Source organism: Nonomuraea sp. NPDC049486 (genome assembly GCF_040676925.1).
In the GTDB taxonomy this organism is placed as follows: Bacteria; Actinomycetota; Actinomycetes; order Streptosporangiales; family Streptosporangiaceae; genus Nonomuraea; species Nonomuraea ferruginea.
In genome coordinates this window covers 113,477-224,280 of the sequence record NZ_JBFAPV010000014.1, presented here as the reverse complement: position 1 = coordinate 224,280, position 110,804 = coordinate 113,477, and the positions used below count along the sequence as shown (strand labels likewise).

Sequence of the window (110,804 nt, the reverse complement as noted above, 5' to 3'; positions counted from 1 at the left end):
GCCCGCGTCGTCGGCGACGATCGCCAGGAAGGCCGCGAGGTGCGAGTCGCTCGCCTCCAGCACCAGCTCGCGGCCTTCCTCACCGCCGATCACGGTGAAGAACCCGATCCTGCGCCCCGGCGTGAACGGGATCTCCTCGGGTCGCATCCCGCCCGATCCGGGCCGCACGTCGGGGTGTGCCGTGCGGAGCAGCCGCGCGAACACCGACCGCGCCCTGAAGAGCCCGCGCACCCACCACGGCTCCCAGCCCAGCGCCCCGGCGGCGAACGCGCGCAACCCGCCCCCTCCTTCGACGGCGACCTCGTCCACGAAGTCGGCCCGTTCCATGAGCGTCGACAGCATGCGCCCTCCTTTTTAGAGACTTCTCTCTACAATAACGCGCGGCTACGCTCGACGCCATGGGACGACCGCCTCGCCATGACGTGGACCGGCTACTGGACGCCGCAGCCGAGCTGGTGACGACCGGCGGCCCCGGCGCCGTCACCATGACCGCAGTGGCCCGCGCCGCCGGCGCCCCGAGCGGCTCGGTCTACCACCGATTCCCCGGCCGCCCCGCCCTCCTGGCGGCGCTCTGGCTGCGCACGGTCGGCCGCTTCCAGCGGGGATTCCTCGCCGCGCTCGACACCGACCCGCCCGCGCAGGCCGCCCCCGCCGCGGCACGCCACGTGATCGCCTGGTCCCGCGCCCACCCGCACGAGGCCCGCGTCCTGCTCTACGGACCGGCCGACTTCGACCACCCGCACTGGCCCGGGGAGGCCCGCGCCCAGCTCGCCGCCGCGAACGGCCGGGTCACCGCCGCCCTGCACGCCCTGGCCGCCCGCCTGGGCAGGAGCTCCCCGTACGACCTCGAACGCCTGACGCTGGCGGCCGTCGACATCCCCTACGCCACCGTCCGCCGCCACCAGTCCGCCGGCACCCCGCTCCCCGCCTACGCCGAGGACCTGGTGACCAGTTGCGCCATCGCGGTGGCGGGCTAGAGAAGTCTCTCTATTTCGATCGGCGGCCCCTGCCCGTTCAGGGTGATCGACATGACCGACGCCAAGTTGGCCCGCTGGCCATTTCCCGCAGAAGGGACCCCGCCTGTCTAGAGTGATCAGCATGACCGACGCCAAGTCCACGGGCTGGCCGTTCACCGTGCAGGCCGCGTATGTCGGGTTGACGCTCCAGATGGCGTTCGGGTTGATCGGGCTGGCCGTGGGCTTCGGCGGGGCGCTGGCCATGATGCTCCCTCAGTTCTGGGGCCTCGTCGCCGTGGCAGCGGTGATCCTGGGGCTGACCGGGTGGGTGATGGCGCGGTTCCCCAGGCGGGAGCGGCGGGTGCGATGGGGCGCGGCGGCGCTCCAGGCGGTCCTGATCGCGGGCTGGCTGGTGGTGGAGTGGGCCGACGCCAAGCTCGGCACCCTGTCGTTCCTGTCGTTGAACGTGCTCATCCCCACGTTCGTCGTCGCCATGCTGTTCACGCCCGCCGCCGCGCGCTGGTTCGACCGCTGACCGCTACCCGCCGGCCGGCAGGACGACGCGCGGGATCATCGGCGACAGCGCCGCCTCGGTCGGCGAGATGCGGGAGCCGAGGAGGACTCGCCGGGCGGAGGGAAGCCATCGGCCCGATATCTCAACTTTTGAGTTGACTACTGGTGGGTTGAAGTGAAGCGGGCGTTTTGCCTGTTGTCTCTGATACTCCTGGTGCTACGGTAAGCGCCTGTTCCCGTTCGCACTCTGTTACGGAGCGGTAACAGTAAGCCTCTGCTGCACGGGGAGCAGCAGTACGACCCCCCGAGGACCGCGGATGCCAGCAGACGTACCTCTTCGAACGCGACGCGATCTTGCCCCGCGAGAGCTCATGGTGGTCACCGCCCTGGGCACCATGGTCGTGGTGGCTTGCCTGTGGCTGTGGGCCGTGTTCGCCACGCCGGCCGACGCCCGCGGGGTGATGGCGATCACGGGCGGGCTCTGCGCGGTGCTGCTGGCCGCCGCCGCCGCCGTGATCGCCCACCATGTCGCCACCGGCCGCCGGCTGCGCGAGCAGGCCAGGGCCGCCGCCGCCCGGGTCGCCCGGCTGGAGCGCGAGATCGCCCGGGTGGCCGAGGACACGCTGCCCGCGCTCGGCCGCCAGATGCGCGGCGGCGGGTCCGTCCCCGACGCGCTCTCCCGCCTGCCGCAGCCTCCCGATGGACCGTTGCAACAACTACTGAAGGCCACCGCGAACGAGCTCGACGGGCTCGAACGCGAGCGGGCCATCGCGCACGCGTCCCGCTCGGCCACCGAGTCGGAGATCGTCACCCTCACCCGCGACACGCTGCCCGAGCTGGTCAGGCAGATCCAGGTGGAGCGCAAGCCGGTCACCTCCGCGCTCGCCGAGGTGCGCCAGCCCGTGCACGCCCCGCTGCGCGACCTGCTCGCCGAGACGGCCCAGCAGCTCTCCGAGGGCGACCGCAGGGGCGCCGCCGTGATGGCCGCCTGCGCCGGGGCCGCGGCCCGGGTGCAGGCCCAGGCCACCAGCCTGCTGGCGCAGCTGCGCGACCTGGAGGAGCAGTACGGCGACCAGGAGGAGGTCTTCGCCGACCTGCTCGACCTGGACCACCGCGTCTCCCAGCTCGGCCGGCTGGCCGACAACATCGCCCTGCTCAGCGGCGGCCGCTCCGGCCGCAGGTGGACCCGGCCGATCGTGATGGAGAGCGTCCTGCGCGGCGCGATGGGCCGCATCAGCGCCTACCAGCGCGTCCGCGTCCACTCCACCAGCACGGCCGCCGTGGTCGGGTACGCGGCCGAAGGCGTGATGCACGCGCTGGCCGAGCTCATGGACAACGCCGCCACCTTCTCCGCGCACGGCACCGAGGTGCACGTGTACGTGGACGAGGAGGACGCCGGCATGGTGGTCACGATCGAGGACAGCGGCCTCGGCATGCGCCCCCGCGAGCGCCAGCACGCCGCCAAGCTCGTCTCCGAGCCGCTCGACCTGCGCACGCTGTCCGGCACCCGGCTGGGCCTGGCCGTGGTGGGCCGGCTGGTCGACAAGTACGGCCTCACGGTCAGCTTCCGTCCGTCGGCCAGAGGCGGCACCGGTGTCGTGATGCTGATCCCCCGCGTGCTCATCACCCAGCCCAGGACCGCCCCCGAGCCGCCGGCCGCGATCGTGCGGCAGGCCCGCCCCGCCCTGGTGGCCGCGGCCGTGCCCGCCCAGGCCGCGCCCGCCGAGGAGGCCGAGGAGTCGCTGCCGCGGCGGCGGCGCGGCCAGACGCTCGCCGAGGCCACCGGGTCGCGACCGGCGACGGCGGTCAAGCCGCAACGCGACGGGCGCGAGGCGGCGGCCAGGTTCGCCGCGTTCCGCCAGGCGGGCGGTCGCGGGCGTCCCGCCGATCCGGCCTCCGGCGACTCCTAGACCCCCGGGCGCAGCGAGCACCGGACCACTTGGATCTCAGATAGGAGGCAGGGGCCGCCCCCGGGCGGACGCCCCGCGTTTCGATGAGCACTATCGACGCATCGCGTACCACGGATCGCACCATTGACGGGCTGCTGGAGAGCCTCAAGGACCGGACCCCCGGCATCAGGTACGTCCTGGTCCTGACCAGGGACGGGCTCAAGATGAGCTACAGCAGCGGCCTCACCAGGGACAGGGCCGACCAGCTCTCGGCGCTGTCCGCCGGGATCCAGAGCCTGTCGCTGAGCGCCTCGGCCGAGTTCGGCGACGCGATCGGCGCCGGGCAGGCGATGGTGGAGTTCGCCGGTGGGCTGCTGCTCATCGTGCCCGCCGGAGAGGGCGCCCACCTGGCGGTGGTCGCCGAGGAGGACGGCGAGGTCGGGCTGATCGCGCACAACATGAACGAGCTGGTCGAGCAGATCGGGGTGTACCTCACCGCGGCGCCCAGACCGGCCGAGGGCGACGCCTCGTGAACCGGCGCCCGATCGACCGGGAGAGCCCGGACCGCCTCTACACGGTCACCGGGGGCCGCACCCGCGCCGACGAGACCGCGTTCGACTCGGTCTCGCTCATCGTCAGCGAGTGCGAGCCGGTCCCGGGCATGCAGTCGGAGCATGTCAAGATCCTCCAGCTGGCCCGCCGCCCGACGGCCGTGGTGGAGATCTCCGCGGAGCTGGGGCTGCCGGTCAGCGTGGTGAAGATCCTGCTGCGCGACCTGCTCGACACGGGCCGCATCACCGTACGCCACCCCTCCGCCGGCGCCACGGCGGGCAAGCCGGATCCGGACATCCTGAGGCAGGTGCTCGTTGCGCTCAACAACCTCTGACGAGACCCCCGTGCGGACGCCGCTGCGCGACTCCGCCGCGGACGCGATGAAGATCGTGGTCGTGGGCGGGTTCGGCGTGGGCAAGACCACCATGGTGGGCTCGGTCAGCGAGATCCGCCCGCTGAGCACCGAAGAGGTGATGACCGAGGCGAGCGTGGGCATCGACGACGCGAGCCGGGTCCGCACCAAGACCACCACCACGGTGGCCTTCGACTTCGGGCGCATCACGGTCAGCGACAGCACCGTGCTCTACCTGTTCGGGGCGCCCGGCCAGGAGCGGTTCTGGTTCGTCTGGGACCAGCTGTTCGCCGGCAGCCTGGGGGCGGTCGTGCTGGTCGACACCCGCCGCCTGGAGGACTCGTTCTACTCGATCGACCGGCTGGAACACCACAACATGCCGTTCGTGGTCGCGGTCAACCGCTTCGCGGGCGGCCCGTCGCTGGACGCCGTGCGCGAGGCGCTGGACCTGTCGCCCGGCATCCCGCTGGTCGACTGCGACGCGCGGGAGCGGCAGTCGTGCAAGCACGTGCTGATCACGCTCGTCGAGCATCTCACCCGCCTGTACGACCGGACCCCTGCGGGGCAGCCGTGACGAACCCCGGACATCCCGAGCACGCCGGCGCCGTCCGGCTGTACGAGCCGGAGGTCCTCGACGACCCGGCCGCGTTCCTGGAGGAGCTGCGCCGCAAGCACGGCCCGGTCGTGCCGGTGCTGCTCGACGGCGACCTGCCCGCCTGGCTCGTCCTCGGGTACCGCGAGCTGCACCACGTGACGAGCCAGCCGCAGCTGTTCGCCCGTGACCCGCGCCGCTGGAACCAGCATGACCTGGTGCCGCCGGACTGGCCGGCCCGGCCGCACGTCACGTACCAGCCGTCGGTGGTGTTCACCGAGGGCGAGGAGCGGCGGCGGCGCGGCGGCGCCATCGGCGACGCGCTGGACGAGATCGACCGCATCGAGCTGACCCAGCTCTGCGAGAAGGTCGCCGACGCCGCCATCGACCTGTTCTCCGGCGACGGCCAGGCCGACCTGGTCCCCCAGTACGCCCACCGGATGCCGGCCCAGGTCATCGCCCGGTTGTTCGGGCTGCCGGAGCCGGACGTCGGCACCCTGCTGCGCGCCATCTTCCAGGCCATGAACGACCCGGCGAACCGCGACGAGGCGGAGATGCAGGTCGGCGAGCTCATGGGCCGCCTGGTCGCCGGCAAGCGCGCCCGGCCGGGCCACGACCTCGCCTCCCGGCTGGTGACGCACGACGCCCGGCTCACCGATCCCGAGGTCGTCTACGACATGCTGTCGCTGCTGATCGCCTCGCAGGACAACTGCGCCGGCTGGATCGGCAACACGCTGCGCCTGATGCTCGTGGACGACCACTTCCAGATGGACCTGCAGGGCGGCCGGAGCAGCGTGGCCGAGGCGCTCAACCAGGTGCTGTGGAAGGACCCGCCGGCCCAGAACCTGCCGTCACGCTACGCCGCGCAGGACTGCGAGCTGGCCGGCCACCGCATCCGGCGCGGCGACATGATCGTGATCAGCCTGGTCGGCGCGAACGCCGACCCGCAGGTGCAGCAGGGTCACACCGCGGCCAACCGGGCGCACATGGCGTTCGGCCACGGCGAGTACGGCTGCCCCTTCCCCGCCCCCGAACTCGCGGAGATCATCTCCAAGACGGCCATCGAGGTCCTCCTGGACCGCCTGCCGGACGTGCACCTGGCGGTCGCGCCTGAGGAGCTGCGCTGGCGCCGCAACATCTGGAACCGCATGCTGTCGGCCCTCCCGGTCGCCTTCACCCCCACCATGGGCAGGTGAGCAGGCGCCGCGAGCACGGCCCGGTCGTGCCGGTGCTGCTCGACGCCGACCTGCCCGCCTGGCTCGTCCTCGGCTACCGGGAGCTGCACCACGTCACCGGCCAGAGCGGGCTGTTCGGCCGCGACCCCAGGCGCTGGAACCTGCGCGAACACGTCCCGCCGGACTGGCCGTCGCTGCCGTACGTGCTCTACCAGTCGTCGCTGGTATGCAGCGAGGGCGAGGAGCGGCGGCGCGGCGGCGCCGTCGGCGACGCGCTGGACGAGATCGACCGCATCGAGCTGACCCTGCTCTGCGAGAAGGTCGCCGACCAGACCGCCGACGCGTTCGTGGTCGACGGCCGGGCCGACCTGATCGCCCAGTACGCCCAGCGAACTGCGGTGGCGCCGCACCCTGTGGATCCGCGCCCTGGAGTCGCTGCCCGTCGCCTTCACCCCGGTGGCGCGTCGCCGATGAAGCCCTGAAAACAACTTGCAGCACTCGACTCGTACCGAAAAAATTCCGTCATGATCCGGGTCGAGGGGTTAACCAAGGTCTTCCGCCGCCCGCGTACCTTCTCCGGGCCCTTCGGGGCGCTGCGCACCCTCGTGACCCGCCAGTACGAGGAGAAGACCGCCGTCGACGACGTCAGCTTCGACATCGGCGAGGGCGAGGTCATCGGCTATCTCGGGCCCAACGGCGCCGGCAAGTCGACCACCATCAAGATCCTCACCGGCATCCTCACCCCCACCGCCGGCACCGTGCGGGTCAACGGGCTGGTGCCGTGGCGCGACCGGTCGGCCAACGCCCGCCGGGTCGGCGTCGTCTTCGGCCAGCGCAGCCAATTATGGTGGGACCTCCCCCTGATCGAGTCCCTGCGCCTGGTGGGCTCGCTCTACGACATGCCCGCCGCGCGCTTCGACGCCTCGCTGAAGAAGCTGCGTGACCTGCTCGGGCTGGACGAGTTCCTCGACACCCCGGTCCGCCAGCTCAGCCTGGGCCAGCGGATGCGCGGCGACCTGGCCGCGGCCGTGCTGTACGAGCCGCCGCTGCTCTACCTGGACGAGCCGACCGTCGGGCTCGACGTGCTGGCCAAGGAGGCGGTGCGCGAGTTCATCGTGGAGACCAACCGGACCGGGCGCACCACCGTCATCCTGACCACGCACGACCTGGCCGACGTCGAGGCGCTGTGCAAGCGGATCATCCTCATCGACCACGGCAAGGTGCTCTTCGACGGCCCGATCGACGCGCTGGTCGACCAGCCCAGGCGGCTGGTGGTGCTGCTGGAGTCCGCGCCCGAGGAGGTGCGCGGGGTGTCGCGCGACGACCAGGGCCGCCACGTCTTCGACATCCACGGCGACCTGCCCGCCATGATCGCCTCGATCTCCGCCGAGCACACGATCCGCGACCTGTCGATCGAGGAACCGGACCTGGAGAGCGTGATCAAAGGGATCTACGCCCGGTGACCCGCGTCGGCTTCCTCTTCGCCCTGGCCTACCGCAGCTCCATCGTCATGACCTGCGTGACGCTGGTCGCCCAGGTGTTCCTGCTGCGCATGATCTGGACCGCGGTCTACGGGTCGCGGGCCGAGGCCGCGGGGCTCACCCTCGAAGCCCTGCTCGCCTACCTCACCCTGGCCAACCTGCAGTCCTTCGCCACCCAGACCCTCGTCTCCCGCGTCATCCACCACCGCATCCGCAGCGGGACGGTCTTCTTCGACCTGGCCCGGCCGATCGGTTATCTGCGGCAGATGGCCGCCTTCCAGGCCGGCAACACCGCGGGCAGCCTGCTGCTGCTCGCCCCGGTCGTCCCGGTGGTGCTGCTGGTCGGCTCGATCACGGCGCCGGTCAACGGGCTCGGCTACGTGGTCACGCTGGTGCTCGGGTACGTGATCGCCGTGCAGCTGGCGCTGCTGATCAGCCTTCTGGGCTTCTGGATGCTGGAGATCGGCGCGGTCTCGCTGCTCTACCAGCTGGTCAGCCAGTTCTTCGCGGGGACGATGGTGCCGCTCGCCTTCTTCCCCGGCTTCCTGGGCACGCTGGCCGAGGTGCTGCCGTTCAAGTACATGGGGTACGTTCCCGCGGCGATCTACGTCGGCCACATCTCCGACATCTCCGGACCTCTGCTGGTCGAGCTCGCCTGGGTCGCAGGGCTGTGGGCCCTGCTCGCGCTCGCCTGGTCACGCACGCATCGGAGGGTGGTGATCCAGGGTGGCTGAGGTCGTCCGCGCCCTGCGCCTGTACGTCCTGCTCCAGCGCGCCTCCGCCCGCGGCGCCATGCAGTACCGCCTCAACACCGCGATCGGCGTCCTCTGCGGCGCGATCTGGCAGGGCACCGGGTTCGCCTTCATCTGGGTGGTGATGCACACCTTTCCCTCGCTCGCGGGCTGGGGCCTGGCGGAGATCGCCTTCCTGTACGGCATGCGCCTGACGGCCCACGCCCTGGCGATGATCCCCATGATGAGCGTGCACGACATCCACTGGGTGGTGCGCAACGGGGAGTTCGACCGCTTCCTGCTGCGCCCGCTGAACCCGCTCGTCCAGCTCATGGGCAACCGGATGGGCCTGGCCCAGTTCGGCGACCTGCTGGTGGGCGTGGCGCTGCTCGCCGTCGCCTCCCAGAACGCCCAGGTCGACTGGAGCCTCAGCCTGGTCGCCTTCTGCGCCCTGGCGATCGTCGGCGGCGCCCTCATCGAGGCCGCCTTCTTCCTGGCGCTCTGCTCGCTGTCGCTGCGCATGATCGACACCTTCGCCCTGCGGGTCTTCCTGGACGACGTCTTCAGCAAGTTCGGCTCGTACCCGATGAAGATCTTCGGCGGCGTGACCGAGTGGCTGCTCACCTACGTGCTGCCGGTCGCCTTCGTGGCCTACATCCCGTCGAGCGTCGTGCTGGGCAAGCTCGACACCCCCTGGGCCCTGGCCGCCCCGCTGCTGGGCGTGCTCCTGGTCTGGCCTGCCTACCTCATCTGGCGCCGCCAGCTCACCCACTACCAGAGCGTCGGCCACTGAGCGGTTCGGGGTGGTCGCGCCCGGCGGGTGTGCTCCAGATGGCGCGCAGAGGGCGCATGCCCTCCTCGACGTAGTCGGCGATGGGGCGGTCGCCGCCGTCGAGGTACCACTGCTCCAGTGCGGCGAAGTAGCCGAAGGCGAGGGCGTTCGCGATCACGCGGGCCTGCGTTTCGCTGACCTCTCCGGTGGCCGCGATCAGCGGTGAGATCCGCCGGCCTGCGCGGTCGAGCGTGGCGCAGACGGCCATGCGCACCGACGGCTCGGCGAAGAAGTAGCGGACCCTGCGCCACGGGCCTCTCCCGGTCTGCGGGCCTTCGCCCGGACCGGGGCTGGATTCGTAGGCGCGGACGGCCCGGACCAGGCTGCCGACGGGGTCGGCGGGGTCGAGGAGGCTTTCGAGCGTCTCCGGGCTCATGTGGTCGAACTCGTCGGCGACCACGATGCCTTCCTTGGTGCCGAAGATGCGGTAGACCGACGACGGCGAGACCTCCGCCGCCGCCGCGATCTCCTCGATCGTGACCGCGCCGAACCCTCGCTCGTCGAACAGGTCGAGGGCGTGCTCCTGGATGGCGCGCATGGCCTTGAGCCGCCAGCGCTCACGAAGTCCGCTCATGCCTCACCGTACCAGAAAGTCACTTTCTCAAGCATACGGCTGTCGTAGAGACATTGACTGTCTGAAAGCGGCTGCCTAGAGTCACTCGCTGGAGACAGTCACTTTCTCAACCAGATCGGAAGGCCATGAAACGGAGATCGCTGATGTACACGGGGGCAGGGCTCACCGTGGTCGCCGCCCTGTTCCCGTTCGTCGACCGGACCGTCCTGGCGGATCACATCAGGGCGGGCTACCCGGCCTACGCGCCCGGTGAGATCGACGCCGCCGTCACCGCGTACCTGGTGATCCTGGCCGCGGTCGGGGCGCTGGGGCTCCTCGGCTGGGCCGGCACGATCTGGGCGGCCCGCGCCGGCAAGCGCTGGACCTTCTCGACGGCGATCGCGCTGCTCGTGTCCGGGCTCTGCGTCGCGGTCGCCGCGCTGACCGTCCGGGACACCTCGGGCGACGTCGGCCTGGCGCCGCTGCTGGGCTGGCTGCTGGTCCTTCCGTGCGTTCCCGGTCTGGCCGCGGTCGCGTTGTGGAGGAGGACTGAGTGATCGTACGCGGGCTCGCGGCCCTGAAACGCGCGATGTACCGCGGAGGGCGGCCGAACGCGCTCATGCGGCTCATGAACCGGCTCGACGTCCTGGTCTACGGGGCTCGGCGGCTGTCACCGCGCCGGACCGCCGTGCTGAAGGTGGAAGGGCGCCGCAGCGGGAAGGTCACGTCGGTTCCCGTCGCGGTCGCCCGCCACCGCGACGCCGAGTTCCTCGTCTCGATGCTCGGGCCGGACGCGAACTGGGTGCGCAACGTCCGGGCCGCGGGTGGCAGGGCCACGCTCCGCCGACGTGGGCGTGACACCCCGATCCTGCTGGAGGAGATCCCGTCCGAGCATCGGGCCGAGATCCTCCGCCGCTACCTCGCCATCGCACCCGGTGCGCGACCTCACGTGGGGCTGAGGCCGACGGCGCCGCTGCCGGAGTTCCACCGGATCGCGCCCCGGCACCCCGTGTTCCGCATCCACCCGCGAGAGGACTAGACGGAACGGCCCGATCAGCGCGGTGCCAGTCGGATACGCTCTTGCCCCCATTCCGCGTTGATCCACACGAAAGTTCCCATGACCGTCACAGAGGTCGACCGGCGCTCCGACACGCAGGAGAGCGCCGAACCCGACAAGAACGAAGAACCCACCCCCGGCGTCGTCGGCATGCTCGAACGGACCGGCTCCGTCGCGGTGCCGATCGCCATTGGGCTGTACGCGCTGCTCTACCTGGGCATCCAGGAGGTCTACGGCGTCTTCAACGTCAGCCCGGAACAGGTGGGCATCGACCAGGCGACGATCTTCGCCCGCCTGGTGGGCACCCTGGTCCTGCTCATCCTCCTCGGCGCGATCCTGCTCGGACCGGTCGTCGCGCTCGGGTGGCTGCTGGACAAGGTCACCTTCGGCCACGCCGCCCGTCTCGTCCGCGCCATCCGCGCCAGGCCCTGGGTGGCCGCGCTGCTCGGCGCCCTCTGGTGCGGCGCGACCTACTGGGGCTTCCTCGGCTACCTGGACCTGGACGAGGGCGCGACCCTGGCCACCGTCGTGATCGTCGCCTCGGTCATCGGCGTGCTGGCCTTCCTCGTCCCGTTCAGGCTGCTCCGCTCCCGCAAGGTCGGCAGAGCGGGCATGAAGATCGTGGTGGGCGCCTTCACCGGCATCGGCCTCGGCTTCGCCCTGATGGGCCAGATGGAGAGCGACGCCCACCGGCTCGCCACCACCGGCCAGCCGAGCCTCTGGCTGGCCGGCGTCGGGGTCCAGGACCAGTGGGTGGTGGCCGCCGACCGCGCGAGCGGCAAGCAACTGCGCGGCGGCGCCAAGCTGATGCTGCTGGGCGAGAGCAACGGCGTCTACACCTTCTACGACTGCCGGAACCAGGAGACGTTCCGCATCTCGATGGAGGCCACCATGATCCGGCAGATCGCCCTCGACCCGGACCGCCCGGAGACCTTCGACTGCCGTAAGCAGAACCTGGGCTGACGGCGCTCACGAACTCCGCAGGAACCGCCGGCCCAGGATGCCGTACCAGACCATGATCGGCAGATGGAGCGCGTACCCGAGCTGTTCCATCGCCGCCGTCGGCCCGTCCGTCCCGGTCGTCCACGGGAGCGCCACCGCGACCAGCCCGGACAGCGCCGCGACCAGGCCGGCGGTACGGAGACGACCGGGGACGCCGGCCGCGGCCGCGACGGTGGCGGCCACCCACAGCAGCCCGGCCAGGTTGACCATCCACTTGGCGGTGAGCAGGACCGCCGAGGCCACCGTCACGGCGGCGGGGTCGGCGGCCAGCTGCGTCACCGCCAGGTTGCCGGCATCGTGCAGGAGCCCCGCCAGCCCGGCGGCGGCGAGCAGACCGCCGGCCATGACCGCCCGGCGGACGGCCATGGCCAGCCCCGCGGCGGTCAGGCCCAGCCAGCCCAGCACGTCCAGGGCCAGCTCGGTCAGATGCAGGCCGGTCCGCTCGCGCACCGCGGCGAGCGCGGCGGCGGGATCAGCGGGATTCAGGGTCAACCCCGATGGCACCACGATGGCCGCGGCGGCGACCATGGCTACCAGCGAGGCGAGCAGGAGCACGCCGGTGAGCGACCGGCTCTTCTGATCAGTCATGGCGGGAAGGTAGAACCCTGCCGCCGCGGCAAGGTCAACACGTCCACACAGAGGGGGCGGCATGTGGCGGATCGGGCAACTGGCACGCATGACCGGCGTGTCCGAACGCACGCTGCGCCACTACGACGACATCGGCCTGCTCGCCCCCGCCGCGGTCGACGGCGTCACCGGCTACCGCTGGTACGGCGTCACCGAGTTGTCCCGGCTCGAACGCATCCGCGGCCTGCAGCGCCTCGGCCTGCCGCTGCGCCTGATCGCCGACCTGCTGGACGCGCCCGAGGCCCAGCTCCGCCAGGCGCTGGCCGAGACCATGACGGGCATCCGGCGCGACATCGCCACGCTGGCCGCGACCGCGGCACGCGCCCAGGACCACCTCGACGCCCCGATGTCGATCCTGCCCCAGCAGGCCGCCGTGGGCCCGCGCCGCCTGCGCGTCCGCCGCACGCGGGTGCGCCACCCGTCGGAGCTGGCCGCCCTCTGCCCGGCGGCACCGGCGGCACCGGCCGCCCTGCTGACCTGGCTGGACGGGCCACCGGCTGACGGCTTCACCTGCGCCGTGACCACCGGCCGCGCCGGCGAGCAGCTCACCCTGCCCGCCCGCACCGTCGTGCGCGCCGTCGTGCCGCCCTCGGCGGGGGTCGTCCCGGCCGGTCACGAACTGTTCGGCTGGCTGCGCCGCCACCATCTGGCCGTCGACGGCCCCACCCTGGAAGAACACCTCGTGGACGCCGACGGCCGGCACGCCACGGTTCTCGAGGTGCCCGTACATCCGGAGAATCGTCCTGACCGATCGGCGGGGCGCTCTCGTACGATGAGCAGGTGATCGGTCTCATCCGCTCCATGTGGAATGAGCCGCGGCCCCCCGGCCCGCCCGCGCGGGTGTGGCGCGACTGGGTGCTCGTGGCGGTGCTCGTGCCGGTCGCGGTGCTCGAAGGGGCCCTGCGGACGGACCTCCCGTGGCGGACCGTCGCGGTGCTCATCACCCTCGGGCTGATCCCCACGCTGCTGTGGCGCCGCACCCGTCCGCTGCTCATGCTCGTGATCGCCTTCGGCGTCACGAACCTGGCCACGCTGGTCACGTCCGGCGAGTCCGCGGAGACGAACACGCTGGCCTACCTGCTGATCCTGGTCTACTCGCTGACCCGGTGGGGGTCCGGGCGCGAGGTCGTGATCGGGCTGCCGATCATGCTCGGCTCGCTCTTCCACTCGATGGCCGCCGGCCGCCTCGCGTCCGCCGACGCGGTCGGCGGGCTCGCCGTCATGTTCGCGGCCCTCGCGCTGGGCGCGGCGTTCCGGTTCCGCGCCGGGGCGCGGGCGCGCGAGCTCGACCAGGTCAAGCTGCTCGAACGCGAGCGGCTCGCGCGCGACCTGCACGACACCGTCGCCCATCACATCTCGGCCATGGCGATCCGGGCGCAGGCGGGCCTCGCCACCGCGGCGTCACGACCGGAGGCCGCGACCGACGCGCTGCGGGTGATCGAGGCCGAGGCGGCGCGGGCCCTGGACGAGATGCGGGCCATGGTCCACGTCCTGCGCCATGACGAGCAGCCCGGCCGGGGCATCGCCGACCTCCAGCAGCTCGCGGCCGGGAGCCCGTCCGGCCCGGCCGTGGACGTGGAGGTCTCCGGCGACCTCGACGGGCTCTCCCCCTCGGTCGGCGCCGCCGTCTACCGGCTCGCCCAGGAGTCGGTCACCAACGCCCGGCGGCACGCCCGCCACGCCACCCGCATCGAGGTCCGCGTCGACGCCGACGACAAGTCGGTGCACCTGCGGGTGAGCGACGACGGGCTCGCGCGGCTGAACGCGTCGCCCGGCTACGGGCTGGTCGGCATGATCGAACGCGCCGGCCTGCTGGGCGGCACGTGCGTGGCCGGTCCCAACCCCGGCAGGGGCTGGACCGTGACGGCCGTGCTGCCGCGGACGGGGGCGGCGACGTGAGCGTCAGGGTGCTGGTCGCCGACGACCAGGAGATCGTGCGTACCGGCCTGGTGATGATCCTCGACGCCCAGCCCGGCATCGAGGTCGTCGGCGAGGCCGCCGACGGGCGGCGGGCCGTCGAGCTGGCCCGGCGGCTGCGCCCCGACGTGTGCCTGTTCGACATCCGCATGCCCGGCCTCGACGGGATCGCCGCCACCCGCGCCCTCGCCGGGCCGGACGTCGCCGACCCCCTCGCGGTCGTCGTCATCACCACGTTCGACCTCGACGAGTACGTCTACGCCGCGCTGCGGGCCGGCGCCCGGGGCTTCCTGCTGAAGAACGCCGGCGCCCAGCTGCTCTCCCAGGCGGTGCACGCCGCGGCGGGCGGCGACGCGCTGATCGCGCCGAGCATCACCGCTCGGCTGCTCGACACCTTCGCCCGCACCGGCCCCGCCGAACCGCCGGCCCGTCCCGTGGAGGCGCTCACCGGCCGGGAGGAGGAGATCCTGCTGACGGTGGCGCGCGGGCGCACCAACGGGGAGATCGCCGACGAGTTCCACATCTCGCTCAGCACCGTCAAGTCCCACATCGCGAGCCTGATGGCCAAGCTCGGCGCGCGTAACCGCGTGGAGATCGCGATGTGGGCGTACGAGACGAACCGGGTCAGGAGCTGAACCTGACCGGCCACCTCTGGATGATCACCTCGGCCACGATCAGGTTGATCAGCCAACCGGCGCCCAGGAGCAGCGCCCTGGCGAGCTGGTCGGGCGGGCCGGCGATCCCGTAGTAGGGCGCCAGCACGAACGCCTGCGTGCCCGCGCCCAGGCCGATCGCGTAACCGCGGATCATCCAGGCGCGGTGCGCGGTGAAGTCGCGCCGCCGGATCGCCGCCAGGCCGAGCACGATCGAGGCGGCCATGGCCGTGCCGAACACCAGCCGGAAGGCGGCCAGGAGCGGCCCGTCATGCTCGGGCAGGGCGTAGAACACGGCCATCCACATCCCGCTGACCGCCGCGACGAGCCCGCACGGGGCCAGCAGCCGCCCGGCTCTGCGATGCCAGCCGACCTTCCTGCGGCGTAACCGGGGGACGAACTGGAACGCCCCGAGCACGGTGTAGACGGTCACCCCGACGATGTGCAGCACGATCGGGACGGGCGAGGCCAGGAACCGCGCGTTGTCCGGCGTGACCGCCGCGCCGCCGGTCAGCTCGGCCATGCGGATGCCGCCGGCGATCACCGGGATGAGGCCGAGTCCGATCAGCGCGGCCACGGTCCACCCTGCCCGGCCCCGCCGCGTCGCAATCTTGTCTGTCATGCCCCGATCGTGACGGTGGAGCGGGTGGTGGCTCATCAGCAGAAGGGCCGGTGTTGAGCTGGCCGATCGTCCGTCAATCAGGCGTACTTTCGGCTGATGACCCCCTTGAGCAGGATTTTTACGCTGATTGCACGATTCCGGATCTCCCGAGGAGAAAACGATGAAGGCTTTCGTCCTGCGCTCGTACGGCTCACCCGACGCGCTCGAACTCACCACCCTCGACCGGCCCGTGCCGGGCCGCGGCGACGTGCTGGTCCGGGTGCGCGCCACCTCCGTCCAGCCGTACGACTGGCACCTCATGAGAGGCGAGCCGCGCGTCTCACGCCTGATGGGCGGCCCCCTGGGGGTTCGCCGGCCGAAGATCTCCATCCTCGGCGCCGACGTGGCAGGCCAGGTCGAGGCGGTCGGCGAGGGCGTGACCGAGTTCCGCCCGGGTGACGAGGTGTACGCGATGTCCAAGCAGGGCGGCTTCGGCCAGTACGCCCTCGTACGGGCGGACGAGCTGGCCCCCAAGCCGGAGAACCTGACGTTCGAGCAGGCCGCGGCGGTGCCCCTGGCGGCCAACACCGCCCTGATCGCCCTGCGCGACCGGGCCCCGGTCCAGCCGGGCCAGAGCGTGCTCGTGATCGGCGCCTCAGGAGGCGTGGGCACGTTCGGCGTACAGATCGCCAAGGCGTTCGGCGCGCAGGTCACCGGCGTCTGCGGCCCGCGCAACGTCGACCTGGTCCGCTCGATCGGCGCGGACGACGTCGTCGACTACGCCAAGGAGGACTTCACCCGGCGGGGCCGGCGCTACGACGTCGTCCTGGACTGCGCCGGCAGCCACTCGGCCCTGGCCTGCAGGCGGGTGATGACCCGCAAGGGCACCTACGTGGTCGTCGGCGGCAAGGGCGGCCGGTGGCTGCGTCCCATGCCCCACGTGGTCGCGGCGCCCCTGTTGTCGCTGTTCGTGTCGCAGACGATGACCACGGCCGACGTGGTGGGCTGCACCGAGAACAAGCGGAACCTGCTGGCGCTGACCGAGCTCATCGAGGCCGGCAAGGTCACCCCGGTGATCGACCGTACCTACCCCTTCGAGGAGATCCCGGCCGCCGTCCGCTATCAGGAAATGGGGCACGCGTCCGGAAAAGTGGTCGTCAAGATCTGATCACTCGGCTTGGATGGGTCCATGGAACGCCGGCTCATCAGCCATCTCGCCCACCGCGACCACCCCATCGCCGCTCCGGTCTCCGGCGCGCACGTGACCCGGCTGCTGCGCCGGGCCCGGCTGCCCGAGGGGGCGAGGATCCTCGATCTCGGCTGCGGCGAGGCCGCGTGGACGCTCCGCGCGCTGGCGCTGTACGAGGACGCGACCGCCGACGGCGTCGACGTCTCCGCCGAGGCGCTCAAGGCGGCCGAGGCGCACGCCGAGGTCCAGGGCGTCTGGGAGCGCATCCGGCTGCACGAGAAGCCGGCCGCCGACTTCCCGGTCGCCGAGAAGTACGACCTGGTGCTCTGTGTCGGGGCGACCCATGCGTTCGGCGGCCTCGGCCCCACCGCCGGACACGTGCGCCGCTACCTCAAGCCGAACGGGCTGGCGCTCATCGGCGAGGGCTTCTGGGAGCGCGAACCGACGCCGGAAGCGCTCGCCGGCCTCGGCGCCGGCCCGTCGGACCTCCTCGACCTGCCCGGAACCGTCGCCGCGGCCGAGTCCGCCGGATTCGACACCGTCTACGCGTACACCAGCGACCTGTCCGAATGGGACGACTACGAGTGGGCTTGGACGGGCACGCTGCTGCGCTGGGCCAACGAGCACCCCGGCCCGGACGCCGACGCCGCCCGCGCGGCCGCCCTCGAACACCGCGACACGTGGCTGCACGGCTACCGGAAGGTCCTGGGCTTCGTCACCCTGCTGCTCCAGCGTTCTGCCGAGGAGAAACCAGCTCGAACGTGACGTCCGGCGACAGCGCGCGGAGGAAGTCGGCCGCGTCGAAGATCTCCCCGGCGGACGCGACACCGACGGTCCTGGTCTGGCCGGTCAGGATCCGGTGGACCGCCTCCACCGCCAGCGGCGCGGAGACCGCGTAGATGTCCTGCCCGCTCGCCACCGCCCGCCGCTCCTCCCCGCCGGAGCGTACGACGACGTCCACGAGGAACGTCTGCCCGGAGCGCCCGCGCTCGTCCGCCGCGACCGGCGCCGGCGTGTCCGGCGCCGACAGGTCCCTGGCCGCCTCGGCCGCCATGTACGAGCGCACCTCGGGGATGGACAGGTGGCTGGGGATCGTGACGACGTCGGCCATGGTGAACTCCCCGATCACGTCCCTGGCGCCCATCGGCTCGGGGAAGGACCACCGCAGCGTCGGCAGGTCGTCCCCGTGGTACTCCAGCCGCCCCTTCGTGAACCGGACCCGCCGACCGTCCCGCCGCCGCCCGGAGACCTGGCCCGCGACGCGCGTCCCGGCGGTGGGGTGCCAGCTGCTCAGGCCGTAGGCGACGTGCGCCTCGTCGGCCGCCGTCCAGTCGCCCATCGCCGCGGTGGCCAGCAGATCGGCCAGACCGCCGTAGAACGCCATCGCGGGGACGACCACGGCTCCGGCCTCGCGGGCCCGGTCCGCGAACCGCGCGAACGTGTCGGCGTTCGCCTCGATCTCGGCCGCCACGTCCACATAGGGGATCCCGGCCCGCAACGCCGCCTCGATCACCGGGGCGGCCGTCGTGGCGAACGGCCCGGCGCAGTTGACCACCGCCGCCGCCCCGGCCAGCGCCCGGCCGAGCGCCGCCGCATCGTCGACCGACGCCGGCCTGACGTCGTCCCCCGGCTCAGCCACCGCCCGCAGCTTGCCTTCGTCACGCCCGGACAGCACCGGGACGAACCCCCGCTCCCTCAGCTCCGCCACCACGAACCGCCCCGTGTGCCCGTACGCACCGTAGACCACCACAGCCGTGCCCATCAGCTCTCCTACTGTCCTCAGATGTCCGCTGGGGATCATCCTGGCGGCGGCCGCCGGCCGGCACGAGCGTCTGAAACGCCACGATGCGCACAGTTTCGGACACGAGGCGACCGCACGGGAGACCGCCGATACCTTCCAGGAATGACGTGTTCCCTTTTCCTGAACCGGCTGTAGCGTCGAACTCGTCGAAAAGTCCTGCCGCCTGGGCCTTTCACAATGAGCCGCCTTCGCATAACCAGTCGAATGCGCAGGGGAAAAATGATCATCTCGGTCAAGACGGTAACGGCGGCAGTCATCCTCGCGTCGCCCCTCTTCGTCACGCAGAGCGACCCGGAACCTGTCGTCTTCATGGCCACCTCCGGTTCGCACCGATTCACGTCGCCCGAGCAATCGCGGGACGTCTGGCAGGCGTGCGGCGCCAAGGCCCCGAACGGCAAGCTGGTCCGTACGTTCACACGCAAGGAGTTCCGGCCGGCGCCCAGAGGCACCAGGTCCAAGCTGCTGTGCGGGTCGGCCAAATGGGGCTACCGGCACATCAAGGACAGGCACCGGGACGACTGGCAGGCCGTCGCGAACTACCTCGGCCAGGACTGGCGCAGCTTCGCGGACTGGGCCATCGAACAGACGCTGAAAGCACCCGACTCCGCACCGGCGTACCGTCAGAACAACGACACCTATGCCTACCGTACGCCTATACAAATCCGGGACGAGAAAAACAAGGTCAGGGCCCGCTACAGGCCGGTCGTCGTCATCGCCGCGAAAACGAAGAACATCATCACGGCCTATCCCGTCGCCCAGCGTTGAAAGGGCGTCTGAATCATCGGCACCCGCTACCATGACGCCCATGGACCGGAGCGAATTGTTCGACGAGTTCGTCCGACGACTCAACGGATTCGACTCCCGCGCGGCCGCTGATCCCGGTGGGGAGTTCATCGAGATCACCCGTTGGGAGGGAGCGCCCCTCGTCCCGCCCGTGCGCCTGGCCATCGACGCGTCAAGCCTCGAACGCCACCTCCACGCCCTGGAAGGCGACGGCGCCGAGGTCTTCCCCGACGCCCCGCCACCCATCGGCGCCCTGCAACTGTTCCTCGTGCACGTCGGAGAGGAGATCGAGACGCGCGGCCCCGACGACGAACTACTCACGCTCCACGGCGACGACCTGAGCTTCCTCGGGAATGCGCCATGACGGTCTCCGGCCTCCCGATGTTCCGAGATGGAACCTTCTCGGCGTAATACGGCCGCAGTACCGTCCGGTCGCCGGCGTCGCGCTCGACTCTTGGCGGATGAGCCCGTCCGCGCCTTCATCACCTGGTCCGTCGACATGGCCGACACAAAATCGACACCGTGGATCCGCGAACTCTTCAGCGCACCGCAGCGTCCCACCTACCGTTCGTGTTCATGTGGATTCGGAGAGGAAGCGCCATGACCCTCGTATGGATGACCGGAGCAGGCGACCGCTACCACGCCTCTCCGGACTGCTTGGCGCTGAAAGCCGGACAAGAAGGCGGCCTGGCCCAAGGTTACGAACTGCGGATATCGACAACGTCGATCTGGACGAGGCCAGAACTCGCGGCAGGATCGCCTGCGGCACTTGTGGAGGCACAAGCATCCACGTCACGTAGCCGCCCGTAGCCGTTCGGCAGGCACAGGCGGACGATCACGCGGGTCACCTTGGACCCGTGCGGGCTCCCTCCAGGGATGAACGAGAACTATCGTGACTGGTATGGAAAACCGCCCCTCGCCCATGGACTCCCAGCGGTCGCATCTGCGTGCCTCGGACAGCAACAGGGAGCAGATCGCCGCCGTGCTCGGTGAAGCGATGAGCACCGGTCAGCTGAGCCATGAGGAGTACTCCGAGCGCCTGGACAAGCTCTACCAGGCCAAGACCGTGGGAGAACTCCAACTCCTCACCCATGACCTCCAGATCGACCAGCGCCACCCGGTCACCCCGAACCTGGTCTCCAACCCCTCGGCCACGAACTCCGAGCCCGAGAACATCATCGCGATCTTCAGCGGCGCCGACCGCAAGGGCCGCTGGCGAGTACGGCGCCGGACCAGGGCGCTCGCCCTTTTCGGTGGCGCGCGATTCGACCTGACCAATGCCGAGTTCGAGGCGAGGGAAGTCGAGATCAGGATCACGGCGATCTTCGGCGGGGCCGAGATCCTCATTCCCGAGGGGATGGAGGTGCGCTGCGAGGGCGTCGGCATCTTCGGCGGCTTCGACGTGCACGGCGGCCCTGACGTCGACCCGTCGGCGCCGGTGCTCGTGGTGAAGGGCCTGGCGCTGTTCGGCGGGGTGACGGGCAAGCCACGGCCCCGTCGCGAGCGCTGACCGAGACGGCAGATCACTCGTACGCGGCGAGCAGCACATCGGCCTACCGCGGGGATGCGCTACTCCTCGATGAGGATGCCCAACGCGCCGGCCAGGGCGAGAGCCAGTCCTTGCGCGTCACGGCCGGCCACGATCGCGCCCTTGAGACTGGTGACACCGCCGATCCCCAGCAGCACGCAGTCGGAGAAGTGCGCGCCGTCCATCTGCGCCTGCGAGAACTGGGCCCCGCTCAGATCGCAACGCTCGAAGCGGACTCCCCGCAGGTCGGCGTTCTGGAAATTGGCCTCCCGCATGACGCAGTCGCGGAAGACGGCGTTCTTGAACGTCGAGAATCGAAACCCGGTCAGATCGGCGCGGCATGCGTCGAAGAGCACGTCACGGAACGTGCATTCGGTCCAGGTCATGCCGGTCAGCCGGGTCGCCGACGTCCGGGTCCGATGCATGCCCGACGTTCTGGCCGTCATGTTGGACAGGTCGCAGCGTTCCAGCTCCACGTCGACGAACCCGGCTCGACGCAACTGGGTGCCCGCGAAGCTGGTGGTGACGAACCGGCAGCCCTCGTAGTCCACCGCGTCAGCCTGGCGAGAGGTCAGGTCGCCGCCTTTGAACTCCAGGCCGCGGTAGGTGCCGTCGTCCTCCAGAGCATGCCGGGGAAGTTCCGCCATGACGAGCGGCGAGGGCAGTTTGGGGGCCGCAGGTGCTTTGGGTCGCTTCGGCTGTCGGCGGGGAGATGGGGAAGACATCGGGCGGAGCCTAGCCCATGCCGCGCGCGGGGGTGTCGCTGCTCGGATCGCCGCGCCCAGAGATGCATGCGTTTCGCATACACTTCGCTCATGGAGTCAGCTCTGGAAGAGACCATCGACGAGTGGCACGCGAGCGTGAACGGCGGCGACCTGGAGCGTGCGGCGAAGGCGGTCAGCGATCCGGTCGTCGTCCTGGGCCCGAAGGGCGCGGGTCCGATCACCCCCGGGCAGTTCGCGGAGTGGGTCGAGCGCTCCGGGATCACGATGACCCCGCGGTCGTGGCACCCCATCAGCGACAGGCTCATGGTCGTGGAGGAGGACGCCACCTGGCCCGGGAGCGAGACCCCGACCAGGGTGGCCACGGTCTTCCGAGTGACCGGGCAGAAGGTGTCCGCCGCCCTCCGACTGCCCGACCTCAGGTCAGCGCTCGAACTGGCCTACATCTGCCGTGAGATGGCGGCCACCGAATGAGCGGCCCGGGACAGGTCCTGTTCCAGTTCGTACGCCACTGGTCACGCAGGAGCGTGGACCATCGAGCCACTGAGCAAGGCCGGCTCGTCCTCGTCACCGAGGCGGTCTTCGCCCTCACCCGGCACGGCTGGGAAGCGACGGTCAACGCCATCGCCGACGAGATCGGCATCGACCAGAGCGGAGCGTCCCGGCTGGTGAAGAGCGCGACAGACGCCGGATACCTGAAGATGCGGACCTCGGCGGCGGACGGACGCCGACGCCATGCGACGGTGACCTCGTCAGGCCACGCGCTGCTGGAGGACGCGCACCGCTGGCAGGAGCAGGTCTTCGACCGACTGACCGACGGCTGGAGCGAGCAGCGGCGTCTCGACTTCCAACAAGCGATGACCAGCCTGATCGAACGCTCCTACGCCTTGACGCATGACACACCGACGCCCCATTGAGCGCCGAGAAGCTGGCGGAGCGGTATCAGAGACCCATCCCAGCAACCGTCTCCGGCGTTGTTCGGGAAATCCCCTCCTTCCGTCGTCAGCGGAGTTAGGATTTTTCCTGAACACCGAGCGACTTGGAGAGCACCGATGGAGGCGAGACCACAGCCACAGAACGAGGTCGAAGTTCTGCGAGCCGGAATGGCTGTGCTAGGTGACCGGCTGCCACCCGGATGGGACGTCCAACCCCTGAGCCGCAGACCGCCCGATGCTCGCTTCGACGCTCTCTGGAAGGTGACAGCACCGGACGGAACCTCGGTCGTGCTGGTCGTGGAAGCCAAGCGCGTGGTGGAGAGACGTGACACCGCCACACTCCTCCAGCAGTTGAATGCCGCCGCGGACGAACATCCGGGCAGCCGTGGGGTCGTCGCCGCCCGATACCTGTCACCACCCGTGCGTAAGCGGCTCTCTGAGGCCGGCCTGTCCTACATAGACGCGACGGGGAACATCAACCTGAACGTCTCTCAGCCCGGTCTCTACATTGCCGATCGAGGGGCTGACCATGATCCGTGGCGCGGTCCTGGAAGACCGCGCGGAACGTTGAAGGGCGCTCCCGCTGCGAAAATCGTCCGTGCGCTGTTGGACCACGAAAGATCGTGGGCGATCCGTGAACTGATCGACGTCGCTGACGTATCCACCGGGTCGACCTACCGGGTGATCGAGTTTCTGGAGAGCGAGAACCTGGCAACGCGGACCAGTTCGGGTGCGGTCGTAGTTCCCGACTGGGTCCCGCTGCTGAGGCGTTGGAGCGAAGACTACGGGTTCGTACGAAGCAGTCGAGTCACACGGTGGATAGCCCCGAGAGGGCTGCCTGATCTCATGCGACGGGCGGGTGATAATCCCACCCAGTACGCCATCACCGGGACGTTGGCCGCAGCCACCTGGGCCCCCTATGCTCCAGCCCGCTCCGCCATGATCTACACGACGGATGCCGAGCACACCGCCCAGCTCTGGGACCTTCGCCCCGCTGATGCCGGAGCAAATGTGATGTTGGCCGAGCCGGAGAACGACGTCGTCTTCGTCCGTACCCTTACCGACGCTTCCGGTCTCACGATCGCCGCGCCACCCCAGGTCGCCGTCGATTTGATGACAGGCCCTGGACGCAGCCCCTCCGAAGCCGAAGAACTCCTTGACTGGATGGCACGGCATGAATCCTCCTGGCGTAAGCAGTAGTGACATCCTCGTCCGATCTCGGTCCGCGCTTCTCGATGCATTGGCCGCGTTGGACGCCCATCGCGACGCTGTGATCGTGATCGGAGCACAGGCCGTCTACCTGCGGACCACACGAAGCCCTGTCGCGCTCGCCGAGACGACCAAGGACAGCGACCTCGTACTCGACCCGAGAGTCCTGGAGGACGATCCGCTTCTGGAAGAAGCCATGGGCCGCGCGGGGTTCTACCGTGACCCCATCGGCGGACAACCCGGAGCGTGGCTGAACCCCGCGGGCATTCCTGTGGATCTGCTGGTGCCCGAGGCCCTTGCAGGAGCAGGTACGAGGAACACGCGGGGAGCCCGCATCCCACCACATGATCGCCGTGCCACCCGCCGTGCTCGAGGCCTCGAAGCCGCTGTCATTGACAACACGGTGATGGACGTCACCGCTCTTGACCCGGCCGATGCCCGCGTATATGACGTCAGAGTCGCCGGACCCGCAGCCTTGCTGGTGGCCAAGGTCCACAAGATCGCCGAACGGGTTTCAGCCCCCACCGGCTGAATGACAAGGACGCACACGACATGTACCGCATCCTTGTCGACGCCGACACCGCTGAACTGGCCGCCACGTTCAGGCTCCTGGCTCGTGACCCCATCAGCAGCGAGATCACCGAGCAGGCCGTCGAACATCTGGCGGCACTGTTCGCGGCTGGACCGGACGCGCTCGGCTCAACGATGGCCGGACGCGCGGAAGAGGGAATCGGCGAGCCCGAGACAGTCGCTTTGGCAACGTCTCTGCTGGCCGCTGATCTCCTGCAGGCCTTGGAACGCACCAATCTCACACAGGGCTCGACCCCGACGTCGTGAGGACGACGCAGGCGCGTACTGACCACGGACCTCGCCGAGGGTGGGCGTTGTGGTCACCTTCGACCCGACCCTCGGCGAGGCTTCTGCTCTATGCCTGTCCGCGCCCGGATCTCACGCCCACGCGCGACACTTTCGGCAAATCGCTCAGTTCACCATGAAGTCGTAGTCACGTGCCCAGCTCAAGTAGCCGCGCGCATCGATGCTCCACACCGACAGCGTGTGAGGACCGGCACTTTCGGGCGTGATGGTCACGGTGGGCGTGTCGGCGGAGGTCTGGAGCGTCTCACCGGAGTCCAGGCGGTAACCGTACGCGACGACGTCCTGTGCGCCGTTGGGCGAGAAGGTGAACTCGCCTGGCACGCCCGCGCCGCCGCCGGGTGTGTTCTCCGGGTAGACAGTCGAGACGACCGACGGCGCCGGGTTCCGCCCTGGGGTGAAGGAGTAGGCGCGTTCCGGCCCGGCGTTACCGGCCCGGTCGACCGCTGCGACATACAGGGTGTGGCGGAAGGAGACCGTAGGGGTGAGCGACACGCTGGCCCGTCCCTCGGCATCGGCCGTCACCTGCCCGGCCAAGGGACCGCCCGGTGTGAGCCGGTACTTGTAGGACACGACGTCGGTGGACTCACCGGGGGCGAAGGTGAACACGCCTGACGTGCCGACCAGCCCGCCCGTCGCGTTCGCCGGATAGGTCTCGGAGGCGATCACCGGCAGCATGGGCCGGGTCACGTCGACGGTGAACTCCTGCCAGGCCGTCCAGTCGCTGACGTCGCTGAGCATCTCCAAGGTCTCCGGCTCCTGGTAGTGGTCCTCGGCGCGCACCCGCCACTGGTAGGTCTGGCCATCGACGAGTAGCCCTTCGGGGACCTCGGTGCAGTGCCTGCCCTCCTGCTGGGGGTAGGAGGTCGCCGAGCCCAGAACGGTGCCGGAGGAGTCCGCCCACTCGAAGCGCGCCGACATCTGATCGCCGTGCTGCCGGTCGGCGTTGACGACTTCGGCGCCCAGGGTGGGCGTTGTGGTAGGGACGAACTTCGTCGCCGGGCGCGATCCGGGCCCGCAGAAGTCGTCGAGGCTGATGGCCGGATCCGTGGGCACCTCAGGCACGGTGTTGTACCAGAAGCGCAGCGCCGGCGTGTCGAAGCGACCCCAGTACGGGTGGTTGACCTGATCGGTCTCGAAGACCCGCAGGTTGCGCGGCCCGACCTCACTGGCCGCACGCATCCCGAAGGTCAGGTGCCTCTCACCGCGTGCGACGGCATCCCGCACGAGGTCACCGATCCGCCAGCCGAAGAAGCAGGAGTCGAAGCCGTCGGCGACGGTCCCGGTGCCGAGATTCCGCTTCCAGGCCGGCTGGTTGCGCCAGGTGGTCTCCGGGCCGATCTGCCCGGTCGCCCAGAGCTCGACGGTGGGGTCACAGGCGCCGCTTTTGAGATAGCCCGAAAAGGTGGCGTGGAGCAGCTTCTTGCCGTGCATCGGGCTGATGTCCATGCGGAAGAAGGAGCGGAACACGCCAGGAGGCTGGACGCCCGTCCCCACGAGCGCGCCGTCCGCGCTGTTCCAGTGGGAGGCCTTCGGATCGGCCTGGGCGACGTAGGTCCAAGCGAGCTTGACAGTGCTGGTGGACGCCGACGCGTGTGCCGGCGTCGGCGGCATGATGACGAGCGTGACGAAGAAGGCACATAACAGCGCCAGGACGCGTTTCACTGTAATTCTCCCCGTTACGGTGCGTTTCCCTAGGTACGAGGGTCGCCCGGGAAGGCAACGCGGCAGGAGTCATTTCGGCGACGATCATGTAACTACGGGACCTGTAGTAATAGCGACCTTCCCAGACGACCCCTGGCACACGGAGCGGTCTCTCTTCGATTGCTGGACAAGCGAAATAATCCGTACGAGTTGAGACATAACAGCTAATGCACCATACCCACAGACCCTCTCTGTAACATAGCGGCATGTCGACACATCCCCCAGTCGCCAGCTACGTCGGCAAAAGCGTGCGTTGGTATCAGATCGGAAAGAAGACGATAGAAAGGAGAAATTGGCTCAAATACCTGCGCTGGCAGGCCGTCTCCCGCGCCCTCAGCGAGGACGACACCATCCTCTCAGAGAGAGTGGGACAAGCGGCTACCGCCTTCTGCGACGCACTCGACATCACAGAATTTCCGATCGACCAGGACCGTTCCGGTGTGTTCAGGCGCATGAGCCGCTGGGCCAGAGAAAAGGTAACGTGGGGCGTTCGCTTTCCGGATTATCGCGGTCGGCTCAGCTTGACGTTCGATGACCGACTGAAAGCCTGGATAGAGGACGCCGCCGAAAGCCCCATGGGACAGAGAGCACTTGATTTCGCCCAATACCATGTGAAGCAAGAAGGACGTAGCGCGCTGTTCGCGGAAGCGGTTCTCAACGAAGCACACGGCGTGCTGATAGAAGCGCGCGAAGGCGAATCTCCAGGCGCCGCCCGATGGGAGATGGCCGCCGAGATCCACCGCTACGTCCCGGACAGCGAAATCAGACGGCGTCACCAGCGCTGGAGGAGTTCGGCGAGAGCCATCAGCGCGGGCGGCACGGCCGCGGTCACCACCCAGGTCTTCACAGACGATCTGAGCAGCTCACTCACTCTGGGCGTCGCCCTCACCGCCTTGGCCGCGATCGTGGAGTTGACCATCTCCACGCGCACGCTGACCGGTCAGCAGATCGCGGTCCGGGAGCAGGTGCGAGCGTGGCTGGAGGAAGCACTGGTGTCACGACTATGGGCCAACCTGCAGTGGGCAGGCGGCCTGGCCAGGCAGGTCGAAGCAACGGGACGGCCGCTTCCTGTCGGCGACCTCATCATGGCCATGGCCAGGAACCTGGTCACCATAAAACCTCTGGACGACGATGCCAAGGTATTCCGCGATGTGGACCGACTGAGAGAGCATGCCCTCTCTGTTTCGGACCCCGAGCTTCTCGCCTTTCTCGTACGCCTTGAAACAGCCTTACGGCACAAGCCTGACACCCTGCCACACGCGTTCCGCGCACTGATCACTTCGGTGCGAGAACGGAACACCCTCGGAGAAGTGGAACCAGGAGGCCGACAGATGATCATACGAGCGAGCGGGGACTAGACCCGCAGCGCCCATTCGGGACCTTGCCCGCCGCCTCCAAAGCGTCGAGCACTCTCCGGCGGGCTGGTCCGTGAGTCCGCGATCTACTGCACACAAGCCCCAACGCCCCTTCCGTCCAGGTCAATTCGGTCCAGCACGAAGTCGTCGGGCGACTTCACCCCGATCATCGGCGTCAGGAAGCTTCAGCCCTTCGATCAGCGGCTTGCAACCCTGAGCAGGTCACGCAGGGTGTTGCCGTACTACACGTTGGCGTCGTAGACCACCACGAATGTCATGGTTCAGATACCCAGCTCTTGCCCAAGCGCAGCGAGCTCATCGGCCGCGGTCCGGCGCTTGGCGTCATCGCGACGCTTGTATTCCTGAAGATCCTCGTACTTGATTCGGCGGTGCTTGCCGATCAATCGGAAGGGGATCTCTCCCGTCTCCAGAAGCTTGATCAAGTACGGGCGCGACACGTTCAGCATGTCCGCCGCTTGCTGTGTCGTCAGCTCAGCATGCGACGGAATCACCGTGACTCCGCGCCCTTCGGCTGCTTGGGCAAGGATGAAGGCGAGCAGACTCACACCTTCGCGAGGCAGGATCAACGGATCCTCACCCCCGTGCTCTCCGGCGACCCGGACGGTCGGCTGCTCGGGATACCGCATGAGGTAATCCTTGATCCGGCGTACCGCGCGACCGGCTACCTCGGCATCGATGCTCCCCGGCTGAACTCGCTTGGCCTGCACGTCAGTCATGACGTCACCCCTCTTCGCAGTATCCGCAACAAACGAAATAAACGCAAGCGGAACCGCTGGCGGCTCGGTGGCACGTACGGTCGAAGACGGCCATCAACGGGGCAAGCCACACCGGTCCCGCAGTACCCATACGGCACCTTGAGAAGGTGGTAGCGCTTGGCTTCAGGTCATAGATGTGCTGCTCAGCAGAGCTTCGACCGGTACTCAGCCCACATGTCGACGGCCTCTCGGAATCAAGAGCGGCGACGTTCTCGCGAGCCATCCCCCACTGTGTAGATCAGTCGGTCCGCAAGCCGATCCGGACCAGGCTCTCTAAGCGGCGTCTACTCCACACGAATGTGATCGGCGAGAGTACAAGGCGCTCGATCACCTGGCCGAGCTGGATGAACCTCTGGACGGCGGGCATCCGCCTCGCGTACCCTCGCCGTCGCCTCGGCATAGACTTCCACGTCTGACACGGGTTATTCGTCGTCCGGGATGGCGGCGAGCGACTCACGGGGTGTGCCCGACTCGCTCCCCCGTATCCGTGACCGACCGAGCAAGGACAAGCGCCAAATCACGCAGATCGGGCGCAGCTTCCTCCAAATGGTCGAGCCGCCAGGCGCACAACGCCTCGCTGGGCCGCTGCGGTGACGCTCAGCTCAATAGCATCGTGCCCGAGTTGCATTCACACCACTTGCCACCACACCGCCGGGTCCTACCCCGCGGTTCAGCTGGGCCGCCTCCCTTCGGTAACAGCGCGCTGGACGGCGCAGGTGTCCGTGAGATCCGGCAGCACGATATCCGCGCCCGCCGCTCGTAGTTCGGCGACGCTGTCGGTTCCGGTTGCGACCGCGACGATCCTGGCCCCGGCCGCGTGGGCGGTGGCGATGTCACGGAGGGTGTCGCCGATGATGACAGTGTCGGCGCCGCTGTGTCGGTGGCCGAGATGCCGCTCGGTGCGCTTGAAGGCGTGTGCCGGCAGGTCGGCGCGTTCGAAGGCGTCGCCTCCATACGCACCGAGACGGAAGTCGATGTGGCGGTCGAGTCCGAACACTTCCAACTTCAACACCGCGAGCGAATACAGGTTGCCGGTCAGTACTGACTGACGCACTCCTGGGACGGCCCCCACAGCCGTCAGCGCATCGGCCGCACCTGGCAGCGCACGCCCGTCAGCGACCAGGTCGCCCGCACGGTCCAGGTGTTCCGCGATCAGCAGATCCGTGAAGGCGTCCAGCAGGTCGGCGTCGGGATCCAGGCCGTGAGCCCTCAGCGCATCAGTAGCGGCGGCCAGTTCGGTGCGGCCGTCGAACTGCCAGGGCTGCTCCAGCGTCAGGTTTGTCGCCTTACGGAACGCTTCGGCATAGGCCTGGCGCGCGACCGTACCGGCGTCGATCAGCGTGTGATCGATGTCCCAGAGCACCAGAAGAGGAGTCGGCGTGTCAGCTTGCATGAAAACCTCCATGATTGTCCCGCGCCCACACGATCAGTCCCAAGACCATGAACACGGCGCCGACCGCCGAGACCGCAGCCCATCCGCCGAGCCGATACGCCGTCGTGCCTGCAGCGGTGCCGGCCACGCCCCCAAGGGTGTAGATGGTCATGTATACGGAAGCGATCCGTGAACGTGCCATGCGAACAAGGCCATAGACCACGCTCATGTTCACCAGGTGTGTGCCTTGTACCGCCAGGTCCATCGCCAGGAGCCCGACGACGAGCCATACCAGGCCCTGCGTTCCGATCGCCATCACTCCGAACGAGGCCACGCCTACGATGAGGAGAATTCCGGTCAACTGGCGTTGCCATCCCCTGTCCACAGCACGACCGACCGCCTGTGCCGCGATCGCACCCGCGACGCCGACCAACGCGAACAGGCCGATCTCAGCTTCGCCGTATCGATACGAAGGTCCTGACAGCAGGAACGCCACGGTCGCCCAGAACACCCCGAACGCGCCGAAGGTACAGGCACCGATCAGCGAGCGTCTCCTGAGCAGCGGCTCACTCGCCGCAAGCTTGACGGTCGCCCGGAACTGCGCGGCGTAGCCGATCGCCATCTCGGCAGGGGCCGACGGCAGGGTGCGTGCCAGCGCGCCGGTGAGCAGGAGCGTCACAACCGCGGCGCCCAGGAAGAGCGCACGCCAGCCGAACGCCTCGGCAGTCGGGCCGGCGATCGTCCGGGAGAGCAGAATGCCCACCAGGCCACCGCTGAGCACCGTCGCGATGACGCGGCCACGCTCGTGCTCGCCGGCGAGGGCGGCGGCGTAGGGGATGAGGATGTTCACCACACTCGCGCCGGCCAAGCCGATCACCGCCCCCGCGGCCAGCAGTACGGCTACGGTGGGCGCCGTGCTGGTCACGACGAGCGCCACGACTTCGACGAGCAGGAGCAGGCAGACCAGCGGGCGTCGACGGACGATGTCGCCGAGCGGCACGACCAGGACCAGCCCCAGCGCATAGCCCAGTTGCCCGACGGCAGGCAGGTACCCGACCTCCAAGGCCGATGGGTACGACCGTGCCATGTCAGGAAGCAGCGGCTGGCAGTAATAGAGGTTGGCTATGGTCACCCCGTAGCTCACCGCCAGCAGCCATACCTGATGGCCTGGAGCGTGGACGGCCTGACCCGTACACGACGGGCGCCTCTCGATGGTCACCGAAGCGACGCTACGAGAGTAATGGGCCTGAATTAAGATCCACCAACATGTCGAATTCTTGGCCCACTTCCGGTATCGATCTGCATCTGGAACTCGACCCGGCCACTGGCCGCCGCGCCGCTCTGGAGCAGGCGTTACGGGCCGCGATCCAAACTGGGCGGCTGGCACCCCATGCCCGGCTGCCTGCCAGCCGCAATCTCGCCGCCGAACTCGGGCTGTCCCGCGGAACCGTCAGGGCCGCGTACGACCAACTCATCGCCGAGGGATACCTGACCGCCCGCCAGGGATCGGGCACGGCGGTGGCCGCGCTCCCCCAGCGCCACACGGACAGCACAGCCGGCCGGCATGACCTGGCATCGCCCGGCCCTCGGCACGATCTCCGCCCGGGCCGCCCAGATGTCTCCGCCTTCCCCACGGCGGCATGGTTGCGGTCCACCCGCCGGGCACTGGGCTCCGCCGCAGCCGACGCGTACGCCCATGACGACCCGCGCGGCCGGATCGAACTGCGTACCGCACTGGCCGAATACCTCGGACGCACCCGTGGCGTCCTCGCCCACCCAGACCTCATCATGATCACAAACGGGTACGTCCAGGCCCTGGCACTGCTCAGCCGCGTACTCAGCGAGACCGGCACGGCCACCATCGCGACGGAGGATCCGGGAGTCGCCTTCCACCGGGAGGTGATCCGTCGCAACGGCTCGGCGGTCGTCCCGCTCGCCGTGGACGAGCGCGGCGCCCGCACCGACCTGCTCGGCGCCCCCGGTTTCCCGTCGGTTGACGCCGTGGAGGTGACCCCGGCCCATCAGCATCCGACAGGACACACCCTCGACCCGCGACGCCGCCGGACGCTCATCGGCTGGGCGCGTTCCAGCGGCGCTCTGATCATCGAGAATGATTACGACGGCGAGTTCCGCTACGACCGCCAACCCATCGGCGCGATCCAGGGCACAGCGCCCGACCATGTCGCCTACGTCGGAACCGTCTCCAAGGCCCTCAGTCCCGCCCTGCGTCTGGGCTGGATCGTGCTACCCCATCACCTCCTGGAGCCGCTGATCGAAGCCAAGCGCCACAATGACCGTCACACCGAGACCATCGGCCAACTGACGCTGGCGGACTTCATCGCCTGCCATGCTTACGACCGGCACGTCCGCGCAGGCCGGTTGCGCTACCAACGCCGGCGCGACCTGCTGCTGGCCCGCCTCCACGCTCAGCCGGGCCCCCTGCCGACCGGTTTCTCCGTCCACGGGATCGCCGCCGGCCTGCACGTCCTGATCAGCTTGCCGGCTGAAGGCCCGACCGAGCAGCAGATACTCCGCACCGCCGCAGCCAACGACGTGGGCGTGGGACACCTGGGCGATCACTGGCATGCCCCCGGAGACCACCCGCAGGGCATCATCGTGGGCTACGGAACACCGAGCGAGCGCACCTACCCGGCCGCAGTCGACGCCCTCGCCCACGTCCTACGGATCACGCATCGCGCATAGACAGCCCTGCTCACTCACCAGCGGGAGCAACACCCACCGGACAGGAAACCCCGGTGCCGCCGATCCCGCAGTACCCATTGGGCACTTTGTACAAATACTGCTGGTGGTAGAACTTAACTCTCCGCAACAATTCATGCGAGGAGAGTTACATGACCAATGTCCCAGTCGTCTCTTACGCTCGCATATCCGCTGACATCAGGCGGGATGAGCACGGGGTGCAGGACCAGCACCGCCTCAACCGGGAGACGGCGGAACGGCACGGGTGGGCGGTCGTCCATGAGTACACGGACAACGACAAGTCAGCAGCGAAGGCCGACGTCGTACGCGATGACTTCGAGGCCATGCTACGGGCTCTGCGGGCCGGCGAGCTTCCCGACGGTACGGCTGTGCAAGGCGTCGTGATCGTCGCCGAAGATCGCCTGGCCCGGCGTCCCGGCGATTACGAACGCTTCGTCGAAGCGATCACGTACCAGGATGGTCGCGTGTTCGCCGACGCTCGCGGCACGAAGGACCTTTACAGCGAGGACACCGAGAGCATGGGCCTCTTCGGTGCCGTGATCTCCAAGATGGAGGTCCGCAAGATGCAACGTCGCATGCGTCGCTCGCACCGTACGCGCGCCGAACAAGGTCTTCCTGTCGGAGGTACGCGTCCCTTTGGTTGGAAGCCTGACCGTCTCACCCTCGACCCCGAGGAGGCACGTCTCGTACGACAAGCAGTGCTGGACCTCATCGCAGGCCGCTCGCTCCACTCCATCACGAACCAGTGGCGTCGGGAGGGCGCGAAGACCTCGCTGGGCAACGAGTGGACAACCCCCTCGCTCAAGCTCAACGTGCAGAACCCCCGCATCTGCGGCTGGCGGGAGATCAACGGCGAACTCGTCCGTGACCCCGCGGGCAACCCCGTGGTCGGCCAGTGGGAACCGATCGTGACGCCAGAGCAGTGGATGGCCGTCAAGAACATCTTCGATGCCCGCAGAGGCCACTACATCCACCGTGACGGGCGCATCGGGCACATCCTCACACCGGACTTCCGCGAACCGAACTACCTGCTCACCGGCTTCCTCCGCTGCGGGCGCGCCAAGCCGGACGGTTCCCTCTGCAACACCTCGCTGCGCGTCACCCATAGCAAGGACTGCGTCCAGCACATCTACATCTGCCCGGGCAAGACCGTCGGCGGCTGCGGCGGACTCGGACGGCGCGGTGACATGGTCGATCTCTTCATCTCGGAAGCGGTGCTGGCCAAGCTGGAGCAGGTCCAGCTCGCCGCGTCCGCCGCTCCCGCCGAGTGGCCGGGTCAGGCAGAGTACGAGGGAGCGAAGACCCGCCTGGAGGAGCTGCGCGTGCAGTGGACGGCGGGCAACATCACGAACGAGCTGTTCTTCTCAACAGCGCCGGATCTTGAGAAGCGGATCGCCCGCCTTCGCACCGAGGCGCAAGGCTTCACCGCTGCCACGCAGCGCCGCCAAGCCCGTTCCGACACCGACATCACCGGGATCCGCCGACGCTGGTACCTGCCGGAGGAGGAAGACGGACTGCCCCTCACCATCAAACGGTCCTACATCCGTGAAGCCCTCCTGGCCGTGATCATCTACCCCTCCGGCAAGGGACGCAGGAAGTTCAACCCGGACCTACTTGAGCCGATCTGGCGAGAGGGCTGAACCCTCAAGACGTCCAGGACGTCCCGCGGAAGGCTGTCCCCCTTACTCAAGGGGGACAGCCTTCTTACTTTGCCCCCAAGCACTGGTGACAGCCGGACTTCTACGGCCACAACCGGACGTCTACGGTACGCGCCGGACGTCTGCACACTCGTCGCCATAGGAACTCCGACCTGCATAAACGCGTTTCTCAAGTGGTACAACGTACTCACACCAAGAGCCACCGCCCCTCTACAGCACGACCGCAGCGAACATCTCGGCGAATCACCTCAAGGCGCATACACGATTCCGGGCAAGCACATCCACGACCACTGATGGCCCGTCGGATAGACCCGGCCCGACGGCAGGTGTCCACACAGAGCGCGCCATTCACCTTCTCGCCGCACTCCATTCCTGTCCCTTCGCTGCTGGTACCGCCGCCGAAGGCTGTCCTTGGGCTGCCTCGGCGCCGGCCTCTGGTCGTGCTCGTTAGGTACGGCGGTGGCTCCCACCCTCGAACCGAGGAGGCCACCTGAACCAACCGAACGAGCTGTCCGCCCAGAAGTGGGGCAAGCAGCAAGCCGCCCGATCCCCTCGCTGGTCAGAAGAGAAATGGCAGCGCATCGCGACCGTGCTCGGCGTATGCGTCGCCCGCGGGACCCCGCCCGATGGCACGTCCGGGAGCGATGCCACGTGAGCGAGGGTCCTCACCCGTCACCCGAGATGCTGGCCGTGATGCAGCGAGCGGCCATGCCCGACTTCGCCCGCTGGCAACAGATGGTCTACGCCACGGGCGGCTGTGCCCAACCGGTCCGGCTGCACGGCGAGAGATACACGCTGGACAGCCGGACGGGCGAAGTCCTCGACGTGTATCGGACCGCCGACGAGCCGACCGGCTTCCTGCTCACAGCGTGCGGCAACCGGCGCGCGTCCCGATGCCCGGCCTGCTCGGCGGTCTACAAGGACGACACGTACCACCTGATCATCACTGGCCTACGTGGTGGCAAGGGCGTTCCGGAGGATGCCAGCCAGCATCCCCGCGCGTTCGTCACTTTCACCGCCCCATCCTTCGGTGCCGTCCACGCCCACCGCGAGCAGTCAGGCCGGACACTCCCATGCCGTCCACGCCGGGACCGTCCCGTCTGCGAGCACGGTCGACCGAAGGGCTGCGGCTTGCGTCATGAGCGCGATGACGTCCAGGTCGGACAACCCTTGTGCGTGGACTGCTACGACTACATCGGGGCTGTCCTGTGGAACGCTCACGCGGGCACGCTCTGGCGAGAGTTCACCAAGACCATGCCGAGCGTCCTGGCCCGTCTGCTCGGCATCACCCGATTGCAGCTACGCCGGATGGTCCGCCTTTCGTACGCCAAGGTCGCCGAGTATCAAGCTCGCGGCCTGGTCCACTTCCATGCCGTCGTCAGACTCGACGGACCGGACGGACCCGCCGACCGCCCGCCGGACCACATCACGATCGACCTGCTCGACCGGGCCATACGCCGGACCTCCGGTCAGGTCGCGGTCCGAATAGAGGACGGAGCGCCCTCGCCGGTCCGGTGGGGTGATCAGCTCGACGTACGACCGGTCTACGTCTCGGCCGAATTGGACGGTATGAGCGATCAGCGCGTTGCCAGGTACGTGGCCAAATACGCCACCAAGGGTGCCGAGTCGGCTGGCACGGTCGATCGTCCGATTCGACACACATGGGAGATCTCTGGGCTGAAGGCCACGGAACATGCCCGCCGGATGATCTACACCTGTTTCAGCCTCGCCGACCTGCCGCCGTACCGGCACCTGCCACTGCGACAGTGGGCCCACATGCTCGGCTATGGAGGCCACTTCTCCACCAAGTCGCGCCGCTACTCGATCAGACTCGGAGACCTACGACAGGCCCGCGCCGACTTCCGTGCCGAGCATGCGCGCCTGGTCAAGGGCACTCCGCCTCTCGCCCAGGAGACAACCGTGACGGTGAGCGAATGGCACTATGCAGGAACCGGCCATCGCCACGGAGAGGCGTTCTGGGCGGAGCTAGCACGCCAACGGATCGCCACCGCCCGCAAGATCGCCCGAGATCAAGCCAGCGAGGACAGGTAGTCACTCCCTCTAGACCTAGAGAGGCCATCCTCTAGGTCTAGAGGATCTTCTAGAGGCCCATCAGCCGCCTGACCAGGTATCTAGCGCCTAGAGGCTCCTAGCCTCGCTGGGCTCCATCGGGCCAGATCACCCGGACGGGCACCTCCCGCTGTCGAGCCTCGGCCACCACGTCAGCGGTGCCGCCATAGCCTCGGGCGGGCTGCCCGTCCCAGACGGCGAACAGCACATCGGCGTCGTCCAACATCCGCGCACTGGCCGCCATGTGCGACTCCGAGGTGGACTCCACGAACTCCAGCCTGTGAGTCCGGACCGCCCGACCCAGCAACTCGTCGTACGCCGCATGACACTCCCCCGGCAGCCCCTCCCGGTACTCCTTGGCCGGGACCACAACCTCCAGCACCCCACCGAGATCGAGCACCGCGCGAGCGAAGACCTGATCGGCTCCATCCGCCAAGCAGGACAACCCGGTGACGCCGGGGAGGTACTCCGCGAGCGCCTCACGTACCGCCCCGTCGATCAGCGCGGCGGTCTCCTCCGGCAAGCCCCGATGGCCTGACACAGCGATGCGAACCATGATCCCCCTAGATCAGAGTGGCGTGAAGACGCTCGTCGAACGAGCGCAGGGCGCTGGACGACGGACCGGCATACGCTCGGCGGAACTTCTTGACGCGGTGCAGGACTCGCTCGGAGCCGTACGTCGTCGCGACAGTGAGGGCGTTGGACGCCAGATACAGCGCCTCGTCGTAACGCTCCGACATGGCCTCAGCCGCCGCCACCTCCGTCATGAGCACACCCCGCTGCTTCGCACCAGGTTGGGCCGACGACAGCGACTCGTTGAAGGCGGCCACGGCTTCGGCCGGTCTCTTGAGCCGCACCATCACCAGGGCGCGATAACCCGCCAGCTTCGCAGGATCGAACGGGAATACCCATGGCCACGGCGGCGCGACGGCCCTCTCACCAGCCCGTACCGCAGCCTCAGCCGCGCTCAACGCCTGAAGCGCCGCCGCCTCGTCCCGTGCCGTCGCGTGGCCGAGCGCTTCGAGGCTCGACAACCACGCGCGAGCGATGGCCGGTGGCCGCTCCCCGATCTCCCGCCGCGCCCCAGCCAGAAGATTCAGTCCGATTAGCGGATCGTCGGCATCGATCTCGAAGGCAGCCAGACTGCCGATCATGTACGCCGCCAGCAAGGCCTGGTTGGCCTGCCGCGCGCTGTCGATCGCCCGACGGTAGTAGAAGCGCGCCGAGCCGGTGTCCTGCATGTCGGCATGCACCCAGGCCGCGAAGCCAGCCGCCTCGCTCAGACCGGCCCGGACCTCGTCTGCATGCGGAGATCGCGACGCGCGGCCGAGAACACGGCTCGCGAGATCGACCTGCGCCACAGCCGGCCGAGCAAGTTCACGAGCAGGCGTGACGGCCTCCAACCGACGCTGGGCGCCGGTGATGCTGGTCAGCGTGGCGGCCGTCGTCTCATCCACATCGGGACGCTTGGGCAGGGCCACCCCCGCCAGCGCGGTCAACGCCACGGCCTTGCCGAAATCCCTGCGCTTCGTCGGATCGTCATCCCCTCGAGCTCCGAATCGGAGCAAGTGAAGCGGCACCCCGATCTGGATGGATATCTCCCGAACCTGGTCCACAGTGAGCGGCTGACGACCACGCAACACCTTGGACACCCAGCTCTGGGAGTAGCCGACCGCCTCAGCCAACTGACCCTGCGTCCAACCGTTCGCCCGCCGCACCTCTTCGAGAATGGTCGGTATATCGCACTCGGCGAGAGCGGCGGCCACAACTGGCCCGGACCAGAACTGCGGCGGTATCTGGGTCACAACGCTAGGTTAAGCCGCCGCCCTCAGCCGTACCGATATTCGTGACGGGAATACCCGTACCACCAGCAGCACTAGGCCGTTCACCTGCGGTTTCCTGACGGCAACGCTCAGTACATGAACGAACTGCCGCCCCACCCCTTGGCCGCCGCACAACAACTGGCCGTTGCCCTTGCAGAAGGGGGAATCACTGCCGACGTCCATCACGACTTCGGCGCGCCCCTGGTGTCAGTCTGGGTCGGTCTGATCGTTTGTTGCGCAGACGACACGTATTGGTGGCGCACCGGCTGGAACCCACGCAGACACCGACCGATCTACGCAAGCCACCCTTTCACCCAGCCGGCCCGCGCCGCCCACCGAGTCACCCTCCGCTACACGCAACTGCGCATGTCGCATCCGCTCTCGTCACTGATCGCCGGAGCGCAGTCGTGCCCCTGACCGTGCAGCAAGTGCTCAACAGATTCCCCGGCTGGCAGATCATCGATATGTCCGGAGGCTGGGTCGCCATGCGAATCAACTTCATGCCCAAGATCAGCGGACTCTCCAACGTCCGTTGCGGAGAGACCTTGGAGGAACTGGCCGGGCATCTACAGGCTGAGCTCAGGCACCAGAAGTCACGGCAATCAGCGGTAGGCAGGTAATTCGATGGCAACCCGACCCGGAGCGCAGGGACTCCAGGCCCGAGCACCGGCAGCGGGCGGCAGAGCTTTCCCGTGCCTAAGGTCCGATCACAGAGCTCCACTCATCATCTCCCCACAAACCTCCCAATCGTTGCAAATTGGACTAATCACTGAAAGTGCACCCTACTCCATCGACTCATGTCATCATTTCAGGATGACCAAAGATCCGGCACATATCGATCTTCAAGCATCAGGGCAACCAATACAACTCGACGTCGTTAACGAGCGGGAAAAATACACCGTTCGCAAGATCCGCGAATACTTCTACGTGGACCTTCAACGAGTGCGATCGTATTACGCTCAACTGAACAGAGGAGTCATCGAAGGCATTGTTTCCAAAGAGACCAAGACTAGCAAAGGCGAAGCACAGGCCAAGCTCATGGGATTTGGTCCCAGCGGCTCCCGAGAGTCAGGCACAGCGCGAGAGGAGACCAGGTCTCTACACGAGCTGAGTGCCGTGATCTTCGAAGAGATCTGCGACCGCGAGTCGCTGATCCACGAGGTCGGTGTACTGCTCTCGGATCGAGAGGCGTGGGCCACAGGACGAGTCCACAGCGAACTGTATGAGGGGCAACTCGTCCGCTTCACTGGCTCCCTCGACGTCCACGACCCATCCTTCTTCGGTCAACGCGTTGATCAGTTCCAACGCTTCGTCTCGGCCTTCGTTGGGATCACAATGGCGGAGCAGGAAGCTCAAGCCGCTACGCCACCGACTCGCCAGGGAGGACGTACATCGCCAGGGAGTCGGGCGAGAGATAGCGGGCAGGTCCGTGCGGAACTTAAGGCACGACTCATCCAGGAGATGCTTCAGGGACTGAGCCCCGAGAAGGTCGCGGAAATTAAAGAGCTTGTCTCATCGCTCGCCAACGACGCTGTAACACTCCGAGCGTTCCCCCTCGGAGACAACCACCGCGAGTTCAACCTTTCGGGCTCTTTGCTGAGCCGCAGCGAGTACATGCAGAACGAACGCGAAGAGCTCTACAGCCGCTATGGCTACACCCTCGACAACTGGACGATGATCGCCCAGATCGCGAGAATCCCTTCAAAGCCTGTTGCGTCTGGTTCGGGCTTCCAGATCGACGGCGACCTGGTCTCGAATGGACGCATGGACAGGATCGCCATGGAACGAGTAGGAGTTGCGCTCCTCAAGTACATCGAGGACTTCGGATTGGCCGAAGGCCCAACTTACCCATCGATCTCCGTGACGCCCTTGGCCGTCTACCGCGAGGTTTTCTGATAGAGCGAGGCACGGATTCAGCGCGTGGCGGTGCTGGCCGCGACCGGCCCCCAGGCCGCAGCGCGGCCAGCGACCGCCCGACGCGCGGCGGGCCGCCGCAGGCGGCACGCCCTTGCACCTGTAAGGAAGGTTGTCGCCGAGAACGGCTCTGGCCCATGATCGACGCCACGCGTACCGGGCGACCATGGGCCAGAATCTAGCTATCTCCGCAGGTCTACGCCTCGCCGGACGTCAGACCCACCGGGCAGGCCACCCCGGTTCCACCGATCCCGCAGTACCCGTTCTTGTTGCGGTGGAGATACTGCTGGTGATAATCCTCGGCGAAGTAGAACGGACCGGCCTCGGCCAGCTCCGTCGTGATCCCCCCGTACCCCGCCTGGGCCAGCACCTTCCCGTACGCGTCCCGCGATGCCTCCGCGGCCGCCTGCTGCGACGCCCCGTGGTAGTAGATCGCCGAGCGGTACTGGGTGCCGACGTCGTTGCCCTGGCGCATGCCCTGCGTCGGGTCGTGGGACTCCCAGAAGACCTTCAGCAGTTGCTCGTACGAGATCTCGGCCGGGTTGTAGACGACCCGGACGACCTCGGTGTGCCCGGTGCGCCCGGAGCAGACCTCTTCGTACGTGGGGTTGGGCGTGTAGCCGCCCTGGTAGCCGGCGGCGGTGGTGTAGACGCCGGGAGTCTGCCAGAACTTGCGCTCGGCGCCCCAGAAGCAGCCGAGGCCGAAGTCGGCGATCTCGTAGCCGTCGGGATAGGGCGGGGCGAGGGGGGCGTCCAGGACCGCGTGGCGGGCCGGGACGGGGATCGGCTCCGGGCGGCCCGTCAGGGCCTCGTCGGGAGTGACCATGGTCGCCTTGGTTCCGAACAGCCAGCCCATCAGAATGCACCTCCGCAGTCCACTGTACAGACGCTGCAACGGTTAACCATCGCTACATATTTCCGTGAAGATCCTCGCATTTGTGCTCAAAGGTAGTCATGCCCGAAGATGTGTTTCATGCCTGAACTACGGCGCGGTGTCTTGTATGGCGTGGCCGCGTATGCGATGTGGGGCCTGTTCCCCCTCTACTGGCCGCTGCTCAAGCCCGCCGGGGCCGTCGAGATCCTGGCCCACCGGATGGTGTGGTCGCTGATCACCGTGGTCGCGGTGCTGGCCGTGCGCAGGTACTGGTCGTGGATCAAGGAGATCGTCCGGCAGCCGCGCAAGCTCGCCCTGCTGGCCCTGGCCGCCCTGATCATCACGGTCAACTGGGGGACCTACATCTACGCGGTCAACACCGGTCACGTGGTGGAGGCCGCGCTCGGATACTTCATCAACCCGCTGGTGAGCGTGCTGTTCGGGGTGGTGCTGCTGCGCGAGCGGCTGCGGCCGCTGCAGTGGACGGCGGTGGGGTTCGGCGCGCTGGCCGTGATCGTGCTGACGACGAACTACGGCAGGCTGCCGTATCTGGCGCTGGTGCTCGCCTTCTCGTTCGGTCTGTACGGGCTGATCAAGAAGCAGGCGAACGTGGGCGCGGCCGAGAGCCTGACGGTGGAGACGCTGCTGCTGCTGGTGCCCGCGGTCGCGTACATCGGGTTCCTGGAGGCCTCGGGGCAGGGGACGTTCGTGGACCTGGGGCCGTGGCACGTGGTGCTGATGGTCGGCGCGGGGGTGATCACGGCGGTGCCGCTGCTGTGCTTCACCGCCTCGGCCATCCGGGTGCCGCTCAGCACGATCGGGCTGCTGCAGTACATCGCGCCGGTGCTGCAGTTCCTGTGCGGGGTGCTGATCGCGAAGGAGACGATGCCGCCGAGCCGGTGGATCGGGTTCTCGATCGTCTGGCTGGCGCTGGCCATCTTCACGTACGACAGCTTGCGGGCGGCGCGGGCCGCCCGCATCGGCAGGTCAGCCAGAACGCTCGACCACGTAGTCACATAGCGTCAAAAATGCGGCCTTGGCCGGGATGTCGGGAAGGCCGCTGATGTCAGCCCGAGCCCGGTCCACCCAGGCGTCCAGGTCGCCCCGGGCCCGCGCCATCGCCGGGTGGGCCCGCAGCAGCGTCAGCGCCTCGTCCAGGTCGTCCTCCGCCACCGGCCCGGAGAGCAGCTCTCCCAGCCGCGACGACGGGTCGTCGGCCAGCACGTAGAGCACCGGCAGGGTCCTGATGCCCTCGCGCAGGTCGGTGCCGGGCGTCTTGCCCGACTGCCGGGAGGACGAGGCCACGTCCAGCAGGTCGTCGCCGAGCTGCCATGCCACCCCGATGGCCTCGCAGGCCCGGCTGAGCCGCTCCTCGACGTCCGCCGGCGCGCCCGACAGCAGCGCGCCGAACCGGCCGGCCGCCGCGATGAGCGAGCCGGTCTTGTCGCCGAGCACCTGGATGTAGTGGGCGACCGCGTCGTCGCCCGCGCGGGCCCCGACGGTCTCGCGGATCTGCCCGCGCACCAGGCGGGAGAACGTCTGCGCCTGGATCCTGATCAGCTCGGGCCCGAGGTCGGCGAGCAGGTCGGAGGCCTGGGCGAACAGGTAGTCGCCGGTCAGGATCGCCACGGTGTTGTCCCACCGCGCGTTGGCCGACGGCGAGCCGCGGCGCACCCGCGCCTCGTCCATGACGTCGTCGTGGTAGAGCGAGCCGAGGTGGGTCAGCTCGATGACCACGGCGCCGGGCACCACGCCCGGCGCCGACGGGTCGCCGAACTGCGCGGCCAGCAGCACCATCAACGTGCGGAAGCGCTTGCCGCCGGCCTCGATGAGGTGCTTGGACGCCTCCGTGACGAAGGCGTCCTCGCTCTCCACCGACGAGCGCAGCAGCTTCTCGACCGCGGCCAGACCATTGGCCACGTCCTGCGCCAGCCGCTCGTCTTCGATAGGAAGGTCAACAACGGGAGGCGCGGACATATGTTTCCCCTTATCTAATGAAAAGGCTGGAAGCAGCCGTGTTGGCGAGCTGGAGCACGGGCTCCGGGAACACCCCGACTCCTACGGTAACCAGCAGCGAGAGCGTGATGACGGTCACAGTGCCCGTACTCGGCACCGCGATGGCCGGGCCGTCGGCCGCCGGCTCGTTGAAGAACATCAGCACGATCACGCGGACGTAGAAGAACGCCGCGATCGCCGAGGCGATGACGCCCACCACGACCAGCCCGGTCATCCAGGCTCCCAGCGAGTCGCCGGCCTCCTGGCCGCTCCCGATGGCCGCCGTGAACAGCGCGTACTTGCCGAAGAACCCGCTGGTGAGCGGGATCCCGGCGAAGGCCAGCAGGAAGAAGGCGAACACCCCGGACAGGATCGGCGCCCGCTTGCCCAGGCCCGCCCAGCGCGACAGGTGGTTCGCCTCGCCGCCGGGGTCGCGCACGAGCGTGACGATGGCGAACGCGCCCACGGTCGCGACGCCGTACACCAGCAGGTAGAACAGGATCGCCTGCAGCGAGACGGCGTTGCCCGCCCCGGTGTCGTACGTCGCCAGCACGCCCACCAGCAGGAAGCCGGCGTGCGCGATGGAGGAGTAGGCGAGCATCCGCTTGATGTCGGTCTGCGTGATGGCGATCACGGCGCCGACCATCATCGTCAGCGCGGCGACGACCCACAGCACCGGACGCCAGTTCCAGTCGAGGTTGCCCAGGCCGACCCAGAACACCCGCAGCAGGGCGCCGACGGCCGACACGAGCGTGCCGGAGGCCATGAGCGCGGTGATCGGCGTCGGCGCGCCCTGGTAGACGTCCGGCTTCCAGGCCTGGAACGGGGCTGCACCGATCTTGAACAGCAGGCCGACGCCGAGCAGCGAGAACCCGAGCAGCAGCAGCGGGTCGAGCAGCGCGCCCTGCGCCATCGCCTGGCTGATGCCGGCGAAGGACACGGTGCCGGCGTAGCCGTAGACCATGGCGGCGCCGTACAGGAAGAACGCCGAGGAGAACGCGCCGAGCAGGAAGTACTTCATCGACGCCTCCTGCGACAGCAGACGGCGCCGGCGGGCCAGGCCGCACAGCAGGTAGAGCGGCAGGGACATGACTTCCAGGCCGACGAACATCGTCAGCAGGTCGTTCGCGGCGGGGAACATGAGCATGCCGCCCACCGCGAACAGCGCCAGCGGGTAGACCTCGGTGTGCTCGTGGCCGGCCCGCTCGGCCCCCTCCTCGTCGGCGCTGCCGGGCACGGACGCGGCCGAGGCGACGAAGTGGCCCTCGTCGTTGATCAGCAGCACGCAGACGGCGGACAGGACGAGGATGACGCCCCAGATGAACAGCGTGGGCCCGTCGATGGCGAGCGCGCCCATGGCGACCGGCGCGGTCGGCAGGTCACCCCTGACGACCTGCACGATGACCAGCGCGAACGCGCCGATCAGGGAGAGCAGGGTGAGCGGCACCTGGAACGACTTGCGCAGGTAGCGAGGCGCGAACGCCTCCACGAGCACGCCGAGGATCGCCGCGCCGAAGACCAACAGCAGCGGCGCCAGCGTGGCGTACTCGATCGTCGGGAACTCGATGGTCGGGTTCACTGCCCGGCTCCCTTCTCAGCGACGCCCGGGTTGTGCACCTGGACGTTGACCAGGGTGGAGGTCACGGCCGGGTTGATCACGTCCAGCAGCGGCTTGGGGAAGAACCCGAAGCCGATGATCAGCGCGACGAGCGGCGCCAGGACCCACACCTCGCGGGCGTTCAGGTCCTTGAACGCCTTGACCGGCTCGGCGGTGGGGCCGTTCAGCGCCCGCTGCACCATCCACAGGATGTAGACGGCGGCCAGGATGACGGCCAGCGCGGAGACGATCGCCGCCGCGGCCAGCGCGCCGGAGCCGAACGCCTCGCTGGAGTAGGTGCCGATCATCACCATGAACTCGCTGACGAACGACGACAGCCCCGGCAGGGAGAGCCCGGCCAGACCGGCGACCAGGAAGAAGCCGGCGAGCACCGGCGTGACCTTCTGGACGCCGCCGTAGTCGGCGATGTGCGGCGAGCCGCGCCTGGCGATGAGGAACCCGGCCGCCAGGAACAGCGCCCCGGTCGCGAAACCGTGGTTGACCATGTAGAGCGCGGCCCCGGCCTGGGCGACCTGGGACATCGCGAACACGCCCATGACGATGAACCCGAAGTGGGAGATCGACGTGTAGGCGATGAGCCGCTTCATGTCGGTCTGCCCGATGGCCACGATCGCGCCGTAGATGATGCTGATGACCGCGAGCACGATGATCGGCGTGGTGAACGCCTTGGCCGCGTCCGGGAACAGCTCCAGGCAGAAGCGGAGCATGCCGAACGTGCCCACCTTGTCGAGCACGCCGACCAGCAGCACCGCGGCGCCGGCGGGCGCCTGGGCCGCCGCGTCGGGCAGCCAGGTGTGCACCGGCCAGAGCGGCGCCTTGATGGCGAAGGCGATGAAGAACCCGGCGAACAGCCACTTCTGCGTGGCCGGGTCCTGGATGGCGCCGACGAGCTCGGGGAACATGAACGTCCCCTGGCCCGCGACCACGTACAGCCCGATGACCGCGACCAGCATGAGCAGGCCGCCGAAGAGCGAGTACAGCAGGAACTTGACGGCCGCGTAGGACCGCTGGGCCCCGCCGTACGACCCGATCATGAAGTACATCGGGATCAGCATGGCTTCGAAGAAGACGTAGAACAGGAAGACGTCGGTCGCCGCGAAGACGCCGATCATCATCGCCTCGAGCACGAGCAGCAGCGAGAAGTACGTCTTCACCGAGCGCTTGGGCGCGACCACGGTGCCGTCGGCGGCCTTGACCCCGTCGGCGTCGTGCCAGGAGGCCAGCACCACGATCGGCACCAGCACCGCCGACAGCGCGATCAGCACCAGCGCGATGCCGTCGACGCCGACGCCGAAGTGCACCCCGAAGCTCGGGATCCAGTCGTACGTGGCCTCGAACTTGAAGCGCTCACCGGCGGCGTTCGGGAACTGGAACGCCATCACCAGCGTCAGGGCCAGCACCACCAGGGAGACCAGCAGCGTGACCTGCTTGGCCAGGGTGGTGCTGCCCTTCGGGAGCAGGGCCACCACGATGGCGCCCAGGACGGGCACCGCCATGAGTATCGGGAGCCAGAGTGACGACATCAGATGTTCCCTACGAGGAGCAGGGCGCCGGTCAGGATGGCGGCACCGAACAGGATGGACAGCGCGTAGGTTCTGGCGAAGCCCGTCTGGAGCCTGCGCAGGCGCCCGGAGCTGCCGCCGATTCCCGCGGCCAGCCCGTTGACCACGCCGTCGATGCCGCGGTTGTCGAAGAACACCGCGAGGCGGGTCAGCCACTGGCCGGGACGCATGATCAGCGACTCGTTGATCGCGTCACCGTACAGGTCGCGCCGGGCGAACGTGGTGAGGAACGAGCCGCGCGGCTGCACGGCGGGCACCTCGGCGCGCCCGTACTTGTACCAGGCGAACGCCGCGCCGACCGCGACCAGCGCCAGCGTGGCGAGGCCGGTGGTGCTGGTGAAGTGGAACTCCGGCCTCGCGGCGGGAGCGCCGACCGCGGGGGCCAGCCAGTCCATGAGCCGGTTGCTCAGGATCAGGTAGCCGCCCAGGAAGATCGACCCGATCGACAGCACGATGAGCGGCACCGTCATGACGGTCGGCGACTCGTGCGGGTGGGCGTCCTTCTCCCAGCGCTTCTCGCCGAAGAAGGTCATGAAGACCATCCGCGACATGTAGAAGCCGGTGATGCCGGCGCCGGCCACGGCCAGCCAGCCGAGGATCGGCTGCGCGTGCACCGCGGTCTCGATGATGCCTTCCTTGGTGAAGTAGCCGGAAAGCAGCGGGAACCCGATGATCGCCAGGTAGCCGATGAAGAACGTGGCGAAGGTGACCGGCATGTACGTGCGGAGCCCGCCGTACTTGCGCATGTTCACCTCGTCGTTCATGCCGTGCATGACCGAGCCGGCGCCGAGGAACAGGTCTGCCTTGAAGAAGCCGTGCGTGATCAGGTGGCCGATGGCGAAGGCGTAGCCCACCGGGCCGAGACCCGCGCCCAGCATCATGTAGCCGATCTGCGACATCGTGGAGCCGGCGAGGCCCTTCTTGATGTCGTCCTTCGCGCACCCGATGATCGCACCGGCCAGCAGCGTGGCCGCACCGACGACGGCGACGGCGAGCGCCGCGCCCGACCCCTCGGGGAAGAAGAACGCGCCGGAGCGGACCACGAGGTAGACGCCGGCGGTGACCATGGTCGCCGCGTGGATGAGGGCCGAGACCGGGGTCGGGCCCTCCATCGCGTCCAGGAGCCACGACTGCAGCGGGAGCTGGGCGGACTTGCCGCACGCGCCGAGCAGCAGGAGCAGGCCGATGGCCAGCGTGGTCGGGTTCTCCGCCGTGATGGGCTTCAGCTCGGCGAAGGCGAGCGTGCCGAACGTGGTCCAGATCAGGAACATGCCGACCAGCAGCCCGAAGTCACCCACGCGGTTGACCACGAACGCCTTCTTGGCCGCGACCGCGGCCGACGGCTTGAACTGCCAGAACCCGATCAGCAGGTAGGACGCCAGGCCGACGCCCTCCCAGCCGATGAACAGGCCGACATAGTTGTCGGCCAGCACCAGCAGGAGCATGGCCGCGACGAACAGGTTCAGGTAGGCGAAAAACCTGCGCCGGTCTGGGTCGTGCGACATGTAGCCGATCGAGTAGATGTGGATCAGCGATCCGACACCGGTGATCAGCAGCGCGAAAGCGATCGACAGGGGGTCGATGAGCAACCCCATGTCCACCATGCCCGGGATGAACTCCCACAGGTGCACCGCCTGGCGGCGCTGCGCCTCGGGGAGCCCGAGCAGTTCGACGAACGCCAGCACCGCCACGACGAACGAGGCGAGGGACATGGCCACGCCCAGCAGATGGCCCCACCGGTTGGTGTAGCGGTTGAACACCAGCAGGATGGTCGCCCCCACCAAGGGGAAGGCGATCATCAGCCAGGACAGCCCGATCACGCCACCGGTGGTGTGCTGGATGATCTCAACGGGATCCACCAGTCACCTCTTAGTACTTCAGCAGGTTCGCGTCGTCGACGGACGCGGACCTGCGGGTTCGGAAGATCGTCACGATGATGGCCAGGCCGACCACGACCTCGGCCGCGGCCACCACCATCACGAAGAACGCGACGATCTGGCCTTCCAGGTTGCCGACCTGCCTCGCGAACGTGACGAAGGCGAGGTTGCAGGCGTTGAGCATGAGCTCAATGCACATGAACACCACGATCGCGTTGCGCCGGATCAGCACGCCGACCGCGCCGATCGAGAACAGCAGGCCCGACAGGATGAGGTAATTCGTGGTCACTCGGACTCCTCCTCGGCCCGTTGCCGGATGGCCTCGGCGAACTTCGGGTCCTTAGGCAGCCGGTCCTGCTCGACGTCGTAGCGGGCGATGTACGGGTTGACCGACTCCTCGGAGACCGAGCCGTCGGGCAGCAGCGCCGGCATGTCGACCGCGTTGTTCCTGGCGTACGTGCCGGGCCCCGGCAGCGGCGTCGGCCGGTCGCCGAGGAAGCGCGCCTTGGACAGGTCCTTCTGCGTGGCCTTCTTGGCGACCCGCTCGCGGTGCGCCAGCACCATCGCGGCGAGCGCGGCGGTGATGAGCAGCGCCGAGGTGACCTCGAACGCGAACACGTACTTGGTGAACAGCAGCAGCGCGATCGAGCGGATGTATCCGCCCTGCGCGGTGGCGGCGGCGAGCCCCGCCTGCGAGCTGAAGACCGCGTTGCCGAGGGCCAGCACGATCAGCCCGGCGAAGCCGATCCCGGCGACGATCGCCCAGAACCGCTGCCCCCGCAGTGTCTCGACCAGCGAGTCGGAGGTGTCGACCCCGACCAGCATGAGCGTGAACAGGAACAGCATCATGACGGCGCCGGTGTAGACGATGATCTGCACCGCGGCCAGGAACGGCGCTTCCTGCACCGCGTACAGGACCGCCAGGCAGAGCATCACGGTGCCGAGCATCAGCGCCGAGTAGACGGCCTTCCGGTTGAAGACCACGCCGAGAGCCGCGCCGACGGACACGACGGCGAGCACCCAGAAAGTGATGGTCTCACCCATTGGTCCGTCCCAGCCGGTAGTAGTCCTCTTCCGTCTCGCCCAGGCGCATCGGGTGCGGCGGCTGCTCCATGCCCTGCGTGAGCGGGGCCAGGAGCATCTCCTTGGTGAAGATCAGCGCCTCACGGCTGCCGTCGGCGAGTTCGTACTCGTTCGTCATCGTGAGCGCCCGGGTCGGGCACGCCTCGATGCACAGCCCGCAGAGGATGCACCGCAGGTAGTTGATCTGGTACGTGCGCCCGTAACGCTCGCCCGGAGAGTAGCGCTCGTCCTCGGTGTTGTCCGCGCCTTCGACGTAGATCGCGTCGGCCGGACACGCCCAGGCGCACAGCTCGCACCCCACGCACTTCTCCAGGCCGTCGGGCCAGCGGTTGAGCTGGTGGCGACCGTGGAAGCGAGGAGCCGTCGGCTTCTTGACCTCCGGGTAGTTGGTCGTGACGGGCTTCTTGAACATCGTGTGGAAGGTGACCCCGAAGCCCTTGACGGGGTTCAGCCAATCAGTTAGTCCCACTGGGAATCTCCTTGTGCTGCGCCCCGTGGTAGTGCGGCAGATCAAGCGGCGGCACAGGGAAGCCACCGGCTGCCGGCTCCTTGGACAGTTCCTCGAACTCGGCCTCGACCTCCGCCTTCTTGGCTTCCTTGCGCCGTTGGTTGACGGTGTCGAACCGCATCCAGATCGCCAGCGCGCCGATCACGATGATCACGCCCATCCCCGCGGAGATGTAGATGTCGCCGTCGAAGGTGCCGTTGCGGACGAAGATCACGTTGCGCACGGCGGCGACGAGCAGGATCCACGCCAGGTTGACCGGGATCAGCACCTTCCAGCCGAGCGACATCAGCTGGTCGTAGCGGATGCGCGGCAGCGAGGCCCGCACCCACACGATGAAGCAGAACACCAGGATGAACTTGATGATGAACCACAGCACCGGCAACCAGCCGACGTTGGCGCCCTCCCACAGCGAGATGGGGAACGGCGCCCGCCAGCCGCCGAGGAACAGCGTCACGGCGATGCCGGAGGCGGTGAAGGTGTGGACGTACTCGCCCATCATGATCAGCGCGAACTTCAGCGACGAGGAGTACTCCGTCTGGAAGCCGCCGACCAGCTCACCCTCACTCTCGGGCAGGTCGAACGGGATGCGGGCCGCCTCGCCGAACATGGTGACCACGTAGATCAGGAACGACGGGATGAGCAGCACCGCGAACCAGGTCTGCTGCTGCGCCGCGACGATCTCCGAGGTGGACAGCGTGCCGGCGAACAGGAAGATGGCCACGAACGACAGGCCCATCGCGATCTCGTACGAGACCACCTGGGCCGCCGAGCGCAGACCGCCGAGCAGCGCGTACGGCGAGCGCGAGGACCATCCGGCGAGCACCACGCCGTAGACCGACACGGCGCCCATGGCGAGCACGAACAGCACCGCCACCGGCAGGTCGAGCAGCTGCAGCGGCGTCTGCACGCCGAACAGGTTGACCATCGGCCCGAACGGCATGACGGAGAAGGCCAGGAAGGCCGGCACCACCATGATGATCGGGGCCATCAGGTAGAGCGCCTTGTCCACCGTCCGCGGGGTCAGGTCCTCCTTGAGCCCCATCTTCAGGCCGTCGGCGACGGACTGCAGGATGCCGAACTTGCCCGCGCGGTTCGGGCCGTAGCGGTGCTGCATCCTGGAGATCAGCTTCCGCTCGAACCAGACGCCGAGCAGGATGCCGACCATGATGAAGGCGAAGAGCATCACGGCCTTGATGATGGTGATCCAGAGCGGGTCCTTGCCGAAGTCGGCAAGGGTCGGATCGGCCGCGAGAACGTAGGTCATGAGGCGCTCCCGATCGTGACGATGTCGCCGGCCACCGCGCCCAGATCGCGGGTGACCGAGCAGCCGCCCGAGTTCGACGGCACCCAGACCACACGGTCCGGCAGGTCGGCGATGCGGACGGGCAGCGTGACGGCGGTGGGGCCGGCCCCGCCGACGACGACCTTGTCACCGTCGGCGACGCCGATCTCCGCCGCCGTGCTCGCCGAGACCAGCGCCTCGGCCGCGCGGGCGGTGCCCGCGAGGTACGGCTCGCCGTCCTGCAGACGGCCGTCGTCGAGCAGCAGGTGCCAGGTCGCCAGCAGGGCCTGGCCCGCGGCGGGTGCGGGCAGGGCGCGGGTGGCGACGGACGGGGCGGCGACGCGGTCGCCGCGCCAGGCGCCGATCGACGTCAGCTCGCGGCGGGCGGCCTGCGCGTCGGGCAGCCCCAGGTGGACGTCCATCCGGTCGGCCAGGTTGCCGATCACGGCCAGGTCGCTCTGCATGCCGGGCACCTTGATCGGCGCCTCGAACGAGCGGCCCCTGCCTTCCCAGTTGACGAACGTGCCGGCCTTCTCCTGGACGGCGGCGACCGGCAGCACCACGTCGGCCCGGTCGGTGACCGCGCTCGCGCGGATCTCCAGGCTGACGATGAACGGCATCCGCTCCAGCGCCTCCAGCGCCAGCGCCGGGTCCGGCAGGTCGTACGGGTCCACCCCGGCCACGACCAGGGCGTCGAGCTCGCCGTCACGGGCGGCGGCGAGGATGCCCGAGGTGTCGAGGCCCGGCGTCTCCGGCAGCGAGGCGACGCCCCACGCCCTGGCGACCTCGGCCCTGGCGGTGGCGTCCTCGACCGGCCGGCCGATCGGCAGCAGGTTGGGCAGCGCGCCCGCCTCGACGGCGCCGCGCTCACCGGCCCGGCGCGGGATCCAGGCGACCCTGGCCCCCGAGGCGGCCAGCCGCACCAGGGCGGACAGCGCGCCGGGGACCGTGGCCAGCCGCTCGCCGGCCAGCACGATCGTGCCCTCGGCCAGCGTGCCGGCGAGCTCGCCGAGCGCGTCGGCCTCGCCGCCGGGAGCGGTGCGGACGAGCGTGCCGCCCATCTTGGCCAGGCTCTTGGTGGCGAACGGGGCGATCGAGGTGACCGGGAGCCCCCGCTTGCGCCACGCCTTGCGCAGCCGCAGGAAGACGCTCGGCGACTCCTCCTCGGGCTCGAACCCGGCGAGCACCACGGCGGGCGCGTTCTCCAGGTCGGTGAAGGAGATCTCGATGCCGGTGCCGGCGACCGCGTGCGCGAGGAAGCGGGCCTCCTCGGGCGAGTGCGGCCGGGCACGGAAGTCGATGTCATTGCTGCCGAGCGCGATGCGGGCGAACTTGGCGTAGGCGTAGGCGTCCTCGACCGTGAGCCGGCCGCCGAGCAGCACGCCCGCCTTGCCGCGGGCGGCGGCCAGGCCCTGCGCGGCCACGCTCAGCGCCTCCGGCCACGAGGTGGGCACGAGCACGCCCTCCTCGTCGCGGACCAGCGGCGTCCTGAGCCGGTCGGGCTGGGTGGCGTAGGTGAACGCCCAGCGGCCCTTGTCGCAGTTCCACTCCTCGTTGACCTGCGGGTCGTTGCCCGCCAGGCGGCGGGTGACCTTGCCGCGCCGGTGGTCGGTGCGCTGCGCGCAGCCGGAGGCGCAGTGTTCGCACGCGCTCGGCGTGGACACCAGGTCGAACGGGCGGGCCCGGAACCGGTAGGCGGCGCCGGTCAGCGCGCCCACCGGGCAGATCTGCACCGTGTTGCCGGAGAAGTAGGACTGGAAAGGCTCGCCGTCGGCCACGCCGACCTGCTCCTTGGCGCCCCGCTCGAAGAAGTCGATGAACGGGTCGCCGGCGATCTGGTCGGAGAACCGGATGCAGCGCGCGCACTGGATGCAGCGCTCGCGGTCGAGCAGCACCTGCGTCGAGAGCGGCAGCGGCTTGGCGAAGGTCCGCTTCTTCTCCTGGAAGCGGGACTCGCCCTGGCCGTTGGACATGGCCTGGTTCTGCAGCGGGCACTCGCCGCCCTTGTCGCACATCGGGCAGTCGAGCGGGTGGTTGATGAGCAGGAACTCCATCGCCCCGCGCTGCGCCTTCTCGGCGACGGGCGAGGTGAGCTGGGTCTGCACCACCATGCCCTGGGCGACCTCGATCGCGCAGGACGGCTGCGGCTTCGGGAAGCCGCGGCCGTTGCCGGCGTCGGGGATGTCGACCAGGCACTGACGGCAGTTGGCCGCCGGGTCGAGCAGCGGGTGGTCGCAGAACCTGGGGATCTGGATGCCCAGCAGCTCGGCCGCCCGGATGATCAGCGTGCCCTTGGGGACGCTGATCTGGAACCCGTCGATCGTGCAGGTCACCAGGTTGGTCTCTACAGCGGTCGTGGTCACCGGTCACCCCACAGAGTGGACTTCTTCGGGTCGAACGGGCAGCCGCCGACCTCGAAGTGCTTGAGGTACTCCTCGCGGAAGTACTTCACAGACGAGTGGATCGGGCTGGTCGCGCCGTCGCCGAGCGCGCAGAACGAGCGGCCGAGGATGTTGTCCGCGATGTCGGTGATCGTGGACAGGTCCTCCTCGGTGCCCTGGCCGGCCTCCAGGCGCTTGAGCACCTGCTTGAGCCAGTAGGTGCCCTCGCGGCACGGCGTGCACTTGCCGCACGACTCGTGGGCGTAGAACTCCGTCCAGCGCAGCACGGTGCGGACCACGCAGGTGGTCTCGTCGAAGATCTGCAGGGCGCGGGTGCCGAGCATGGAGCCCTTCGCGCCGACGGCCTCGAAGTCCAGCGGGACGTCGAGGTGCTCGTCGGTGAAGATCGGCGTGGACGAGCCGCCGGGGGTCCAGAACTTGATCCGGTGTCCCTCGCGGATGCCGCCCGCCATGTCGAGCAGTTCGCGCAGCGTGATGCCGAGCGGCGCCTCGAACTGGCCGGGCCGCGTGACATGGCCGCTCAGCGAGAAGATGCCGAAGCCCTTGGACTTCTCGGTGCCCATGGAGGCGAACCAGTCGGCGCCGTTGGCGATGATGCTGGGAACACTCGCCACAGACTCCACGTTGTTCACAACAGTCGGCGAGGCGTACAGCCCCGCCACCGCCGGGAACGGAGGCTTGAGACGCGGTTGACCCCTGAAGCCCTCCAGCGAGTCGAGCAGCGCGGTCTCCTCGCCGCAGATGTAGGCGCCCGCGCCGCTGTGCACGACGAGCTCCAGGTCATAGCCGGAGCCGAAGACGTCGGTGCCGAGATAACCCTTCTCGTACGCCTCGCGCACGGCCGCGTGCAGCCGCCTGATCACGTGCAGCACCTCGCCCCGCACGTAGATGAAGGCGTGGTTGGCCCGGATCGCGTACGAGGTGATGATGACGCCCTCGATGAGCGAGTGCGGGTTGGCCATCATCAGCGGGATGTCCTTGCAGGTGCCCGGCTCCGACTCGTCGGCGTTGACGACGAGATAGTGGGGCTTGCCGTCGCCCTGCGGGATGAAGCCCCACTTCATGCCGGTGGGGAAGCCCGCGCCGCCGCGGCCGCGCAGACCCGAGTCCTTGACGGCCTGGATGACGGCGTCGGGGTCCATGCCCAGCGCCTTCTTGGCGGCCTCGTACGGGCCGTAGCCGTCGATGGTGAAGGAGTCGGGCCTGTCCCAGCTCGCGGTCAGGACCGGAGTAAGGGTAGTACTCATGCCTCTGGGGCCTTCCATCCGTTGGCCTTGGCGACCTTCAGGCCTTCCAGCGAGGCGCCGGCGGCCGAGGGGCCTTCGCCCGCCTGGTCGTCGGGCAGCCCGGCCAGCACGCGCGAGGCCTCCTTGAACGAGCACAGCCGCTTCGGCCCGCGGGTCGGGCGGATGTCCTTGCCGTCGCGCAGGTCGTCGACGAGCTGCTTGGCCGACTCGGGGGTCTGGTTGTCGAAGAACTCCCAGTTGACCATCATGACCGGGGCGAAGTCGCAGGCCGCGTTGCACTCCAGGCGCTCCAGCGAGACCTTGCCGTCAGGGGTGGTCTCGTCGTGGCCGATGCCGGTGTGCTCGGTCAGCTCCTCCCAGATCTGGTCGCCGCCCATGACCGCGCAGAGCGCGTTGATGCACACGCCGACGTGGTAGTCGCCGGCCGGCTTGCGCTTGTACATCGTGTAGAACGTCGACACGCCGACGACCTCGGCCTTGCTGACGCCGAGGATCTCCGCGCAGAACTCGTGGCCGTCGTCGGAGACGTAGCCGTCTTCCGACTGCACGAGGTGGAGCAGCGGCAGCAGCGCCGAACGAGCCTTCGGGTAGCGGCCGATGATCTCCTTGGCGTCCTTCTCCAGACGCTCCCGGACTTCCGGTGCGTAGCTCACCGGTCCACACCTCCCATGACGGGGTCGATTGATGCCACCGCGGCGATCACGTCTGCGACCTGCCCGCCCTCCGACATGGCGGGGATGGCCTGCAGGTTGTTGAAGGACGGCTCGCGGAAGTGGACGCGGTAGGGGCGGGTGCCGCCGTCGCTGACGACGAGCGCGCCGAGCTCGCCCTTGGGCGACTCGATCGGCGCGTACGCCTGCCCGGCGGGCACCCGGAAGCCCTCGGTCACCAGCTTGAAGTGGTGGATGAGGGCCTCCATCGAGCTGCCCATGATGTGCGCGATGTGGTCGGGCGAGTTGCCGAGCCCGTCGGGGCCGAGCGCGAGCTGCGCCGGCCAGCCGATCTTCTTGTCCTCGATCATCACCGGGTCGCCCTTGAGCGGACCGGCGATGCGGTCCAGGGCCTGCTCGATGATCTTGAGGGACTCTTCCATCTCCTGCATGCGGACGAGGTAGCGGGAGTACACGTCGCAGCCCTTCTGGACCGCGACGTCGAACTCGTAGTTCTCGTAGCCGCAGTAGGGCTGCGTCTTACGCAGGTCCCACGGCAGGCCCGAGGCCCGCAGGATCGGCCCGGTGATGCCGAGCGCCATGCAGCCGGTCAGGTCGAGGTAGGCCACGTCCTGGGTGCGGCGCAGGTAGACGGGGTTCTCGTCGAGGAGCTTGCGGATGTCCTTGATCCGCTTGGGCATCTCCTTGAGGAGCTCGCCGACCTTGTCGACCGCGCCCGCGGGCAGGTCGACGCTCACGCCGCCGGGCCGCACGTAGGCGTGGTTCATGCGCAGGCCGGTGATGTACTCGAACAGGTCCATGACCATCTCGCGGTCACGGTAGCCGAACAGGAACGGCGTGGTGGCGCCCAGCTCCATGCCGAACGTGCCCATCGCGACCAGGTGAGAGGAGATGCGGTTGAGCTCCATCATCATCACGCGGATCGCCTGGGCCCGGTCGGGCACCCGGTCCTCGATGCCCAGCAGCTTCTCGACGCTCAGGCAGTAGGCCGTCTCGTTGAAGATCGGCGACAGGTAGTCCATGCGAGTGACGAACGTGGTCCCCTGGGTCCACGTGCGGTACTCCATGTTCTTCTCGATGCCGGTGTGGAGGTAGCCGATGACGCTGCGCGCCTCGGTGACCGTCTCGCCGTCGAGGGTGAGGACCAGCCGGAGCACGCCGTGGGTCGACGGGTGCTGCGGGCCCATGTTGACGACCAGGCGCTCGTCGTCGCCCTCGCGGACGCCGGTGACGACGTCGTCCCAGTCGCCCCCGGTGACCGAGTAGACCTTGCCTTCTGTCGCCTCGTCGTAGGCGGTGCTCATGAGTATGACCTCCTGTGATCCGGCGAAGGGATCGTGGCGCCGCGGTACTCGACCGGGATGCCGCCCAGCGGGTAGTCCTTGCGCTGCGGGTGGCCGTCCCAGTCGTCGGGCATCATGATCCGGGTCAGCGCGGGGTGACCGTCGTAGACGATCCCGAAGAAGTCGTACGCCTCGCGCTCGTGCCAGTCGTGGGTCGGGTAGACGCCGACGGTCGACGGGATGTGCGGGTCGGCGTCGGGGCAGCTCGTCTCGACGCGCACCCGGCGGTTGTGGGTCATCGAGCACAGGTGGATGAGGGAGTGCAGCTCCTCACCCTCGAGGTGTGGGTAGTGCACCCCGGAGACGCCGAGCGACAGCTCGAAGCGGAGCTCCGGGTCGTCGCGGAGCTTCTGGCACACCTCGACCAGCCGCTCCCGCTTGACGTGCAGGGTCAGCTCGCCGCGGTCGACGACCACGCGCTCGATGGCGTCGTCCATGCCGAGTGCGTCGACGATCTCGTCGAAGTAGCCCCCGTACGGGCGCGGGGTGGACAGCCGCGGCTGGCGGCGGACGACCAGCCCGCCGAAGCCGGAGGTGTCGCCGGAATCGTGGACGCCGAACATGCCGCGCCGGACGACGGGCGCCTCGACCGGCTCAGGCGCCTGTGCCTCGTCGGGCACCTTCGCGTCGGGGACCTCGGGGAGGTTGTCGGGCGAAGTCACTTGGTCGCCCCCTGGTCGATCAGCGGCAGCGTACGGAGCGCCCGCAGTTCGAGGTCCTCGATCTGCTGGGCGCGGTGCGCGCCGAACTTCATGTTCTGGATCTTGTCGTGCAGCTTGACGATCGCGTCGATGAGCATCTCCGGCCGCGGCGGGCAGCCCGGCAGGTAGATGTCGACGGGCACGACGTGGTCGACGCCCTGGACGATCGCGTAGTTGTTGAACATGCCGCCGCTGGAGGCGCACACGCCCATCGCGATGACCCACTTGGGCTCGGCCATCTGGTCGTAGATCTGCCGCAGCACCGGCGCCATCTTCTGCGACACCCGGCCGGCGACGATCATCAGGTCGGCCTGCCGCGGAGTCGCCGAAGCGCGCTCCATGCCGAAGCGCGCGAGGTCGTAGTGGGAGGCGCCGGTGGCCATCAGCTCGATGGCGCAGCAGGCGAGGCCGAACGTGGCCGGCCACACCGAGTTCTTGCGTGCCCAGCCGGCGGCCTGCTCGACCGTGCTGAGGATGAACCCGCTGGGGAGTTTCTCTTCGAGTCCCATGTCAGTCCCACTCCAGACCCTTACGGCGCCATACGTACGCGTAGGCGACCAGGACGGTGACGATGAACAGCAGCATCTCCACGAGCGCGAACACGCCCAGGCCAGAGGCGATCACCTGGCCGGCGTCGTTGGTGAGCGGCGCGAACGAGACGGCCCACGGGTAGAGAAAGATGATCTCGATGTCGAAGACGATGAAGAGCATCGCCGTGACCATGTATTTCAGCGGGAACCGTCCGCCACCGACTGGCTGGGGCGTCGGCTCGATACCGCATTCGTACGCGTCGAGCTTGGCGCGGTTCCAGCGCTTGGGACCGGTGAAGGGAGCGATGGCGACCGAGAAGATCGCGAAGCCCCCCGCGAGAACGGCGAGCACCAGGATGGGCACGTAAAGGTCCATCGCTACGCCTCCTCTTGCGCCGCCACGCGCTCGGGCGCGCGGCGAGATCTAAGTGTTTGCCGGGTGAGTGTGGGAATCATGCTCGTGGCGCGACTTTCGAGAGTGCGTTGATGATCTTGTCTGACGCATCGCCTCGCCGGTCGGTGAGATTACCAAGGAGTTTGAGCGCGAAGCGCATCAGTCTGGGGTGGGGAAGCCCATGCCTGGTGCCGAAGCTCATCACACCCGGCCTCCCGATCGCTTCGACGAACACCCTGCCCAGGGTGAAGTAGCCGCCGTAGGCGTCCTTGAGCAGGCGCGGATAGTCGCGCAGCAGGCGTTCGCGCTGCGCGGGGGTGGTGCGGGGAGCGAGCGCGCGGGCGATGACCTCGGCGGCGATCTCGCCGGTCTCCATCGCGTAGGCGATGCCCTCGCCGTTGAACGGGTTGATCGACCCGCCGGAGTCGCCGACCAGGACGAGACCGCGGGTGTAGTGGGGCTGCCGGTTGAAGGCCATCGGGAGGGCGGCGCCGCGGATCGGGGCCGTCATGTTCTCCTCGGTGAAGCCCCACTCGGCGGGCATGGCCTTGCACCACCGCTTGAGCAGGTCGCGGTAGTCGATGTTGCCGAAGTGGGAGCTGGTGTTGAGCAGCCCGAGCCCCACGTTGGCGGTGCCGTCGCCGACGCCGAACACCCAGCCGTAGCCGGGCAGCAGCGTCTCCTCGTCCCACAGCTCCAGCCAGGTCTCGAGGTAGTCGTCGTCGTGGCGGGGACTCGTGAAGTAGGTGCGCACCGCCACGCCCATCGGGCGGTCCTCGCGCTTGTGCAGGCCCATGCCGAGGGCCAGGCGGGTGCTGTTGCCGTCGGCGGCCACCACCACACGGGCGCGGTAGGTCGCGCCGTCCTTGGTGGTCACGCCGGTGACGTGGCCGCTGCGGTCGTCGAGCACCGGGCCGGTGACGGTGACGCCCTGCATCAGGCGCGCGCCGGCCGCCTCCGCGTGGGCGGCGAGTATCTGGTCGAAGTCCTGGCGGGTGCGGACGAGGCCGAAGTCGGGGAAGCGCTCCAGCTGGGGCCAGTCGAGCTCGAACCGCAGGCCGCCGCCGACCACGCGCAGGCCCTTGTTCCTGACCCAGCCGGGGCCGTCGACGTCGACGCCCATGTTGAGCAGTTGCTTGACGGCGCGCGGGGTCAGGCCGTCGCCGCAGACCTTCTCCCTGGGGAACCGGGTCTTCTCCAGCACGAGCACGTCGAGGCCGGCCCGCGCGAGGTAGAAGGCGGTCGCGGAACCGGCGGGACCGGCGCCGACGACGATGACGTCGGCGTCAGCCTTGCGGGCTGCTGGCACGGTCACGGGCCTGGTCCTGTTCCTACAACGGGGTGTTATCCGGGCGTGGTCCTTTGTGAACCTCTTCACAAACTTTCCGGCCCGTCAGTCTAACCCTTTTCCAGGACAAAGTGGCAGCCGGGGGGCCTTCATGACCCAGTAGATCATGCCCGCCGTCACGCTTCCGGGACGGACGGCTTGAAGCCCCGGTGAATGGCCACGATGCCGCAGGTCAGGTTGCGCCAGGCGACGCGCCCCCAGCCGGCTTCCTGAATCGTACGCGCCAGCCTCCGCTGGTCGGGCCAGTCTCTGATCGACTCCGCCAGATACTCGTAGGAGTCGTCGTTGGAGCCGAACACCTGGGCGACCTTGGGCAGCAGCCTCATCAAATACTCGCGGTAGACCAGGTCCAGCACCGGCACGGTGACGTGGGAGAACTCCATGACCACCAGCCGTCCGCCCGGCCTGGTCACCCTGAGCATCTCGCGCAGCGCCTGGCCGGTGTCGTGCACGTTGCGCAGCGCGACCGAGATCGTCACCGCGTCGAACGAGTCGTCGGCGAACGGCAGCCGCATCGCGTCACCGGCGACGAACGGGATCCCCTCGCCGGCCAGCGCGTTGCCGCCGCGGCGCCGTACGCCCACCCGGAGCATGCCGAGCGAGAAGTCGGAGGCGATCGCCCGCGCGCCCAGCCCGGTGAAGGACTCGGTGGACATGCCCGTGCCGGCGCCGAGGTCGAGCACGACCTCGCCGGGACCGGCGTCGACGGCCTGGGCCACCGCCTTGCGCCACAGCCTGACCTGCCCGAGGGAGATCACGTCGTTGACCAGGTCGTAGCGCCGGGCGGTGCGGTCGAACATCGCCGCGACCTCCCCCGGCTTCTTGTCCAGTTGAGCGCGCGTCATGGAGTCAAGCCTATGGCCAACCCGACAATTGACGGAAAGTAGCCACGAGATTACTTACCGTCTGCTAAGAATTGCTGAATGCTTGCCCGAGTCGCCCTGGCGGCGATCATCGCAGCGGCCCCCACCGCGCATTCCGGCGTGGTCTCGGCCGACCCTGTCGACAGCACCCCTCACGTGCTCGACGGCATCGTCCACTCCATCACCGTCGTCGGCGGCACCGTCGTCGTCGGCGGCTCCTTCAGCGAGGTGGCCGACGCGTCCAGGACCGTGAGGTACGCACGCGACAACCTGTTCGCCTACGACCTGCGGACCGGCCGCGTGCTGACCGACTTCTCCCCCGATGTGGGAGGAACGGTCCACAGCCTGGCCCCCGGCCCCGACGGCACGGTCTACGTGGGCGGCGACTTCTCGGTCGTCGGCGCCACCCCGGCCCGCGCCCTGGCCCGGCTCGACCTGGCCACCGGACGGCCGCTGAAGTCCTTCAAGCCGCGCGTGTCCGGCGGCGCCGTCACCACGCTCGCGCTGCGCGGCTCCCACCTCTACGCGGGCGGCGACTTCACCCGCCCGCGTGCCGCCCTGGCCCGGCTGGACGCCGCCACCGGCGCGGTCGACGCGGACTTCGGCGTCGTCCCCGGCGAGCCGCTCACCAGGAAGGTCAGGGTGCACGCCCTGGCTCTGACCAAGGACCGGCTGGTGGTCGACGGCAACTTCACCACCCTCGACGGGCACTCGCGCCCGCAGCTCGGCGTCGTGGACGTGAGCCGCCCCGTGGCCAGGGTCGCCCCGTGGCGCACCGGCGTCTACACCGGCACGTGCATGGAGGCGTTCCCCTGGTACGTGCGCGGCCTGGACGTCTCACCGGACGGCCGCTACTTCGTGGTCGTCACCACCGGCGGCCCGCGCCGCGGCATGTGCGACACCGCCGCCCGGTTCGAGACGTACGCGAGCGGCAAGGACCTCGAACCCACCTGGACCAACAGCACCGGCGGCGACTCGCTCTACTCGGTGTCGGTCACCGGCGCGGCCGTGTACGTGGGCGGTCACCAGCGCTGGCTGAACAATCCGCAGGGCCGCGACTCCGCAGGTCCGGGGGCGGTGCCGCGCGAGGGCATCGGGGTCATTCATCCGCGCACCGGAAAGGCGCTGAGTTGGAATCCGGGCCGGGAGCGCGGGATCGGCGTGAAGGCGTTTTACGCGCATCCCACAGGACTACTTGTCGGTAGCGACACGACGAGACTCGGTGGGGAGTACCATGCCCGGATTGGCATGTTCCCTCTGCCCTAGTCGTCCTGCGGCTTGGGGCGGTCCAGCTTGTTGCTGAGGCGGGCGCTCACCGCGTCACGCTGCTTGGACAGCAGGACGAAGCTGGCGAATCCGCTGACCAGGAACGCGCCCCCGATCAGGAGCAGGGGGTGCTGCAGCCCAGTCAGCCACAACACGCCGAAGGCAATGACGAACAGGCCGATCCGCGAGGCGGTGTAAACGAGAACGGGATGCACGGTGTCGAGATTACTCGGCCCCTCGCACCGCTCGCTCTTCGCATCGGGCGCGAGCGCTGCTACTGTTCCCAGTTAGGGTGTTTCGTAAAGAAACACCCACGAGAGCCCCAAAGAGGCTCTATCATATAACAATCGGGCAGTCAGCTGATAACAACCCGTGATCTTTGTAGAAAACCACGGATAAATCAGGCTTCGCTCGACACACTAGTTACCTGTCCGCCCGCTGGCAGGAAGCGGGATGCGAGGGGGAGAGATTGGTGGAGAGTAGCAGCGAGCGTCTGCTGACCCCTGGAGAGGTTGCCGCCCTCTTCCGGGTAGACCCAAAGACGGTTACGCGCTGGGCTGCGGCAGGCCGCATCAGCAGTATCCGCACCCCCGGAGGGCACCGGCGTTTCCGCGAGTCGGAAGTGCACGCCCTTCTCCGAGGCGAGGACGTTCTTACGGCCGACAGGCCGGCAGGTGAGTCCCCGCGCGTCTGACGTGCCGTCTGGTCGGTGATCCTGCGAGCCAGGATCACCGAGACGGGACCTCGGTCCGCGTGCTCACTGGTCCAACCCGCGGCGAGCACGGTGAAAGGCGCCAACCGCCGATCGTGGCTGGCGCCTGCCAGGCCGCCGAGCCGCCCCCGCCCCGGCGAGACTTCCTGCCCACTCTCCCCACTCCGGCGGACTCAGGTCTCGTCCTGGTCCGCCTTGAACGCCAGGAACTCCCGCTCCAGCGCGTCGTTCTCCTCCACCCAGCGACGCCGGCGCTCGGCGGCCTCCTCCTCGGTCACCGACTCGGGCAGCCATTGGCCGTAGTCGGGGTCGTCCGGCCCGATCTCCACGAAGCCGTTGCCGATCAGACGCCCGTCCTCGCTGGCCAGGCTCCGCGGCACCCTCAGGGTGCCGTCAGCGAGCCGGATGACGTACATGGCCTACCACCTAGATTCCGTAGCGCCTGTTGAAGAACAGCATGACGTCGAGCGCCAGCCGCGTGTTGCCGCCGAGCATGTCCACCAGGGCCGGACGCTGGCGCGCGGCGATCGCGGCGAAGGCGTCGGCGAAGAACTCCTTGCGGCCCAGCCCGCCGCCCTGCCGGTGGAACGCGGACACCAGCAGCGGCTCCACCCGCTCGAACAGCGCCGCGAAGTCCGGCGAGTCGGAGACCCACTCGCCGAACGCCGAGTCGATGTCGTCGATGGCGTGCCCCACCTCGTGCATCATCACGTCGGGCGTCGGCGACGGCCGGTCACCCACCACGATCTTGCGCTCGCCGTACGCGCCCGCGCAGATGTCCCAGGTGGCACGGCCCGACGGCAGCGGCGCGCCGCGCAGATAGCCCATGTCGTCCAGGTCGGGAACGCCGCCGGGGCCGACGTAGATGCCTTCGAGGCCGGCGGCCAGCTTCTCCTTGAGCCGGTCGGGCAGCCTCGCCAGACTCTCCACGGCCCGGACCACCTCGGGGGGCGGCGGGCCCAGCCTGGCGTCCCACTGGCGGTGCAGGATCCGCTCCAGCTTGCCGCAGTGGCGCAGCCCGTCGCCCATCGGCGGCGCGTCGGGGCGGTTGGGCTGCGCCCGGGGTAAGGCGTCCAGGAGCTCGAAGTCGTGCCAGGTGTAGCGCGGCTCCTCGACGACCGCGGCGGACAGCCGCTCGCGTCCCTCCCAGCGGCGCGGCCGGTCCTTGTCACGGTCCTTCTCCGGACGGCGCGAGCGCTCGGGACGCTGGTCCTTCCCCGCGTGCCGGGACCGTTCCGGCTCCGCGGTGTCCCCCATGCCCGGCGGCCTGGCGTCGACCTCACGGGTACGGTTGCCGCGGCGGGCGGACCAGAACGAGCGCTCCGCCTCGGGTGGCGCCTCGGTGCGCCGGGAGAAGAGGTAGGACCCGCGCCGCCACCATCGGCCCCGCCGATGGCGTCCCTTGTCACTGGAAATGGCCATCGCACCTCTCGCCAGCCCGGGGGAACCGGGTTCCACGGTACGACGCAGATCTTCCTTAGTCATCCTGAATGGGACATCAGGTGGCACGATCGGTCTCAAGATGGCTTACAGTTCGGGCATGGCAGGTGTTCTAATCGGCCTGGCTCTTCTGGCCTTCTGGCTGTTCTCGTTGTTCGATGTCATCACGACCCCCGAGGAAGAGGTCCAGCAGTCCCCCAAAGCCGTGTGGTTGATCATCGTCGCCGCGGTCCCCATTGTCGGCGGCGTTTTCTGGATGATGCGCGGCCGTCCCAAGGCCGTCGTCGCGGCACGTCCGGTCGCCGGTGAGGCCGGGGTCATGCCCAAGGGCCCCGACGACGACCCCGACTTCCTGAAGGAGCTCGAGCGCCGCCTCCGCGGCGAGTCCGAGGCCTGACGGGCTCCCCCACACCCCCCGCCGACCCCCTCCGACCACAGAAGTGACACCCGGCGCCGCCACCGGGTGTCTTTCCGCTGCCCGCGGTACGCGTCAGCCGACGTCGGCGTAGCTGTGGAGCCCGGAGATGAAGATGTTCACGCCGAACAGGTTGAACAGCAGGCAGGCGAAGGCGACGAGCTGGACGATGGTCGCCTTGTTCCCGCGCCAGCCCGCCGTGACGCGGGCGTGGAGGTAGGCCGCGTAGCCGATCCAGGTGATGAACGACCAGACCTCCTTGGGGTCCCAGCCCCAGTAGCGGCCCCACGCCTTGTCCGCCCAGAGCGCGCCCGCGATGACGGCGAACGTCCACAGCGGGAACGCCACCACGATGGCCTTGTGCGCGACCTTCTCCAGGTCGTCCTTGGACGGCAGCCGCGACAGCCCGTCACCGCGGATCAGGTAGAGGACACCCGACGCCCCGGCCAGCACGAACATGCCGCTGGCCAGGATCGCGGCCGAGACGTGGATGGCGATCCAGTAGGAGTTGAGCGCCGGCACCACCGGCCCCGCCACCGTGTAGAACTTGAGCACGGCCAGCCCGAGCCCCAGCGCGGCCGAGACCATGACGAAGGCCCCGAGGAAGCGGATGTTCTGCCGCAGGTGGGCGACCAGGAACGCGGTCACGGCGGCGAAGCAGATGGCCACCACGAACTCGTACATGTTGCCCCACGGCCACCGGTCGACAGCCAGGCCGCGCGTGGCGATGGCGGTCAGGTTGGCGGCCCAGCCGAGCCAGGCGATCACCAGCGCGACCGTGCCGGCCTTGCGCGCCCAGGCCGGCGTCTCGGGCCCTTCGGCCACGGCTCCGCCTGACGCCTCCGCGATCTCTCCCGGGTGCGGCGTGTCGCCCTCGGCGCCCACGCCCACCGGAACGCGGGCGCCGCCCCGTACCTGGCGGGTCTCGGCGCGCGCCCGGCCGAACGCGAGCTCGACGGCGAACCCGATCATGGCTGCCAGGTAGAGCAGGACGGCGGCGACCACGAACAGGTCGCTCAGCTCTGCCAGTGTCTCAGCGGACATCCTTGTCTCCTGCTAGTTCCTTGACGATCTCGTCGAACTCCTCGGCGAACCCCGCCGCGGAGCCCTCGGTGCGGGTGAGCCCACCCACGTCGGCCCTGCCGTCCTTGACCCGCACCCACACCCGGCGGCGGCGGATCACGAGCGAGAACACGATGGCGATGGTGGCCGTGCCGGCCGCCAGCAGGGCCGGGAGCCGGCCGGGGTCGTAGGCGATCTGGAGCGTGATCCACTCCTTGACGCCGGTGAACTCCAGTTTGCCCGCCCCGCCGGGCAGCTCCAGCGACTTGCCCACGGCCAGCGGGTCGCCCGCCGCCTCGCCCATCACCAGCGGGTCGAGCTTCTTCATGATCTCGGGCGGGGCGAGCTCGTACACGGACTGCGGCACACCCGAGCGCAGCCCCAGGTCGCCGCTGAACGCGCCGAGAACCTGCACCTCCGGGACGACCGCGCCGGGGAAGGACGAGGCGTGACCGCCGTCCGTGAGCGGCGTGCTGGTCGGCAGGAAGCGCAGCAGGAACCCGAGCTGCGACGGCTGGGCGTCGGGCACCTTGACCACGCAGCCGGAGGTGAGCGTCGGCTTGTCCTCGATGAGGCACGGCACCGGCCCCTCGAAGGCGACCTGCCCCTCGCCGTCGGTGACCCGGAACTCGGGGGCGTAGCCGTGGCCGATGAGGTAAGTCTGGGTGCCGTTGACGTCGAGCGGCTCGTTGACCTTCAGCTCGTAGTCGCGGGCGGGCGCGCCCGGCGAGTCGTTGACCTTGAGATGGGCGGAGTAGTCGAGCTCCTGGCCCGAGTTGTCGCCGCCCACCTGGTAGGTCGCCTGGAAGTCGCTCAGCTCGAAGGCGAACGGCTCCAGCGACTCGGCGTTGACCCGCGGCCCCGGCATGTAGCGGTCGTAGGCGGCGACGGTGTTGGCGAACCCGTCGCCCTCGACCACGAGCACGTTGCCGCGGTAGCCGAACACGGAGCCGATGCCGACGGCCGCCAGCAGGCCGAGCAGCGCGACGTGGAAGAGCAGGTTGCCGGTCTCGCGCAGGTAGCCCTTCTCGGCGGCCACCCAGCCGTCTCCGGTAACCACCCGGAAACGCAGTTTGCGCAGCCGCCGGGCGGCCTCCTCGACGGTCAGGTCGCTCTCGAAGGCGGCGTGGTGGGGCAGCCGGGACAGGTTGCGCGGCGCGGCGGGCGGCTTGCGGCGCAGCTCGCGCAGGTAGGTGCCGGTGCGCGGGACGATGCAGCCGATCAGCGAGGTGAACAGCAGCAGGTAGATGGCGGCGAACCAGACGGAGCTGAAGACGTCGAAGAGCTGGAACCGGTCGTACCAGACGGCCAGGTCCGGGCTCTCGTCGTAGAGGCGCGCCACCTGGTCGGGCTCGACGCCGCGCTGCGGGATCAGTGAGCCGGGGATGCTGGCCAGCGCGAACAGGAACAGCAGGAGCAGCGCCGTCTTCATCGAGGTGAGCGTGCGCCAGGACCAGCGGAGCCAGCCCGCCGGGCCCAGCCCCGCCCGCTTCGGCTCCTGCTTCCGCTCCAGGTCGGAGACAGTCATCAGATCACCGGCCTGAATCCGCCGATGAGCCCTTGCATGGTCGCGATCATCTCTCCCCACAGGCCGGTGACCAGGGCCACCCCGACGGCCACCATCATGCCGCCGCCGATCCTGGTGATCAGCCGGGAGTGGCGGCGGATGGCGCGGAAGGTGCGCAGCGCCTTGCTGTAGGCCAGGGCGGCGACGACGAACGGCAGCCCGAGCCCCAGCGCGTAGGCGACGGCCAGCAGCGCGCCGCGCGAGGCGCTGCCCTCGTTCAGCCCGAGCGTGAGCACCACGGCCAGGGTGGGCCCGATGCACGGCGTCCAGCCGAGCCCGAACACCACACCGAGCAGCGGCGCCCCGGCGAGCCCCGCGGCGGGCAGCCTGTGGATGCGCACGTCGCGCATCAGCTGCGGGAAGACGCCCATGAAGGCCAGCCCGAGCAGGATCGTCAGCACACCGAGCACCCGCGTGATCAGGTCGGCGTTCACCAGCATGGCCTGGCCGAGCTGGCCGAACAGGGCGCCGCTGAGCACGAACACGGCCCCGAACCCGGCCACGAACAGCGTGGTGCCGAGCACCAGCCGCCCCCGCTTGGGATCGTCGCTCATGCCCGTCACGTACGAGAGATAGCCAGGGACCAGCGGCAGCACGCACGGCGACAGGAACGACACCAGCCCCGCCAGCAACGCGATCGGCACGGCCAGCAGCAGGGAGCCGGACGCGACGACGTCACTCATCGCGCACCTTGAGCACCGCGTTCTTCAGGTCGGTGTAGCGGACCGCGCCGAGCGCCCTGGCCGCGATCCGGCCCTGCTTGTCGATGATGAGCGTGGACGGGATGGCGGCGGGCGGCACCGTGCCCTGGAAGGCCAGGGCGACCTTGCCCGGCTGGTCGTAGATGCTCGGGTAACCCGTGCCCTCGGTGCGTTCGAAGGCCAGCGCGTCGGCCTTGCGGTCCTTGAAGTCGACGCCGATGAACTCCACGCCGCCGGCCTTGGTCTCGGCCGCGACCTCCTTGAGCACCGGGGCTTCGGCCCGGCAGGGCGCGCACCAGGACGCCCAGAAGTTGATCACGACGACCTTGCCCTTGTGCGCGGCCAGCGAGGCGGTGCCGCCGTCGAGGGTCGGGCCCTCGACCGCCGGCGCCGGCTTGCGGTCGGCGGCCTCGAACACCTGCATCTTCCCGTCGCCCGCGACGAATCGCGTGTCGCCCGCCTGCGGTTGCCCGCTCTGACTGCCGGCGCATCCCGTCACCAGAACGGCGAGGAGGACCAGGGAGATTGACTTGGCGCGCACGGGAGGAAGATCTCCTTGTACTACAAGCGGTAGAGCTTGCAACTCTACCGGCGCGGTCAGGCGCCCGGCACGCTGGGGCCCCTGTCGATCGACCCGGCAGGCTCGCTGTAGCCGACGCTGACGAGCCGGTCGCCCTCGAACGTGAACGAGGTCAGGCTGGCCAGGGCGCACTGCCTGCGTCTCGGGTCGTGCCAGAGCCTGCGCCGGCCCTCCGCCGCCATCCGGACGGCCCAGATGGGCAGCTGGTGGCTGACCATGACGACCTCGTGGCCGCGCCCCGCCTCCCTGGCGTCGTCGATGGCCGTGCGCATGCGCGCGACGATCACCGGATAGGGCTCGCCCCAGGAAGGACGCATCGGGTTCCAGAAGTAGCGGTAGTTGCGCGGGCTGCGCAGGATCTGCAGCCCTTGCCCGACGGCCCGGCCTTCGAGCAGGTTGCCGGCCTCCAGCAGCCGCTCCTCGATGATCACCTCAAGCCCGTGGGCGGCCGCGACGGGGGCCGCGGTCTCGCGGGCGCGCTCCAGCGGCGAGCTGTAGACGGCCACGATGTCGCGCCCGGACACCGCCTTGGCGACGGTCTTGGCCATCAGCTCGCCCGTCTCGGACAGGTGGTAGCCCGGCAGCCTGCCGTAGAGAATGCCGCCGGGATTGTGCACCTCACCGTGGCGCAGCAGGTGGACGACGGTGGTTTCAGCCATGGTGGCCTCAGCTTATCCGCTCGGCGGTCCCTGATCGCCAGGGCTGATCGCCACCGGAGTAAAGTCGGGGCCTCCCGGAAGGAGCCGCCGATTGGATCCTCTGGCTCTGGTTCTCGTCCTGGTCGCGGCCGTCGCGCACGCGTCGTGGAACCTCCTGAGCAAGAAGGCCGCGCACGTCGACGGCCTGGTGTTCGTCTGGCTCGTGGCGGCGGCAGGCGCGGTGGTGTGGAGCCCGCTGTTCGCCGGGTTCCTGCTGGTGGCGCGGCCCCGGGTGGGGTGGGCTGACCTGGCGGTGATCGCGGTCAGCACCGCGATCCACATGACGTACTTCCTGCTGCTGCAGCGGGGGTACGGCAGCGGCGACCTGTCGATCGTCTACCCGGTGGCGCGCGGCACAGGGCCGATGCTGGCGAGCCTGGTGGCGGTGCTGTTCCTGGGCGAGCGGCCGACGCCGGTGGGGATCGCCGGGATCCTCCTGGTGGGCGCCGGGGTGTTCCTGATGAGCGGGCGCGCCGGCGGGGCGGACCTGAAGGGGCTGGCGTTCGGGCTGGCCACCGGGGTGTTCATCGCCGCCTACACGGTGTGGGACTCGCGGGTGGTGAGCACCTTCGCGGTGGCGCCGATCCTGCTCAACTACCTGGGCGAGGTGGGGCGCATGATCGTGCTGGCCCCTTTCGTGCTGCGCGGGCGGAGGCGGGCGCTGATGGCGGCGGCCTGGCGGGCGCACCGGGGCACGATCGTGACGGCGGCGGTGCTCATCTTCGTGTCCTACCTGCTGGTGCTGGTGGCGTTCACCAGGGCGCCGGTGAGCCTGGTCGCGCCGGCGCGCGAGATCAGCGTGCTGATCGCGGTCGTGCTGGGCGGGCGGCTGCTCGCCGAGGACGGGCTGCGCCACCGCCTGCTGGCCGCGGGCGTGATCGTCGGCGGCGTGGTGGCCATCGCGCTCAGCTGATCCAGCCGTCCTGCGCGGTTTCGCCCGCCCGTACGAGAGCGTCGACCGTCGCCCTGATGGCGGGGCGGCGGGCGGCGTCGCTGCGCCAGAGCGCGTAGATCCGGCGGGTCTGGCGCGGCAGCAGGGGGACCAGCCGGACGCCCGCCGGCACCGGGTCGCGGCCCAGGCGCGGCACGATCGCGCAGCCGAGCCCGGCCGCGACCAGCGCGAGCTGGGTGGGGTACTCGTCGGCCATGGAGGCGATCTCCGGCTCCAGCTCGGCGCTGCGCAGCGTGAACACCAGCCAGTCGTGGCAGATGGTGCCGGGCGAGGAGCTGATCCACCGCTCGCCGCAGAGCGCGGACAGCTGGATCTCCCGTTCGCCGGCCAGCGGGTGGTTTACGGGGAGCGCCACGTCGGCGATGTCCTCGAGCAGCGTCTTCCTGGAAAGACCGTCGGGGATGGGCATCGGCCGGTTGAGCCAGTCCTGCACGACCACCAGGTCGAGCTCTCCCCTGGCGACCTCGCGGACCACCCGTTCAGGCTCGCGCTCGTACAGCTGCACCGACAGGTCGTGATGGTGCACTTCCGCGACACCATGCGGGGCGGCAAGTTCCTCAACAACTGGCGGATGGCCGAGCTGCACGCGAAGGAGGCGCCGGACCGGGTCTGGGAGCTGGAGGCCTGGGGAGCGCTCTTCGACCGCACCAAGGACGGCAAGATCAGCCAGCGCAACTTCGGCGGCCACGAGTATCCCCGCCTGGCGCACGTCGGCGACCGCACCGGCCTGGAGATGATCCGCACGCTCCAGCAGCGCGTGGTGGCCCTCCAGCAGGAGGACCACGAGCAGCACGGCGACTACGAGGCCTACATCAAGGTCTTCCAGGAATGTACGGTCACGCGCCTGCTCAAGGACGGCGACCGGATCTCCGGGGCGTTCGGCTACTGGCGCGAGACCGGCAGCTTCGTCCTCTTCGACGCGCCCGCCGTGGTGCTGGCCACCGGCGGCATCGGCAAGTCCTACGTGGTCACCTCGAACTCCTGGGAGTACACCGGTGACGGTCACGCCCTGGCCCTGCTGGCCGGCGCGAACCTCATCAACATGGAGTTCATCCAGTTCCACCCCACCGGGATGGTCTGGCCGCCCTCCGTGCGCGGCATCCTCGTCACCGAGTCGGTCCGCGGCGACGGCGGCGTGCTGCGCAACTCCGAGGGCGAGCGTTTCATGTTCAAGTACATCCCCGAGGTGTTCAAGGACAAGTACGCCACCACCGAGGAGGAGGGCGACCGCTGGTACACCGACCAGGCCAACAACCGCCGGCCTCCGGAGCTGCTCCCCCGTGACGAGGTGGCCAGGGCCATCAACGCCGAGGTGAAGGCGGGCCGCGGGTCCCCGCAGGGCGGCGTCTACCTGGACGTGTCCACCCGCCTCCCGGCCGAGGAGATCAAGCGGCGGCTGCCGTCGATGCACCACCAGTTCAAGGAGCTGGCCGACGTCGACATCACCGCCGAGCCCATGCAGGTGGGCCCGACCTGCCACTACATCATGGGCGGCGTCGAGGTCGACGCCGACACCGGCGGCGCGTCCGTACCCGGGCTGTTCGCGGCCGGCGAGGTGTCCGGCGGCATGCACGGCTCCAACCGGCTCGGCGGCAACTCGCTGTCGGACCTGCTGGTGTTCGGCCGGCGCGCGGGCGCCGGCGCCGCGGCCTACGTGGACGCGCTGCCCGCCCGGCCCAAGGTGGCCCAGGAGCAGGTGGACGCGGCCCGCACCGAGGCGCTGGCGCCGCTCGAGCGCTCCAGCGGCGAGAACCCGTACGAAGTGCACCACGAGCTCCAGCGGACCATGAACGAGCTGGCCGGCATCATCCGCAAGGCCGAGGAGCTCACCGAGGCGCTGGAGGTCGTGGAGAAGCTCAAGGAGCGCGTGCAGCTCGTCGGCGCGGGCGGCTCGCGCATCTACAACCCCGGCTGGCACCTCGCGCTCGACCTGCGCAACATGGTCCTCGTGTCGGAGTGCGTGGCCAAGGCCGCGCTGATGCGCGAGGAGAGCCGCGGCGGCCACACCCGCGACGACCACCCGGGCATGCGGCCGGAGTGGCGGCGCAAGCTGCTGGTCTGCTCCACCGAGGACGGCGGGTCCATCACGGTCGAAGAACAGGAGCAGCCCGCGATGCGGGACGACCTGATCACTCTGTTCGACCGCGACGAGCTGAGCAAGTACCTCACCGACGACGAGATGGACGAGTTCGACAGGATCGCGAAATGAGTTACAAGGCGAAGTTCAGGATCTGGCGCGGTGAGAGCGGCGAGGGCAAGCTCGAGGACTTCACCGTCGAGGTGAACGAAGGCGAGGTCGTCCTCGACATCATCCACCGGCTCCAGGCGACCCAGGCCCCCGACCTGGCCGTGCGCTGGAACTGCAAGGCCGGCAAGTGCGGCTCCTGCTCGGTGGAGATCAACGGCAAGCCGCGGCTGAGCTGCATGACCCGCATGTCGACCTTCGCCGAGGACGAGACGATCACGGTGACGCCGATGCGCACCTTCCCCGTCATCAAGGACCTCGTCACCGACGTCTCGTACAACTACCAGAAGGCCAGGGAGGTGCCGTCCTTCACGCCCCCGGAGGGCGTGCGGCCGGGCGAGTACCGGATGCAGCAGGTCGATGTCGAGCGGTCCCAGGAGTTCCGCAAGTGCATCGAGTGCTTCATGTGCAACAACGTCTGCCACGTGGTCCGCGACCACGAGGAGAACAAGCCGGCCTTCTCCGGGCCCCGGTTCCTGATGCGGATCGCCGAGCTGGACATGCACCCGTACGACGTCGCGGACCGCAAGGAGTCGGCCCAGGAGGACCACGGGCTCGGCTACTGCAACATCACCAAGTGCTGCACCGAGGTGTGCCCCGAGCACATCAAGATCACGGACAACGCGCTGATCCCGATGAAGGAGCGCGTCGCCGACCGCAAGTACGACCCGCTGGTCTGGCTCGGCAGCAAGATCTTCAAACGCGCCAAGTAACACCCTCGGAAACGCGGCGGGCCCTCGTTCCCGCCGCGTTTCCCATCTCCAGCACCGTCCTGCCGGCAGGCACCCGGAACACGCCGTACCCGCTGGGAACAGGCGCTCCGCCGGAAACGAGCCGCGCTCACCGCGAACAACCTCTGCGCCGGAAACACGGCCTGTTCACGGCGAACGAGCCCCCACCGAGAGCACTCCTCGCTGGGCGAGAACGGACGCGCTCGCCCGAAACCGGCGCTAAGCCCGAAACCCGCCTTGCTCGCCGGGAAACGCCGCGCTCACCGCGAAAGAGCCTCCGCCGAGAACACGCTCTGCTCGCTGTGAACGGACACGCTCGGCCCGGAACGCGCAGTGCTCGCCGCAGGCGCGTGTCAGCGGGGGTGGCGTCCGCGCTCGTCCGGACCGTGATCGTCGTCGGGGAAGCGCTGCACGATCGTACGATCGAGGTCGGACGGCGGGTTGCCTGTCGTCCGCGGGCCGAACCAGGGCTCGGAGTCGCCGGACTCCGCAGCCGAGGCCGGGCCCAGAGGCCGATCCGGGGTGTCCTCGTACGGGGCCGCGCCGCCCGGCGGGATGTCGGAGGACGGCGGCTCCGGCGCGATCAACGGCTCGAACGGCGCCCGGAGTTGCTCCCTCTCCGCCTCACCCGGCTGGTGACCATACGATTCCCTGGTCGCCTCACCCGGCTGGTGACCCGACGAGTCCCTGCCCGCCTCACCCGGCTGGCGACCGTACGCGTCCTCGCCCGGCTGGTGACCCGACGACGGCGGCTCGCCCGGCTGGTGACTGTACGAGCCGTACTGGTCGGGAGCCAGGACGACCGGACCCTGCTCGGGCATGGGGGCGGGCGCGGCGTGGGGGGCGTTCGGGTCGTGGTAGACCGCGCCGTACTGGACCTGCCCGCTCGGGAACGTCTGGACGGGCACGAAGCTGATGATCGGCGCGTACGCGGTGCCGCCAGGGTAGCCGGGGGCCGCGACGCCCGCGGTGGCGTAGCCGGGCCCCGCCGGGTAGCCCTCGGCCTGGTGCGGGTACGGGCCGGGCTGCTGAGGATAGGCCCCGGGGTAGGCCCCGGCCTGCGGACCGGCCTTGCGCACGGCCGCGGCGTGAGCCATCCGGCGCAGCCGCCCCTCGAAGATCAGCACCGCGAACAACGCCAGCAGCACCATGATCAGCGCCGGGATGCTGAGCCGCTGGGTGAGGCTGCGCTGGTCGTACTCCGGCGCCGCGTTGCGCACCTCCAGCTGCACCGTGTCGCTCTCGACGGAGGCGGCGTCGGTGGAGAGCGCGGGTGTCGGGGTGTCGGTGCCGGCCACGGTGGGCATCTGCACCGACTCTTCGGCCGACGACGTGACGGGGTCCGGCACCTCCTGCGGCGTCTCCTCCGGCAGTTGCTGCGGCGGCGGGGCCACCGACTGCGTGACCGGCGCCGGGTCGGGGGCCTTGGTCGTCTTGGTCTTCGTCGGCTCGGGAGCCTTGGTCGTCTTGGTGGGCTTCGCGGTGACCGTCTTGGTGATCGTGGTCTCGGGCTGCTCCGGCTCCGGGGTCGGGGTCGGGAGCGTGGTGGTGATCGTCACGGTGGTCTGCGGCGGGCACTCCTGCCCGACGTCACACGGCTCCACCGGGTCCAGCGCCGTAGCCGAAGCCGTCGCGCCCGCGCCGACGAACGGGATGACCCCGATGCCGGTTAACCCGATAGCGAGCACCATGGCGGAGACGGCCGTCGCTCGTTTGCGTGCCACCTGTGCCCTCCGCGATTGGCGAATCCACGGTCAAGGGAATACTAGTCGGGTCAAAGGAACAGTAAAGACGGATCTAGAATACCTTTCTCCGCATACGCCGGGCCTGTGCCTTGGCGACTGCCCAGAGTCCCACGAGCAACACCCCGATCCCGCCCGCCACGTACGGCAACCCGCCGACCCCGGCCAGCGGATTCGTCCTCTCCGCGGCCCGTACACTCACCTGCGCCCCGTCGACGGTCCTCGGCAGCGGCGCCCCGGGAACCACCTCCTGCGCGGCCTCGACCGGCGGTGGAGCGACCTCGGGCAGCTTCACCTCGCCATGCTGATGCGTCCGATCCGGAGTCGCGGGCCACTCGCCCGCCCCGTCCTCCAGCGAAGGCTCCTCAAGCTCGCCCCCCCACCCGTGCTCCTCCGCGCCCTTACCGGCCTCACGCCCGCGCTCCTCCGCGCCCTTACCGATCTCACGCCCGTACTCTTCCGCGCCCTTACCGGCCTCACGCCCGTGCTCCTCCTGGCCCTTCCCCGCCTCACGCCCGCGCTCTCCCCAGCCCTTACCGGCCCGCCCGTGCTCCTCCCGGGCCTTACCGGCCTCAGGCCGTCCGGACCGGTCACGCGACTCCACCGCCTTCGCACCGCCCCGCTGGTCCCCAGGCTGACGCGCCGACTCGGCGTCGTTCACCCGGCCAGACTCGACCGGGCGGTCCAGGTCCCCGAGTTCACGCGCCGACTCCGCGCCAGGCGCCCCCCGGCCAGGCTCCCGCTCACTTCGCCCGGCCGCGCGATCCTCCCGAGCCCCAGGCTGACGCGCCGGCCCGGCCATATGCGCTCGATCCGGCTCCGCCGCGCGGCCCAAGCCCTCGGGAGCACGCGCCGACTCGTCGTCAGGCACCTCCCAGCCGATCTCCCACGCACCTCGCCCGGCCGCGCCGTCTTCCCCGCCCTCAGGCTGACGCGCCGACCCGGCGTCACGCGCTCCACCGAACTCGGCCGCGCGACCGAAACCTTCACGGTCACGCACGCGACGAGGCTCGGCCACGTGACCTTCGCGGTCACGCACGTGACCAGGCTCGCCCACGTGACCCTCGCGGTCACGCGCCGACCTCTCCCAGCCAGTCCCCCGCTCAGGTCGCCAGGCCGCCCTGTCCTCCCCGTACTCGGGCCGGCGCGCCGGCTCGGCGGCGCGCATCCGCCGCCGGTCGCCGGGCCACTCCTGCCACGTCTCGCGCCGCGCGCGCTCGCCCGCCTCCCAGCGGCCGAACTCCCGCTCTTCGACGGCGCGCGGGTCCCGCGACTCATCCCACGGGTCCGGGACGGGGGCCGCGGGGCCGTTCATGGTGGAGGATTCATCGGCGACGGAAGTGGTGGCGGTGCGCAGGATGGTCGTCAGGCCGCCGTCCCCCTCACGCAGCCGGGCCACCGCCGCCACCTCCACCTCCTCGGCGCCCGACGGCACGGACAGCACCACCTGTACGGCCTTCTCCGACGAGACGTCCCCCAAGTGGCACGCCTGCGCCCCGGGCACCGCCACCCCATCGGGCGCGGTCAGCGCGCGGGCGGCCAGCGCCCGGGCGGTGATCTCCGCGCCCCCGGGGTCGGGCGTGTCGGGTGGAGGGACATGACGAGCACAGGACAGCCCGGTGAGCGAGTGCACGGGCGTCGCCGCCACCGCCAGGCTCGCGTCCTCGGCCATGCCGCTCAGCCGCACCTCGTACCGGAGCACGTCGCCTGTCCTGATCCACCTGACCATGCCGGCGGGATCATCCACCCGTTCCAGCACCATGGCCACGCCCGCCGCTGCCGCGGGCACGACCGGGGCCGCCACCAGGGCCAGGACCCCGGCCACCATCCAGCCACGGTTCATCGTGACGCCTCCCCGACATGACGAAATAACGCTTAGTAATCGTTATGTCACTGAGAGCGACGTCTCAACCCTGTGCGAGGAGTTTCTCCACCGCCTCCATCAGAGGCAGGTCCGCCGCCAGCCAGGCCACGTCGTAGTACTCCCCGGGTTCCAGCCACCGCAACGCCAGATGCTCACGGGCCTGCGGCGTGCCCGAGGCGACGCGGGCCAGCCAGGCGCGCATCACGTAGCCGCCGGTGGACAGCGGCCAGTCGCCGCCCACCCGCTCGCCCACCTCGATCTCCACGCCGAGCTCCTCGCGGCACTCCCGGACGAGGGCCTCGATCTCGCCCTCCCCGGGATCCACCTTCCCGCCGGGGAACTCCCACCCGCCCATCAGCGCCGGCGGCTCGGCCCGCTGCGCGGCCAGCACCCGACCGCCCGGCCCGACGATCACCGCGGCCACCACGATCACCGTCATAGCGCGGGATCCCCCAGCTTGGCGAGCTGGCCCTGCACGTCGGGGTTCTGCAGCGGCCGGGTGAAGCCCACGATCTTGTCGCGGCCCTCGTAACTGGTCACCTTGATCGGCCCGCACAGGCGGCAGCGCGCCTCCACCATCTTGCCCTTCGACACGACCAGCCCGACGTGCCCCGGCCGATCCGGTCCCGTGCCCGGCCCCGAGTCGAAGAACACCAGGTCGCCCGGCTGCTCGTCGCCCTGCTGGATCTTCACCCCGAACGGCCACTGCCCGAACGTGGTGCGCGGGATCGACAGCCCGGCGTGCCGGTACGCGGCGTAGATGATGCCCGAGCAGTCGAACGCGTCCGGCCCGGTGCCGCCCCAGAGGTACGGCTTGCCGCGCTGGTCCAGCGCGAAGCCGAGAATCTTGGCCACCACGTCGCTGGGCGCGGCCTCGACCAGCGGCTCGTCACACGCGTCGTCAGCCTCCGGCGGCACCTCGACCTCCCCGGACTCGGCGTACTTGCGGGCGATCTCCTCGACCTGGTCGACGTACCACCAGGCGCGGTTGTAGACGAACAGCGCCCGCCGCACGTTCTCCGGGGCGCCGTTGCGCTTGAGCATCTTGGCCGCCCCGAGGATCGCGTCGGCCGGGTTGTAGACGTCGCCGACGCCGTCACCGTCGCCGTCGGAGGCGTAGCCGTTGAACCGCGACGACACCGGGATCCTGGCCTTGCCGCCCCACGTGCTGATCAGGAACTGCATCGGCCCGGCCGCCCCGGCGTAGTTGGTGCCGCTCTTCACCCCCGGCAGGGTGGACCGGCCATGATCGGTCTCACGCTTGCCCACGGCGGCCAGGATCGTCCACTGGACCCCTAATTTCTCCCCGTGCTCCTTGTACAGCTTCAGGTATTCGGACGGGATGTCGGCGGCGGCCGAGTCGGACGCCTCCTGCACGCCGGCGCCGTCGTCGGTGCAGTCGGGCAGTTCGCCGCCGGAGCCGATGATCGAGGGGATCGAGGTCATCAGCATCGGCGAGATGATGGCCAGGAGCAGCACGAGCGCCCCGGCGACGACGGCCGCGACGACGGCCCGGGTCCGGTTCACCCCTGGGTGTCCCCCTCCTGGCCCTCGCTCGCCGGCTGGAGGTCGAACACGCGCCAGTCGGAGCCGAGCTGGCTGACCGTGACCGCGTAGTCCCCTGACAGTTGCCGGGTGCCGCTCTTCGCGGTGATCTGCTGCGTTCCGGAGACCACGAACACGATGGACGCCTTCTCGATCTGCCTGATTTCCCGGAGTTTCGCCGTGGCCGTGGAGACCACCTGGTCGGCGCGGTTCTGCTCCACGGTGCCGGGCGAGGTGAGGGTACGGGCGAGCACGTTGCCCAGGTCGGCCGTGGTGTAGCGGCGCACCCGGGCCGCGTACGCGGCCGGATCCTCGTCATGGCGGAACGTCGCGTACTCGGCCGTGAACCGCTCGGCCAGATCGGCGGCGGCGGCCAGTTGCTCCTTCGACATGGGCAGGTAGGCGTAGACGTCGAACGGCGCGCCGCTGGCGGTCGCCAGCGGCGTGGCCGGGATGACGGGCGAGGTGGTGATACGGGGCGCGGCCCGCTCCTCGGCGGCGGGCTCGCGGGAGTCCGGCCACATGGTCAGGTAGAGGCCGACGGCGGCGACCACCACCACGATGGCGGCGAAGACCAGCCCTCGCCTGTCACCCGGCTGCGCCACGGTCTAGTCCTTGTCGGGGTTGGTGGGGTTGAGCCAGAAGGGCACCTCGGGCTCGCTCCTGCGCGAGCCGCTGCCCCACAGCGGCGGCGGCTCGGAGCCGCGCCGGTCGGAGTCGGAGCGGTCGAAGAACCCGCCTCCCGAGCCGCCCCCGAAGACGCGGCCGTCGGGGTTGCGGCCGAAGACGCCGCCGGAGGAGCCGTTGTCGCTCCACCGGGAGCGCCCGGACCGCGACCCGCCGGACCGCGACCCGCCGCCGAACAACGACCCACCGGAACCGGAACCGCCACCGGAACCGCCGAACCGCGACCGACCCGACCCGGAACCGCCCGATCCGCCTGATCCGCCGAACAACGACCCGCCGCCGGACCGCGACCGGCCCGATCCGGAACCCCCGGACCGCGAGCCACCGGACCCGCCCGAGCCACCCGACCCGCCGAAGCGCGAGCGCGAACCGCTCGACGAGGCCCCGCCGCGCGGCGCCCAGCCACCACCGGCACCGCCGAACCAACCGCCCCCGCCGGACGCACCAGAGCCGGCGGACCCACCGGCGCCTCCGCCTCCGGACCCGCCGGAAACCCGGGGGCCGCCCGAGCCGGAGCCGCCCGAGCCCCGGGGACCACCGGCCGCCCGGGCTCCGCCCGCACCGGCGCCCGACCGCACGGGACCGCGCCCGGCAGCGCCGCCCCGCCCGTTCGCCCCGTTCAGGTTGAGCGGCGGCGCGTCGCCCTTGCGTGCCTCGGGCACGCCCCTGCCGACGCCCTTGGCGCCCTGCTGCTCCTTGTCCAGCGGCGCGGGCACGCGCACGCCCGAGGCGCCCTCGCCCTCCTCGCCCCTGGCCCGCCCCTGGGCGACCCCGGCGGCGGCCGCGCCGGCCACCCCTCCGGACGCCGCGGCCGTGATGAGCGGCTCGGCCTTGCGCACTCCCCAGCGCCCGATCCGCGCCGACGCCACCGGCGGCAGCACGTTCGCCGAGCGCTCCAAGGTCCGCGAACTGGCCGCCTCGCCGAGCATCCGGGTGGCGAGCGTGTGCCCGTTGATCGAGGCGAACAGGTGCTGGAACGGTCTGCGGTAGAAGAACACCGCGATCGTCAGCAACGCCATGAACAGGATCTGCAGCCCCCATGGCATCGCCGTCGAGATGATCAGCGCGTACCCGTACACGAGCACCCCGAGCACGAGCGCCAGCACGGCCTGCCGGAGCAGCGTGCCGACGAGCATCTCCACCCAGCGCATGGCGATGATCCGCCCGCTGCCCGGATGCACGCCGATGAGCAGGAACACCGGCCCGAGTATCAGCAACAGCAGGAAGCCCACCTTCAGCACCAGCAGCGACACCGCCACCAGGAAGATGAGCACCCCGGCCACCATGGCGGCGATCAGCGCCCCGATGGCCACGCCGAGCCGGCTCGTCCAGTCACGGCCGGAGAAGATGAAGTAGCGCGAGTCGTTTCTCAGCTTGTCGGCGACCTCGGCGTACTTCGCCTGGTGGGCGCCCACGTCGGGAGCAGGATTCTCGGCCGTCGCGGCCGGGATGGACTGGGTCTCCAGCATGACCCGGCCGAAGTCGCGCACGATCGGCTGGTTGGGGTCGGCGGTGCCGAACATGCCCATCAGCCACGGCTTGCACACCAGCGTGGACCAGAGCGCGTCGGCGTTCTGGTCGACGCCGGGCGTGCCGTTCTGCCCGAAGCCGCCGGCCCGCACCTGGGGGTTGGTCTCGCCGGGCGGCGGGAGGCAGGACGCACCGCCCGCGCCGGGCAGGCCGGAGAAGGCGGAGTTGACCACTTCGCCGGTCTTGTCCGTGACGACCTTGCCCAGCCCGGTGAAGTCCTGCGGCCGGCTGAGGAACCAGGTCGCGACCGTGACCGCGAGCACCATCCAGATCACGCCCTCGGCGGTGGTGGTGGCCCGCTTGCGGATCAGCCCGTACCAGGCGAGCCAGATCGCGCCGAGGATGACGACCGGCTGGAGATACGGCCAGTACATGGCCTGCGACAGGTTCGTGACGATGTCGTCGACCACGTCCTTGATCGCCTGGAGCGGTCCCTCGGTGGCCGCGGCCTGGTACGTCGTGATGGTCAGCCGGTCGATGGCCTTGGCCCACAGGAAGATCGTGTTGGCCCAGGAGTTGCCGAGCACGGCGGCGATGTCGGAGCAGCCCAGCTCGTGCGTGTGCCAGAACTGCCCGGACATGCCGAACTGGCCGTAGTTGGTGACGGGCTGCGCCGCGCCGCCCTCGGGGACCGGTGGCTGGATCATGCCGTCGACGCCGCTGCCGATCACCTCGGGCGCGAGCTCGCCCGACAGGTCGCAGGGCGCGGCCGCGGCCGGCGACGTGGCGCCGATCACGACGGGCACCACGACGAAGCCGAGCAGCACCGTCACCACGGCGAGCGCCCACCGCCTGGGTAGCCGGATCTTCATGACCGCACCTCCTGCGCCCTGCCGATGCCCCCCTGAAGATCATCATGCCCGTCGCCGTCGGGTTTGTCGTGCGTCGGGTTCGTGTCGAGCCAACGGAGAAGTTCCTCCGAGATGAGGTCCACCCCGATGCGGCCCGCCCTGCCGTCCAGATCGCGGAACACGCACTCCCCGTTGCCCAGCGAGCGGAGCACGGCCTTGTGCTCCTCCAGGGGCTCCACCCCGAGCAGTGACATCACGTGGTCGACCTCCACCCGTTCGGTCGACCGGAAGGCGAACACGGACGACAGGCAGTTCGTCACCTGCTCGTTGAGCAGGTCGCCCGCGTTCTGGCTGACGAGCACCAGTGCGGTGTTGCGGGAGCGGCCCATCCGGCTGACCTCGGGCACCAGCTTCGCGCCCTCGGGCGTGGAGGTGATGGCCCACGCCTCGTCCAGGAAGATGGCCTTGGGCGCGCGCCGGTCGAGCCCGTTCATCAGCCGCCGGGCGAACTGGGACACCAGGTAGAGCAGCGCCACCGAGAGCCGCTGCTCGTAGGAGTAGTCGTCCCTGGTCGTGGCCACGTCCGGCAGGGTCAGCCCGCCGAGCGTGAACACCGTGGTCCAGCCCTCGCTGTCGATCTGGTCGCCGCCGGACGGGTCGAAGCAGAGCCTGGCCAGGTGCATCTCGGACATCGAGCGCAGCACCGCGCCGAGGTTCTTCGACGCGGCGTCCTCGGCCCGCTCCAGGTGGTCGACGACCTTGCCGAGCGACGGGTCCGGTTGGTTGGACACCGCCGCCACCGCCTGGATCATGGCCGACTCGCGCTCCTCCGACATGCGCGGCAGCAGCAGCCGGAGCGTCTCGGTGGCCATCGTCTTCTTGGCCGCGATGTCGTCGCCGAACGAGAACGGGTCGAGCAGGCCGGGCGCGGCCGCCCCGAGCGGGATGATCCGCGCCTTGCGGCCCCGCTTGTCGAGCAGCCGCACCAGCGACTCGGCGTCGCCCTTCGGGTCGATCACCGCCACCGTGACGCCGCGCAGCGCCATCTGGTAGATCATCAGCAGCGCGAGCGTGGTCTTGCCGCCGCCCGGCTCGCCGGTGATCGCGATCGCCGTGGGCCGGTTGCGGCTCGCGGCCAGCAGCGGGTCGAAGTGGACGATGCTGCGGGCCCGGCCGACGGTCTCGCCGATGTAGGGGCCCAGCCAGCCCTCGCCGTCGTGTTCGAGCCGGTCGCCGAGGTCGACGGTCGCCGTGGCCATGCCGCCCGCGATCGTCCGCAGCGGCTGCCGCTGGGCATAGGCGTTGATCTTGACCCGCTCGCCCGGCAGCGACTCGCAGAACAGCGAGAACTGGTCGCCCGTCGAGTTCACCACGTCGATGCCCATGTCGCGGTAGTGCTCGACGACCGCCTCCACCCGCTGCACGCAGATGTCCTCGGTCGGGGCCGACACGATCAGCCGGTGCCACCCGTACACGAACGGCAGCCGCTCCTTGGTGATGCCGTGCTCCAGCATCCGGGCCGCGTCGATCTGCTCCGCCAGCGCCAGCGGCGCCTCCGCGCCCGCCTCGCGGATGTGGATGTCCATGTCACGGGCGTGCGCCAGCTTGCGCGCCACGTCGCGGGACGCCTTCACCGGCGGGATCAGCCGCATCCTGGACGAGATCTCCACCGGGAACGGCAACTGGTCGGCGAAGTGCATCCACGGCTCACCGTCGGGGAACGGCATCAGGTCGGGGAACCGCGCGAACGACAGGTGGGCGACGTACGAGTCGCCCTGCGGCTGCACGACGCGCAGCAGCGACCGGCCGTTGTGGATCTCCCCCTCGACCAGCGCCTCGATCTCGCCCTTGCCCCAGCGCCGCTTCGGACTCGCCGACGGCGGCCCGTCGGCGAGCCCGCCCGCCGCCGCGTGCTGGAACAACCACGCCACCTCCGTGGAGGTGGCGTGCCTGGCGTAGAGGGCGCTGGAGGCGAGTGCCCGCCCGAGCCGTTCGGCCTGTTCGGTCCAGCGCGTGATCTCGCCGTCCGGCACGTGGTCGTCATCCAGGCCCAGCACCTTCTCCGTACGCTGGTAGAACCCGAGAAGCTGGGCCAGCGCGCCCGCGCCGAGCTGCTTGCCCCGCGCCCCCAGCCGGACCCCGAGATAGACCTCCTTGGTCCAGAAGTCCTTGGCCCAGACGTGGCGGTACATCTCCTCCAGGTAGTCGCGCCACCCAGGACCCTCGTCAGAGGTGCCGTTGAGCGCCATCGCCCACTCGGCCGCCGGGTAGGCCCGATGCGCCACCCGCAGGTGCACCTCGGCGTCGGGCATCCTGATCGCGGCCAGCGCGATCGTGATGTTGGTGGCCAGCGCCTCGCGCTCCTCCGGCGTGACGAACTCGTAGCTGACCGTCGGAAGGCGGAAGTACGCCCACGCGCACGTGTCCGTGAGCAGGATGCGGTCGTCGAAGAAGCGGACGGCCAGGCGCTGCTGCGCACGGGACGCCCTGCTCATGCCGCCCCCTCAGCGCATGAACGGGCCAGACCTGCTCGGATGTTCACTTAACGCTCACCGATTCTCGTGCCCGGGGGGTCACTCGCCAACTCCTCTTCGCTAGGTCGGATCCTCTGTGCCGCGAAGCCTGCGACCACGACCCCCGCGAGCGCCAGGTACGCCCTCCTGCCGGCCGTGCGCAACCGCCCGGGATCCACGACCTCCACCCCGCCGGGGGCCAGGTCGTCCTCCCAGGGCACCCTGACGATGGCCCGGCACCTGCCGCTGGCCACCGCCTCCGCCTGCTCGACGTCCGGCATCGAACGCCTGCTCACCCCGTTGACCACCATGACCGCGCGCCGCCTCAGGTCGGCGCAGCCATGGCCGTCGAGCCACTCGTACGTCATCCCGACCGCCTCGGGCGCCTCCTCGCTGGCGGGCACCACGAGCACGAGCTGGTCCGCGTACGGGAGCACGCGGGCGGCCAGCGCGGCGGCCGGGTCGATCACGGTCAGCTTGTAGTGCCGGTCGAGCAGGGCCAGCGCGTCGCCCAGCCGGTCGTCCGAGAAGAGACTGCGGTCGGCCAGCCGCTGCTCGGCCTCCGCGTCGCCGTCGGCGCCCACCACCTCCAGGCCCGAGGAGGTGCGGGTGGTGTAGCCGCGCATCCTCAGGTAGCCGCCGACCTGGGGCAGCCCGGCCAGCAGCGACGTCAGCGTCTCGGGCGTCTCCGGCTCGATCCTGCTGCTCAGCGTGCTCGCGCCGCTGCTGGCGTCGACGGCCACCACGCGGTCGTCGCGGTAGTGGGCCAGCGTGTGACCCAGCATCAGCGCCGTCGTGCTCTGACCCGCGCCGCCCGTGCAGCCCAGCACCACGATCCGGCGGCTGCCGCTGAACACGCTCCTGGCCCGCGCCTCGTCGATCTCGGACCCGTCGCCGCGCACCCCGTTCCCGCCGACCACGACCCGCGCGACCCGCCGCCACCCGCCGGAGTCCCGCCCCACGACGGACTCGACCCGCCGCACCTTGGCCTCCCCCGCCCGAGGCCCCGGCACGATCACCCCATCAGCACCCTCGACATCCCGCCTACCCCCATCACCCCGGACATCCCGCACCCCACCATCGCGCAGCTCCCGCCCACCCTCAGCTTCATCAGCGCGCTTGCCAGAAGACGCGTCCCGCTCATCCCCGGTCCCAAGCTGCGCATCCCGCCGGTCGCCAGCCCGCGACCCACGCTCCGCGTCGCGCGAGTCTCCCTCGCGCGTCCCACGCACATCCCGCCCGTCCTCAGCCCGGACCCCGCGCTCCACATCCCGCAAGTCACCGTCACGCATCCCGGAGGGCGCGTCCCGCAAGTCTTCGGCACCCGCCCCCGCGCGTGCATCCCGCCGATCGCCAGCCCGCGTCCCGAGGCGTCCCTCCCGGGCGTCCCCACCACGCGTCCCACGCTCCGCGTCCCGCGAATCGGGCGCACCCGCCCCCGGGCGTGCATCCCGCCGGTCACCAGCCCGCGTCCCGAGATGCGCCGCCTGCCCATCCCCGCCGCGCGTCCCGCGCTCCGCGTCCCCCGAGTCGCCAACACCCGTCCCCGCGCGTGCATCCCGCCGATCGCCAGCCCGCGTCCCGGGAGCTGCCTCCTGCCCGCTCCCAGCGCGCGTCCCGCGCTCCGCGTCCCCCGAGTCGCCAACACCCGTCCCCACGGGTGCATCCCGTTGGTCGCCAGCCCGCGTCCCGAGGCGTGCCTCCCGCCCATCCCCACCGCGTGTCCCACGCTCCGCGTCACGCGAGTCGGGCATACCCGCCCCCGCGCGTGCGTCCCATCCATCGCCAGCCCGCGTCCCGAGATGTGCCTCCCGCCTATCCCCACCGCGCGTCCCGCGCTCCGCGTCACGCGAGTCGCCAGCGCCCGTCCCCACGGGTGCATCCCCTTGGTCGCCAGCCCGCGTCCCTGGAGCTGCTTCCTGCCCGCTCCCAGCGCGCGTCCCGCGCTGCGCGTCGTGCGAGTCGTCGGCGTGCGTCTCTTGCCCGCGAGCGGTGTCCGTGTCCTGCCCTGCTTCGGACCGCGTCTCCGGGTCAGGGACGGGATGCTCGCCGGCGGCCTGAGCCTCTGGGCGATCGGCAGGTTGGGGGTCGGTGGACACCGCCCGAAGCCCGCGGCGCCGCACCGACGTGTCCACCACGAGGCGTACCTCGCCCGCACCCTCCTGGTTTACGGACAAGTCCTGCTCTTCGACGGCCCCGGTCTCTTCGTGCCCACGCTCGGACCGCGCCGTCGCGCCGTCCTCCTCGTGCTCGGCAGGCCCGGGAGCGCTCTCCGCACCCTCGCCCTCCCCGATCTCGGGGGAGCCCTCAGCATCCGTCCTGCCATGCTCCCCGGAGAGTGCCTCCGCACCCGGCGCACCAGCTCGCGCGGGCAGGCCCTCCGCACCCGCAACACCACCGCGCCCGACCGACGAGGCCTCCCCGGACGGGGACTCCGGACCCGGCGTGCCGTCCCGCACGTCCGGCGAGGCAGCCGCCTCGGGCGGGGACTCCCGTACGACCGGCGGGGAGGATGCTCCCGGCGTGCCGGTGCCTTCATGGGCCCCGGAGGGGGCGCTGTCTTCACGAGGACGAACTCGGTCGGAGGAGGTGTCGGCTGTCCTCGGGGTCTCGTCTCGTCTGGTGGGGAACGCCTGGTCGGAGCCGCGCAGAGGCCGGGACAAGGTGACCGGCCGGGAGTCGGGGGTCAGCGGCGCCCAGCTCCGCTGTGCTTCGGCGAGCAGGGCGGGGTTGAGCTTCGGCGGCTGCCCCTTGCGGTGCTGACTCCTGGCCGCCTCGTCCTCCCGGCCCTGCTCGGGCGCGGGGCGCGCGGCGCCGGCCGGGGGCCCGTCGGCGCTGGCGGCCAGCTTGCGGAGGCGCCGCAGCGCTTCGGTGTCGATCGGCTTGGCCCCGGTCTCCTGGCGCGACCTGCGTCCGCCGGTGTCCGCGCGAGAGTCCTCCTCTGGCGAAGCCGCGGGCGGCACGTCGGACGGCGGAACCGCCGGTACGGTCCCGCCCCCGGAAACCGGCTGACGCTCCACTTCTGCGGCCTCGCGCTCCGGCGTCTCGGTGTCGCGAACCAGGCGAAGCTCCCGTACCGGCATGCGGGAAGCGGCAGGTTCGCCCGAGTGGGCCCGCTTACGTACGGGAGCGGAATCGTCGGCGGGCGGAGCCGCGGGCTCCTGGGACGGGAGGGCGGGAGGAGCGCCGGGCCGGGTGCGGGAGCCCCAGCCCGTGCGGGCGGGCTCCACCGCGGTGGCGGGAAGCCGGGCCGACTCCGCCACCGTGACCGTGAGCTGGGCGGCCGCCACGGGGGCCTGGGCCGCGGCGGCAGCGGCGGCGGCCACCGCGGGCCGGACCTGCCGCGGACCCGTCGCCGGCGCGCGCTTGCGCGCGGGCTTGCGGGACTTGCGAGCGGCCTTGACCCGTACGGGGTAGGCACGCCAGACGCGGGCCGAGAACGTGACGGTGTCGGGCTCCGACAGGGAGGCCAGGCGGTACCACGCCTTCGGCTCCCCCAGGTAGCGCAGCTGGGACTCCAGCAGCTCGGTGAGCCGCTTGCCCTCGATGACCGGCCGGGTAGACAGCCATGTCACGATGCCCGGCGGCACCAGGAAGAGCACGTGCCAGGGCATCGCCACCGGCACGCCGATGACCCAGAGCAGGAGCGACCACGGGACGAAGACGCCGACGAACACGCCGATCCAGACGATCGGGAGCGGCATGGGCAGCCGTAGGTCGTACAGCTTGTAGAGCCGCTTCTCGATACGCCAGATGTTCGTGTACGTGGGCAGGTCCACGCGGTCCTCCTCTCCACCCGCTCGTTCATGACCACAGGAGAGTGGTCTCAACCCTTACTGGATGCCGAGGGCACCCGCGATCGCCTTGGCCGTCACCTCGATGATGTTGGGTACGTAGAAGATCACTCCGATGGCCACGGCCAGGATGAGGAACTGCACGAACCGCGTGATCTCGCGCGTGAAGAGGAAGAACAGCGCGACCACGGACACGACGACGAGGAAGAGCGGGGCGAAGAACGCGCGCAGGAACTCGGCGAGCCCTTCTGTGTTGACGCCGGTGGGTGCGGGTGTCGGCGTCATCTCGATCAGGTTGAGCAATATGGTTTTCACGATCACTTCTTGTCCTCCCGGGGGGTGCCGATCAGCAGGACGCTGTTATCCGACGACACGACCGGCGCCACGGATGTCGTCGACGTACCATTTGTCGCCCTGTTTCTCGACTGTGAGGCGGTATGCCTGCTGGAGGCGGCCGTCCGTCACGCCGGGTTCGGCGGTGACGTCGGGGTCGGTGGACGCGGGCGCGCTGCCGGGCACGACCCAGACCACGACCGCCTCGATCTCTCTTGTGGCACCCCCCACAGGCACCACGACGCTTTTGAGCTCGGCGAAGCTGAAGGCGCCGGCGAAGCTCGGCAGGCTCGTGCCGGCGGTGACGTAACGCTGAAGTTCGGCGGTGTTGCCAGAGGCGTAGTTGCGGAAGAAGCCCTCCAGCTGCGGCTTGAGCTCGGCGGTCGCCGCGTCGTCGGTCTCCGGCCCGGCCACCTGGGGCAGCTGGGCGGGGGCGGGCGCGGGCAGGATCGCGGGCCAGCCCGAGACGACGAACCGCCGGCCGTCGTCGCCACCCGAGTAGTAGACCGGCACCGACAGGTGGAGCCTGCGCGGGCCGGACTGGAAGGCCACCGTGACGACGGCGTTGGCGTCGTCGGCGATCTCGATGTCGTACGGCTGGATGGCGACGGCGCCCAGCTTGCCGTTGCCGTCCCAGCCGAGTTGCTGGTCCATGCCCTCGGCGACGAAGGCGGCCAGCTTGCTGGACCTGCTCACGGCGTCTTCCGGGCTGAAATTCAGGTAGACGCCGGCGAACTGGGCGGCGAACGCCATGGCCTGGTCGTCGGGAAAACCGCTGCCCACTTGCGCAGACTCATTCGGAGCGGCGGCGTTTTGCCCGGTAAACCGCTCGAATGGGGCACGGATCCCATTTACCACGATTACTACGATAAGCGCCCACAGGACTATGCGGCCCGTCCAGACGAGCCACCGCCCGCCGCCACCCGACCAACCGCCGCGCCGCGGCCTGCGCGGCGGCGGCGCGTCGTATCCGGTGTCGGGGTGTGCTGAAAGCTCGGGCCCGCCAGTGGTCCGAGGACCGTGCTGGACGGTTGACCTACGAGCCATCACGCCTCCGCTCGCGCCAATCGCCCCGGCTGGCGCGGTGTCGTCCGTTGCCGATCCCCATCATCCGCGGTGAAGCAGTCACCTTATCCGGTCTCCGCCATTGTTCCAGGAAAGCCACGCCCATGCTGCAAGCATCGCCGTCCAGGGGCAAACCGAGTCCGCATAGGACGCACCCGGCGCGCCGATTTGTGTGTGTTCCCTGCCGAAAGGGCATTCGACCAGGCCAGAGACCTAAGAACGCATAACCCGACCGCCACGAATACCTGTCCTCATGGCGGAGCAATGGCTTTGACCTGCGATTTCCTCGGACTCCGATACCCGCTCGGTCTGCCATCGGGGCACGGCCGGCGGAGATCCGGCTGTGAGGCGACGCGGGACGCCGGGGCTCCCACCCCCGGACTGCCCGGCCGCGGGGGCGTCAGGCCGGTTCGCCGGGGCGGTGGTCGCGGAGCCCTGCCGGGTGGACGGCGCGCTCCAGCGAGCCGCGCAGCTCCGCCAGCACGCTCGTGGCGGCGTCGCGGCCGCGCAGCCGGGCCACCACCTCCTCGCGCTCACCCGCCTTCATGCGGAGGTAGTCGTCGCGGTCGACGCGCAGGCCGTACATCAGCTCGACCCGCAGGAGCGCGAGCTCCTCCTCCAGGCTGATGCCGGTGAGTCTGGGCGCCGGACGCCGGTTCCTGATGATGCGACGGAGCATGGGCCCTCCCGAGTCAGCGTGGCCGCCGTGACCGTTCGACGCGCGGGAGGCCCAAGTGGTTGACGCGGAAGAGATCCCGCAATCAGATGTTTAGCTTCCGGGTAATTGTGACAGATCACACATCAGCGGCACGGGCCACGAACACGAACTCGCGACCCGGCCGATCCGGAGCGTCCCTGACGTCCTCGACGCGGAAGCCGGCCTCCCGCAGCGAGCGCCCGACCTCCCCCCTCTCCCGGAAGCGCAGTGTCGAGTCCGAGGTGAGCACCGCGCCGTCGGCCGCGAACACGTACGTCTGGCGGAAGGTCACCAGCGGACCCGAGACGTCCAGGACGTCGCTCCACGACTCGACCGGGCCCACCTCCGGGATCTCGGTGACGGCGTGCGTGCGGGCCCGGTTCCACTCCTCCCAGGCGCGGCGGGCGGGGTCGCGGGTCTCGAAGGCGAGCACGCCGCCCGGCCGCAGCGCCGCGCGCACGCCGCGCAGGGTGGCGAGCCAGTCGTCGTCAGTGAGGAAGACCTGGGCCACGTTGCCCGTCATGGTGGCGAGGTCGGCCCGGATCGGCGGCAGCGGCGGCAGCACGGTGGCGTCGCCGAGGATCCAGCGCACCCGATCGGCGCCCGGCTTGGCGCGGGCGACCGCCAGCGACGCCTCGGCGGGGTCCACGCCGACCACCTCGACGCCGCGCTCCGCGAGCAGGCAGGCGAACACGCCGGTGCCGCAGCCCACGTCGAGCACCCGCCGCGCGCCGAACTCCGCCACCATCGCGGCGTACGCGACGAGATCGCTCCGGTCGGCGTCGAGCGCGTCGTAGATCCGGGCGAGCCGAGGCTCGGCGTAGTGCGGATCAGGCATGAAATGACGCTATCGACCCGTACAACCGGTTTTCCGGAGACGGGAGGGCCACCGCGGCTACACGTTGAAGCGGAACTCCACCACGTCGCCGTCCTGCATGACGTAGTCCTTGCCTTCGACGCGGGCCTTGCCGGCCGCGCGGGCGGCCGCGATCGAGCCGACCTCCACGAGGTCGTCGAACGAGACCACCTCGGCCTTGATGAAGCCGCGCTGGAAGTCGGTGTGGATGACCCCGGCCGCCTCCGGCGCGGTGGCGCCCTTGGGGATGGTCCAGGCGCGCGACTCCTTGGGCCCGGCGGTCAGGTAGGTCTGCAGGCCGAGGGTCTCGAAGCCGACCCGGGCGAGCTTGCTCAGCCCTGACTCGTGCTGGCCGACGGACTCCAGCAGCTCCATGGCCTCCTCCTCGTCGAGCTCGGCCAGCTCGGACTCCAGCTTGGCGTCGAGGAACACCGCCTCGGCGGGCGCGACCAGGGCCGACATCTGGGCCTTCAGCGCGTCGTCGACCAGCTCGTCGGAGTCGACGTTGAACACGTAGAGGAACGGCTTGGCCGTCAGCAGGTGGAGCTCGCGCAGGTCGGGGCCGCCGAGCCCGCTCTCGAAGATGGTCTTGCCGGTCTCCAGGACCGCGAGCGCGGCCTGGGCCGCCTCCAGCGCGGGCTTCTTGTCCTTGTTGTGGCGAGACTCCTTCTCCAGGCGCGGGATGGCCTTCTCGACCGTCTGCAGGTCGGCCATGATCAACTCGGTGTTGATCGTCTCGATGTCGCGCTTGGGGGAGATGTCGCCGTCGACGTGGGTGACGTCGGGGTCATTGAAGACCCGGATCACCTGGCAGATGGCGTCGGTGTCGCGGATGTTGGCGAGGAACTGGTTGCCCCTCCCCTGCCCCTCCGACGCGCCCTTGACCAGGCCCGCGATGTCGACGAACTCCACCTTGGCGGGCAGGATGCGGGCGGAGCCGAAGATCTCGGCCAGCTTGGGCAGGCGCTCGTCCGGCACGCCCACGATGCCCACGTTGGGCTCGATGGTGGCGAACGGGTAGTTGGCGGCGAGGGCGTTGCCGGTCTTGGTCAGCGCGTTGAACAGCGTGGACTTACCGACGTTGGGCAGGCCGACGATGCCGATGGAGAGGCTCACGCCCAGCGAGTTTACTTGCTCCCCGAAGGCGGCCAGGCGTGTCGGGGGCCGATGCGGACGGGACGGGCTGCAATCATCGATCAGATGGATGTCGTCTCGCTTCTCCTCGGCCTGCTCATCGGCGCCGCCGTCGGGTTCCTCGTGGCCAGGACGAGAGCGGCGGTGCGGGTGGCCGAGGCCGACGCGCGCGCCAAGTCCGCCGGCGAGAAGCTCGTCTACGTCGAGGAGCAGCTCGCCGAGCGCTTCCAGGCCCTGTCCACCCGCGCGCTCGACGTCAACAACGTGCGCTTCCTGGAGTTGGCCGAGACCCGTCTCGCCGCCACCAGGGCGGAGGCGGCGGGCGATCTGGAGCAGCGCAGGCAGGCCGTCGAGCATCTGGTCGAGCCGCTGCGCGACGCGCTGGCGCGGGTCGAGACGCAGCTGCGCGACACCGAGTCCGGCCAGCGCGCGGCCCGGGCGGAGCTGGCCAAGGAGATGGAGTTCGTCCGCCACAGCCACGAGCAGCTCCGCTCCCAGACCATGGCGCTGGTGCGGGCGCTGCAGCGACCGGAGGCGCGCGGCCGATGGGGCGAGATGCAGCTGCGCCGGGTCGCCGAGATCGCCGGCATGCAGCGCCACTGCGACTTCGACGAGCAGGTCGCCGAGGGCCCGGTACGTCCCGACATGGTGGTCCGGCTGGCCGGCGGCAAGAACATCGTGGTAGACGCCAAGGTGTCGCTGGCCGCCTACCTGGAGGCCGCGGAGGCGGGCGACGAGTCGCTGGCCACGGTCCGGCTCGACGCGCACGCCCGGCACGTGCGCGAGCACGTCGACCGGCTGGCCGCCAAGTCCTACTGGCAGGCGTTCGCTCCCACGCCGGAGTTCGTGGTGCTGTTCATCCCCGGCGAGGCGTTCCTGGCGCCCGCGCTGGAGCGCGACCCCGCCCTGCTGGATTACGCGATGGCCCGCCGCGTGCACATCGCCACCCCGACCACGCTGATCACGATGCTCCGCACCGCTCACTACGCCTGGCAGCAGGCCGCGCTGAGCGAGAACGCGCGCGCGGTGTTCGAGCTGGGCAAGGAGCTGTACGAAAGACTGTCCTCGATGGGCCGGAACGTGGAGTCGCTCGGCAGGTCGCTGGCCCGTACCGTGGAGATGTACAACAAGACCGTCGGGTCGCTGGAAAGCCGAGTCCTGGTCACCGCACGCAAACTGCACGATCTGGGCGTCGTCGACGGCGAGCTCGACTCCCCCGAGATGGTCGAGGGCGTGCCGCGACCCCTGGCATCCCCCGAACTGCTCGAAACCACGTCTCTCATCACACACACGAACGGTAAGTTGGCCAACGGGTCGCAATAAGGGGGGTGGGGCCGGTGACCGGCACAGGCAAGCGTTCCGCCGTCAGGCTGACCGCCCGCGGCGCCATCGCGCTCACGCTCGTCTCCACGCTCGGCGGTTACGTGCTGGCCGCCCTGCTCGACATGCAGCTGCTGGTCGGCCTGGCGTTCGTGGCCGCGTGCGTGCTCGGCGTGGTGCTGGTCAACCCGCGCGAGCTGCTGTCGCTGGTGGTGACGCCGCCGCTGGTGTTCTTCGTCGCGACCCTCTTCGTCGAGCTGGGACGGGCGCTCGTCTCCGTGGGCATCCTGCAGTCGCTCGCGCTCGGTCTCTACGGCTCGCTGTCGCGCGGCGCGCCCTGGCTGTTCGCCGGCTCGGCGATCGTGCTCGGCGTGGCGTGGGCGCGCGGGCTGCGCGACAACGTGCGGGAGCTCCGCGACGAGCTCAGGGCGGGCGCGGAGGTGCCGCGCCCGCGCCAGCCGCAGCCGTACGTGCCGGAGCCCGAAGGTTACTTCGAGCCCCGGGTCTACGGCACGCCCAGGGGCGAGGACTAGGAGACGCGCAGATCCTTGCGCAGTTCGTGGGGCAGCGCGAAGCGCACCTTCTCCTGCACCGACTCGACCTCGGTCACGTCGTCGAAGCCGTGGCTCGCCAGCCGCGCCAGCACCTCCTCCACCAGCTCCTCGGGCACCGACGCGCCGCTGGTGACGCCGACCGTGGTGACGCCGTCGAGCCACTCGTCATGGATGAACGTGGCGTTGTCGACGAGGTAGGCGGCCGCGGCGCCGTGTTCCTTGGCCACCTCGACCAGGCGCTTGGAGTTGGAGGAGTTGTCGGAGCCGACCACGATCACCAGCTCGGACTCCGCGGCGATCTCCTTGACCGCGACCTGCCGGTTCTGGGTGGCGTAGCAGATGTCGTCGCTGGGCGGGTCGATCAGGGCGGGGAAGCGCTGCTTGAGCCGGGCGACGGTCTCGTTGGTCTCGTCGACCGACAGCGTGGTCTGCGACAGCCACACCAGCTTGCCGGGGTCGCGCACCTCGACCTGGTCGACCGCGTCGAGGCCGTCGACGAGCTTGATGTGGTCGGGCGCCTCGCCGCTGGTGCCCTCGACCTCCTCGTGCCCTTCGTGACCGATGAGCAGGATGTCATAGTCCTGACCGGCGAATCTCTTGGCTTCGTTGTGGACCTTCGTGACCAGCGGGCAGGTGGCGTCGATGGTGCGCAACGCGCGCTGCTCGGCCTCGGCGTGCACGGCGGGAGAGACGCCGTGGGCGGAGAACACCACGATCTCCCCCTCGGGCACTTCCTCGGTCTCCTCGACGAAGATCGCGCCCTTGGCTTCGAGCGTCTTGACCACGTGGGTGTTGTGGACGATCTGCTTACGCACGTAGATGGGCGCGCCGTACTGCTCCAGCGCCTTCTCGACCGCCACGACGGCACGATCGACTCCGGCGCAGTAACCGCGCGGCCTGGCCACGAGCACGCGGCGGGAAGTAGGGGTGTGGAGCTCCATAGTCCATATGCTACGTGGAGCGGCCGACCGGCCCGCGCGTGCGCGTGTGCCCGCGTTTTGCCAGACTGGCCGTTCCACACTGACCTCCCAGGGAGACGTACATGTCCCTCAGCGACGTGATACGCAACATCGCCAAGACCGTAACCGACAAGGACAGGCTCAAGGAGAAGGCCCGCGAGCTGCCGCTCTTCGTCGTCCAGACCACGCTCAGCGCCGCCGGTCAGACGCTCATGCTGGTCGACCGGGTGAAGAACTCGCTCAGGGGCGGCAAGGACGAGGAGAAGAAGGACGACCTCGAATCCCGTCCCGCGACGGCCGAGAAGCCGGCCGCCGTCGAGGAGGAGGCGAAACCGGCCCGCAAGGAGCCGGTCATCTTCGCCCCCAGGCCGGAGGCGGCCGAGCCCAACGGCACCGCCAAGACCAAGCCGGACCCTGTCATCTTCAGCCCGGCCGCCAAGACGGACACCAAGCCGGAGGCCGAGACCAAGCCGAAGCCCGAGCCCGAGGCCAACCTCAAGACCGAGACCAAGCCCGAAGCCAAGACCGAGGCGAAGACCGAGACGCGGCCCGAGCCGGAGGCCAAGACCGAGGCCAAGACTGAGGCGCCACCCAAGCCGGAGGCCAAGACCGAGGCGCAGCCCAAGCCGGAGGCCAAGCCCGCCGCCGCGCCGGAGCCCGCTTCCGAGCCGACGCTCGCCCATGAGCCGGCCGTCGCCCAGCCGGTGACCGTCACCGAGCCGGAGCCCGAGCAGGCCGAGGAGAAGCCGAAGGCCAAGAAGGCCAAGGCCGCGCCCGCCAAGGCGCCGGAGACCGCGAAGCTGGCCGAGGCCGCCGAGACCGTCCCCGCCGCCGTCGCCGAGCACGAGCCGGCCCTGGGCGCGGGCGAGCTGACCGAGCCGCTGCCCGGCTTCGCCTCGCTGTCGGTGGCCTCGCTGCGCGCCCGCATGCGCGGCAAGACCGGCGAGCAGATCGCCGAGTACCTCGCGTACGAGCAGGCCACCTCGGGTCGGCCCGAGGTGATCCGCATGTACGAGAACCGCCTGGCCAAGCTGCGCGCGGGCGAATGACGTCCAAGACCACGCCCGAGGCGCCGTTGCCGGTCCGCACGGTCCTGCAGATGGTGGGCGGCTGGATCGGCAAGCTGGGCACGGTCTGGGTCGAGGGTCAGATCACCGATCTGAGCGCGCGCGGCGGCACGGTCTTCCTGACGCTGCGCGACCCGGTGGCCAACGTGTCCGCCCGGGTCACGGCCCCGCGAGGGGTGTACGAGGCCGCGATGCCCAGGCCCGCCGACGGCGCCAGGGTCGTGGTCCACGTCAAGCCGGACTTCTGGGTCAACCGCGGCTCGTTCGCCTTCACCGCGCTGGAGATCCGCCCGGTCGGCGTGGGCGAGCTGCTGGCCCGCCTGGAGCGGCTGCGCCAGTTGCTGGCGGCCGAAGGGCTGTTCGGCGCGGAGCGCAAGCGGCGGCTGCCCTTCCTGCCCGGCACGGTCGGGCTGATCTGCGGCCGCGACTCCGCGGCCGAGCGCGACGTGCTGGAGAACGCGCGGCGCCGCTGGCCCGCCGTGCGGTTCAAGGTGGAGGAGGTCGCGGTCCAGGGCCCGTACGCGGTGGGCGAGGTGACCGAGGCGCTGGGCCGGCTCGACGCCGACTCCGGCGTAGACGTGATCGTCATCGCCAGGGGCGGCGGGTCGCTGGAGGACCTGCTGCCGTTCTCCGACGAGACGCTGGTGCGCGCGGTGGCCGCGTGCCGCACCCCGGTCGTCAGCGCGATCGGCCACGAGCAGGACAGCCCGCTGCTCGACCTGGTGGCCGACGTACGCGCCTCCACCCCCACCGACGCCGCCAAGAAGGTCGTCCCCGACGTGGGTGAGCAGCTCTCGCTGGTGCGCCAGCTGCGCGACCGCGGCCGCAGGGTGGTGAGCGGCTGGCTCGACCGGGAGATGTCCTGGCTGGCGGCCGTGCGCTCGCGTCCCTCGCTCGCGGATCCGGTGCGCGAGCTGGAGCGGCACGCCGAGCAGGCCGACGCGCTGCGCGAGCGCGCCAGGCGCGCGCTGTCGGGCTCGCTGGACCGGGCCGGAGACGACCTCGGCCACGTGCGTGCCCGTCTGGTGGCGCTGTCGCCAGCGGCCACGCTGGAGCGCGGCTACGCGATCGTGCAGCGCCCGACGGGCGAGGTCGTGCGCCGGGCCGAGGAGGTCGCGCCGGGCGACGAGCTCACCGTACGGCTGCCCGACGACCGCCTCACGGTGCGGGCCGAGCCGTGACCGCCGCGGCGATGGAGGCGACCCCCGCCTTGATCTCCTCGACCGTCAGGCCGCGCTCGTCGCGCTGGTAGGAGATCAGGTGGGCGTTGAGCGGGGCCAGCAGGGCGTCGGCCAGGAAGTGCGGGTCGGCGTCGGGCCTGGCCTCGGCCAGCAGCGTGGCCAGGTGGGTATGGTGGACTCGGTAGGGCCCGCCGAACCTGGACTTGGGTGAGCCCAGCTCCACCAGCAGAAACAGATCGAGCTGCGACACGACGCGGTCCACGAGACCGGCGAGGAAGGCCCCGACCCGCTCGGCCGGCGCCGCTCCCGGCCCCAGCGGCGGCGGGCCGCTCATGAACGCCTCCTGGAAGCGGCGCTCCCGCTCGTCGATGAGCGCCCACACCAGCCCGGCCCGGTCGCCGAAGCGCCGGTAGACCGTGCCGACGCCGACGCAGGCCTCTTTGGCGACCTCGTCCAGGGAGAGCTGGTCGGCGCCCCGGCTCTCGATCATGCGGGCCGCGACATCGATGATCTTCTGCCGGTTGCGCGCCGCGTCGGCGCGCTCCGGCTGGGGCTGCCCCACCACCGGCAGCTGGCGACGTCCGCACACGGATCCGAGCATACGCGCGTTGCAACCGGAGGAATCTCCGGTTAGGCTCCGCGGTTGACACAATACGGAGAGCTCTCCGCTTGACAGGAGGAACCATGAGCGACTTCAACCAGCAGGTCATCGAGGAGTTCCGGGCGAACGGCGGAAAGGTGGGCGGCTACTTCGAGGGCGCCGACCTGCTCCTGCTGACCACCACGGGTGCCAGGTCGGGCAGGCAGGTGACCAGCCCGGTGATGTACCTGGAGGACGGCGGACGGCTCGTCGTGATCGCCTCCAAGGCCGGGGCCGACGACAACCCGGCGTGGTTCCACAACCTCCGCGCCAACCCCGAGGTGAAGGTCGAGATCGGCACCGAGGAGTTCCAGGCCGAGGCCTCCGTCGTGGACCGCCAGGAGCGCGACCGGCTCTACGCCCGCATGGTGGAGAAGGCGCCCGGCTTCGCCGACTACGAGACCAAGACCACCCGCGTCATCCCCGTCATCACCCTCAACCGGCTCAGCTGACCGCAGGCCGAAAAAGAAGGGTGCGGGGAGCGAACCACCCCCGTCAGACCTGCTCAGCTGACCACGGGCCGAAAAGGAGAGTGCGGGGAGCGAACCACCCCCGTCAGACCGGCTCAGCTGACCGCGGGCCGGTCTGGAAGGTGCGGGGAGCGGGCCAGCCCTGTCAGACCGGCTCGGCTGGGCGGGTCATCCTGCGCGCCCGGCTCAGCTGACCGCGGGCCGGGAAGGGGAGTGCGGCGGGCCGGTCATCCCCGACGGGGCCCGCGTTCAGAAGGGGGTGTCGTCCTGGGTGCCCGGCTCGGCCCGGCGGGCCATGGCGGCGGCCAGCTTGACTCTGGCGCCCTGCAGCCACTCCTCGCAGACGGCGGCCAGCTTCTCGCCGCGCTCCCAGAGCTCGATCGACTGCTCCAGCGTGAGCCCGCCGGCCTCCAGACGGCGCACCACGTCGGTCAGCTCCTCGCGCGCCTGCTCGTACGAGGGCGTCTTCTCGTCAGCCACGCTCCCCACCTTAATGCCGCGCCAAAGGGAAGGCCCCCGCCTCGGGCGGGGGCCTTCGCACGTGGTTGACAGCAGAACCGGCACCCGTCAAGGCGCGTCCTTCCACGCGGACGCTGATGCTAGCAGCGTCCAGGGCGGGTCAGGTGGCCGATTTGGGACGTTCTCGCAGCGCGGACGCGAGCTGGCCGAGCTCCGGCCAGTCGGCGGTGCCCGTCACGACCAGCGTCACGTCGGGCAGCACGCGGATCAGGGAGCGCTGTTTCTTGTCCTCGCGGAAGCGCCGCTCCCACGTCTCGCCGCCGACCTGCTGGGTGCCGACGGCCTTGTCGGAGTTGGCCATGCGGTTGGCGAACTCCGCCGCGGGCTTCTCGTCGCTCTGGATGAACATCGCGTGCTCGCGCGCGGCCGTGGCGTAGCCGATGTGGAGGACCTGGGCGCCGTTCTCGCCCTCGGCGATCCGGTTGCTGTTGGAGATCCACCCCTCGGGATCCGAGGCGGGCTCCCACACCGTGTACGGGACCGTACGGGAGAAGTTGGCGACCGTGATGGAGTAGTCGCGCTTGGGGATGTGCTCCGCCTGGCCTCTCGGTGTGACCAGCAGGAACAGCCCGACCGCCGCCAGGCAGACGAGCACGGCCACGACGTAGCCGTGGAGACCTTCGGTGAACCGTCGCACAGTTAGCGAGGTTACCCGCGGGCGGGGCCGGTCGCGGACCCGGCGGGTCGGAGCCGGCCGATGATCTCCAGGACGTTCTCGGCCAGCTTCCTGTCGCCCGACTGGACGATCTCGCTGACGGCGCCGGCCAGCGCGCCGGTCAGGACCACCACCAGCGCGTTCTCGTCGTCGTCGAAGAGCGCGGCGTTGCGGCGGGCCCACGTGCGGAGCCGGTCGCGCATGACGACCTCGAAGCCGGGCGGCCCGTCGCCGCGCAGGAACAGCGCGGCCAGCTCGCGCTCGGCCAGGCAGCCGTCGAGATAGGCGCGGGCGGCGCTGACGAACACCCGCATCGGGTCGGTCTCGCCGGCCTCGCGGGCGGCGCGCGCGGCCTGCTTGGTGCGCTGCGCCTGCCGGGTCTGGAACTCCTCGAACAGCGTGAGGTAGAGGTCGGCCTTGCCGGCGAAGTGGTGGTAGAGGCTGCCGACGCTGGCCTCGGCCTTGGCCACCACGTCGGTCACGCCCGCCTCGGCGAAGCCCTTGGAGACGAAGACGTCTCTGGCGGCGCGCAGCAGCGCGGAGCGCGTGGCCGCACCACGCTCGGATGTGCGGCCTGTCACAGGCGGTTGCGCTTCGCTGCTCATGGTTGGCACATTATCCTCCGCTGACCGGGGATACAGGGACAACTACCATCGGGATAGTCGTCACGAGGAGGCCTCACACATCATGTCGGATCAGACCTCGGTGCCCGAGCCGTTGGCCACGGGCGAGCATGCCCCCGATCGTAACCTCGCTCTGGAGCTCGTCCGCGTTACAGAGGCGGCGGCGATGGCCGCGGCCCGCTGGGTGGGCAGGGGTGACAAGAACGGCGCCGACGGCGCCGCGGTGAACGCCATGCGCCAGTTGATCAACACGGTGTCGATGAACGGTGTGGTGGTCATCGGCGAGGGCGAGAAGGATCATGCCCCGATGCTGTTCAACGGCGAACAGGTGGGTGACGGCAGCGGTCCAGAGTGCGACGTGGCCGTCGACCCGATCGACGGCACCCGGCTGACCGCCCTGGGCATGCCGGACGCGGTCTCGGTGATCGCGGTGAGCGAGCGCGGCTCGATGTACGACCCGTCGGCCGTGTTCTACATGGAGAAGCTGGTGACCGGCCCGGAGGCGGCCGACGTGGTCGACATCGAACGGCCGGTGGGCGACAACATCAGGGCGGTGGCCAGGGCCAAGCACTGCTCGCCCGCCGACGTCACCGTGGTGGTGCTCGACCGGCCCCGGCACGAGCAGCTCGTCAAGGAGATCAGGGAGACCGGGGCGCGGATCAAGTTCATCACCGACGGCGACGTGGCGGGCGCGATCATGGCGGCCCGCGGCGGCTCCGCCATCGACCTGATGCTGGGCATCGGCGGCACGCCGGAGGGCATCGTGGCCGCGTGCGCGCTCAAGTGCCTGGGCGGCGTCATCCAGGGCAAGCTGTGGCCGCGCGACGAGGCGGAGCGCCGCAAGGCGCTGGACGCCGGGCTCGACCTCGGCCAGGTGCTGACCACGAACGACCTGGTCAAGTCCGACGACGTGTTCTTCGCGGCGTCGGGCATCACCCAGGGCGAGCTGATGGACGGCGTACGCTACCGCGGCGGCGTGGCGATGACCCAGTCGCTGGTGATGCGCGGGCGTTCCGGCACGATCCGCAAGATCGAGAGCGAGCACCAACTGTGGAAGCTGCGCGCCTACAGCGCGATCAACTTCGACACCGCGGGCTGATCAGCGGCGGCGCCTGCGCTTGGGCTGCTTGACCGAGACGTCACCCACGAAGTTGGTGGTGCGCACCTCGACGACGGGCGCGCCCGGCTCCTCGGGGCCCTTGGTGAGCCGTGCGGTCTTGTCCTTGGTGACCCGGATGACCTCGAGCCCTTCCGGCACCTGGATCTCCAGCCCGCCGAAGACCAGGGTGGCGTTGATGACGACGCGGCTGTTCTGCAGGATCGCGTCGCGGAAGTCGAGCTTGGTGGTGCCGAACATGGCGGTGACGTCCAGCTCCGCCGGCACCACCCAGCGCCCGCCCCGCTGCTGCTGGCGGAAGAACGCGGAGACCGGCCTGCCGTCGAGGTTGAGCGGCTGCTCGTCGGCGGGCAGCAGGTCCTCGGTCAGCTTGGCCAGCTCGCCGAGCGTGCGGGCCGAGTAGAGGACGCCGAGCCGCTCCTCCAGCTCCTCCAGCGTGATCCGCCCGTCGGCGTGCGCGTCCTGCAGCACCTGGGCGATGCGCTCGCGGTCGGCGTCGGACGCGCGCAGCTCGGCGGGCTGCGGGAGCTTGTCCTTGGGCGGGCGGCGGGCCGACACCCACTCCTCGGCCAGCCGTTCACCGGCCTCCTGCAGGCGGGGGAGCCAGGATCCGGGGCGTTCGTTCACGCCTAACACGATATCCGGCGAACACGAGCTTTGCCCGATCGGAATCCCCGGCGTCCGCGAGCCGTTGGACCCGGAGAGATCGACATGGGAGGGCGCCGTGCGACGGCCGGCACGCTGGGGACTGGGCGCGGTGGGCGCCGGGGTCGTGGTCGTCCTCGGGCTCGACGTGGCCGCCCTCGGCGAGATCGACCCGCTGCGGCGCACGATCAGCGAGCACGGACTGACCGAGCTGGGCTGGCTGTTCGGGCTCGGCGTGACGCTGCTGGCCGTGGGGTCGGCGGCCATCGGGGTGTCGCTGGCGCGGGCCAGGCTGGCGGGGGCGGTCGGCACCCTCGCGCTGCTGGCGTGGAGCGCCGGGCTGCTGGTGGCGGCCTACTTCCCCAAGCACGACTGGTCGGTGGGGCCGAGCCTGAGCGGCAGCATCCACCGGGCGGGCAGCCTGGTGGCCTTCCTGTGCCTGCCCCTGGCCGCGCTGATCATCGCCAGGCCGTGGCGGCGCGGCGTGCGGCGCCCCGCTTCGCTGGTGGCGTTCGGGCTCGGGGTGTGCTCGCTGCTGTACGTGTCGGGGCTTGGTGTGCTGGTGCTGCTCGGTGCGCAGGACGGGCTGCGGTGGTGGCAGGTCGTGCCGCTCGGCCTGGTGGAGCGCGGGCTGGCGGCCGTGGAGGTGGCGGCGGTGGCGGCGCTCGGCTTCTGGGCGGCGGGGAGGAAGCTGTCGGCGGAGTACGCCGTGGCGGGCGCGGTGGAAAGCCGGCCGAAGAACCTTGCCTGAGTGCTGGTGGAGCGGCGTTCCCAGCGATTAACCTGACCCAGCCTCACGTTTGATTTCCCCCCACTCAGGAGGCCGCCGTGCCGTCTCCGCGTGATCGCCAGGCCCGCTTCGCCACCTTCGCCGTGTACGCGGTGCAGGGCCTGTCCTTCGCCACCCTGCTCACCCAGGTCGCGCACCTCCAGGACAAACACGGGCTGAGCACCGGGGCGCTGACCGCGCTGCTGCTCATCGTGCCGGTGTTCGCGGGGGTGGGCAGCGTGGCGGCGGGCGCGTTCGCCGCCCGCCTGGGCAGCCGGCTCCTGCTGCGCCTGGCCCAGCCCGCGGTCGCGGTGGCCGTCGTGCTCGCCGGCCTGGCTCCCAGCGTGACGCTGCTCGTGCCGGTGCTGCTGCTGTTCGGCGTGGCGGTCGGCGCGGTGGACGCGGGCATGAACATGCAGGGCGTCGCGGTCGAGCGCAGGTACGGGCGGGCGGTGCTGAACGGCTTCCACTGCCTGTGGAGCGTGTTCAGCCTGGCGGGCGCGCTGTGGGTGTCGGCGGCGGGCGACGGGCTGCCGCTGGAGGCCGTCATGGCGATCCCCATGGTGCTCGCCGTCGCGGGGTCGCTCTACGCCGGCCCCCGGCTGTACGCGCCGGACGAGGAGCGGGCCGGCACCGTGGAGCGCGCCGCCGGGACCCGGTTCCCGTGGGGGCCGATCATCCCGCTCTGCCTGGCCATGGGCTTCCTGTACGTGGGCGACGCGGCGGTCTCGAACTTCAGCACGGTCTTCATGCAGGACGAGTTGTCCGCCGACGCCCGGGTGATCCCGCTGGCCTACGCCGCCTACCAGGCGACCACGCTGCTGGTGCGGCTGGCCGGGGACGTGGTGGTCAGGAGGTACGGTCCCGCAGCCGTCGTCAGGCTGGGCGGGGCGATCGCCACGCTGGGCTTCCTGGGGATCGTGTTCGCGCCCGGCCAGCCGCTGGCGATCGTGGCGTTCGGGCTGACCGGGGTGGGGCTCTCGGTGGTGGCGCCGCAGTCGTTCTCGGCCGCCGGGCGGCTGGACCCGTCGGGCACCGGGGTGGCGATCGCCCGGGTCAACCTGTTCAACTACGTCGGCTTCATCGTGGGCTCGGCCCTGGTGGGCGGGCTCGCGGACGCGGCCGGCATGCGCGCAGGCTTCGCCGCGCCGCTGGTGCTGGCCGCCGCGATCGTGGTCCTGGCCAGGGGGTTCGAGCCGAAGGCGGTCACCTCACCGCGGTGAGCTCGGCCTGACCTCGGCCACCTCGACCGGCCTGCGCTCGCGCCGGGACAGCTCGGCCGCCTCCGCCACGAAGAGCGCCGCCAGCGCGTCCTCGACCGTGCACAGGCCGTCCGCGCCGCGCAGGAACCCGTCGAGCTCGGCCCGGTAGGCGTCGGCGAACCGGGCGACGAAGTCGGGCCACGGCTCACCCTCCGGCGTCAGCCCCTCGGCCGAGGTGAGCGGGGCGCGCGGGCTCAGGCCGACGGCCCTCGTGCCCCTGGTGCCGGCCAGTTCCATGCGGACGTCGTACCCCGCGCCGTTGTAACGCGAGCCCTGGACGGTGGCGAGCGTGCCGTCGTCCAGGGTGAGGAGCGCGGCGCTGGTGTCGACGTCACCCGCCTCGGCGAAGAAGGCGGCCCCCCGGTTCGCCCCCGTCGCGTACACCGAGACGACCTCGCGGCCGGTCACCCAGCGCAGGATGTCGAAGTCGTGGATGTGGCAGTCGCGGTAGATGCCGCCGGACAGCGGGATGTACCCGGCGGGCGGCGGCGCGGGGTCCGCGGTGATCAGGTGCACCCGGTGCAGGTCGCCGAGGTCGCCCCGGCGCAGCGCGGCCGCCGCGGCCGCGTACCCGGCGTCGAACCGGCGCTGGAACCCGATCACCACCCGGTTGTCCCCGGCCGCCTCCAGCACCTCCAGCGTGCCCTTGACGTCGCCGGCCACCGGCTTCTCGCAGAAGGCCGGGACGCCCCGGCGGCACGCCTCCAGCAGCAGCTCGGCGTGGGTGCTCGTGGGGGTGGCGATGACCACCGCGTCGGCCTCGAAGGGGTCTCCGGGCCTGCCGTGCGGCGACGTCCGTACGGGGTCGGCCACGATCAGGTCGTCGACCAGCGGGTGCGCGGCCAGCGTCGCGGCGTGGAACGCGCCGATCCGTCCCAGCCCCAGCAAACCCACGCGCATGGCACCTCCCGTTGGGATCGGCCTTCTTTGTAACCCTCAGATCTCTATTTGTCCAGACATAAGGACTTTAAGCCCTTGTATCGTCTCCGCGGCGCGGCGCGCGGGCAACCGGGCGAACCCGGCCACCACCGCCGGCGGGCCGGCGCCGAAGCGCATCGGGCCGACCGGCTCGGCGACCAGGCCCAGCTTCCGGGCGGCCGCGGCCATCCGGTCCTCGTCCCAGCCCCGCGGCAGCTCCAGGTAGACGTGCAGGCCCGCCTCGATGCCCAGAACCCGGACCTCGGGCAGCTCGCGGGCCAGCGACTCGACCAGGGCGTCCCGGCGCCGGCGGTACTCCCTGCGCATCCGCCGCAGGTGCCTGTCGTAGCCGCCGGTGCGCAGGAAGTGGGCCAGCGCGTACTGCTCGATCACCGGGGAGCCCAGGTCCAGCTCGCCCCGGGCGCGGCGGACCGCCTCGGCCAGGCGGGCCGGGGCGACGACCCAGCCCAGCCGCAGGCCGGGCGCCAGCGCCTTGCTCACGCTGCCGGACAGGATCACCCGGTCGGGCGCGAGCCCCTGGAGGCATCCGACCGGGTCGCGGTCGAAGCGGAACTCGGCGTCGTAGTCGTCCTCCAGGATGACCCGGTCGCCGTCGCGGGCCCACTCCATGAGCGCGGCCCGCCGCGCGGGCGAGAGCACCACGCCCGTGGGGAACTGGTGCGCCGGCGTGACCAGCGCCGCGTCCGCGCGGTCCCGCAGCGCCGTCACGTCCAGCCCCTCACCGTCGACCGGGACCGGAACCGGGTCCGCGCCCGCGCGGCGCAGCAGCGGGAGCTGGCGGTGGCTGCCCGGGTCCTCCACCGCGAGCCGGAGCCGGCCGGCCCCCGCGAGGACACGCAGGATCAGGCTCAGCCCCTGGGCCACGCCGCCGACCACGACCAGGTTGTCCGGGCGCACGTCGGCGGCCCGCACCCGCCTCAGATAGCCGGCCAGCTCCTCGCGCAGCTCGGGGACGCCGCCGGGGTCGCCGTAGTCGAGCGCGTCGCCGGGCATGGTGGCGAGGACGTGGCGGATCGCGGCCAGCCAGCGTTCCCTCGGGAAGAAGCCGAGGTCGGGCGAGGTCGGGCGGTGCCCGTAGTAGGGGGCGCCCTCCTGGACCGGCGAGGGCTCGGCGCGGTGCGCGGCGGTCGCGGCGACCTGGGTGCCGGCGCCGACCCGGGAGACGAGGAATCCCTCGGCGACGAGCTGCTCGTACGCCTCGACCACGACGCCGCGGGAGACGTTCAGGTCGGCGGCGAGGTCGCGGGTGGCGGGCAGGCGGGTGCCGGGGGCGAGGCGGCCGTGACGGACGGAGTCGCGCAGATGAGAGGCGATCTGCCCGGCGATCCCCCCTTTTTCCCGATTTATCGGCACATGGAGGTCGGCCACATTGGTCCTCTGTCGCAGCGCTGGATTGGACTGTTTACGCGGACCATTGTGTCCCTAGCCTGGCAGCCATGAGAAGCGGAGTCGCCGGGGCCACCGCGGCCATGTTCTGTGTGGGCACCCTGGCCGGAGTGTCCGACCTGGTCGGGGACTATCCCGTGTACGGCGGGCAGGCCGTGCGCTACCTGGTCGCGGCCGTCATCCTGGTCGCGATCACCCGGGTGATGGGGCTGCGGTTCGTCCGCCTGACGCCCCGGGAGTGGCTGTTGCTCGGCGCGCTGGCCCTGACCGGGCTCGCGCTGTTCAACGTGTTCGTGGTCGAGTCCGCCCGCGCCGCCGGGCCCGCGCTCGTCGGCACCGTCCTCGGCACCGTGCCGCTCTGGCTGGCGTTCGCCGGCGGCCGACCGGCGCCGCGCCTGCTCGCCGGGGCCACCGTGGTCGTGGCGGGCGCGACGCTCGCCACCGGGCTAGGCAGCGGCAACCTGCCCGGCCTGCTGTGGGCGCTGGGCGCGCTGGCGGGCGAGGTGTGCTTCTCCGTGCTGGCGCTGCCGCTGCTGCCGAAGCTCGGCGCGATCCGGGTGTCGACGTACTCCACGGTGCTGGCCGTGCCGATGCTGGCGGCGATCGGGGTGGTGCGCGAGGGGCCGGGCATGCTCCGGGTGCCGACCACGGCCGAGGCGCTGGGCTTCGGCTATCTGGCCGTGGTGGTGACCGTGGTGGCGTTCCTGCTCTGGTACAGCTCGCTGCCCAGGCTGGGGCCGGGCAGGGCGGGGCTGTTCGCCGGGCTCATCCCGGTCGGCGCGATCGTCACCGGGCTGGTGCTCGGCGTCGCCACGCCGTCCGCCTACGACCTGGCCGGGGCGGGGCTGGTGATCGCGGGCATCCTGGTCGGGCTGAGCGGGGCGCGCTCCCGTACCTCCGAGGCGACCCCCGCGCCACCCAAGGGACGGACGGTGACCGGCAAAGGCGTACCCTTCTAGCGGATCGAAAGGATGGACATGGCCGACTTCGACTACACCGACCTTCTCCCGCTGGGTGCCGACGACACCGAATACCGGCTGATCACATCGGAAGGGGTGCGGACGGTCGAGGCGGCGGGGCGCACGTTCCTCGAAGTGGACCCCGAGGCGCTGCGGCAGCTCACCGAGGCCGCCATCCACGACATCTCCCACTTCCTGCGCCCGTCCCACCTGGCCCAGCTCCGCAAGATCGTCGATGACCCCGAGTCCAGCGGCAACGACCGGTTCGTGGCGCTCGACCTGCTGAAGAACGCCTCCATCTCGGCCGGCGGCGTGCTCCCCATGTGCCAGGACACCGGCACCGCGATCGTCATGGGCAAGCGCGGCCGCCACGTCCTCACCGACGGCCGCGACGCCGAGGCCATCTCCCGCGGCGTGTACGACGCGTACACCAAGCTCAACCTGCGCTACTCCCAGATGACCCCGCTGACCATGTGGGACGAGAAGAACACCGGCAGCAACCTGCCCGCCCAGATCGAGCTCTACGCCGAGGACCCGCACGGCCACCCCGACGAGTACAAGCTGCTGTTCATGGCCAAGGGCGGCGGATCGGCCAACAAGTCGTTCCTCTACCAGGAGACCAAGGCCGTGCTCAACGAGAAGCGGATGATGGCCTTCCTGGAGGAGAAGATCCGCTCCCTCGGCACCGCCGCCTGCCCGCCCTACCACCTGGCCGTGGTGGTGGGCGGCACGTCCGCCGAGTACGCGCTCAAGACCGCCAAGTACGCCAGCGCCCGCTACCTCGACTCGATCCCCACCGAGGGCTCCGAGTCCGGCCACGGCTTCCGCGACCTGGAGATGGAGGCCAAGGTCTTCGAGCTGACGCAGAAGCTCGGCATCGGCGCGCAGTTCGGCGGCAAGTACTTCTGCCACGACGTGCGGGTGATCCGGCTGCCGCGCCACGGCGCCTCCTGCCCGGTGGCCATCGCCGTCTCCTGCTCGGCCGACCGGCAGGCGCTCGCCAAGATCACTCCCGAGGGCGTGTTCCTGGAGCGGCTGGAGACGGACCCGGCGCGGTTCCTGCCCGACACCACCGACGAGCACCTGTCCGGCGACGTCGTCTCGATCGACCTCAACCGGCCGATGCCGGAGATCCTGGCCGAGCTGTCGAAGTATCCGGTCAAGACCCGGCTGTCGCTCACCGGGCCGCTCGTCGTGGCCCGCGACATCGCGCACGCCAAGATCGCGGAGCTGCTCGACGGGGGCGGCGAGATGCCGCAGTACCTGAAGGACCACGCGGTCTACTACGCGGGCCCGGCCAAGACCCCGGAAGGATACGCGTCCGGCTCGTTCGGGCCGACCACCGCGGGCCGGATGGACTCGTACGTGGAGCGCTTCCAGGCCGCCGGCGGCTCGATGGTGATGCTGGCCAAGGGCAACAGGTCACGGCAGGTGACCGAGGCCTGCGGGCAGTACGGCGGCTTCTACCTGGGCTCCATCGGCGGCCCGGCCGCCCGGCTGGCGCAGGACTGCATCAAGAAGGTCGAGGTGCTGGAGTATCCGGAGCTGGGGATGGAGGCGATCTGGAAGATCGAGGTGGTCGACTTCCCGGCCTTCGTCGTGGTCGACGACAAGGGCAACGACTTCTTCACCGACACCACCGGGCCGGTGCTGTCGATCGGCCGGCGGCGCTGACCCGTGGCCGGTGCCGGGTGATACCCGGCACCGGCCGCTCAGGCGGCGAGCAGCGTGCGGTGGGGGGCGACGACCGAGCCGTCGGGGAGCAGCAGGCCGGTGTCCTCGAACAGCACCACACCGTTGCAGAGCAGGCTCCAGCCCTGGTCGGGGTGGGCCTTGAGCACGTGAGCGGCCTCACGGTTCAATGAGCCGGCGCTGGGACATTCGGGGAAGTGACTGCACATCTCGCACCTCTCAGGTGGCGCTCCTGGTTGTCCTGGTCTCAGTAGGGCAGCTTGCGCCCCGACGGCGTGCGGAGGTCCAGCGAGGTCGCGCTCGGCCTGCGGGGCCGGCGCCGAACCCGGATCTGGCGCATCTTCTTCACGTCCTCTGGTCTTCGTCGGTCGACCTTCGGGCGGATGCCTTCATTCTGACGACCGGCACCGACAGTTTCCGGCCTCCTCTGAGGATCCCTGCCCGTTGCGCCCACGATGCCCCCGCGCCCTTACCACAGCCTTACAACCTGCTGACGGTGTCGTGTGCGCGCCTTTCAGAAGGGCTGCGGACCACTCGCGGGGGAAAGCGCCATGACATGTCACTGACCCGACCAGTCAGGCGAGTTGACTTGGATTCGCAACAAATAATCGGCCCGGCCTCTACTGGTCGGTTTACACGAATAGGTAAGCTGCCAGGCATGCGTGCGCCCTCCGGTTACCTCCTCGCCGCGCGCTACCGGCTCGTGGAGCCGGTCGGACGCGGCGGCATGGGCACCGTGTGGCGGGCACATGACGAGCTGCTCAATCGTGAAGTGGCGGTCAAGGAGGTCCGCCTGCCCAAAGTCCTCGACGAGGAGTTGCGTGCCGAGTTGTGCGCGCGCACCGAGCGCGAGGGCCGGGCGACCGCTATGGTGGCGCACCCGTCCGTGATCACGGTCTTCGACGTGGTCACCGAGGACGACCGGCCGTGGATCGTCATGGAGCTGCTCCGCGCCAGGTCCCTTGAGCAGCTCATCCAGGAGCGGGGGCCGCTGGAGCCGCGCAGGGTGGCCGAGATCGGCCGCCAGATCCTCGGCGCGCTCCGCGCCGTCCACGCCAAGGGCATCCTCCACCGCGACGTGAAGCCCAGCAACGTGCTGGTGACCGAGGACCGCGCGGTGCTCACCGACTTCGGCCTGGCCGCGCTCGAAGGCGACGTCTCCATCACCCAGGCGGGCATCGTCCTCGGCTCGGCCGGCTACATCGCGCCGGAGCGCGTGCTCGGCTCCAAGGCCAGCCCCGCCGCCGACCTGTGGTCGCTCGGCGCGACCCTCTACACCGCCGTCGAGGGCCGCGGCCTCCACGGACGGCGTACGGCGGCCGCCGCGCTCGCGGCGCTGACCAGTGGCGAGCCGATCCCGATGAGCAAGGCGGGGCCGCTCGCGCCGGTCCTGGACGCGCTGCTCCGCATCGACCCCCACACCCGCCTCGACTCCGTACGCGCCTCGCTGATGCTGACCCGCGTCGCGGGGGGCGGCTCGGCCGAGGAGCCGCTGACCCCGCGCAGGCTCCCGCGTCCCGCGATGGTGCCGAGCGCGCCCGCTTTCGCACGCCGGCCCACCCACCGCGGCCTCCACCGGGCCGACGTCACCACACCCCCGTTGAGTGTTCCCCCGCAGCGTCAGGAACGCCGGCCGGGTGAGGGTGTCCACCGCAGGCGGGTCGAATCCCGTCCAATGCCATCCACTTATGCCCGTTTCATGGCTACGGTGATAAAGTTGTTCCTTCCTCGGCGGTTCTGGCCTAGAGAACTTCGCAAGCGAGGGTAAAGCACTTCCCAAGCGAGAATCGATATCTTCTTCTCATGCCGGAACAGCAGACGCACCTGCTCGCGGAGCGCTACGAGCTCCTCGCGCCGCTCGGCCGCGGCACCATGGGCACCGTGTGGCGGGCCCGCGACCGCGCGCTCGGCCGCGAGGTCGCGGTCAAGGAGATCCGCCAGGACTCGGGGCTGACCGAGGAGCAGCGCGCCGAGCTGCGCGAACGCATGGTCCGCGAAGGGCGCCTCGCCGCCCGCATCAGCCATCCGGCGGTCGCGGCCATCCACGACGTCATCGTGCACGCCAACCGGCCGTGGATCATCATGGAGCTCGTCGAGGGCCGCTCCATGGAACAGGTGATCGACGAGGAGGGGCCGCTGCCGCCCCGGCTGGTGGCGGAGATCGGCGTCGACCTGCTGGGCGCGCTGCGCGCCGCGCACGCCCAGGGCATCACCCACCGCGACGTCAAGCCCGGCAACGTGCTGATCACCGAGACCGGGCGCGTGGTGCTCACCGACTTCGGCATCGCCAAGGCCGAGGGCGACTCCAAGCTGACCAGGACCGGCATGGTCATCGGCTCGCCCGGCTACACCGCGCCGGAACGTGCCAGAGGCGACTACACCGGCCCCGAGTCCGACCTCTGGTCGCTCGGGGCGACGCTCTACTTCGCCGTCGAGGGCCGTCCCGCGTACGAGCGGGCGACGATCGCCGAGACGCTGGCGGCGCTGCTCAGTGAGAGCGCCGACCCGCCCACCCAGGCGGGCCCGCTGCGGCCCGTGCTCGACGGTCTGCTCAACAAGGACCACCAGCGCCGGCTGAACGCCGCCCAGGCGGAGACCATGCTGCGGATGGTCGCAGACACGCCGACCAGCGAGATGCCGGTGATCACGGCCGAGTCACTCGCCGACCAGGAGCCCTCCTTGCCCCAAGCCCCCCGTCCCGGCGCCTCGCCGCAGGTCGGCCCGGTCCCTCCGGGCGCCGGCCCCGTTCCCGCCGGTTTCCCCGGCCCGGCGGGCGGGCCCAGCCACTTCGGCCCCGGTCCCGCTCCTGGCGACCGCCCGTACCCCCAGGCTCCGGCCGCGCAGACACCCCCCTCCCCCGGTGCGGGCGCCCCCCGCCCCGCCGGAGCGAACCCCTACGCCGGCACCGACCCG

The 110,804-nt window shown here is 70.0% G+C and carries 113 protein-coding genes and 2 pseudogenes (2 of these 115 running past the window's edge); 52 read left to right on the top strand and 63 right to left on the bottom strand.

Annotated features, from left to right (window positions below; all coding sequences use genetic code 11):
- Positions 1–342 carry the 5' portion of a DUF2867 domain-containing protein gene (locus AB0K05_RS34420; RefSeq protein ID WP_148036423.1) on the bottom strand. It extends 150 nt beyond the left edge of the window, so 342 of the gene's 492 nt are visible here — the first part of the coding sequence; the start codon lies at positions 340–342; its stop codon lies beyond the left edge, outside the window.
- Positions 343–398: 56 nt separating this feature from the next.
- Here AB0K05_RS34420 and AB0K05_RS34415 point away from each other — a divergent pair, with 56 nt between their 5' ends.
- From AB0K05_RS34415 to AB0K05_RS34365, 11 genes are all read left to right on the top strand, one after another.
- The gene (locus AB0K05_RS34415) at positions 399–977 is read left to right on the top strand and encodes a TetR/AcrR family transcriptional regulator (protein WP_148036422.1); all 579 of its coding nucleotides are present in this window, start codon (positions 399–401) and stop codon (positions 975–977) included.
- Positions 978–1,098: 121 nt separating this feature from the next.
- Complete coding sequence (locus tag AB0K05_RS34410; protein WP_271274830.1) at positions 1,099–1,491, top strand: hypothetical protein; 393 nt, start codon at positions 1,099–1,101, stop codon at positions 1,489–1,491.
- Between the two features lie 349 nt (positions 1,492–1,840).
- Positions 1,841–3,379: an ATP-binding protein gene (locus tag AB0K05_RS34405; protein ID WP_364234767.1), complete on the top strand. Its 1,539-nt coding sequence runs from the start codon at positions 1,841–1,843 to the stop codon at positions 3,377–3,379.
- A gap of 83 nt (positions 3,380–3,462) precedes the next feature.
- Positions 3,463–3,891 carry a roadblock/LC7 domain-containing protein gene (locus AB0K05_RS34400; RefSeq protein WP_148036419.1) on the top strand — a complete coding sequence of 143 codons (429 nt, stop codon included), beginning with the start codon at positions 3,463–3,465 and terminating at the stop codon, positions 3,889–3,891.
- A complete protein-coding gene (locus AB0K05_RS34395; RefSeq protein ID WP_364234765.1) occupies positions 3,888–4,244 on the top strand; it encodes a DUF742 domain-containing protein in 357 nt (118 codons plus the stop codon). The genes AB0K05_RS34400 and AB0K05_RS34395 overlap by 4 nt, the downstream gene beginning before the upstream one ends.
- 46 nt (positions 4,245–4,290) lie before the next feature.
- A complete protein-coding gene (locus AB0K05_RS34390) occupies positions 4,291–4,836 on the top strand; it encodes an ATP/GTP-binding protein (protein WP_364234826.1) in 546 nt (181 codons plus the stop codon).
- A complete protein-coding gene (locus AB0K05_RS34385) occupies positions 4,833–6,050 on the top strand; it encodes a cytochrome P450 (RefSeq protein WP_364234762.1) in 1,218 nt (405 codons plus the stop codon). Before AB0K05_RS34390 ends, AB0K05_RS34385 begins: the two co-directional genes overlap by 4 nt.
- The gene (locus tag AB0K05_RS34380; protein WP_364234759.1) at positions 6,047–6,511 is read left to right on the top strand and encodes a hypothetical protein; all 465 of its coding nucleotides are present in this window, start codon (positions 6,047–6,049) and stop codon (positions 6,509–6,511) included. The genes AB0K05_RS34385 and AB0K05_RS34380 overlap by 4 nt, the downstream gene beginning before the upstream one ends.
- A gap of 42 nt (positions 6,512–6,553) precedes the next feature.
- Complete coding sequence (locus AB0K05_RS34375; protein WP_364234757.1) at positions 6,554–7,492, top strand: ATP-binding cassette domain-containing protein; 939 nt, start codon at positions 6,554–6,556, stop codon at positions 7,490–7,492.
- Entirely contained in the window at positions 7,489–8,244 is a 756-nt protein-coding gene (locus AB0K05_RS34370) for an ABC-2 family transporter protein (RefSeq protein WP_148036414.1), read from the top strand. Before AB0K05_RS34375 ends, AB0K05_RS34370 begins: the two co-directional genes overlap by 4 nt.
- Positions 8,237–9,034 (top strand): ABC-2 family transporter protein, encoded by a 798-nt coding sequence (locus AB0K05_RS34365; protein WP_364234755.1) that lies wholly within the window; start codon positions 8,237–8,239, stop codon positions 9,032–9,034. The genes AB0K05_RS34370 and AB0K05_RS34365 overlap by 8 nt, the downstream gene beginning before the upstream one ends.
- On the opposite strand, the gene AB0K05_RS34360 is transcribed toward AB0K05_RS34365, so the two are convergent.
- Positions 9,006–9,647: a helix-turn-helix domain-containing protein gene (locus AB0K05_RS34360; RefSeq protein ID WP_364234752.1), complete on the bottom strand. Its 642-nt coding sequence runs from the start codon at positions 9,645–9,647 to the stop codon at positions 9,006–9,008. The two genes, AB0K05_RS34365 and AB0K05_RS34360, sit on opposite strands and share 29 nt — an antisense overlap.
- Positions 9,648–9,790: 143 nt before the next feature.
- Between AB0K05_RS34360 and AB0K05_RS34355 the strand changes: the two genes are divergently transcribed.
- The 3 genes from AB0K05_RS34355 to AB0K05_RS34345 all read left to right on the top strand — a co-directional run bounded on the left by AB0K05_RS34355 (position 9,791) and on the right by AB0K05_RS34345 (position 11,646).
- Entirely contained in the window at positions 9,791–10,183 is a 393-nt protein-coding gene (locus tag AB0K05_RS34355) for a hypothetical protein (protein WP_364234749.1), read from the top strand.
- On the top strand, positions 10,180–10,665 hold the full coding sequence (locus AB0K05_RS34350; protein WP_261809040.1) for a nitroreductase/quinone reductase family protein: 486 nt from the start codon (positions 10,180–10,182) through the stop codon (positions 10,663–10,665). Before AB0K05_RS34355 ends, AB0K05_RS34350 begins: the two co-directional genes overlap by 4 nt.
- 78 nt (positions 10,666–10,743) lie before the next feature.
- Complete coding sequence (locus tag AB0K05_RS34345) at positions 10,744–11,646, top strand: hypothetical protein (protein ID WP_364234745.1); 903 nt, start codon at positions 10,744–10,746, stop codon at positions 11,644–11,646.
- A gap of 6 nt (positions 11,647–11,652) precedes the next feature.
- Here the strand turns inward: AB0K05_RS34345 and AB0K05_RS34340 are convergent, their stop codons facing one another.
- Positions 11,653–12,273 (bottom strand): hypothetical protein, encoded by a 621-nt coding sequence (locus AB0K05_RS34340; RefSeq protein WP_148036411.1) that lies wholly within the window; start codon positions 12,271–12,273, stop codon positions 11,653–11,655.
- A 61-nt stretch (positions 12,274–12,334) separates the two neighbouring features.
- Here AB0K05_RS34340 and AB0K05_RS34335 point away from each other — a divergent pair, with 61 nt between their 5' ends.
- From AB0K05_RS34335 to AB0K05_RS34325, 3 genes are read left to right on the top strand one after another with little or no spacing between them, the layout of a single operon-like run.
- Positions 12,335–13,096 carry a MerR family transcriptional regulator gene (locus tag AB0K05_RS34335; protein ID WP_364234743.1) on the top strand — a complete coding sequence of 254 codons (762 nt, stop codon included), beginning with the start codon at positions 12,335–12,337 and terminating at the stop codon, positions 13,094–13,096.
- A complete protein-coding gene (locus AB0K05_RS34330; protein ID WP_364234741.1) occupies positions 13,093–14,211 on the top strand; it encodes a sensor histidine kinase in 1,119 nt (372 codons plus the stop codon). The genes AB0K05_RS34335 and AB0K05_RS34330 overlap by 4 nt, the downstream gene beginning before the upstream one ends.
- Complete coding sequence (locus AB0K05_RS34325) at positions 14,208–14,864, top strand: response regulator transcription factor (RefSeq protein ID WP_148036408.1); 657 nt, start codon at positions 14,208–14,210, stop codon at positions 14,862–14,864. The genes AB0K05_RS34330 and AB0K05_RS34325 overlap by 4 nt, the downstream gene beginning before the upstream one ends.
- Here the strand turns inward: AB0K05_RS34325 and AB0K05_RS34320 are convergent.
- Positions 14,854–15,504, bottom strand: coding sequence for a DUF2306 domain-containing protein (locus tag AB0K05_RS34320; protein ID WP_364234738.1), 651 nt, complete (start codon positions 15,502–15,504; stop codon positions 14,854–14,856). The genes AB0K05_RS34325 and AB0K05_RS34320 overlap by 11 nt on opposite strands.
- A gap of 160 nt (positions 15,505–15,664) precedes the next feature.
- Between AB0K05_RS34320 and AB0K05_RS34315 the strand changes: the two genes are divergently transcribed.
- Positions 15,665–16,651, top strand: a complete 987-nt coding sequence (locus AB0K05_RS34315) for an NAD(P)-dependent alcohol dehydrogenase (protein WP_271274819.1) — start codon at positions 15,665–15,667, stop codon at positions 16,649–16,651.
- A gap of 21 nt (positions 16,652–16,672) precedes the next feature.
- Complete coding sequence (locus tag AB0K05_RS34310) at positions 16,673–17,437, top strand: class I SAM-dependent methyltransferase (RefSeq protein WP_364234736.1); 765 nt, start codon at positions 16,673–16,675, stop codon at positions 17,435–17,437.
- On the opposite strand, the gene AB0K05_RS34305 is transcribed toward AB0K05_RS34310, so the two are convergent.
- Positions 17,388–18,434 (bottom strand): saccharopine dehydrogenase NADP-binding domain-containing protein, encoded by a 1,047-nt coding sequence (locus AB0K05_RS34305; protein ID WP_364234734.1) that lies wholly within the window; start codon positions 18,432–18,434, stop codon positions 17,388–17,390. The genes AB0K05_RS34310 and AB0K05_RS34305 overlap by 50 nt on opposite strands.
- Positions 18,435–18,692: 258 nt before the next feature.
- Between AB0K05_RS34305 and AB0K05_RS34300 the strand changes: the two genes are divergently transcribed.
- From AB0K05_RS34300 to AB0K05_RS34290, 3 genes are all read left to right on the top strand, one after another.
- On the top strand, positions 18,693–19,238 hold the full coding sequence (locus tag AB0K05_RS34300; protein WP_148036403.1) for a hypothetical protein: 546 nt from the start codon (positions 18,693–18,695) through the stop codon (positions 19,236–19,238).
- A 40-nt stretch (positions 19,239–19,278) separates the two neighbouring features.
- Positions 19,279–19,620, top strand: a complete 342-nt coding sequence (locus AB0K05_RS34295) for a hypothetical protein (protein WP_148036402.1) — start codon at positions 19,279–19,281, stop codon at positions 19,618–19,620.
- A 537-nt stretch (positions 19,621–20,157) separates the two neighbouring features.
- Positions 20,158–20,766, top strand: coding sequence for a DUF1707 domain-containing protein (locus tag AB0K05_RS34290; protein ID WP_364234730.1), 609 nt, complete (start codon positions 20,158–20,160; stop codon positions 20,764–20,766).
- A gap of 59 nt (positions 20,767–20,825) precedes the next feature.
- On the opposite strand, the gene AB0K05_RS34285 is transcribed toward AB0K05_RS34290, so the two are convergent.
- Entirely contained in the window at positions 20,826–21,431 is a 606-nt protein-coding gene (locus AB0K05_RS34285; protein WP_271274813.1) for a pentapeptide repeat-containing protein, read from the bottom strand.
- A gap of 168 nt (positions 21,432–21,599) precedes the next feature.
- On the opposite strand from AB0K05_RS34285, the gene AB0K05_RS34280 reads away from it, so the two are divergent.
- The 5 genes from AB0K05_RS34280 to AB0K05_RS34260 all read left to right on the top strand — a co-directional run bounded on the left by AB0K05_RS34280 (position 21,600) and on the right by AB0K05_RS34260 (position 24,487).
- On the top strand, positions 21,600–21,980 hold the full coding sequence (locus AB0K05_RS34280; protein WP_271274812.1) for a hypothetical protein: 381 nt from the start codon (positions 21,600–21,602) through the stop codon (positions 21,978–21,980).
- Entirely contained in the window at positions 21,977–22,423 is a 447-nt protein-coding gene (locus AB0K05_RS34275) for a MarR family winged helix-turn-helix transcriptional regulator (RefSeq protein WP_271274811.1), read from the top strand. The genes AB0K05_RS34280 and AB0K05_RS34275 overlap by 4 nt, the downstream gene beginning before the upstream one ends.
- A gap of 306 nt (positions 22,424–22,729) precedes the next feature.
- Positions 22,730–23,641: a hypothetical protein gene (locus AB0K05_RS34270; protein WP_364234727.1), complete on the top strand. Its 912-nt coding sequence runs from the start codon at positions 22,730–22,732 to the stop codon at positions 23,639–23,641.
- 49 nt (positions 23,642–23,690) lie between these two features.
- The gene (locus AB0K05_RS34265; protein ID WP_364234725.1) at positions 23,691–24,182 is read left to right on the top strand and encodes a hypothetical protein; all 492 of its coding nucleotides are present in this window, start codon (positions 23,691–23,693) and stop codon (positions 24,180–24,182) included.
- 20 nt (positions 24,183–24,202) lie between these two features.
- Positions 24,203–24,487 carry a hypothetical protein gene (locus AB0K05_RS34260; protein ID WP_271274808.1) on the top strand — a complete coding sequence of 95 codons (285 nt, stop codon included), beginning with the start codon at positions 24,203–24,205 and terminating at the stop codon, positions 24,485–24,487.
- A 144-nt stretch (positions 24,488–24,631) separates the two neighbouring features.
- Here AB0K05_RS34260 and AB0K05_RS34255 read toward each other — a convergent pair whose 3' ends face one another.
- Complete coding sequence (locus AB0K05_RS34255) at positions 24,632–26,188, bottom strand: hypothetical protein (protein ID WP_271274807.1); 1,557 nt, start codon at positions 26,186–26,188, stop codon at positions 24,632–24,634.
- 245 nt (positions 26,189–26,433) lie between these two features.
- On the opposite strand from AB0K05_RS34255, the gene AB0K05_RS34250 reads away from it, so the two are divergent.
- Positions 26,434–27,585: a hypothetical protein gene (locus AB0K05_RS34250; RefSeq protein ID WP_271274806.1), complete on the top strand. Its 1,152-nt coding sequence runs from the start codon at positions 26,434–26,436 to the stop codon at positions 27,583–27,585.
- A 278-nt stretch (positions 27,586–27,863) separates the two neighbouring features.
- On the opposite strand, the gene AB0K05_RS34245 is transcribed toward AB0K05_RS34250, so the two are convergent.
- The 3 genes from AB0K05_RS34245 to AB0K05_RS34235 all read right to left on the bottom strand — a co-directional run bounded on the left by AB0K05_RS34245 (position 27,864) and on the right by AB0K05_RS34235 (position 30,949).
- Complete coding sequence (locus tag AB0K05_RS34245; protein ID WP_271274805.1) at positions 27,864–28,319, bottom strand: helix-turn-helix domain-containing protein; 456 nt, start codon at positions 28,317–28,319, stop codon at positions 27,864–27,866.
- Positions 28,320–29,028: 709 nt separating this feature from the next.
- Complete coding sequence (locus AB0K05_RS34240; protein WP_364234720.1) at positions 29,029–29,751, bottom strand: HAD hydrolase-like protein; 723 nt, start codon at positions 29,749–29,751, stop codon at positions 29,029–29,031.
- On the bottom strand, positions 29,741–30,949 hold the full coding sequence (locus AB0K05_RS34235; protein ID WP_364234717.1) for an MFS transporter: 1,209 nt from the start codon (positions 30,947–30,949) through the stop codon (positions 29,741–29,743). The genes AB0K05_RS34240 and AB0K05_RS34235 overlap by 11 nt, the downstream gene beginning before the upstream one ends.
- Before the next feature lie 47 nt (positions 30,950–30,996).
- Between AB0K05_RS34235 and AB0K05_RS34230 the strand changes: the two genes are divergently transcribed.
- A complete protein-coding gene (locus AB0K05_RS34230) occupies positions 30,997–32,433 on the top strand; it encodes a PLP-dependent aminotransferase family protein (protein WP_271274801.1) in 1,437 nt (478 codons plus the stop codon).
- A 10-nt stretch (positions 32,434–32,443) separates the two neighbouring features.
- On the opposite strand, the pseudogene AB0K05_RS34225 reads toward AB0K05_RS34230, so the two are convergent.
- A pseudogene (locus AB0K05_RS34225) lies at positions 32,444–32,548 on the bottom strand (peptide-methionine (S)-S-oxide reductase); the annotation flags it as partial.
- A 34-nt stretch (positions 32,549–32,582) separates the two neighbouring features.
- Here AB0K05_RS34225 and AB0K05_RS34220 point away from each other — a divergent pair.
- Together AB0K05_RS34220 and AB0K05_RS34215 are read left to right on the top strand one after the other, a co-directional pair.
- A complete protein-coding gene (locus AB0K05_RS34220; RefSeq protein ID WP_271274800.1) occupies positions 32,583–34,091 on the top strand; it encodes a recombinase family protein in 1,509 nt (502 codons plus the stop codon).
- A 726-nt stretch (positions 34,092–34,817) separates the two neighbouring features.
- The gene (locus AB0K05_RS34215) at positions 34,818–36,161 is read left to right on the top strand and encodes a replication initiator (protein ID WP_271274799.1); all 1,344 of its coding nucleotides are present in this window, start codon (positions 34,818–34,820) and stop codon (positions 36,159–36,161) included.
- A 97-nt stretch (positions 36,162–36,258) separates the two neighbouring features.
- Here the strand turns inward: AB0K05_RS34215 and AB0K05_RS34210 are convergent, their stop codons facing one another.
- Entirely contained in the window at positions 36,259–36,702 is a 444-nt protein-coding gene (locus tag AB0K05_RS34210; RefSeq protein ID WP_333485680.1) for a hypothetical protein, read from the bottom strand.
- A gap of 40 nt (positions 36,703–36,742) precedes the next feature.
- Positions 36,743–37,984 carry a helix-turn-helix transcriptional regulator gene (locus AB0K05_RS34205; RefSeq protein ID WP_271274797.1) on the bottom strand — a complete coding sequence of 414 codons (1,242 nt, stop codon included), beginning with the start codon at positions 37,982–37,984 and terminating at the stop codon, positions 36,743–36,745.
- Positions 37,985–38,098: 114 nt separating this feature from the next.
- Between AB0K05_RS34205 and AB0K05_RS34200 the strand changes: the two genes are divergently transcribed.
- Complete coding sequence (locus AB0K05_RS34200) at positions 38,099–38,419, top strand: hypothetical protein (RefSeq protein ID WP_271274796.1); 321 nt, start codon at positions 38,099–38,101, stop codon at positions 38,417–38,419.
- Between the two features lie 396 nt (positions 38,420–38,815).
- Positions 38,816–39,898: a hypothetical protein gene (locus AB0K05_RS34195; RefSeq protein WP_271274795.1), complete on the top strand. Its 1,083-nt coding sequence runs from the start codon at positions 38,816–38,818 to the stop codon at positions 39,896–39,898.
- 214 nt (positions 39,899–40,112) lie between these two features.
- Here AB0K05_RS34195 and msrA read toward each other — a convergent pair whose 3' ends face one another.
- Positions 40,113–40,772 carry a peptide-methionine (S)-S-oxide reductase MsrA gene (msrA, locus tag AB0K05_RS34190; RefSeq protein ID WP_364234711.1) on the bottom strand — a complete coding sequence of 220 codons (660 nt, stop codon included), beginning with the start codon at positions 40,770–40,772 and terminating at the stop codon, positions 40,113–40,115.
- A gap of 150 nt (positions 40,773–40,922) precedes the next feature.
- On the opposite strand from msrA, the gene rarD reads away from it, so the two are divergent.
- Positions 40,923–41,810 (top strand): EamA family transporter RarD, encoded by an 888-nt coding sequence (rarD, locus tag AB0K05_RS34185; RefSeq protein ID WP_271274793.1) that lies wholly within the window; start codon positions 40,923–40,925, stop codon positions 41,808–41,810.
- Here the strand turns inward: rarD and AB0K05_RS34180 are convergent.
- The 17 genes from AB0K05_RS34180 to AB0K05_RS34100 all read right to left on the bottom strand — a co-directional run bounded on the left by AB0K05_RS34180 (position 41,778) and on the right by AB0K05_RS34100 (position 60,196).
- Positions 41,778–42,767: a polyprenyl synthetase family protein gene (locus tag AB0K05_RS34180; protein ID WP_148036383.1), complete on the bottom strand. Its 990-nt coding sequence runs from the start codon at positions 42,765–42,767 to the stop codon at positions 41,778–41,780. The two genes, rarD and AB0K05_RS34180, sit on opposite strands and share 33 nt — an antisense overlap.
- A gap of 10 nt (positions 42,768–42,777) precedes the next feature.
- Positions 42,778–44,364, bottom strand: a complete 1,587-nt coding sequence (gene nuoN / locus AB0K05_RS34175; RefSeq protein ID WP_148036382.1) for an NADH-quinone oxidoreductase subunit NuoN — start codon at positions 44,362–44,364, stop codon at positions 42,778–42,780.
- On the bottom strand, positions 44,361–45,926 hold the full coding sequence (locus AB0K05_RS34170; protein ID WP_148036381.1) for an NADH-quinone oxidoreductase subunit M: 1,566 nt from the start codon (positions 45,924–45,926) through the stop codon (positions 44,361–44,363). The genes nuoN and AB0K05_RS34170 overlap by 4 nt, the downstream gene beginning before the upstream one ends.
- Positions 45,926–47,764 (bottom strand): NADH-quinone oxidoreductase subunit L, encoded by a 1,839-nt coding sequence (nuoL, locus tag AB0K05_RS34165; RefSeq protein ID WP_271274868.1) that lies wholly within the window; start codon positions 47,762–47,764, stop codon positions 45,926–45,928. The genes AB0K05_RS34170 and nuoL overlap by 1 nt, the downstream gene beginning before the upstream one ends.
- A 70-nt stretch (positions 47,765–47,834) precedes the next feature.
- The gene (gene nuoK / locus AB0K05_RS34160; RefSeq protein ID WP_148036380.1) at positions 47,835–48,131 is read right to left on the bottom strand and encodes an NADH-quinone oxidoreductase subunit NuoK; all 297 of its coding nucleotides are present in this window, start codon (positions 48,129–48,131) and stop codon (positions 47,835–47,837) included.
- Positions 48,128–48,886, bottom strand: coding sequence for an NADH-quinone oxidoreductase subunit J (locus tag AB0K05_RS34155; RefSeq protein ID WP_364234707.1), 759 nt, complete (start codon positions 48,884–48,886; stop codon positions 48,128–48,130). Before AB0K05_RS34155 ends, nuoK begins: the two co-directional genes overlap by 4 nt.
- On the bottom strand, positions 48,879–49,394 hold the full coding sequence (gene nuoI / locus AB0K05_RS34150; RefSeq protein ID WP_148036378.1) for an NADH-quinone oxidoreductase subunit NuoI: 516 nt from the start codon (positions 49,392–49,394) through the stop codon (positions 48,879–48,881). The genes AB0K05_RS34155 and nuoI overlap by 8 nt, the downstream gene beginning before the upstream one ends.
- Positions 49,381–50,697, bottom strand: coding sequence for an NADH-quinone oxidoreductase subunit NuoH (gene nuoH, locus AB0K05_RS34145; protein ID WP_364234704.1), 1,317 nt, complete (start codon positions 50,695–50,697; stop codon positions 49,381–49,383). The genes nuoI and nuoH overlap by 14 nt, the downstream gene beginning before the upstream one ends.
- A complete protein-coding gene (locus AB0K05_RS34140) occupies positions 50,694–53,078 on the bottom strand; it encodes an NADH-quinone oxidoreductase subunit G (protein WP_364234701.1) in 2,385 nt (794 codons plus the stop codon). The genes nuoH and AB0K05_RS34140 overlap by 4 nt, the downstream gene beginning before the upstream one ends.
- Positions 53,075–54,364, bottom strand: a complete 1,290-nt coding sequence (nuoF, locus tag AB0K05_RS34135; RefSeq protein ID WP_148036375.1) for an NADH-quinone oxidoreductase subunit NuoF — start codon at positions 54,362–54,364, stop codon at positions 53,075–53,077. The genes AB0K05_RS34140 and nuoF overlap by 4 nt, the downstream gene beginning before the upstream one ends.
- Entirely contained in the window at positions 54,361–55,017 is a 657-nt protein-coding gene (gene nuoE, locus AB0K05_RS34130) for an NADH-quinone oxidoreductase subunit NuoE (RefSeq protein WP_364234698.1), read from the bottom strand. Before nuoE ends, nuoF begins: the two co-directional genes overlap by 4 nt.
- A complete protein-coding gene (locus AB0K05_RS34125) occupies positions 55,014–56,339 on the bottom strand; it encodes an NADH-quinone oxidoreductase subunit D (RefSeq protein ID WP_219544851.1) in 1,326 nt (441 codons plus the stop codon). Before AB0K05_RS34125 ends, nuoE begins: the two co-directional genes overlap by 4 nt.
- Positions 56,336–56,941: an NADH-quinone oxidoreductase subunit C gene (locus AB0K05_RS34120; RefSeq protein WP_246639863.1), complete on the bottom strand. Its 606-nt coding sequence runs from the start codon at positions 56,939–56,941 to the stop codon at positions 56,336–56,338. The genes AB0K05_RS34125 and AB0K05_RS34120 overlap by 4 nt, the downstream gene beginning before the upstream one ends.
- A gap of 95 nt (positions 56,942–57,036) precedes the next feature.
- Positions 57,037–57,588 carry an NADH-quinone oxidoreductase subunit B gene (locus AB0K05_RS34115; protein WP_148036371.1) on the bottom strand — a complete coding sequence of 184 codons (552 nt, stop codon included), beginning with the start codon at positions 57,586–57,588 and terminating at the stop codon, positions 57,037–57,039.
- 1 nt (position 57,589) lies between these two features.
- On the bottom strand, positions 57,590–57,985 hold the full coding sequence (locus AB0K05_RS34110) for an NADH-quinone oxidoreductase subunit A (protein ID WP_148036370.1): 396 nt from the start codon (positions 57,983–57,985) through the stop codon (positions 57,590–57,592).
- Between the two features lie 76 nt (positions 57,986–58,061).
- Positions 58,062–59,318: a geranylgeranyl reductase family protein gene (locus AB0K05_RS34105; RefSeq protein ID WP_364234693.1), complete on the bottom strand. Its 1,257-nt coding sequence runs from the start codon at positions 59,316–59,318 to the stop codon at positions 58,062–58,064.
- A gap of 149 nt (positions 59,319–59,467) precedes the next feature.
- Positions 59,468–60,196, bottom strand: coding sequence for a demethylmenaquinone methyltransferase (locus tag AB0K05_RS34100; RefSeq protein ID WP_364234691.1), 729 nt, complete (start codon positions 60,194–60,196; stop codon positions 59,468–59,470).
- A 78-nt stretch (positions 60,197–60,274) separates the two neighbouring features.
- Here AB0K05_RS34100 and AB0K05_RS34095 point away from each other — a divergent pair, with 78 nt between their 5' ends.
- Complete coding sequence (locus tag AB0K05_RS34095; protein WP_364234689.1) at positions 60,275–61,480, top strand: hypothetical protein; 1,206 nt, start codon at positions 60,275–60,277, stop codon at positions 61,478–61,480.
- Here AB0K05_RS34095 and AB0K05_RS34090 read toward each other — a convergent pair.
- The gene (locus AB0K05_RS34090) at positions 61,477–61,695 is read right to left on the bottom strand and encodes a DUF4229 domain-containing protein (protein ID WP_148036367.1); all 219 of its coding nucleotides are present in this window, start codon (positions 61,693–61,695) and stop codon (positions 61,477–61,479) included. The genes AB0K05_RS34095 and AB0K05_RS34090 overlap by 4 nt on opposite strands.
- A 257-nt stretch (positions 61,696–61,952) precedes the next feature.
- On the opposite strand from AB0K05_RS34090, the gene AB0K05_RS34085 reads away from it, so the two are divergent.
- Complete coding sequence (locus tag AB0K05_RS34085) at positions 61,953–62,174, top strand: BldC family transcriptional regulator (RefSeq protein ID WP_026214226.1); 222 nt, start codon at positions 61,953–61,955, stop codon at positions 62,172–62,174.
- 191 nt (positions 62,175–62,365) lie between these two features.
- Here AB0K05_RS34085 and AB0K05_RS34080 read toward each other — a convergent pair whose 3' ends face one another.
- Positions 62,366–62,608, bottom strand: a complete 243-nt coding sequence (locus AB0K05_RS34080) for a hypothetical protein (RefSeq protein WP_148036366.1) — start codon at positions 62,606–62,608, stop codon at positions 62,366–62,368.
- Between the two features lie 10 nt (positions 62,609–62,618).
- Positions 62,619–63,614 (bottom strand): hypothetical protein, encoded by a 996-nt coding sequence (locus AB0K05_RS34075; RefSeq protein ID WP_148036365.1) that lies wholly within the window; start codon positions 63,612–63,614, stop codon positions 62,619–62,621.
- 100 nt (positions 63,615–63,714) lie between these two features.
- On the opposite strand from AB0K05_RS34075, the gene AB0K05_RS34070 reads away from it, so the two are divergent.
- Entirely contained in the window at positions 63,715–64,029 is a 315-nt protein-coding gene (locus AB0K05_RS34070) for a PLD nuclease N-terminal domain-containing protein (protein ID WP_187281591.1), read from the top strand.
- 93 nt (positions 64,030–64,122) lie between these two features.
- Here AB0K05_RS34070 and ccsA read toward each other — a convergent pair whose 3' ends face one another.
- From ccsA to AB0K05_RS34045, 5 genes are read right to left on the bottom strand one after another with little or no spacing between them, the layout of a single operon-like run.
- Positions 64,123–65,091, bottom strand: coding sequence for a cytochrome c biogenesis protein CcsA (gene ccsA / locus AB0K05_RS34065; RefSeq protein ID WP_364234686.1), 969 nt, complete (start codon positions 65,089–65,091; stop codon positions 64,123–64,125).
- Positions 65,081–66,637, bottom strand: coding sequence for a cytochrome c biogenesis protein ResB (locus tag AB0K05_RS34060; RefSeq protein WP_364234684.1), 1,557 nt, complete (start codon positions 66,635–66,637; stop codon positions 65,081–65,083). The genes ccsA and AB0K05_RS34060 overlap by 11 nt, the downstream gene beginning before the upstream one ends.
- On the bottom strand, positions 66,637–67,359 hold the full coding sequence (locus tag AB0K05_RS34055) for a cytochrome c biogenesis protein CcdA (protein ID WP_219544846.1): 723 nt from the start codon (positions 67,357–67,359) through the stop codon (positions 66,637–66,639). Before AB0K05_RS34055 ends, AB0K05_RS34060 begins: the two co-directional genes overlap by 1 nt.
- Entirely contained in the window at positions 67,352–67,918 is a 567-nt protein-coding gene (locus AB0K05_RS34050; RefSeq protein ID WP_219544845.1) for a TlpA disulfide reductase family protein, read from the bottom strand. The genes AB0K05_RS34055 and AB0K05_RS34050 overlap by 8 nt, the downstream gene beginning before the upstream one ends.
- Before the next feature lie 56 nt (positions 67,919–67,974).
- Positions 67,975–68,616 carry a histidine phosphatase family protein gene (locus AB0K05_RS34045; RefSeq protein WP_219544844.1) on the bottom strand — a complete coding sequence of 214 codons (642 nt, stop codon included), beginning with the start codon at positions 68,614–68,616 and terminating at the stop codon, positions 67,975–67,977.
- Positions 68,617–68,707: 91 nt separating this feature from the next.
- On the opposite strand from AB0K05_RS34045, the gene AB0K05_RS34040 reads away from it, so the two are divergent.
- Entirely contained in the window at positions 68,708–69,568 is an 861-nt protein-coding gene (locus AB0K05_RS34040) for a DMT family transporter (RefSeq protein WP_364234679.1), read from the top strand.
- Here AB0K05_RS34040 and AB0K05_RS34035 read toward each other — a convergent pair.
- A complete protein-coding gene (locus AB0K05_RS34035) occupies positions 69,561–70,133 on the bottom strand; it encodes a LysR substrate-binding domain-containing protein (RefSeq protein ID WP_364234677.1) in 573 nt (190 codons plus the stop codon). The two genes, AB0K05_RS34040 and AB0K05_RS34035, sit on opposite strands and share 8 nt — an antisense overlap.
- Between AB0K05_RS34035 and AB0K05_RS34030 the strand changes: the two genes are divergently transcribed.
- Together AB0K05_RS34030 and AB0K05_RS34025 are read left to right on the top strand one after the other, a co-directional pair.
- Entirely contained in the window at positions 70,125–71,816 is a 1,692-nt protein-coding gene (locus AB0K05_RS34030) for a fumarate reductase/succinate dehydrogenase flavoprotein subunit (RefSeq protein WP_364234822.1), read from the top strand. The two genes, AB0K05_RS34035 and AB0K05_RS34030, sit on opposite strands and share 9 nt — an antisense overlap.
- Positions 71,813–72,565: a succinate dehydrogenase/fumarate reductase iron-sulfur subunit gene (locus AB0K05_RS34025; protein ID WP_148029212.1), complete on the top strand. Its 753-nt coding sequence runs from the start codon at positions 71,813–71,815 to the stop codon at positions 72,563–72,565. The genes AB0K05_RS34030 and AB0K05_RS34025 overlap by 4 nt, the downstream gene beginning before the upstream one ends.
- 371 nt (positions 72,566–72,936) lie before the next feature.
- On the opposite strand, the gene AB0K05_RS34020 is transcribed toward AB0K05_RS34025, so the two are convergent.
- From AB0K05_RS34020 to ychF, 14 genes and pseudogenes are all read right to left on the bottom strand, one after another.
- Complete coding sequence (locus AB0K05_RS34020; RefSeq protein ID WP_364234673.1) at positions 72,937–74,307, bottom strand: hypothetical protein; 1,371 nt, start codon at positions 74,305–74,307, stop codon at positions 72,937–72,939.
- Between the two features lie 73 nt (positions 74,308–74,380).
- Positions 74,381–76,168 (bottom strand): hypothetical protein, encoded by a 1,788-nt coding sequence (locus AB0K05_RS34015; protein ID WP_364234671.1) that lies wholly within the window; start codon positions 76,166–76,168, stop codon positions 74,381–74,383.
- A gap of 64 nt (positions 76,169–76,232) precedes the next feature.
- A complete protein-coding gene (locus tag AB0K05_RS34010; RefSeq protein ID WP_364234669.1) occupies positions 76,233–76,628 on the bottom strand; it encodes a (deoxy)nucleoside triphosphate pyrophosphohydrolase in 396 nt (131 codons plus the stop codon).
- Positions 76,625–77,716 carry an NlpC/P60 family protein gene (locus AB0K05_RS34005; protein WP_364234667.1) on the bottom strand — a complete coding sequence of 364 codons (1,092 nt, stop codon included), beginning with the start codon at positions 77,714–77,716 and terminating at the stop codon, positions 76,625–76,627. The genes AB0K05_RS34010 and AB0K05_RS34005 overlap by 4 nt, the downstream gene beginning before the upstream one ends.
- Complete coding sequence (locus AB0K05_RS34000) at positions 77,713–78,339, bottom strand: hypothetical protein (RefSeq protein WP_148029208.1); 627 nt, start codon at positions 78,337–78,339, stop codon at positions 77,713–77,715. The genes AB0K05_RS34005 and AB0K05_RS34000 overlap by 4 nt, the downstream gene beginning before the upstream one ends.
- Positions 78,340–78,342: 3 nt before the next feature.
- A complete protein-coding gene (locus AB0K05_RS33995; RefSeq protein ID WP_364234664.1) occupies positions 78,343–80,763 on the bottom strand; it encodes a type IV secretion system protein in 2,421 nt (806 codons plus the stop codon).
- On the bottom strand, positions 80,760–83,237 hold the full coding sequence (locus tag AB0K05_RS33990) for an ATP-binding protein (protein WP_148029206.1): 2,478 nt from the start codon (positions 83,235–83,237) through the stop codon (positions 80,760–80,762). Before AB0K05_RS33990 ends, AB0K05_RS33995 begins: the two co-directional genes overlap by 4 nt.
- Before the next feature lie 47 nt (positions 83,238–83,284).
- Positions 83,285–84,268 carry a ParA family protein gene (locus AB0K05_RS33985; protein ID WP_271280347.1) on the bottom strand — a complete coding sequence of 328 codons (984 nt, stop codon included), beginning with the start codon at positions 84,266–84,268 and terminating at the stop codon, positions 83,285–83,287.
- 2,517 nt (positions 84,269–86,785) lie between these two features.
- Positions 86,786–87,034, bottom strand: a pseudogene (locus AB0K05_RS33980) (conjugal transfer protein); the annotation flags it as partial.
- A gap of 54 nt (positions 87,035–87,088) precedes the next feature.
- The gene (locus tag AB0K05_RS33975; RefSeq protein WP_231619207.1) at positions 87,089–87,334 is read right to left on the bottom strand and encodes a hypothetical protein; all 246 of its coding nucleotides are present in this window, start codon (positions 87,332–87,334) and stop codon (positions 87,089–87,091) included.
- Positions 87,335–87,409: 75 nt separating this feature from the next.
- Positions 87,410–88,165 (bottom strand): conjugal transfer protein, encoded by a 756-nt coding sequence (locus tag AB0K05_RS33970; protein ID WP_271279158.1) that lies wholly within the window; start codon positions 88,163–88,165, stop codon positions 87,410–87,412.
- 682 nt (positions 88,166–88,847) lie between these two features.
- On the bottom strand, positions 88,848–89,126 hold the full coding sequence (locus tag AB0K05_RS33965) for a hypothetical protein (RefSeq protein WP_148029202.1): 279 nt from the start codon (positions 89,124–89,126) through the stop codon (positions 88,848–88,850).
- Positions 89,127–89,241: 115 nt separating this feature from the next.
- Complete coding sequence (locus AB0K05_RS33960; protein ID WP_271279159.1) at positions 89,242–89,982, bottom strand: class I SAM-dependent methyltransferase; 741 nt, start codon at positions 89,980–89,982, stop codon at positions 89,242–89,244.
- 57 nt (positions 89,983–90,039) lie between these two features.
- A complete protein-coding gene (gene ychF / locus AB0K05_RS33955; RefSeq protein WP_271279160.1) occupies positions 90,040–91,116 on the bottom strand; it encodes a redox-regulated ATPase YchF in 1,077 nt (358 codons plus the stop codon).
- Between the two features lie 84 nt (positions 91,117–91,200).
- On the opposite strand from ychF, the gene AB0K05_RS33950 reads away from it, so the two are divergent.
- Together AB0K05_RS33950 and AB0K05_RS33945 are read left to right on the top strand one after the other, a co-directional pair.
- Positions 91,201–92,457, top strand: coding sequence for a DNA recombination protein RmuC (locus AB0K05_RS33950; protein WP_148029200.1), 1,257 nt, complete (start codon positions 91,201–91,203; stop codon positions 92,455–92,457).
- Between the two features lie 14 nt (positions 92,458–92,471).
- On the top strand, positions 92,472–92,987 hold the full coding sequence (locus AB0K05_RS33945) for a DUF6542 domain-containing protein (RefSeq protein WP_148029199.1): 516 nt from the start codon (positions 92,472–92,474) through the stop codon (positions 92,985–92,987).
- On the opposite strand, the gene AB0K05_RS33940 is transcribed toward AB0K05_RS33945, so the two are convergent.
- Positions 92,984–93,949, bottom strand: a complete 966-nt coding sequence (locus tag AB0K05_RS33940) for a 4-hydroxy-3-methylbut-2-enyl diphosphate reductase (protein WP_271279161.1) — start codon at positions 93,947–93,949, stop codon at positions 92,984–92,986. The genes AB0K05_RS33945 and AB0K05_RS33940 overlap by 4 nt on opposite strands.
- A gap of 101 nt (positions 93,950–94,050) precedes the next feature.
- Between AB0K05_RS33940 and AB0K05_RS33935 the strand changes: the two genes are divergently transcribed.
- Both AB0K05_RS33935 and xseA read left to right on the top strand, forming a co-directional pair.
- On the top strand, positions 94,051–95,016 hold the full coding sequence (locus tag AB0K05_RS33935) for a hypothetical protein (RefSeq protein ID WP_364234657.1): 966 nt from the start codon (positions 94,051–94,053) through the stop codon (positions 95,014–95,016).
- Positions 95,013–96,215: an exodeoxyribonuclease VII large subunit gene (xseA, locus tag AB0K05_RS33930; protein WP_219544024.1), complete on the top strand. Its 1,203-nt coding sequence runs from the start codon at positions 95,013–95,015 to the stop codon at positions 96,213–96,215. The genes AB0K05_RS33935 and xseA overlap by 4 nt, the downstream gene beginning before the upstream one ends.
- Here the strand turns inward: xseA and AB0K05_RS33925 are convergent.
- The gene (locus AB0K05_RS33925) at positions 96,193–96,804 is read right to left on the bottom strand and encodes a TetR/AcrR family transcriptional regulator (RefSeq protein WP_219544025.1); all 612 of its coding nucleotides are present in this window, start codon (positions 96,802–96,804) and stop codon (positions 96,193–96,195) included. The two genes, xseA and AB0K05_RS33925, sit on opposite strands and share 23 nt — an antisense overlap.
- A 95-nt stretch (positions 96,805–96,899) precedes the next feature.
- Here AB0K05_RS33925 and AB0K05_RS33920 point away from each other — a divergent pair, with 95 nt between their 5' ends.
- A complete protein-coding gene (locus tag AB0K05_RS33920) occupies positions 96,900–97,307 on the top strand; it encodes a nitroreductase family deazaflavin-dependent oxidoreductase (RefSeq protein WP_219544026.1) in 408 nt (135 codons plus the stop codon).
- Between the two features lie 267 nt (positions 97,308–97,574).
- Here AB0K05_RS33920 and AB0K05_RS33915 read toward each other — a convergent pair whose 3' ends face one another.
- The 3 genes from AB0K05_RS33915 to AB0K05_RS33905 form a co-directional block, all read right to left on the bottom strand.
- A complete protein-coding gene (locus AB0K05_RS33915; protein ID WP_148029194.1) occupies positions 97,575–97,805 on the bottom strand; it encodes an exodeoxyribonuclease VII small subunit in 231 nt (76 codons plus the stop codon).
- A gap of 139 nt (positions 97,806–97,944) precedes the next feature.
- Positions 97,945–98,481, bottom strand: coding sequence for a DUF4245 domain-containing protein (locus tag AB0K05_RS33910; protein ID WP_364234653.1), 537 nt, complete (start codon positions 98,479–98,481; stop codon positions 97,945–97,947).
- An 11-nt stretch (positions 98,482–98,492) separates the two neighbouring features.
- Positions 98,493–99,104, bottom strand: coding sequence for a TetR/AcrR family transcriptional regulator (locus AB0K05_RS33905; protein ID WP_148029192.1), 612 nt, complete (start codon positions 99,102–99,104; stop codon positions 98,493–98,495).
- Between the two features lie 82 nt (positions 99,105–99,186).
- Here AB0K05_RS33905 and glpX point away from each other — a divergent pair, with 82 nt between their 5' ends.
- On the top strand, positions 99,187–100,221 hold the full coding sequence (gene glpX / locus AB0K05_RS33900) for a class II fructose-bisphosphatase (RefSeq protein WP_148029191.1): 1,035 nt from the start codon (positions 99,187–99,189) through the stop codon (positions 100,219–100,221).
- On the opposite strand, the gene AB0K05_RS33895 is transcribed toward glpX, so the two are convergent.
- Positions 100,222–100,866: a DUF1707 domain-containing protein gene (locus AB0K05_RS33895; protein ID WP_187280940.1), complete on the bottom strand. Its 645-nt coding sequence runs from the start codon at positions 100,864–100,866 to the stop codon at positions 100,222–100,224.
- Positions 100,867–100,963: 97 nt separating this feature from the next.
- On the opposite strand from AB0K05_RS33895, the gene AB0K05_RS33890 reads away from it, so the two are divergent.
- Positions 100,964–101,635, top strand: a complete 672-nt coding sequence (locus AB0K05_RS33890; protein ID WP_364234650.1) for a DUF998 domain-containing protein — start codon at positions 100,964–100,966, stop codon at positions 101,633–101,635.
- A 77-nt stretch (positions 101,636–101,712) separates the two neighbouring features.
- Positions 101,713–102,876, top strand: coding sequence for an MFS transporter (locus AB0K05_RS33885; protein ID WP_271279167.1), 1,164 nt, complete (start codon positions 101,713–101,715; stop codon positions 102,874–102,876).
- Here AB0K05_RS33885 and AB0K05_RS33880 read toward each other — a convergent pair.
- Complete coding sequence (locus tag AB0K05_RS33880) at positions 102,865–103,815, bottom strand: Gfo/Idh/MocA family oxidoreductase (protein ID WP_364234648.1); 951 nt, start codon at positions 103,813–103,815, stop codon at positions 102,865–102,867. The genes AB0K05_RS33885 and AB0K05_RS33880 overlap by 12 nt on opposite strands.
- Before the next feature lie 36 nt (positions 103,816–103,851).
- On the bottom strand, positions 103,852–105,222 hold the full coding sequence (locus tag AB0K05_RS33875; RefSeq protein WP_364234646.1) for a PLP-dependent aminotransferase family protein: 1,371 nt from the start codon (positions 105,220–105,222) through the stop codon (positions 103,852–103,854).
- 68 nt (positions 105,223–105,290) lie between these two features.
- On the opposite strand from AB0K05_RS33875, the gene AB0K05_RS33870 reads away from it, so the two are divergent.
- Together AB0K05_RS33870 and AB0K05_RS33865 are read left to right on the top strand one after the other, a co-directional pair.
- A complete protein-coding gene (locus tag AB0K05_RS33870) occupies positions 105,291–106,199 on the top strand; it encodes a DMT family transporter (protein WP_219544033.1) in 909 nt (302 codons plus the stop codon).
- A gap of 18 nt (positions 106,200–106,217) precedes the next feature.
- Complete coding sequence (locus AB0K05_RS33865) at positions 106,218–107,873, top strand: fumarate hydratase (RefSeq protein WP_148029185.1); 1,656 nt, start codon at positions 106,218–106,220, stop codon at positions 107,871–107,873.
- A gap of 38 nt (positions 107,874–107,911) precedes the next feature.
- Here AB0K05_RS33865 and AB0K05_RS33860 read toward each other — a convergent pair whose 3' ends face one another.
- Positions 107,912–108,100, bottom strand: coding sequence for a DUF5999 family protein (locus AB0K05_RS33860; protein WP_148029184.1), 189 nt, complete (start codon positions 108,098–108,100; stop codon positions 107,912–107,914).
- A gap of 449 nt (positions 108,101–108,549) precedes the next feature.
- On the opposite strand from AB0K05_RS33860, the gene AB0K05_RS33855 reads away from it, so the two are divergent.
- Both AB0K05_RS33855 and AB0K05_RS33850 read left to right on the top strand, forming a co-directional pair.
- A complete protein-coding gene (locus AB0K05_RS33855; protein WP_219544036.1) occupies positions 108,550–109,659 on the top strand; it encodes a serine/threonine-protein kinase in 1,110 nt (369 codons plus the stop codon).
- A gap of 35 nt (positions 109,660–109,694) precedes the next feature.
- Positions 109,695–110,804, top strand: the 5' portion of a protein-coding gene (locus tag AB0K05_RS33850) for a protein kinase (RefSeq protein ID WP_364234642.1). The gene runs 618 nt beyond the window's last position; 1,110 of the gene's 1,728 nt are visible here — the first part of the coding sequence; the start codon lies at positions 109,695–109,697; its stop codon lies off the right edge, out of view.

Bases quoted from the DNA above. Each gene is read 5' to 3' on its own strand.
- AB0K05_RS34180 (WP_148036383.1), bottom strand. From the start codon at position 42,767: ATGTCCGCGCCTCCCGTTGTTGACCTTCCTATCGAAGACGAGCGGCTG.
- AB0K05_RS34240 (WP_364234720.1), bottom strand. From the start codon at position 29,751: ATGCAAGCTGACACGCCGACTCCTCTTCTGGTGCTCTGGGACATCGAT.
- AB0K05_RS34200 (WP_271274796.1), top strand. From the start codon at position 38,099: ATGAACGAACTGCCGCCCCACCCCTTGGCCGCCGCACAACAACTGGCC.
- AB0K05_RS34095 (WP_364234689.1), top strand. From the start codon at position 60,275: ATGCTTGCCCGAGTCGCCCTGGCGGCGATCATCGCAGCGGCCCCCACC.
- AB0K05_RS34285 (WP_271274813.1), bottom strand. From the start codon at position 21,431: ATGGCGGAACTTCCCCGGCATGCTCTGGAGGACGACGGCACCTACCGC.
- AB0K05_RS34015 (WP_364234671.1), bottom strand. From the start codon at position 76,168: ATGAACCGTGGCTGGATGGTGGCCGGGGTCCTGGCCCTGGTGGCGGCC.
- AB0K05_RS34295 (WP_148036402.1), top strand. From the start codon at position 19,279: ATGGACCGGAGCGAATTGTTCGACGAGTTCGTCCGACGACTCAACGGA.
- AB0K05_RS34340 (WP_148036411.1), bottom strand. From the start codon at position 12,273: ATGACTGATCAGAAGAGCCGGTCGCTCACCGGCGTGCTCCTGCTCGCC.
- AB0K05_RS33990 (WP_148029206.1), bottom strand. From the start codon at position 83,237: ATGAGCAGGGCGTCCCGTGCGCAGCAGCGCCTGGCCGTCCGCTTCTTC.
- AB0K05_RS33950 (WP_148029200.1), top strand. From the start codon at position 91,201: ATGGATGTCGTCTCGCTTCTCCTCGGCCTGCTCATCGGCGCCGCCGTC.
- AB0K05_RS34405 (WP_364234767.1), top strand. From the start codon at position 1,841: ATGGTGGTCACCGCCCTGGGCACCATGGTCGTGGTGGCTTGCCTGTGG.
- AB0K05_RS34030 (WP_364234822.1), top strand. From the start codon at position 70,125: ATGGTGCACTTCCGCGACACCATGCGGGGCGGCAAGTTCCTCAACAAC.
- AB0K05_RS34070 (WP_187281591.1), top strand. From the start codon at position 63,715: ATGGCTTACAGTTCGGGCATGGCAGGTGTTCTAATCGGCCTGGCTCTT.
- AB0K05_RS33995 (WP_364234664.1), bottom strand. From the start codon at position 80,763: ATGAAGATCCGGCTACCCAGGCGGTGGGCGCTCGCCGTGGTGACGGTG.
- AB0K05_RS34280 (WP_271274812.1), top strand. From the start codon at position 21,600: ATGGAGTCAGCTCTGGAAGAGACCATCGACGAGTGGCACGCGAGCGTG.
- AB0K05_RS34345 (WP_364234745.1), top strand. From the start codon at position 10,744: ATGACCGTCACAGAGGTCGACCGGCGCTCCGACACGCAGGAGAGCGCC.
- AB0K05_RS33860 (WP_148029184.1), bottom strand. From the start codon at position 108,100: ATGTGCAGTCACTTCCCCGAATGTCCCAGCGCCGGCTCATTGAACCGT.
- nuoL (WP_271274868.1), bottom strand. From the start codon at position 47,764: ATGATCGCCTTCCCCTTGGTGGGGGCGACCATCCTGCTGGTGTTCAAC.
- AB0K05_RS34245 (WP_271274805.1), bottom strand. From the start codon at position 28,319: ATGACTGACGTGCAGGCCAAGCGAGTTCAGCCGGGGAGCATCGATGCC.
- AB0K05_RS34230 (WP_271274801.1), top strand. From the start codon at position 30,997: ATGTCGAATTCTTGGCCCACTTCCGGTATCGATCTGCATCTGGAACTC.
- ccsA (WP_364234686.1), bottom strand. From the start codon at position 65,091: ATGTCCGCTGAGACACTGGCAGAGCTGAGCGACCTGTTCGTGGTCGCC.
- AB0K05_RS34055 (WP_219544846.1), bottom strand. From the start codon at position 67,359: ATGAGTGACGTCGTCGCGTCCGGCTCCCTGCTGCTGGCCGTGCCGATC.
- AB0K05_RS34250 (WP_271274806.1), top strand. From the start codon at position 26,434: ATGTCGACACATCCCCCAGTCGCCAGCTACGTCGGCAAAAGCGTGCGT.
- AB0K05_RS34025 (WP_148029212.1), top strand. From the start codon at position 71,813: ATGAGTTACAAGGCGAAGTTCAGGATCTGGCGCGGTGAGAGCGGCGAG.
- AB0K05_RS34400 (WP_148036419.1), top strand. From the start codon at position 3,463: ATGAGCACTATCGACGCATCGCGTACCACGGATCGCACCATTGACGGG.
- AB0K05_RS34010 (WP_364234669.1), bottom strand. From the start codon at position 76,628: ATGACGGTGATCGTGGTGGCCGCGGTGATCGTCGGGCCGGGCGGTCGG.
- AB0K05_RS34045 (WP_219544844.1), bottom strand. From the start codon at position 68,616: ATGGCTGAAACCACCGTCGTCCACCTGCTGCGCCACGGTGAGGTGCAC.
- AB0K05_RS33880 (WP_364234648.1), bottom strand. From the start codon at position 103,815: ATGCGCGTGGGTTTGCTGGGGCTGGGACGGATCGGCGCGTTCCACGCC.
- AB0K05_RS33965 (WP_148029202.1), bottom strand. From the start codon at position 89,126: ATGCTCCGTCGCATCATCAGGAACCGGCGTCCGGCGCCCAGACTCACC.
- AB0K05_RS34315 (WP_271274819.1), top strand. From the start codon at position 15,665: ATGAAGGCTTTCGTCCTGCGCTCGTACGGCTCACCCGACGCGCTCGAA.
- AB0K05_RS33960 (WP_271279159.1), bottom strand. From the start codon at position 89,982: ATGCCTGATCCGCACTACGCCGAGCCTCGGCTCGCCCGGATCTACGAC.
- AB0K05_RS34360 (WP_364234752.1), bottom strand. From the start codon at position 9,647: ATGAGCGGACTTCGTGAGCGCTGGCGGCTCAAGGCCATGCGCGCCATC.
- AB0K05_RS34290 (WP_364234730.1), top strand. From the start codon at position 20,158: ATGGAAAACCGCCCCTCGCCCATGGACTCCCAGCGGTCGCATCTGCGT.
- glpX (WP_148029191.1), top strand. From the start codon at position 99,187: ATGTCGGATCAGACCTCGGTGCCCGAGCCGTTGGCCACGGGCGAGCAT.
- AB0K05_RS33920 (WP_219544026.1), top strand. From the start codon at position 96,900: ATGAGCGACTTCAACCAGCAGGTCATCGAGGAGTTCCGGGCGAACGGC.
- AB0K05_RS33975 (WP_231619207.1), bottom strand. From the start codon at position 87,334: ATGACGCCGACACCCGCACCCACCGGCGTCAACACAGAAGGGCTCGCC.
- AB0K05_RS34075 (WP_148036365.1), bottom strand. From the start codon at position 63,614: ATGGCCATTTCCAGTGACAAGGGACGCCATCGGCGGGGCCGATGGTGG.
- AB0K05_RS34335 (WP_364234743.1), top strand. From the start codon at position 12,335: ATGTGGCGGATCGGGCAACTGGCACGCATGACCGGCGTGTCCGAACGC.
- AB0K05_RS34215 (WP_271274799.1), top strand. From the start codon at position 34,818: ATGCCCGACTTCGCCCGCTGGCAACAGATGGTCTACGCCACGGGCGGC.
- AB0K05_RS33865 (WP_148029185.1), top strand. From the start codon at position 106,218: ATGGCCGACTTCGACTACACCGACCTTCTCCCGCTGGGTGCCGACGAC.
- AB0K05_RS34310 (WP_364234736.1), top strand. From the start codon at position 16,673: ATGGAACGCCGGCTCATCAGCCATCTCGCCCACCGCGACCACCCCATC.
- AB0K05_RS34320 (WP_364234738.1), bottom strand. From the start codon at position 15,504: ATGACAGACAAGATTGCGACGCGGCGGGGCCGGGCAGGGTGGACCGTG.
- AB0K05_RS34375 (WP_364234757.1), top strand. From the start codon at position 6,554: ATGATCCGGGTCGAGGGGTTAACCAAGGTCTTCCGCCGCCCGCGTACC.
- AB0K05_RS34260 (WP_271274808.1), top strand. From the start codon at position 24,203: ATGTACCGCATCCTTGTCGACGCCGACACCGCTGAACTGGCCGCCACG.
- AB0K05_RS33870 (WP_219544033.1), top strand. From the start codon at position 105,291: ATGAGAAGCGGAGTCGCCGGGGCCACCGCGGCCATGTTCTGTGTGGGC.
- xseA (WP_219544024.1), top strand. From the start codon at position 95,013: ATGACGTCCAAGACCACGCCCGAGGCGCCGTTGCCGGTCCGCACGGTC.
- AB0K05_RS34305 (WP_364234734.1), bottom strand. From the start codon at position 18,434: ATGGGCACGGCTGTGGTGGTCTACGGTGCGTACGGGCACACGGGGCGG.
- AB0K05_RS34060 (WP_364234684.1), bottom strand. From the start codon at position 66,637: ATGACTGTCTCCGACCTGGAGCGGAAGCAGGAGCCGAAGCGGGCGGGG.
- AB0K05_RS34170 (WP_148036381.1), bottom strand. From the start codon at position 45,926: ATGTCGTCACTCTGGCTCCCGATACTCATGGCGGTGCCCGTCCTGGGC.
- AB0K05_RS34355 (WP_364234749.1), top strand. From the start codon at position 9,791: ATGTACACGGGGGCAGGGCTCACCGTGGTCGCCGCCCTGTTCCCGTTC.
- AB0K05_RS33940 (WP_271279161.1), bottom strand. From the start codon at position 93,949: ATGGAGCTCCACACCCCTACTTCCCGCCGCGTGCTCGTGGCCAGGCCG.
- AB0K05_RS34110 (WP_148036370.1), bottom strand. From the start codon at position 57,985: ATGGACCTTTACGTGCCCATCCTGGTGCTCGCCGTTCTCGCGGGGGGC.
- AB0K05_RS34195 (WP_271274795.1), top strand. From the start codon at position 38,816: ATGACCAAAGATCCGGCACATATCGATCTTCAAGCATCAGGGCAACCA.
- AB0K05_RS34115 (WP_148036371.1), bottom strand. From the start codon at position 57,588: ATGGGACTCGAAGAGAAACTCCCCAGCGGGTTCATCCTCAGCACGGTC.
- AB0K05_RS34120 (WP_246639863.1), bottom strand. From the start codon at position 56,941: ATGTTCGGCGTCCACGATTCCGGCGACACCTCCGGCTTCGGCGGGCTG.
- AB0K05_RS33855 (WP_219544036.1), top strand. From the start codon at position 108,550: ATGCGTGCGCCCTCCGGTTACCTCCTCGCCGCGCGCTACCGGCTCGTG.
- AB0K05_RS34410 (WP_271274830.1), top strand. From the start codon at position 1,099: ATGACCGACGCCAAGTCCACGGGCTGGCCGTTCACCGTGCAGGCCGCG.
- AB0K05_RS33905 (WP_148029192.1), bottom strand. From the start codon at position 99,104: ATGAGCAGCGAAGCGCAACCGCCTGTGACAGGCCGCACATCCGAGCGT.
- AB0K05_RS34100 (WP_364234691.1), bottom strand. From the start codon at position 60,196: ATGACGCGCGCTCAACTGGACAAGAAGCCGGGGGAGGTCGCGGCGATG.
- AB0K05_RS34080 (WP_148036366.1), bottom strand. From the start codon at position 62,608: ATGTACGTCATCCGGCTCGCTGACGGCACCCTGAGGGTGCCGCGGAGC.
- nuoH (WP_364234704.1), bottom strand. From the start codon at position 50,697: ATGACCTACGTTCTCGCGGCCGATCCGACCCTTGCCGACTTCGGCAAG.
- AB0K05_RS34300 (WP_148036403.1), top strand. From the start codon at position 18,693: ATGATCATCTCGGTCAAGACGGTAACGGCGGCAGTCATCCTCGCGTCG.
- msrA (WP_364234711.1), bottom strand. From the start codon at position 40,772: ATGGGCTGGCTGTTCGGAACCAAGGCGACCATGGTCACTCCCGACGAG.
- AB0K05_RS34220 (WP_271274800.1), top strand. From the start codon at position 32,583: ATGACCAATGTCCCAGTCGTCTCTTACGCTCGCATATCCGCTGACATC.
- AB0K05_RS34125 (WP_219544851.1), bottom strand. From the start codon at position 56,339: ATGAGCACCGCCTACGACGAGGCGACAGAAGGCAAGGTCTACTCGGTC.
- AB0K05_RS34415 (WP_148036422.1), top strand. From the start codon at position 399: ATGGGACGACCGCCTCGCCATGACGTGGACCGGCTACTGGACGCCGCA.
- AB0K05_RS34275 (WP_271274811.1), top strand. From the start codon at position 21,977: ATGAGCGGCCCGGGACAGGTCCTGTTCCAGTTCGTACGCCACTGGTCA.
- AB0K05_RS34155 (WP_364234707.1), bottom strand. From the start codon at position 48,886: ATGGGTGAGACCATCACTTTCTGGGTGCTCGCCGTCGTGTCCGTCGGC.
- AB0K05_RS34390 (WP_364234826.1), top strand. From the start codon at position 4,291: ATGAAGATCGTGGTCGTGGGCGGGTTCGGCGTGGGCAAGACCACCATG.
- AB0K05_RS33935 (WP_364234657.1), top strand. From the start codon at position 94,051: ATGTCCCTCAGCGACGTGATACGCAACATCGCCAAGACCGTAACCGAC.
- nuoF (WP_148036375.1), bottom strand. From the start codon at position 54,364: ATGAGTACTACCCTTACTCCGGTCCTGACCGCGAGCTGGGACAGGCCC.